Genomic DNA, 115,343 nt, shown 5'->3' with positions numbered 1-115,343 from the left:
ACCGCCGTCGCGGTAGCTATACGCGACGCCGTGCGTTCGCGGGACATTGCCGTGCGCTACGGCGGCAAAGAGTTTCTGGTGCTGCTTATTGATGTTGATGAAACCGAAGCGCTAGCTTTGGCCGAAAACGTCAGGCAGGCAGTACTGGACCTGAAAATACCGCATCTCTTCAATCAGGAAGTTTCTACCACCGTCACGCTGAGCGTTGGTATTGCGCTGTTGACCGGCGCCAATATTGATGAGTCATTAACAGCAGCCGATCAGGGCAATAATTGCCCACGACCGCTCGGCGGGACATCCTTTTTTCTGGCACCCTCCCTGGAAGGGCAGCGTTGTACACCACTGCCTGGAGACGCATCTCCCTCCTTGACGCCATCGCGGCCAAAGCAGTGCGGGCAACCCATTTTCTCGTTGCCAGCGCACATTACATGCAGCCTCGCCGGGGTAGGCAACATCCGCCTGACAGCCGGCTAAAGATGCTTGCGGCAGCGGCGATAGAAGCAGAAACAGCAGCGGGAGTCGAAGCAGTCACAGAAAATAGCAATATATTGATTATAATGAAAAATATTTCCTAAGTTTGCTGAGTGACCAATCCGGCACTAGGCTTAGTGGAGGCCATTAGATAGCAGAAGGAGGACATGATGAGCAAGAAGATCGCCGTTTTGATTACCGATGAGTTTGAGGATTCCGAATATACCTCGCCGGCACAGGCCTATAAGCAGGCCGGCCACCAGGTGGTCACTATCGAGAAACAGGCGGGCAATACCGTAACCGGCAAGAAAGGGGAAGCTACCGTCACAATTGATAAGGGCATTGATGAGGTTCAGGTGGCGGAGTTTGACGCGCTATTATTGCCCGGCGGCATTCTCCCGATGCGCTGCGCGGTGACAATAGATTTGTCGCATTCACCCGTGCCTTTGCCGACAGCGGCAAACCGATTTTTGCCATCTGCCATGGCCCGCAATTGCTGATTAGCGCCGATGCGGTGCGCGGCAAAAAGATGACCGCGGTGAAACCGATCGTAGTGGACTTGAAGAATGCGGGCGCTGACTTTTTTGATAAAGAGGTGGTGGTGGATAACGATACGCTGGTGACCAGCCGGACCCCGGACGATTTACTGGCTTTTAATCGCGAATCCCTGCGGATCCTGAATAAGCCGTAAGCGATAACGCCTGCTTCAGGCCCTGGCCGCGTGCCGGGGCTTTTTTTGCCTGGCTGCCGCCAGGGACGATTTAACTGCAAGGCTCTACCAGCAGCCAGCAGGAAACCTTTGTTGCACAGGAGGTATAGAGGAAAGGCATTTTGCCCGCGGGAACGACCCGCCGACGTGCCATTGCCGGCGAGCATTCGGCCAGCGCAATGGTCTGTCGCAAATTATGAGGCCAAGCCCCCCCGCGGGCGAACTGACCTGCGCGCGGTGGCAGTCGCGGGCGGATTCCGCTACACTCGGCGCAGCCCCTTTATCGTGTCATTTCAGGGATTATAACGATGTGCAGCTCCCTCTGGCATCTTTACCTCATCCGCACCGCCAGCGGTATGCTTTATACCGGTATTACCACCGATGTCCAGCGGCGTTTAGACCAACATCAGCGCGGCGGCGGCGCCAAATCGCTGCGCGGTAAGGGCCCGCTGACGCTGGTGTTTCAGAGCCCGGCAGGCGATCGCAGCAGAGTGCTGCGCTGGGAATACCGGGTAAAGCAACTGTCGCGGGCGCAAAAAGAGCACTTCGTTGCCTTACAAGAGCAGGCTTTGCCACATTTTGGGCTAGAGCACAGCGCCCTCGCAGCAGGAAAATCCGCCCCCGCCCGCTGATACCCAGCAAACACCAGGGGCACAGCCGGCGGCAGCCAAGGCTCGGCAACCGAAGGGGTAATCCGTGGTTAACCCGAGCCATGGGCGAACGGCGCCGGCCAGGAGACCTCTCCGCTGACGCCGTCGAGGGCGCTTTCCGCCAATCGGAATAGTTGGAACGCCGCTTCGGTACCGGGCCAGAGCGTGCGCAATTGCCAGCGCGCGGCGGGCTCAAAGCCGAAACGATGAAACCAGGCGGGATCCCCCAGTGTGACCACGGCGCTGTAGCCAAATTCGTTAAGCGTATCCAGCCCTTCATAGACCAGACTGCGGCCGATGCCCTGCCCGCGCCAGGCGCCATCCACCGCCAGCGGCGCCAGCGCCACCCACTTGTGATCCTCACCGTCGATCCACACCGGGCAATAGGCGGCGTAGCCGATGACCCCGCCCTTGTCGTCCGTCGCCACCACGCCCAGGGTCAGCAGCCCGTCCTCACGCAGCGCGCGCACCAAGGCAGCCTCGCGGTCCCGATTGAACGCCCGCTTAAGCAGGCCGTCGATGCCCGGCGCGTCTACCGGGATTTCCATTCGTATCAGCAAGAGTGGGTTACGCGATGGCCGTCGGCGGCGATCGTGTCCTCTTTCAGGCCGGCGTCCAGCAGGTTTTTGACCCAAAGACCGAGTTGCGTATCCCCTTCGATACGCAACCGAGGCTGGAAAAACAGCGTGTCCGGATCTTCACGTCCAGCGGCAATCAACAATAAATCGTTGGCCTGGCTCGAGAAAATGCCCAGGTCGACGACCTCTATTTGCAACCAGCGGCCCTCAAGAAAATCCAATTCCCCTTCCGCCAGCGCTGAGCGAAACTGCCAGTGTAAAACCTGTTCAAGAACCTGGCGCCGCACGGCAAACGGGGTCAATTTTATAGGCAAGCGCAACAGCGATGGCCCCCGGCGCACCAGCTGTGCTCGTAGTTTATCCCACACTGTTTTCACTCCTTAAAAAAGTTATTGCCCATTTTGCCACAGCGGCCGGCGCACGCAGGGGCCTATATCAATGTTTCGCACAAAAACGTTATGATTTCGCCACCGCCGCGGCGCAGCTTTCCCCCCGCCATTACGCCATAAACTGCCCCAAATCAAAATCCTTTCTTCCGCCCTTATTTACAATTACCGGCGTGCCTGCGGGGCAAATGCTGTGAATTCAGCCTATTGGCCCGGAATAATTTCTTGCCCTTGCCGGCTATGGCAACAGGCGGCCACTTCTTAGGAGCTTTATGGAACTGCTCTGCCCGGCCGGTGCCCTACAGACACTCAAGGCGGCGATTGATAACGGCGCTGACGCGGTGTATATCGGCCTGAAGGACGATACTAACACCCGTCATTTCGCCGGCCTTAATTTCACCGATCAGCGCTTACAGGAGGCGAAGCGCTATGTGCACCGTCATGGACGCAAGCTGCATATCGCTATTAACACGTTTGCCCATCCGAACGGTTACGCCCGCTGGCAGCACGCGATCGACACGGCGGCGCAAAACGGCGCCGATACGCGGATTTGGCAATGCTGGCCCTACGCCGCTGAACGCTATCCCACTCTCGAGCGTCATGTCTCGGTGCAGGCTTCCGCCACCAATCAGGTGGCGATCCGCTTTTATCAGAAGCAGTTTGACGTGGCGCGGGTGGTTCTGCCTCGCGTGCTGTCGATGCATCAGGTGAAACAGCTTGCGCAGGTCAGCCCAGTTCCGCTGGAGATGTTTGCCTTCGTCAGCCTGTGCATTATGGCCGAGGGACGTTGCTACCTCTCTTCCTATTTAACCGGCGAATCGCCCAACACGGTCGGCGCCTGCTCGCCGGCGCGATTTGTCAGCTGGCAGCAAACCGCCGCCGGAATAATGGAGGCTCGGCTGAACAATGTGTTGATTGACCGCTACAAGCCGGATGAAAACGCCGGTTATCCGACCTTGTGCAAGGGCCGCTATTTGGTGGAAGGTCAGCGCTATCACGCCCTGGAAGAGCCTACCAGTCTGAATACGTTGGCGGCGGCTGCCGGCGTTGTTGGCAGCCAACATCGCCTCGGTGAAAATTGAAGGCCGCCAGCGCAGTCCCGTCCCGCCTATGTCAGCTAGGTCACTCGCGTCTGGCGGCCATGTCGAAAGGCGTCCAGACCACACTCGGCTCGTACCACCGCCGCTGGCAGTAACAGGAGAGACGACCATGCGCTATTCCCTCGGACCGGTGCTGTATTATTGGCCGAAACAGACGCTGGAAGCCTTTTACCAGCAGGCGGCGGCAAGTCAGGCCGATATCCTTTATCTTGGCGAAACCGTCTGCAGCAAGCACCGATTAATGAAAACCGGCGACTGGCTGGCGCTGGCCAGAAGTCTGCTGCCGAGCGGCAAGCAGATCGTTATCTCCACGCTGGCGCTTATCCAGGCGCCCTCCGAGCTGACCGAACTCAAGCGTTATCTGGATAACGGCGAGTTTCTCCTCGAGGCCACGATCTCGGCACGGTACAGCTGGCGTATGAACAGCAGCTTCCCTTCGTCGCCGGCCCGGCCCTGAATTGTTATAACGCCTACACGTTGCGTATTTTGCTCAAACAGGGCATGGTTCGCTGGTGTATGCCCGTCGAACTGTCGCGCGAATGGCTGAGCAACACGCTGGCACAGTGCGAGTAGCTGGGGATCCGCGATCGTTTCGAGGTGGAAGTTTTCAGCTATGGCCATCTGCCGCTTGCCTGGTTGGCACTTTGTTTCACCACCCGTTCGGAAAACCGACCGAAGGATGAGTGCGCAACCTGCTGTATTCACTACCCCGGGGGAGACCCGCCATGACGTAGGAGCAGGTCTTCGTGCTGAACGGCATCCAAACCCAGAGTGGCTACTGTTACAATCTCATCAATGAACAGGTATCAATGGCGGGTCTGGTGGATGTGGTACGCCTGTCGCCGCAAGATCTGTCCACGCCAGAATTGGTGGCGGCGTTTCGTGCCAACCAGCAGGGGGATCATCCGCGGCGCTCATAGGTCAGAAGGACTGCAACGGTTACTGGCGCCGCATCCCGGGTCTGGCGCTGGTGGAATAACGCAGCTCATGCCGTAAGCACGACGCCGGCGAGGGGGCAATCCCCGTTATGGAAACATCGCCGGTAATAAGTGCAGTCGTAGCGGCGACGCTGCGGTAAGGAAATTATACCTCCCCGTGACGGTACGCCATCCCTTGGCAACAGGGTGTTATTGTCTGCAAGGCGTCGTACATCACGGGGGCAACAGACCTAGCACCCTAGACGATGGCGGTCGGCAATACCTAATAACCATAATAAATAATGGGTTATCGCTGCCTGATGTTTTAGTTAATACTCATGGGTATCATTATCTGACAAAGTTACGGCGTAGACAACCTATGAGTATGCTCATGCTGACCAAACAGACACCCATTCTATTTTCCGTGCTGGATCTTTCCCCGGTACCGCAGGGCGCGCCACGCCGAGCAATGGGGCTACCATCGCTATTGGATGGCGGAACATCACAATATGACCGGCATCGCCAGCACCGCCACCTCGGTATTGCTGGGGCATATTGCCGGCAGCACCACGACCTTGCGCGTCGGCTCCGGCGGCGTCATGCTGCCCAACCACTCGCCGCTGGTGATTGCCGAACAATTCGGCACCCTGGAGACGCTCTACCCCGGCTGGGTAGATTTGAGACTGGGTCGCGCGCCGGGTACCGATCAGCGCACCATGCTGGCGCTACGCCGCCATCTTGCTAATGAAGTGGATAATTTCCCACATGATGTACAGGAATTAATCGGCTACTTCGACGATGTGAAACCGGGCCAACCGGTGCAGACGGTGCCGGGCCAGGGGCTGCAGGTTCCGATTTGGCTGCTTGGCTCAAGCCTTTACAGTGAGCAATTGGCGGCGGCGATGGGCCTGCCCTTCGCCTTTGCTTCGCATTTTGCGCCGGACATGTTGTGGCAGGCACTGAGCCTGTACCGCGAGCATTTCAAACCGTCGCGCACCCTGGCGGAGCCTTATGCCATGGTATGCATCAATGTGATCGCCGCCGACAGCGAGCGCGACGCCCGTTTCTTGTTCACCTCGATGCAGCAGCAATGCATCAACCTGCGCCGCAGCCGGCCGGGCCCGCCGCAGCCGGTGAGTGATATCGAGGTGCTATGGTCGCCGGGTGAGCATTATGGCGTGGAACAGGCCCTGCGGCTATCAGTCGTCGGCGATGCTGAGCAGGTTAAAAGCGGACTTCAAGCATTGGTGAAAGACACCGGCGCCGACGAGCGCTGATGGTTAACGGTCAGATTTTTGATCATCAGGCGCGCCTGCGCTCCTTTAAAATCGCCATGTCGGTGCGGGAGCACCTGTCAGACTGAGTCCGGCGAGCTCAGGCGGCGCGGTACATGCCGAGGACGCCGCCAACCGGCAAATGCCGGGGACGCCGCGAACCCACGCACTCGGCACATACCGGGGACGCTGCCAGCATCCGTCGATCCGGCACACGCAGGTGACATGCCGCCCGGTAAAGCACAGCGTTATGCATCACCACCGAAACGACGGCGGCCGGCTGGGGCGCTGTCGCCATCGCGGCGCGGCGCACGCTGACCGTCACGGCTGAAACGGCGTTCTCCGGCGCCAGCGCCCTCACGACGATCGCTGAAGCTGCGGCGGCCGCCATCGCGGCGTTCACCGCTGTAGTTGCCACGACCGGTGCCCAGGCCGCCGCGACGTTCGCCGCCGCGCGACTGCGCTTCACCGACAAACTGCATATTCATCGGCTTGTTGAGAATACGCGTACGAGTGAAGTGAGACAGCATTTCACCCGGCATGCCTTTCGGCAGTTCTATGGTCGAGTGCGAGGCGAATAATTTAATATTGCCGATATAGCGGCTGCTGATATCCCCTTCGTTGGCGATCGCGCCGACGATGTGACGGACTTCCACCCCATCATCACGGCCCACCTCGATACGGTAGAGATCCATTTCGCCCACATCACGACGTTCACGGCGCGGCGGACGCTCGCCACCCTCCCGGCGCTCGTCACGCTCGCAGAACTCGCGGCGCGGACGGCGTTCAATCACCGAATCCGGCGACAGGATCAGCGGACGTTCGCCCTGGGCCATTTTCAACAGTGCCGCGGCTAGCGTTTCTATATCAAGCTCTTCCGCCGGCTGCAATTTCGCCAGCAGCGCGCGGTACATATCAAGATCGCTGCTTTCCAGCTGGTTTTGTACCTTGGCGGCAAACTTGGCCAGGCGACGGGTGCTCAGCACTTCGGCGGTCGGCAGGTCTACTTCCGGGATGGTCAGCTTCATGATGCGCTCAATATTGCGCAGCAGACGGCGCTCGCGGTTTTCCACGAACAACAGCGCCCGGCCAGCGCGGCCGGCACGACCGGTACGGCCGATACGGTGCACGTAGGATTCGGAATCCATCGGAATATCGTAATTTACCACCAGGCTGATGCGATCAACGTCCAGGCCGCGGGCGGCGACGTCGGTGGCAATCAGAATATCCAGACGGCCATCCTTCAGGCGATCCAGCGTCTGCTCACGCAGCGCCTGGTTCATGTCGCCGTTCAGGGCAGCGCTGTTGTAACCGCTAAGCTCAAGCGCTTCGGCCACTTCCAGCGTCGCGTTTTTGGTGCGCACAAAGATAATGGCGGCGTCGAAATCTTCCGCTTCCAGGAAACGCACCAGCGCTTCGTTCTTGCGCATACCCTGAACCGTCCAGTAGCTCTGGCTGATATCAGGACGGGTGGTCACGCTGGACTGAATGCGCACCTCCTGCGGTTCATTCATGAACCGGCGAGTGATGCGGCGAATCGCTTCCGGCATGGTGGCGGAGAACAGCGCGGTTTGATGCTCCGCCGGCACCTGCGCCAGAATGTTTTCGACGTCTTCGATAAAGCCCATGCGCAGCATTTCATCGGCTTCGTCCAGCACCAGTCCGCTCAAATTGGACAAATCCAGCGTACCGCGTTTCAGATGATCCAGTAGACGGCCCGGCGTGCCGACCACGACCTGCGGTCCCTGGCGCAGAGCGCGTAATTGCACGTCATAACGCTGACCACCGTACAGGGCGACCACGTTGACGCCTTTCATATGCTTGGCGAAATCGGCACAGGCTTCTCCTACCTGTACCGCCAGTTCGCGGGTCGGTGCCAGAACCAGCACCTGCGGCGCGGCCAGTTCAGGTTTGATATTGTGCAACAGCGGCAGGGAAAAGGCCGCGGTTTTACCGCTGCCAGTCTGCGCCATCCCCAATACGTCACGGCCGGCCAGCAGGTGCGGAATACAGGCAGACTGGATGGGCGACGGCTTTTCATAACCGAGATCGGTCAGTGCGTTAAGGATAGGAGCTTTCAGCCCCAGATCGGCAAAAGAGGTTTCTACTTCAGACATGTACACGTGCCTCATTTCTTAATGGCGGCCAGTCTACATACCTCGTCGTGAAAATTTTCATTCATTTTCATCAAAAGTGTGAACCGGCTCAAATTGGATTTATAACGAAAAAAACAAGCCCTCACCCTCGCAGGTGAAACAAAGAGAATGCAGGCTGCTTAAGTTTTGTTCGTCAGCTATTGCTGGTCCGATTCTGATAGGTCGTCTTGCACTTGGCCCAAAAGCACCAATTCCAACAATGCATAGCGGTGCTCAACAAAGTTATGCACGTTGTTAGCAACCGTCAGTTTGAACAGCGCCGAAGCGGCGTTCTTCTCCCCCAGACTCAGGTAGTGTTTACCTAAATAGAAGTCAGTTTCACTGAGATGCTCGGCGAGCGAAGTGTTATCCGTTGCGTCCGCCTTGAGGCGCGCCATCAGCATCGATTCGCTAATGTCCCCCAGGTAGAACTCGACAATATTCCATCCCCATTGCCCTTTATTCGCCCTCACATAACGGCTTTGCAGCGCGTTAAGTGCCTTCCCGTCGTCGATTTTTTTCTCGACCAGGAAAAGCCACAGCGAGCGGAAGGGATCGTTTGGGCCGTCGCGATAAAACGCCTGCAGATCATCCTGCGCTAAACGGTAGCGGCCGCCATAATACAGGGCGATGCCACGGTTTAAATACGCGTAGTTGTAAGTTGGATCAAGCTCTAGTACAGAATCAAACGCTTCATAGGCGGCATCATAATTACCCGCCTGCGTTAAGTATATGCCAAGATAATTGAAAACTTTCGGCATATCAGGTCGGATTGCCAGCGCCTGTGAAAAATCATTGCGCGCCAGCGCTCTCAGACCAAGGCTATCATACAGCACTCCGCGCTCATATAATAGCTGTGCTCGTTCATCATCGGTAAGGGCCCGGCTCGCCAGTATTTGTTCCATACGCGCCAGGATGACTTCTTGCTGTAGCGTCGGCTGCAAAGGGACGGCCAGAACGCTATCTTTACTCCGCCAATCACTGTTGCTGCATCCTGCCAGCATTAACGCCATTGCAACGAACCACCAGCGCAAGTAAGGCCTCATTTCCCACTCCCGAAGAAAAACATTGGATGAACGTCCTGTCTCCCATCGGCTTAACACAAGGCGTCCCGCCCTTGTGATACGAACAGCTCCCCACCGGGGCAAGGAGCTGTTAAATGCGCCAACAGTTTAAGGCTATTCTGCTTCAGGCACCACGGCGTCCTGGCTGGGGGCACTGGCTTCCTTAATACTCAGGCGAACGCGACCCTGACGGTCCACTTCCAGGACCTTAACCGGCACTTCCTGGCCCAGCTCCAGATAATCAGCCACTTTCTCTACACGCTTATCGGCAATCTGGGAGATATGCACCAGCCCTTCTTTGCCACCACCGATGGCAAAGAAGGCGCCGAAATCCACGATGCGGGTCACTTTACCATTGTAAATGCGGCCCACTTCGATTTCGGCGGTGATCTCTTCGATGCGACGGATGGCGTGACGGGCTTTATCGCCGTCGGTGGCCGCCACTTTGACGGTGCCGTCATCTTCGATTTCGATCGTCGTGCCAGTTTCTTCCGTCAACGCGCGGATAACCGAGCCGCCTTTACCAATCACATCCTTTATCTTATCGGAACTGATTTTAATAGTATGGATACGCGGCGCGAATTCGGAAATATTGCCGCGCGGCGAGCTGATCGCCCGCTCCATCACGCCCAGGATATGCATACGCGCACCCTTGGCCTGATTCAGCGCCACCTGCATGATTTCGTGGGTGATGCCTTCAATTTTGATGTCCATCTGCAGCGCGGTTACGCCTTCACGGCTGCCGGCAACTTTGAAATCCATATCGCCCAGATGATCTTCATCACCCAGAATATCGGATAGCACGACAAAGTTGTCGCCTTCTTTCACCAGACCCATGGCGATACCGGCGACGGCCGCCTTGATAGGCACCCCCGCGTCCATCAGCGCCAGCGACGCGCCGCACACAGAAGCCATGGAAGAGGAGCCGTTCGACTCGGTGATTTCTGATACTACGCGCACGGTATACGGGAATTCGCTGGCGTTTGGCATCACCGCCAGAACACCGCGCTTCGCCAGACGACCGTGGCCGATTTCGCGACGCTTCGGCGACCCCACCATGCCGGTTTCACCTACGCAGTACGGAGGGAAATTATAGTGTAGAAGGAAACGGTCTGTCCGTTCACCCGTCAATTCATCAATATTCTGTGCGTCGCGCTCGGTGCCCAGAGTGGCGGTGACCAGCGCCTGGGTTTCACCGCGGGTGAACAGCGCCGACCCGTGGGTACGCGGCAATACGCCGGTGCGTACGTCCAGGCCGCGAATCATGTCTTTTTCACGTCCATCAATACGTGGTTCGCCACGCAGCACACGGCTACGCACTACGCTTTTCTCAAGCGCGCCCAGGATGTCCTTGATCTCACCTACGTCCAGCGTCTCATCCTGCCCCGTCAAGGCTTCAACGACATCGGCCTTGATAGCGTCAACCGCGGCATAGCGCTCTTGTTTTTCGGTGATGCGATAGGAGTCGCCCAGACGGGACTCCGCCAGCTCGGCGACCCGCGCCTGCAGGCCGGCGTTAACGTCCTGTGCCTGCCACTGCCATTTCGGCTTGCCGGCTTCAGCCACCAGCTGATTAATGTTATCGATCACGATCTGCTGCTGATCGTGGCCGTAGACCACGGCGCCCAGCATCTGATCTTCGCTCAGCAGCTGCGCTTCGGATTCCACCATCAGCACGGCGTTCTGGGTACCGGCAACGACCAGATCCAGACGGCTTGTGGCCAGTTCGGCCTGAGTCGGGTTCAGCACATACTGGTCATTAATGTAGCCAACGCGTGCGGCGCCGATAGGGCCGCTGAACGGAATACCGGACAGGCTCAGCGCGGCGGAAGCGCCAATCATCGCCACGATATCGGGGCTGACCTGCGGGTTAACCGAGACCACGGTGGCGATAACATGCACTTCGTTCAGGAAACCTTCCGGGAACAGCGGACGGATAGGACGGTCAATCAGGCGCGAAATCAGCGTTTCGCCTTCGCTCGGACGACCTTCGCGGCGGAAAAACCCGCCCGGGAAACGGCCTGCGGCGTAGGTCCGCTCCTGATAGTTGACGGTCAGCGGGAAGAAGCTCTGTCCCGTTTTTGCTTGTTTGGCGCCCACGACGGTCACAAATACCGCCGTGTCGTCCATGCTTGCCATGACTGCGGCAGTCGCCTGACGGGCCATCATACCAGTTTCCAGCGTGAAGGTATGCTGGCCGTATTGAAACTTGCGAACAATCGGATTTAGCAAAATGATTTCCTTTTTCAAAGTGCGCGGCGCTTTCAATCAGACCGCCCACCGTTGACTAACACCTTCTCATCGCATCCTCGCGACTAATGACAATCCTTATCCCAACGGATAAAGCCTCTCATTAGCCGCGCGAACCTCAGCAATGGAAGAATCTACTTAGCGTTCATCGCCATGCGGACGAGACCGGCCCCGGGATGAGCGCTGCCTAGAAGAAAGGGGCCTTATGTGGCCCCTTTCTCCTGAAACTGTCTGGCTTAGCGACGCAGACCCAGGCGTTCGATAAGGCTGGTGTAACGCGCCACATCTTTGCCCTTCAGGTAGTCGAGCAGCTTACGACGCTGTGAAACCATACGCAGCAGACCACGGCGGCTGTGGTGATCTTTTTTGTGTTCCGCAAAATGGCCCTGCAAATGGCTAATCTGAGCGGTTAAAAGAGCAACCTGAACTTCAGTGGAACCGCTGTCTTTGGCATCACTGCCGAAATCAGAAACAATTTTCGCTTTCGCTTCAACACTTAGAGACATTATAACACTCCAAAATGATTGTGAAATAGATGGGCGCCGATCTCTAATTCAGCCACCCGCTTCATAAGCCGCGCTATTCTACTCTCAGCCCGTGCCGATCGCAAGGCGATTACATGATCAGGCACGCGGTTCCGCTATCAGGCGGCGCGGCGTCAGCCGGCCCGGTGCAGCGATTTCGCCGATGCCGAAAAAGCGTCCGGCGTCCCCTTCTGTCAGGCGTACCAAACCAGCCTGCGGTTGCGCTGTAACCGCTACCGTTTGCCCAAGGCGCAACCGCGCGGCGAGATCGGACGGCAAATTGACCAACGGCATATCCGCCACCGCGCTGTCCATCGGCAACAGCAGCGCGTCCAGCTGCGCCAGTGTGTCCGGCGGCGCGTCGGCGGCAATGGCCTGTAGCGCCGCAAGCGTTACCATACGCTCGATGGGGTAGCGGGCAACCGCCAGCCGACGCAGCGCCATGACGTGCGCGCCGCAGCCTAGACGTTCACCCAAATCATCGATAATGGTGCGGATGTAGGTGCCTTTGGAACAATGAATTTCCAGTTCCACCTTCGTCAAATCCCAGCGATGTAACTGCAAATCGTAGACGTGGATAGGGCGCGCCTCACGCTCTACCGTGATGCCTTTGCGGGCGTACTCGTACAGCGGACGCCCCTGATGCTTCAGCGCGGAAAACATCGACGGCACCTGGCTGCTTTCACCGCGAAAGTGATCCAGCGCCGCCTCAAGGCGTGTCTTATCCAGCGATACCGGACGGACGCTGACCGTCTGACCCTCGGCGTCGGAGGTATCGGTGCGTTCGCCGAGCCGGGCAATGACCCGATAGCGTTTATCGGCATCCAGCAAATGCTGGGAAAACTTGGTCGCCTCGCCGAGGCAGACGGGCAACATGCCGGTCGCCAGCGGATCCAGCGCACCGGTATGCCCGGCTTTGTTGGCGCGAAACAACCGTTTGACCTTTTGCAACAGGTCGTTGGACGATAGCCCGAGCGGTTTATCCAGCAGGACGATGCCGTCAATATCACGGCCACGGCGACTTGGGCGGCCCATCAGTCTTCCTTATCCTCTCTATCCGTCTTATCCACCGGGCTTGCGCTCCGGCGTAGGCGATCATTTTGCACCACCTGGCTGACCAGATTAGACATGCGCATGCCTTCCACCAGCGAATTATCGTAGGCAAAGGTTAATTCGGGCACGACGCGCAGGCGCATAGCTTTGCCCAGCAGGCTGTGGATGAAACCTGCCGCATCTTGCAGCGCCCGGACGCCGGTTTTGACCTGCTCCAGGGTATTGTCGTTCAGAAAGGTAACGAACACTTTGGCATAAGCCAGATCGCGAGACACTTCTACTCCTGACACCGTCGCCATGCCGACGCGGGGATCTTTGATTTCGCGCTGCAAGATGATGGCGATTTCTTTTTGCATCTCCTGGGCGACGCGCTGTGTGCGGCTATATTCTTTGGCCATGGTAAATTCTCCAGACAAGCAGGGGGGATGTTCGCCCCCCTGTGATGTGCGCTGCCGATAACGCGTTATCAGGCAATGGTACGTTGGATCTCGATGGTTTCAAACACTTCGATTACGTCGCCTGAGCGAACGTCATTGTAGTTCTTGACGCCTATACCGCATTCCATGCCGTTACGCACTTCGTTGACGTCGTCTTTGAAACGGCGCAGCGACTCCAGTTCACCTTCGTAGATCACTACGTTTTCACGCAGGACGCGGATCTTGTTGTGACGCTTCACCACGCCTTCCGTCACCATGCAGCCCGCGATAGCGCCGAACTTCGGTGAACGGAACACATTGCGCACTTCCGCCAGACCGATGATTTCCTGTTTGTATTCCGGCGCTAGCATGCCGCTCATCGCCTGTTTGACTTCATCAATCAGGTCGTAGATGACCGAGTAATAGCGCAGATCCAGGTTTTCCGCTTCGATAACGCGACGGGCGGACGCATCGGCACGCACGTTAAAGCCCAGCAGGATAGCGTTGGAGGCTGCCGCCAGCGTCGCGTCGGTTTCGGTAATGCCGCCCACACCGGAGCCGACAATCTTCACTTTCACTTCGTCGTTGGACAACTTCTCCAGCGCATCGCTGATCGCTTCGGCGGAGCCCTGTACGTCAGATTTCAGCACGATATTTAGCTCGGACACTTCCCCTTCGGTCATGTTGGCGAACATGTTTTCCAGCTTGGACTTCTGCTGGCGCGCCAGTTTGACTTCGCGGAACTTGCCTTGACGGTACAGCGCCACTTCACGCGCTTTCTTCTCGTCGCGCACCACCGTCGCTTCATCACCGGCGGCCGGCACCCCGGACAGGCCGAGAATCTCAACCGGAATCGAGGGGCCGGCGGAGGCGACATCACGACCCACTTCGTCGCGCATGGCGCGCACGCGGCCGTACTCGAAACCGCACAGCACAATGTCGCCCCGGTTCAGGGTACCTTCGCGCACCAGCACGGTAGCAACCGGACCACGGCCCTTATCCAGGAAGGATTCAATAACCACGCCGCTGGCCATACCGTTGCGGATCGCTTTCAGCTCCAGCACTTCCGCCTGCAGCAAGATAGCGTCCAGCAGTTCGTCAATGCCCGCGCCGGATTTGGCGGAAACATGTACGAACTGGCTTTCGCCGCCCCACTCTTCCGGAATGACGCCGTATTGGGTCAGCTCATTCTTGACCCGATCCGGATCCGCTTCCGGTTTATCTATCTTGTTGACCGCGACCACCACCGGCACTTTGGCCGCTTTGGCGTGCTGAATGGCTTCGATGGTCTGCGGCATGACGCCGTCGTCAGCGGCCACCACCAACACCACGATATCCGTCGCCTGCGCACCGCGGGCGCGCATTGCGGTAAAGGCCGCATGCCCCGGGGTATCCAGGAAGGTGATCATGCCGTTATCGGTTTCCACATGATAGGCGCCGATATGCTGGGTGATGCCGCCCGCCTCACCTGCCGCCACTTTAGTTGAGCGGATATAATCCAGCAGCGAGGTTTTACCGTGGTCGACATGACCCATGATGGTCACCACCGGCGCACGGGATTCCGCGGCGGCGGAGCTGCCGGTATCGCGATCGGACATCACCGACTCTTCCAGCTCGTTCTCACGGCGCAAAATCACCTTGTGACCCATTTCTTCCGCCACTAATTGCGCGGTTTCCTGATCGATCACCTGGTTGATGGTCGCCATAGCGCCCAGCTTCATCATGGCTTTGATGACCTGAGAGCCTTTCACCGCCATCTTGTTAGCCAGTTCCGCCACGGTAATGGTTTCGCCAATGACAACATCGCGGTTCACCGCCTGCGCCGGCTTGTTAAAGCCCTGCGTTAGCGTGCTCGGTCTACGTTTGCCCTTGCCGCCACGGCCCACGGCACGCGCTTCTTCACGATCGGCCTTGGATTCGGACAGACGGCTGGTCTTTTTCTGCTTGGTCGCTTTACCGCCGCGGGTGCGGCTGCGACGATCGCCTTCCACTTTGCGGTCGTTTTCGTCTTCGGCTTCCCGGGCATGATGGGAGGTATTAACGTGGTAATCGGTGGTATCTTCTTCGGCCGGCTCAGGCGCGTTATCCCAGTTGCCGCCGCGTTCTTCGGCCATACGACGCGCTTCTTCCGCGACCTGGCGAGCCTTTTCTTCGACCTTGCGACGCGTTTCCTCTTCCGCTTTGCGTCTTAGCTCCGCGGCTTCGGCTTCACGGCGAGCTTTTTCAGTCGCCTGTGGTGACTTGGTCATAGTATTGGTCTGCTGGTTAGTCAATTTATCACTTTCCGCTGCCACACGTTTCGCCTGTTCAGCGGCCTCACGCTTGGCCTTATCTTCGGCCGCGCGTTTTGCTTTTTCTTCGGCGTCGCGCTGGACCTGATGCTGAGCCAGCTCTTCCGCTTCACGTCTGGCCTGTTCTTCCGCTTCAGCCTGCTCTTGCGCCTGCGGATCGCGTTGTACATAGGTGCGCTTTTTGCGCACTTCGATTTGCACCGATTTACTTTTACCGCCGGTGCTGGGAATATTCAAGGTGCTGCGCGTTTTGCGCTGCAAAGTTAACTTATTGGGCGCCGCGCCGCGATCGCGGTTCAGGTGCGCCAGTAGGGTTTCTTTTTCCTGCTGGGTCACAGAGTCTACTGCGGTTTTATCAATGCCCGCATCAGCAAATTGCTGTACCAGGCGATCGACCGGAGTCTGTATTTCAGCGGCGAGCGATTTTACGGTTACATCTGTCATGCTGTTCCTTTCCTGCTACAGTTTATTACGCGTTGTCGCCAAACCAGCAAATATTGCGCGCAGCCATGATAAGCTCGCCGGCTTTTTCACTACTCAGCCCTTCAATATCTGTCAGGTCGTCGACACCCTGTTCGGCAAGATCTTCCAGCGTACAAACACCACGCGCCGCCAGTTTGAACGCCATGTCGCGCTCAAGTTCAGGCAGACCCAGCAGGTCTTCAGCCGGTACGCCCGCGCCGCGGTTTTCTTCCTGCGCCAGCGCAAGCGTGGTCAGCGCATTCTTCGCCCGTTCGCGCAGCGCTTCCACCGTTTCCTCATCGAGCCCTTCAATTTCCAGCAGTTCATTTATCGGTACGTAGGCCAGCTCCTCAAGGGATGAGAAACCTTCCTCCACCAGCACCGTCGCGAACTCTTCATCAATATCCAGATTACGGGTAAAGATATCGATCGCCGCATGGGCTTCAGCTTGATGTTTTGCCTGCAGATCCTCTACCGTCATTACATTTAGCTCCCAGCCGCTAAGCTGGGAAGCCAGCCGGACATTTTGTCCGTTGCGGCCGATAGCCTGGGCAAGATTGCCCGCTTCTACCGCTATATCCATGGTGTGCTTGTCCTCGTCCACCACAATGGACGCGACATCGGCAGGCGCCATGGCGTTGATAACAAACTGGGCCGGATTATCATCCCACAGCACAATATCAATGCGTTCGCCGCCCAATTCGCTTGAAACCGCCTGAACGCGCGCACCACGCATACCCACGCAGGCGCCGACCGGATCGATGCGCTTGTCGTTGGTCTTCACGGCAATTTTCGCCCGTGAGCCCGGATCGCGAGCGGCGGCCTTGATTTCAATAACTTCTTCACCAATTTCCGGTACTTCAATACGGAACAACTCGACCAGCATCTCGGGACGTGACCGGCTGACAAACAGCTGTGCGCCGCGCGCTTCCGGGCGGACCGAATACAACACGCCACGGATACGGTCGCCGGGACGGAAATTTTCTCGCGGCAACATGTCCTCGCGGCCAATGACCGCTTCAGCATTGCTGCCCAGATCGAGACTTATGCTGTCCCGGTTCACTTTTTTCACCACGCCGGTGACGATCTCGCCTTCGTGGCTGCGGAACTGGTCGACCACCATCGCCCGTTCGGCTTCACGCACTTTCTGCACGATGACCTGTTTGGCGGTCTGCGTCGTAATACGGTCGAACACCACCGACTCAATTTCATCTTCGATATAGCCGCCAATCTGCGCAGTAGGATCGTCAAACTGCGCCGCGTCCAGCGTAATTTCCCGGGTGGGTTGAGTCACTTCATCCACAATGAGCCAACGGCGGAAGGTATCGAAGTCCCCCGACTTACGATCAATGCTGACGCGAACTTCGATTTCCTGTTCGTATTTTTTCTTCGTTGCCGTGGCCAGTGCCGTCTCTAGCGCCTCGAAAATCTTTTCCCGCGGGACGGCTTTCTCGTTGGACACTGCCTCAACAACAGCCAGAATTTCTTTATTCATCCTAGTTGCCTCAGTAAAACGTTAAAAGTGGGGTACCAGGTTCGCTTTCTGGATATTTTGCAAAGCGAACACTTCATCTTTTCCATCCACCGTCACCGTGATCATTTCACCGTCGACAGCTTTGATGATCCCCTGCCATTTACGGCGGTTTTGCACTGCGATACGCAGCACCACGCTGACGTCGCTCCCGATAAATTGGCGATAATGCGCGGCGGTAAACAGCGGGCGATCCAGACCCGGTGATGAGACCTCAAGGCTATAGGCCACAGAGATAGGGTCTTCGACGTCCAGTACCGCGCTGACCTGGTGGCTTACATCAGCACAATCATCAACGGTGATGCCTTCGTCACTATTGATATAAATGCGTAGCGTCGACTGGCGGCCACGAATAAATTCAATACCCACCAGCTCAAACCCCAAGGCTTCCACGGGTGCAGTGATCATCTCTGTCAATTTTTGTTCTAATGTGGACAAGGCCACCCCCAAGACATAAAAAAAGGGCTAATTAGCCCAGTATTACTGTGTGAAATAACAAAAAACCCCGAAAAAATCGGGGCGTTAAGTGACTGGACCCTGTAAACCGCAGGCGGCTTTGAAACCATTCCAGAAGAATCATTTTTCAAACGCCTGTGATGGTAAACCTAACGCCTACAGACAGTATGTTTGAAAAAGCACTCTAAGGGAATGTGGTTGCGGGGGCCGGATTTGAACCGACGACCTTCGGGTTATGAGCCCGACGAGCTACCATGCTGCTCCACCCCGCGTCCGAAGACGCTGAAAATACTACGCTGATAACCCCAAAAAAGCAAGTTATCTCTGGGATTGGTACCGAGGACGGGACTTGAACCCGTAAGCCCAATCGGGCACTACCACCTCAAGGTAGCGTGTCTACCAATTCCACCACCTCGGCACTTTCTATCGGATCTTACGCTTCTTTACCGTTGCCCTGCCGGGCAACGCTTACTGCGGAATATCGTTACCCGGTTTTGCCGGCGCTTCGGCTGGTGCCTTATCCGCCTGCTGAGCCTGATTCAGGTTATCCCACTGGCTGCCTTTCTGACCATGATTGCTGCTCAGGTTGCCCAGCACCAGGCTGAGAACGAAAAACAGCGTTGCCAGCACGGCCGTCATACGGGTCATGAAGTTACCGGAACCGCTTGAACCGAACAGGGTGCCAGAGGCGCCTGCACCGAACGAGGCTCCCATATCAGCACCTTTACCTTGTTGCAGCATGATCAGCGCAACAAGGCCGACCGCTACCAACAGGAATATGACTAACAGAGCTTGGTACATAATCTTTCAGTATCCTTGCGGTAACCACCGCACGTTAAGCTATCGCAGCCCCAATACGGCACCTTATGTCGCCGACTGAAGCGGGTGTGAATACTAACCAAAGCGCCCCTCGCGTGCAAGGGCATTTTACGGCTGGCTGACCGTTTGCGGAAAAAAACGCCAGTACCGCTCGCCGCTTAGGCATCGCCGTCGGTCGGCGGCGCCGACCAACACCACGGCAGAGGCGGGCGCACTGTTAATGCTCACGTTACCCGCAGCCTCAGCCATAGCGTGCACAGCGTCAGCACCCGGTCTGCACCATAACCCGCATCTGGCGCCGTGCCTTGCACCTCAGCCTGCGGCTTTCACCGCGTCAGCGATGTGATGCGCCAGTCGGCTGACCTGCTCGGTATCTTCCCCTTCCACCATGACGCGGATAAGAGGCTCGGTGCCCGATTTGCGCAGCAGCACCCGTCCGCGCCCGGCCAGTTGCTGCTCCACTTCGTCGCTGGCCTGTTTCACCGCCGCCGACGCCAGCGGATCGTGTTGCCCGGCGAAGCGCACATTGACCAGAATCTGCGGCAGCAGGCGCATGCCGCTGCACAGATCGTGCAGATTCATGTGGTTGCCGACCATCGCCGACAACACCTGTAGCCCGGCGATGATGCCGTCGCCGGTGGTCGTTTTGTCAAGCAAGATGACGTGACCGGAGTTTTCAGCGCCAATGCGCCAACCTTTTTCCTGCATTTTCTCCAGCACATAGCGGTCGCCGACGCGAGAGCGCACGAAAGGCACCCCCAACTGCTTCAGCGCCAGCTCCAGCCCCATATTGCTCATCAGCGTGCCTACCACGCCGCCAGATAGCTGGCCCTGGCGCAGTTTTTCCCGCGCGATAACATACAGGATCTGGTCGCCATTCACTTTCTGCCCCAGATGATCGACCATAATCACCCGATCGCCATCGCCGTCATAGGCGATGCCCAAATCAGCTTTCTCCGCCAAAACCCGGCTTTGCAACAGGCGAACATCGGTAGCGCCGCACTCCTGATTGATATTCATTCCGTCCGGCTGGCAGCCGAGAGTCACCACCGTCGCGCCGAGCTCGCGCAACACGCTGGGCGCGATGTGGTAGGTTGCGCCATTGGCGCAGTCCACGACAATCTTCAGCCCCTTAAGGCTTAGATTACCGGGAAAGGTCCCCTTGCAAAATTCGATATAGCGCCCGGCCGCATCGACAATGCGGCTGGCTTTGCCCAGCTCCACCGATTCGACGCAGGTCAGCGGTTTGGCCAGCTCCGCCTCAATGGCCTCTTCCACCTCATCAGGCAATTTGGTGCCGTCGATAGAGAAAAATTTGATGCCGTTATCATAAAACGGATTATGGGAGGCGGAGATCACAATGCCGGCCTCGGCGCGAAAGGTACGGGTCAAATAGGCGATGGCCGGCGTCGGCATCGGGCCGGTGAACGCAGCGGAAAGCCCGGCCGCCGCCAGTCCCGCTTCCAGCGCTGACTCCAGCATGTAGCCGGAAATACGGGTATCTTTGCCGATAATGATTTTTCGCGAACCATGGCGCGCTAGTACCTTGCCGGCGGCCCAGCCGAGCTTGAGCACAAAATCCGGCGTAATGGGGCTGTCGCCGACCCTGCCACGGATGCCGTCGGTACCGAAATATTGATGATTACTCATTGAAAATAGGTTTCCTTCGCTATAAGCGTGGCTTCCACCACGCGCATTGCTTCCACGGTGTGCCTGACGTCATGGACCCGGATGATCTGCGCCCCCTGCAGCGCGGCGATAACCGCGCAGGCGACGCTGCCTGTAACCCGCTGTTCTGCCGGAAGATCCAACAATTCGCCTATCATTAATTTACGCGACATCCCCACCAACAGCGGCAGCCCGAGATGATGCAAATCACCCAACCGGGCCAGGAGGCGATAATTATGCGCCAGGGTCTTGCCGAAACCGAAGCCCGGATCAAGCAACAGTCGGTTTTTGGTGATGCCGGCAGCTTCACAGCGCGCAATTTGCTGTGTGAGAAAAGCCTCTACCTCTGCCAGCACATTCTCATAATGCGGCGCCTGCTGCATGGTACCCGGCTCGCCCTGCATATGCATCAGACAGACGGGCAGCTGGCTGGCGGCAGCGGCGTCCAGGGAACCCGGTTCACTGAGCGCGCGGATATCGTTGATCAAATGAGCCCCGGCCGCCGCGCTTTCACGCATCACCAGCGCCTTGGAGGTATCCACGGAAATAAAAGTATCAAAACGTTCCGCCAGCGCCGCCACTACCGGCACCACCCGCGCCGCTTCCTCTTCATCGCTGACCGCCTGCGCCCCCGGGCGGGTGGATTCTCCACCAATATCGATGAGGGCTGCACCGGCCGCCAGCATCGCCGCGGCATGATCAATGGCGTCGGCCAGACGCTGAAATTTGCCGCCGTCAGAGAACGAGTCCGGAGTTACGTTGAGGATCCCCATGACGCGGGGCACCGCCAGGCTAAGGGTGCGCTCTCGCGCAATAAGTTGCATAACGGCGTTTCCTTATGCTGTGCACACTGTTGGCGGCTATCTTAACATTTTAAGCGCAAAAAAAGCCCCGCGTGTCGTATAACACGGGGCTATCGGTATTACCGCGCCGGGTTTTTAAGACAGCGAACAAGGGACCCTTAGCGGTTGCCGTATTGTTCCGACATGGTGTTGCCGGGATTCTGCGTGCGCGGCTTGTCTACCGGGGTCGGCGCGCGCGGCGTGCCATCGTCGCCGCTATTGCCGGAAACAGTGTCGTCCCAGCCCTCGGGCGGACGAACCGCTGTGCGGCCCATCAAATCGTCGATCTGCGGCGCATCGATGGTTTCATATTTCATCAACGCATCCTTCATGGCATGCAGGATATCCATATTTTCCGTCAGCAGCACGCGGGCGCGGACATAGTTACGCTCAATCAGCGATTTCACTTCCTGATCGATAATACGCGCCGTTTCATCGGACATATGCTTCGCCTTGGCCACCGAACGGCCTAGGAACACTTCGCCCTCTTCCTCCGCGTACAGCAGCGGACCGAGCTTTTCGGAGAACCCCCACTGGGTCACCATGTTGCGGGCGATGGAGGTCGCCACCTTGATATCGTTAGACGCCCCGGTGGACACTTTCGCCGGACCGTAGATGATCTCCTCGGCCAGCCGGCCGCCGTACAGGGTGGAGATCTGGCTTTCCAATTTCTGGCGGCTGGCGCTAATGGCATCCCCTTCCGGCAGGAAGAAGGTTACCCCCAGGGCACGGCCGCGCGGGATAATCGTCACCTTATGCACTGGATCATGCTCCGGCACCAGGCGGCCGATAATCGCATGGCCGGCTTCGTGGTAGGCGGTAGACTCTTTTTGCGCCTCGGTCATCACCATCGAACGGCGCTCGGCGCCCATCATGATTTTGTCCTTGGCCTTCTCGAATTCCACCATAGAAACCACGCGTTTGCTGCCGCGGGCGGCGAACAGCGCCGCTTCGTTCACCAGGTTGGCCAAATCGGCCCCGGAGAACCCGGGCGTACCGCGCGCAATCACCGACGCATCCATATCGGGCGCCAGCGGCACGCGACGCATGTGCACTTTCAGAATCTGTTCGCGGCCGCGGACATCGGGCAGACCGACCACGACCTGACGGTCGAAACGGCCCGGGCGCAGCAGCGCAGGGTCCAGCACGTCGGGCCGGTTGGTCGCGGCGATGACGATAATGCCCTCGTTGCCTTCAAACCCGTCCATTTCCACCAGCATCTGGTTCAAGGTTTGTTCGCGCTCGTCATGACCGCCACCGAGGCCTGCACCGCGCTGACGCCCGACGGCGTCGATTTCATCGATAAAGATAATGCAGGGCGCCGCTTTCTTCGCCTGCTCGAACATATCGCGCACGCGGGAGGCGCCGACGCCGACGAACATTTCCACGAAGTCCGAACCGGAAATGGTGAAGAACGGAACTTTGGCCTCCCCCGCAATGGCCTTGGCCAGCAGCGTTTTACCGGTTCCGGGCGGCCCTACCATCAGCACGCCTTTCGGGATCTTGCCGCCCAGCTTTTGGAAACGGCTCGGCTCGCGCAGGTAATCCACCAGCTCGCTGAGTTCTTCCTTGGCTTCATCACAACCGGCGACATCGGCGAACGTCGTCTTAATCTGATCTTCCGTCAGCATCCGCGCCTTGCTCTTGCCGAACGACATCGCGCCTTTGCCGCCACCGCCCTGCATCTGACGCATAAAGAAGATCCAGACCCCAATCAGCAATAGCATCGGGAACCAGGAGATAAAGATAGACGCCAGCAGGCTGGGTTCTTCCGGCGGCTCGCCCACGACTTTGACGTTTTTGGTCAAAAGGATATCGAGCAGCTTGGGATCGTTGACCGGAATATAGGTGGTATAGCGGTTACTGTCTTTTTTCGTAACGGTGATTTCACGACCGTTAATACGCGCTTCCCTAACCTGCTCCTGATTCAATTCGGACATAAAGGTGGAATAATCCACTTTACGTCCATTGGACTCGCTGGGCCCGAAGCTCTGGAATACCGACATCAGTACGACTGCGATAACTAACCAGAGAATCAGGTTCTTCGCCATGTCACTCAAGGGATTAACCTCATATTACAACGGTGTTAACAATTAGCGTAGGGTACTATAGTTTGCGCCCTGTCGCCACAATGTACACTTCGCGGGAACGGGCCCGGGAAGCGTCTGGCTTACGGATTTTTACTTTCGTAAACAGGGAGCGAATTTCCCGCAGGTATTCATCAAAACCTTCTCCCTGAAAGACTTTAACCAGGAAATTTCCGCCCGGTGCCAGGACATCCCGGCACATATCCAGCGCCAGTTCTACGAGATACATGGATTTGGGAATGTCGACCGCCGGCGTACCGCTCATATTGGGTGCCATATCGGACACCACCACCTGCACCTTTTGCTCGCCCACGCGTTCAAGCAGGGCCTGCAGCACCAGGGGTTCACGAAAATCCCCCTGGAGAAAGTCAACTCCTACCATCGGATCCATCGGCAGGATATCACAGGCGATGATACGCCCTTTGCCGCCGATTTGCGTGGCGACGTATTGCGACCAGCCGCCGGGCGCCGCGCCCAGATCCACCACGGTCATCCCGGGCCGGAATAGCTTGTCGCTCTGCTGTATTTCATCAAGTTTAAACCAGGCACGGGAACGCAGTCCTTTTTTTTGTGCCTGCTGAACGTATTTATCGCTAAAGTGTTCCTGCAGCCAACGGCTGGAGCTTGCAGAACGCTTTTTTGTCGCCATCTTATTTCCCAACTATCCTAAAAGAATGTAGCGGTGGAAAGAATTGGCCGCCCATGCGCCATATCGCCAGACGCCGATTTGGCAATATGTATGAGATGGCGGTAGAATATGCCGTTTTCAATCCCAACCTAAGTAAAAAACACAAATGAATCTGAATAATAAGCAAAAACAGCACCTTAAGGGACTGGCTCATTCGCTGAAGCCTGTCGTCATGCTGGGCAACAACGGCCTGACCGAAGGTGTGCTGGCCGAAATTGAACAAGCGCTGGAACATCATGAGCTTATCAAGGTGAAAATTGCCGCAGAAGAGCACAAGACCAAAACGCTGATTGCCGATGCTATCGTTCGTGAAAGCGGCGCCAGCAAGGTTCAGGTAATTGGCAATATCCTGGTGCTATACCGGCCGGCTGCAGAGCGGAAAATTACGCTGCCCCGCTAACATCATCTTTTCTGATGGAAAGATGCCACTCTCCGACCCACAGGAAAAGGCCACCCGCGGCCTTTTGCTTTTCTTTACAAAGCCGACGGCGGCTTGCGGGAGTAAAAGCGGGCGGGTGGCCGGCTAAGGCGCCGCCCGGAGGCTTACAGATACTCCACCTTGAGAATTTCGTACTCCACCTCACCACCCGGGGTCTTGATGACCACGATATCCCCTTCTTCCTTGCCCACCAGCCCGCGGGCAATCGGCGAATTAATGGAAATCAGGTTTTGCTTGAAATCGGCTTCATCGTCGCCAACGATGCGGAACGTTTGCTTCTCTTCGCTATCCAGGTTCTCTACGCTGACCGTCGCGCCGAAAATGACGCGGCCGCTCGGTGCCAGTTTCGTCACATCAATCACCTGCGCATTGGACAGTTTGGCTTCGATTTCCTGAATGCGGCCTTCACAGAAGCCTTGTTGTTCCCTGGCGGCATGGTATTCGGCGTTTTCTTTCAAATCGCCCTGTTCGCGTGCCTCAGCGATAGACAGGATAATTTCGGGGCGGCGGATGCTTTTGAGATATTCGAGCTCTTCCCGCAGTTTTTCAGCGCCGCACAAGGTCATCGGAATCTGGTTCATAATTATACCTCTAGATAAATTCTTCCTGCTAAAATAATCGCCGTCCTGGCGTGACAGGCGCTGGCGCGACGCGCGTTTGGCACACACCGCTCACCAAGCGCAAAGCAAAAGGAAGCGACCCCGGAATCGCTTCCCAGGCCAGCCTCAGTTTTGCATTTTGATACGTATTTTACCGCAGAGTTCGGTGTGGGTCATCGTTTACTTATCCCTGTTTGCACCGTAGTGTGACAGCACGTTACTTTGCCTTTGCCCAAAATTATGCGTTTTTTACGAATTGTCATAGGATTGACCAGTGTTTTCATGCTTTCCGCACAGGCGGCGCCGGTTGAAAACTATACGGAATACCTGCCCGACGGCGCCAATCTGGCGCTGATGGTGCAAAAAGTAGTGGGGGCTTCGCAATCCACCATTGATTATCACAGTCAGCAAATGGCGCTGCCCGCCAGCACGATGAAACTGCTCACCGCCCTCGCGGCGTTGCTGCAACTGGGGCCGAATTACCGCTTTACCACTACGCTCGAGGCGTCCTCTGCGCCGGTAGGGGGGTCCTGCGCGGCAATCTGACCGCGCGCTTCGGCGGCGATCCCACGTTCACCCGTCAGCGCTTACGCAATATGGTGGCCGAACTGCGCAAGCAGGGCATCAAGCAAATCACCGGCGATCTGATTATCGATACGTCGGTGTTTGCCAGCCATGATAAAGCGCCCGGCTGGCCCTGGAACGATCTGACGCAATGTTTCAGCGCCCCCCAGGCGCCGCCATCGTCGATCGCAACTGCTTCTCGGTGTCGCTCTACAGCGCCCGGACGGCCGGGGAGCCGGCGTTTATCCGAGTCGCCTCTTATTACCCCGTGCATATGTTCAGCCAGGTGCGTACGCTGGCCCGCGGCGGCGGCGCTGCGCAATATTGCGAGCTGGACGTGGTACCGGGAGAGCTTAACCGCTTTACCCTTACCGGCTGCATGACCCAGCATACTGAATCGTTACCGCTGGCGTTCGCCATTCAGGATAGCGCCAGCTATGCCGGCGCTATCCTCAAAGACGAATTGCAGCAGGCGGACATTACGCTAAACGGCACCTTACTGCGCCAGACACAACCCAGCGCGCCGGCTCTGATGCGGTGCGCCAAATCCTGCGGCAGCAGGCGGGCATCGATTTGGGCAATAGCATTCAGGTAGATGGCTCCGGCCTGTCCCGTCACGATCTGATCTCCCCCGCCACCATGATGCAGGTATTGCAATATATCGGCCAGCACGACCAGACGCTGGACTTTATTTCCATGCTGCCGCTGGCGGGCTATGACGGCACGCTGATGTATCGCGCGGGTCTGCGCGAAGCGGGCGTCGACGGCAAGGTGTCGGCAAAAACCGGCTCGCTGCAGGGCGTGTATAATCTGGCGGGCTTTATTACCACCGCCAGCGGTCAACGTATGGCGTTTGTGCAGTATCTTTCCGGTTATGCGGTGCCGCCCGCGGATCAACGCGCGCGCCGCGTTCCCCTGGTACGCTTCGAGAGCCAGCTGTACAAAGATATCTACCAAAACAATTAGCCATATTTCGCCTGGCCGCGCCACGTGTCGGCTGGGCGAGAGTCTTTCTGGCTATAAACGGCTGGCGATGATTTTCTCAAACAGCGGCAGCAGATGGTGGCCATTAGTTCCTCGATGCGCCGCAGCGTGCTGTTGTCATTACGGGTATAGGGGCGGCCCTGACCAATATCCACGATGAACTGGGCGATATAGTCGGCGTTATCCATAATGATATTTGCCTGCAGCATCTTGTCTGCTCTTACCGTTCGATAAATTCCAGCGGGGTCAAGGGCCGCAAATTGCAGAAATTCTTATAGCCTTTCACAAAAGTTTTCGCATAGGGTAGCGCCTCGCCATTGCGTGAATTAATCGCATCATAGAATTGCTTCAGGATGGAGGTGGCGTCTGCAGGGTGGCTGTTGCCCGGCAGAAACAGAAAATCCTGTGCGCCGGCCTGGATATGAGAAATCTCAGCAGGAGCGTGGCATGAATCGGATATTGTTTCTCAACACTATCGTTGTCGACCATGATAACCACGCGGTTTCCCGCATAGTTAAGCAGGGTAACGCCCAGCGGGATGTTGTGATCGTAGCTGTAAGGCTGCTTCTCCGTTCTCGACGAGGCAAAAATAATGTTGGACTTGTGATTGTCTAAGTAGTGGTTGATATGGATAAGGTAATAACGCAACCGCAACAGGGCTTGAGTGAGGATGGTGTTGTATCGGTATGCAGCACGCCGCTGAGGTAGCGTCTGATGCTGCTATTGCTGGCAATTTTCAGCGCGCCGTCAAGAATACCCTCTGTCTAATCGATGTAGATCTCCAGCGCGCGTCTAACATATCCATGCGCCAATTCCAACTCATGGATAAAACGTTTTAGATTCTGCCGCAGGCAGTATGAAACTCGCTAGTCGCGACGCCGGCAACGGGGTATGGGAGTGGCTTGATAGGGGCGGTGTTTGTTGCGTCGCTGCTGAAGCTTTCTCTGCAAGGTGCGAAGAGTCCTTGGCCGTAACCGAAGGTACCGGCGCTGCGGCTGTTACCCTGTAAATGTGGGGCAGCGACAGTGCTCTGCGTGGCGTTTTGTGATCCGCCGATGACTTCACCAAGGTAGGTGAGGATAGCGTCCCACTCCGCGCTGTACGCGTCATCTTCGGACAAGAAGGACTCGCCAGCGTTCGTTGTCATAGCCTGCCCCGCCCGAGAAGTGATGACCTCCTCGCTACCCGCGATGGTCGCGGGGCGTGACGGCAGCCCGGGTCATGACCGCTTCGTCCTGACGGGTGGCGGGAGCGTAGTCTACCTCGGCCCCCGTCTGTATCGTTGCAGTGGCAGACGACCCCAGGGGCGATGTCATCACATTCAACACCCTGTAGCCGAGAGTCGCGATGGCGGACGTCGATGTCTCGGAAGACACGGTATGCGACGACCCGATGTCGGGTATCGCGGCGGTGGGTGCCTTAAATGAGGCGACGGGTAACAATCGGCTTTCGCGGTTAGCGCCAGCGAGGACGGGAGTCCCGAGGATAGTTACGTTCTGTGGCTCAGACTTCATGCTCACGGCATTGGCGGCATCGGAGGACGACGTAGCATTCACCGGCTCGACCTTCATGTTAGCAGCAGCAGGGGCTTCGACATTCATCGGCTCGGTCTTCATGGCCACGGCGGCCGATAACGCCGGCGTCATAGTCCCTTTCTTGCTCGACGATCCGGCGACGGCGAAGGCTGTACCTATCGCCGGTAGCGCATTTCCTCTATCGGCAGTACGCAACCATAGACCGCCGACAATGCCGCCATACCCGCTCCGGCTCACGCCTACGAGCCAAGCGCCCTGTGGCGCCAACGTATTGCTTGTTGTTGCCCAACCGGGAAAGACGCTAGGCCCGGAGAACCCTGCGCCCAGCATTACGGCGGCACCGTGCAAGCACGCTGCCGTAGACGGCCAGTAGCAGTCCGGCAGGCCAGGCGTAACGCCTTCCCGCATCGGATTTTTGCCTTAGTGCTCCCCTACACCGCTGCCTGAGACTTGCCGCGGCGGTGCTGGCCGCCAGCATACAGGCAGTCTCGCGCCAAAGGCAGCCTGCGAAGGTATCGTACCAGGGAATGCCTGTCATTATTCCCTCTCTGACGTGCAGCCTGCCGTCGGGAGGTAGACTGACGGGGAGCGCCGGTTTCCCCTTTTTGCCTGACATCCAGTGTATTCGGCATAATGACTCCTGTTCAGTTACATTGGGTCGAAGTAATCCCTCGCGACGCCGTGCAGGCAACGGCGCTATGGCGCAAAATAGCGTGATAACCCCCCGTTTCAGAGACTGCCAACCCTGCCTTCAGGGGCCCCCTGCCTGAAGGAAAGCACAGGCATCATTGAGGACAGGTGCCGCCCATCCTGACGGCCGGATCATTTAAGACGAACAAATGTACTGTGCAGCAAGGGAACGGTGCGCTGCAAAGACCCTTTCTCGCGGCTTAAGTGATCTGGTTAGTATGAGAGCCGCCGCAGCGACATGAAGAAAAGACGGTCTGTGCAGGACAGGTTATTTACAGCGGATTCTTCAGCGATAGCGTCAATCTACCGTTTCAAACGGGCACCAGGCAAGAGGATTGTCGCCCGCCAGAGGGGGCGCCAAAGAAATATCTTACGGAGCGGGGAGACATCCACGCGGCAACAGCGCGCAGTCCATCAACAGCCCCGTGCCGGGAAAGGCGACCATTGCCAGTCAACACTTACTGACTGGCAACCGCCGCACGGGCAATCTCATCACCGCAGAAGAAGAAAAGAGTTAATGTTACTCAGCGCTGATAGATGGTTTCCACGCCATCTTCGTCCCAATCATCATCCAGCGTTTCTTCAGCTTCCTCCTGCTGGAGTTGGTCGCGATGATAATCATCCCACATGAATTCGACTTTTTCCGGCGCGGCTTCCGGTGCCGCCTGCTCTTTGGGATGGGCATTGATAAACGCCATCACATCCCAGCACAGCGCTTTCACGCCGTCGCGGTTGGCGGCGGAAATCAAATAGTATTTCTCTTCCCAGCCCAGCACCTTCGCGATGGCGTTGGCGCGCGAAGCCGCTTCCTCCGGATCAAGCAAATCCGCTTTATTAAACACCAGCCACCGCGGTTTAGAGGCCAGGTTTTCACTGTAGCGTTCCAGTTCAGTAACGATGATACGGGCATTCTCCACCGGATCGGATTCATCCACCGGGGCCAAGTCGATAAGATGCAGCAACACCTGGCAGCGCTCCAAATGCTTGAGAAAACGGATCCCCAAACCGGCCCCATCGGCCGCTCCCTCGATAAGCCCCGGAATGTCCGCCACCACGAAGCTCTGTTCGTTATCCATACGCACCACGCCCAGGCTCGGCACCAGCGTGGTGAACGGATAATCCGCCACCTTGGGCTTGGCCGCCGATACCGCGCGGATAAACGTGGACTTGCCGGCGTTGGGCAGGCCGAGCATACCCACATCAGCCAAAAGCATCAGCTCCAGCTGGATCTCGCGGATCTCGCCTTTGGTGCCTCCGGTTTTCTGCCGCGGCGCCCGATTGACCGATGACTTAAAGCGCGTATTACCCAGCCCGTGAAACCCGCCTTTGGCCACCATCAGCCGCTGTGCGTGGCGGGTCATGTCGCCCATGACTTCATTGGTGCCCGAATCCAGCACCCGAGTGCCTACCGGTACTTTGATGATGATGTCTTTGCCGCGCTTGCCGGTACAATCGCAACTCTGGCCGTTTTGGCCGCGCTCGGCGCGAAAGTTTTTCTCAAAACGGTAATCGATTAGGGTATTCAGGTTCTCATCCGCCAACAGCCAGACATCGCCGCCGTCGCCGCCATCACCGCCGTCGGGTCCGCCACGGGGGATGTATTTTTCCCGGCGGAAGCTGACGCAGCCGTTGCCGCCGTCACCCGCCGCCGCCAGAATGGTGGCTTCATCAACAAACTTCATGCTAATTCTCCAAAACTCATTTGCCGGACGGCTTGATAACCGTGGCCGCAGCCCGCCTGTTCAGCCCGGGCCACCAGCGGTGGCCGACGGCGGAGCACATCGCGCCCGCCACACTACAACCGCACCGCTATAGCTGACAAAGTTCAGCGGCGGCGGCGCGAAAGACGCGGGACAGAATAGCGCCAGCAAATTATAAAAAATCAGGGTAAACAGCAGCGTCAGGGTAATGATGGCGCTCATCTGCGCCGCCTGCCAGCGCCCCTATTCAGGCCGCAGAACAACAGATAGGCCAGTTGGCCGCCGGTTAATTGCAGAAGCGTCAGCGGCTTTGCCACTACCGTCAGCGCTATTGTACACAAAATATACAGCAGTAGAATCTGTTGCGACGCCAAACGCCGAAGCAACACTTTTTGCGCCACGCCATAACTCACCCACACCATCGCCACGCAACAGCCAAAAATCACGCCCAGGGTATTGGCGGTCAAACGAGTGAAAATCTCGCGCAGGTTGCTGTTGAAAAACATCAGCAATCCGCCAATCAGCTGCGTAATACGCATGCGCTCTTTCAAAATAACTACGCTCGCCACCATCATGCCGACCGGCGACAGCTGGCCGATGACCTGCAAGACGGTGGGATTCAAATATTGCAGCGAGGTGCTGAAGAAAACGAAATTGCACAACAGCCCCGCAGTCGCCACCGCAAGCAATATCAGCCAGCGCCAGCGAAAAAACAGCCGCAGCGGCGGCAATTGCCCGCGCGGCGCCAAAAACAGCAGCAGACCGACGCCAGCCAGTAAAAAACGGTACCAAACCACGGTATAAGGTTCCATGGTGGTTAGGACCTGCTTCATGGCAATGGGGAGCGCGCCCCAGCACATAGCGGTGGTCAAGGCGAGCGCAATGCCGATGCCCGCTTGCTGTCCGGCCTGCTGTGTATTTTTCATGATAAACGGTGAGCAAAAACAGCGGATAAAGTAAAAAGCCCCGCAACCAGGTGCGGGGCTTTACTCGGCAATCAGAGCACGGGAAACTTATTCAGCAACGATGCTAACAAATTTACGGTTCTTCGGGCCCTTCACTTCAAACTGAATTTTACCCGTCGTCAAAGCGAACAGCGTATGATCTCTGCCGCAGCCTACGTTGGCCCCCGGGTGGAAACGGGTTCCACGCTGACGAACGATGATACCGCCGGCATTTACCAATTCGCCGCCGAAGCACTTAACGCCAAGGCGTTTACTTTCTGAATCGCGACCGTTGCGTGTGGAGCCGCCAGCCTTTTTGTGTGCCATGAGTCTGCTCTCCTGTTAGGCGCCAATACCGGTGATTTTAACGTCAGTGAACCACTGACGGTGGCCCTGATGCTTACGAAAGTACTTACGGCGACGAAATTTAACAATCATAACTTTATCACCGCGACCATGAGCCACGACTTCCGCCGTGATCTTGCCGCCGGTCACGAAAGGACCGCCGATCTGAATGTCATCGCCATTAGCGATCATCATAACCTGATCAAATTCAACAGTTTCACCCGTTGCGATGTCCAGTTTTTCGAGGCGAACAGTCTGACCTTCGCTCACCCGGTGTTGTTTACCACCACTTTGTAAAACCGCGTACATAAAAAACTCCGCTTTCCGCAAGCTCAATCGTTATAGTCTGGAGCGTGCTATAAATATTCACAATAGGGCGCGAATTCTACGCAAGAATCTCGCTAAAGACAAGTGCAGAATACGTACACAAAGCGAAAAAGGTGCAGTTTCTTCATCGCCATTTATCTCTTACGTTTTTCAAGTACAATCAGTAACACTCTTTCCGCCATCCGGTCCCGTGTACAGCATTACACTGACGGTATACCCTTAAACCGATAGAAAATAATGAATATTGAACAAATTACTGAACTGACCGCGCAGGATATGGCGGAGGTCAACACGGCAATTCGCGAGCAGCTAAACTCCGAGGTCGCCCTGATAAATCAGCTCGGCCACTACATTATCAGCGGCGGCGGCAAACGCATTCGGCCCATGATTGCGGTGCTGGCAGCGCGGGCGCTGCATTATCAGGGTAAGCAGCACGTCACCGTCGCCGCACTGATTGAATTCATTCATACCGCCACGCTGCTGCATGACGATGTGGTGGACGAATCCGACATGCGCCGCGGCAAAGCAACGGCCAACGCGGCGTTCGGCAACGCCGCCAGCGTGCTGGTCGGCGATTTCATCTACACCCGCGCCTTCCAGATGATGACCGCACTGGAATCCCTGCGCGTATTAGAGCTGATGTCCGAGGCGGTTAACATCATCGCTGAGGGCGAAGTCTTACAGTTGATGAACTGCAACGATCCGGATATTACCATCGACAACTATATGCGGGTTATCTACAGCAAAACCGCGCGGCTATTCGAGGCGGCATCACAGTCATCCGCCATTTTAGCCGGCGCCGATGCCTGCCAGGAAGCGGCGCTGCGCGACTACGGCCGCTATCTGGGTACCGCTTTTCAACTGATTGACGATCTGCTGGATTACGGTGCGGACGGTAAAACGTTGGGGAAAAATACCGGCGATGACCTTAACGAAGGTAAGCCGACGCTTCCTTTATTGCACGCCATGCGTAACGGCACGCCAGAACAGGCGGCGCTGATCCGTCAGGCCATTGAACAGGGCAACGGGCGTCACCTGCTGGAAACGGTGCTGAAAACGATGCACCAGTGCGATTCTTTGGGCTACACCCGCCGCTGCGCGGAAGAAGAGGCGGACAAAGCTATCGCCTGTCTGGACTGCCTGTCCCCCTCGCCTTATCGCGATGCGCTGGAGAGCCTGGCCCACGTGGCGGTGCAGCGCGACTCGTAACCCGCTTGCGCAGCCAAAGGAATATATTTGGAAAATAATTGTCAGTGAACATTGACCCACGGCATCACGAATTGGTCGGCGCCTCCCACGTACCGGCCGTTACTCTCCCTGCAGTCCCAGACGCAGGATAAACGCGCCGATACCTTCTCACGCATGACAAAAGCGATGACCTGCTCCCGCTCTTCAACAGTCAGTTGCCGGTAAATGGCAATACAGGTCGCAAGTGACGCAGGTACCCCCGCTGCGGGCGCGTCAAGCGTCCATTCGGCCTCGGCGCCATCGCGCATTTCCCGGCGTAGCAACGCCTGTTGCACCGCCGCAGGCAAACTATCAAAAGCGTACTCCATTCCCCGCCCCTGCGCCCCTTGTCTACAGCGTCGGTTCCATTTCTTACGCCTGGCAATAGACAGCAGTTCCTGCGTGCTGAACCAGGCTTGTTTCATAAGATTTTCATTCTGAATTCGACCTGCATAAAAAAATAGAATCTGTTTGAAAAATAATAGAAAAATTTTAGGAATTTTAGTGCTATATATTTTTCAACTAAAGCCTATGACCATTGCCAACGTTTTACCTGAATAGGTTAGTTATACCATTAACCAGCGTTTGTCTTACAGCACAAGGAACGAAATATGAGCGAAAGGAATACAGATTGGCACCCTGCGGATATCATCGCGGCACTCCGTAAACGCGGGACCTCACTGGCCGCAGTATCGCGGGCGGCAGGGTTGAGTTCTTCCACGCTGGCGAACGCCCTCATCCGGCCCTGGCCGAAGGGTGAGTGGCTTATCGCTGATGTGCTGGAGATTCATCCCTCGATCATATGGCCCAGTCGCTATATCGATCCGGAAACCAATCAATTACTCGATAGGAAAAGCCTGATACGACAGCGCTGACCAACGCGCCGGCGCCGGGGAGGACCATCCCTTCCCCGGCGCACTATGTCATTCCGGCCTGACGTCGTTAAGTGGTTCGTCGGGATAGTCAAGACGCTTTAGCAAGTTCAGTACCCCTTCTCGTACGATAAAGGAGACGATAAAATCGCGCTCCGCATCGGAAAGTTGCCGATAAATTTCGTTCCAGGTAGCCGACGTCTCCTGTGGGGAGAGTTGGTACTCCGCCGGGTTGGTCCTTAAAGAAAGCGTCTTTTTCACCATGTCCGGCAAACTGTGCCAGGAATACTCAACTGCTTTACCGCGCGCGCCCTCGCGCCGTCTTTTCTGCCAGCCCTCCTCTCTGGCACGCCGATTCAGTCCCTGTCGTGTTTTGGGTAGTCCACCTACCCCTATCAATTCGTGCGTTGCAATCCATTCTTTTTTTATTTCCATCTTTTATCCCCCTCCTTGTCATGGTGATAGCCTGGCGCTATCGCCATCGCACGGTTTGGGCAGGTACTGTGGAATTTACGGCACCTGATTCCCGTTCCGCTATTACGACAACATTTAATGTATAACATTAAAGACTTGTCGTAACGCTAATTACAACACAAAAAAAGCGCATTGGATCAAAGGTGGTATTAAAAAATGAGATCAATACCAGCTATTAGAATAAAAAACACAAAATTAATAAAAATTGTTCATTATCAATGAAATATAATTCTTATATCATTATCTATATTATTACTGTAATTTAATAAATTATATCTTTATAAATTAATTTTATGTGAAGGAGAATGTCTGGAAAAAAGAAAAGAAAACGTCGGCACGACTAACTTTTTTGCCACGGAAATCGGATGCGAAAGTATTTGGCATTAGGGAAACGTTCACCGTTATACACCTTGCTTGGCAACACAGGAACGTCCGGCGCAGGCATAATGCCACCGCCCGCGCGCTGCGCCGCCGAGATGTCAGCGGCAAATGTTGCCTGCGATGCGTGCGCAGAGCTTCGCCAGACTTGTCGACGGCAAACCTGCCCAGCCACGCCGAGGCGCTGCGCTAAGACTTATCAGCGCTAAAGCCACCGCGCGGCAAACCGCGCAATGCCCTGCCGGCACCGCCGGCATAGAAAATAGAAAAGGACACAGTCTGCCGCGTAGAGGATGCAGAGCCATGCCAATGAAAAGATCGCATTGCTCTGAAGGGAACACCCATCCCCCTGTCCCCGCGTTGCCGACGGCGGGCTAAGGTTGCAGAAACCGTTCGCCGGGCGCATGCCTTGCAGCGGCTGGGCAAAAAAGCGGGAAAAGTCGGTCTCGCTTTCCACATAGGCGCATTCAATTATTCCCTGCTGCCCCTGCAGTGCCCACACCAGCGACAGCGTAAAGCGGGCGGCGGCGTAACCCATGGCGAGCGTCGCGGATCCGGCGCCGGCCTTTGCCTCGACCACCTCGGTGCCGGCATTGCGGATCCGTCGGGTCAAAAGAGTGACTTCCTCATCGCTAAAACTGATGCCCGGCACCTGAGATAGCAAAGGCAAAATCGTGACGCCGGAGTGGCCGCCCACGACCGGCACCTCCATCTGGTCCGGCCGCAGGACTTTCAGGTCCGCCACATAGCGGTTGGCGCGTATGACGTCCAGCGTCGTGATGCCAAAAAGTTTTTGCGGTTGGTAAACACCTGCCTGCGCTAGCACGCCTGCGGCGATGGGGACAAGGGTATTCACCGGATTGGTGACGATGCCGATAAGCGCCTGCGGCGCGCACGCCGCCACCTGGCCCGACCAGCTGCCGCACGATGCCGGCATTAACATTAAACAGATCCGCGCGATCCATCCCGGGCTTGCGGGCAACACTCGCGACAATCAGCACGATATCGGCGCCAAGCAACGCCGGTGATGCGTCTGAACCACAAAATCCGCGGACCCGCACCGGTGAGGGGATATGGCTGAGATCCACGGCAATCCCCGCCGTTACCGGTGCGATGTCATACAGCGAGAGTTCCCAGTCCTGGGGTAAACGGGTCGTCGTCGTCAGCGCCTGGCCGATGCCGCCTGCCGCACCGAGCAGTGCGGCTTTCATTGTAATCTCCTTATAACCCTACAAAGAATGGCATCTTATACTCTACTGAAAAGCATAAATGCATCGCCTAATAAAGACAATTAATCAACTTCAGGTTTGCGGCGGCGTTTTGGGATAGGCGGGCGGGTTGCAAGTGATAGGCTTTTCACCGACCATGGACAGAGAAGCTGTCACCGGCAGCAATTCCATTGCATAAAAATTCAAATTTATGCATAATAATCTATTAAATAATCGGCTCACTCTGCGGTAAAACATGCGAAATCAATCGAAACAGGAAGAACTGGTCAAGGCGTTCAAGGCGCTGCTGAAAGAGGAAAAATTCAGCTCTCAGGGCGAGATTGTGCTTGCGCTGCAGGAGGCTGGCTTCGAGAACATCAACCAATCCAAGGTCTCGCGCATGCTGACTAAGTTTGGTGCGGTGCGTACCCGCAACGCCAAGATGGAAATGGTGTACTGCCTTCAGGCGGAGCTCGGCGTTCCCACTGCCAGCAGCCCGCTGAAAAATCTGGTGCTGGATGTGGATCATAATGACGCACTGGTCGTCATCCATACCAGTCCCGGCGCGGCCCAGCTCATCGCCCGGATGCTGGATTCGCTGGGGAAATCGGAGGGGATCCTCGGCACCATCGCCGGCGATGATACCGTCTTTACCACACCCGCCCCCGGCTTCTCAGTCAAGCGGTTGTATCACTTCATCCTGGTCCATTTTAACCAGGAACTGTGATCCCGCCTTTGCCATCAGAGCCTGCTACGCCCAAGGTGCGACATGTCAGCCGCTTCGCCGGGGGATATCCGCCGGCGTCCATCTGCGCCTTATGCGCCGTCAGGCGGCCCTTCACGGCGCCTCTCCTTCGTGTTCGGCGGCTCTCACCGCCGACGTTAACCCGCTCCGCCGCCCAATGCGACCCTCGATGCCAGCAGCGCAGCGTTCCCCGGTGATGCCAAGGGAGCGCACGCTTTGACAGTGAATCATCGACGCCTGAGCTCGTTGCGCCCCGGGTAGCCTTCAAGCTCCGAACTAACGTCATAGCGGTAAAGCGCCCACGACTCATCTTGTTAACATTTCCTTACCAGCAGTAAGCTTTTGCACCTTGGTAAATAGCGTGACATCCGGTGTTACCTGTCAGAAATAAAGGACTTCATCTGTGAGGCAGTGAGAAATGCTGATATGGACCACACTTTTAGCCACATCATCTTATCCACATGATTTTACATGACTTTAACAAAGTTCGGCTATTTTTTGTGCAAATTTAATAATCTTTGCTTCTAATAACAACATAATTACACTTAAAGTTTTATAAAAAACTATTATCAAGAAATTAGCACATCAAGTTACTAGTGTATACTTAGCGTCGTGATGTGCATCACAGTACAGAATATGGGATGCGGCTGATGAGGAAAAACATGATGAACACCAAAACGGTATTACCCTTGATGACGGCGCTTTCCGCTTTGTCCTTCGGTGCTTTCGCCGTGGACTCTATCTCGCTACAGCAGACCCAGGATTTACAGCCAATGGGCAGCGTCAGCGGTGTCGACGGCGCACCGAGCGACATTCACCAGGCATTGAATCAGGCGGCTGACGCCAAAGGCGCCCCCGCGCCTACCATGTGACTGAAGCTTATGAACACGGTAACTGTCACGGGTCACGGCCGGCAGGTCACCCTCAGGGGGCCCCTATTTTTTGGCAGCACTGTGCAATGTGTCACGTTGTGAAACACTCTCTGTAAACCACATCAAACTCGCGGCGACCCTCAGTTAATCCTGTGTCCGGAATTAATCCATCGCGATTTGATGATTCCCTCATCGTCTAGCAGACAATTTCTCCCGCTTGCGGGGGTTTTTTGGCCTGAGAACGGCATAGCTTAACCTCGCGCCGAAACGCTACCGCGCCGCTTTTTGCCCCAGCTGGTGCAAAAGCTTGGCATGAATGCCGCCGAAGCCGCCATTGCTCATCACCAGGATGTAATCGCCCGGCTGCGCGGTCTTCACTACCATTTCCACCAGCGTATCGACATCGGCGCTGCAGTGCGCCGGCTGCACGCAGGCTTCCGCCACTTCGCTCACCTGCCAGGGAATATGCTGCGGCTGATAGAGAAACACCTCATCCGCGCGGCCGAGTGACGGCGCCAGCTCATTTTTGGATAAGCCCATCTTCATCGTATTGGAACGAGGCTCCAGCACGGCGATGATGCGCGCCGTGCCGCCCACTTTGCTGCGCAGCGCCGCGAGCGTCGCCAGGATAGCGGTGGGATGATGAGCAAAATCATCATACATCGTCACGCCGTTGACGGTCCCTTTCAGCTCCAGGCGCCGGCGGGCGTTGATAAAGCCGTCCAGCGCCCGGCAGGCGTCCGCCGGCTGCACGCCGACATGGCGAACGGCGGCGACAGCCATCAGCGCGTTGTGCATATTATGCTCGCCTACCAACTGCCAGTTGACCGTGCCGACGGGCTCATAGTGCAAAAACACCTCAAAACCGCTGGCGTCCGGCGCGACTTTCTTCGCCCGCCACACGCCTTCTTCACCTGTGTATTCCGTCTCGCTCCAGCAGCCCATCGCCACAGTGTGTTTAAGATTGACATCGTTATCCGGCAGAATAATTTTTCCTTTGCCGGGCACTAAGCGAATCAGGTGATGGAACTGCTTTTGAATCGCTTTGAGATCATCGAAGATATCGGCGTGGTCAAATTCCATATTATTCAGAATGAGGGTTCGCGGACAGTAATGGACGAATTTGGACCGCTTGTCGAAAAAGGCGCAATCGTATTCATCCGCTTCCACGACGAAAAACGGCCCGTCGCCAAGCCGGGCGGAAACGGCGAAATTACCCGGTACGCCGCCAATCACGAAACCAGGTTGGTAACCGAACTCTTCCAGGATCCAGGCGACCATGCCGGCGGTGGTGGTTTTACCGTGGGTGCCGGCGACGGCGATCACCCATCGCTGTGCCAGCACGTGATCATGCAGCCACTGCGGACCGGAGACATAAGGGATACCGCGTTCCAGTACCGCTTCCACGCAGGGATTACCCCGCGTCATGGCGTTACCGATGATGACCCAATCCGGGGTCGGATCGAGCTGCGCCGGGTCGTAACCCTGAATCAGGCCGATTCCCTGCTCTTGCAGCAGCGTACTCATCGGCGGATAGATATTATCATCCGAACCGGTAACGTCATGTCCCAGAGAACGCGCCAGCATCGCCAGACCGCCCATAAAGGTGCCGCAGATACCAAGAATATGAATGCGCATAATTTTTCCATTTTTAGCCGCGTATTGCCGCCTATTCTAGCGCCCCGGCCGATTGATAGAAACGGTATTTGATGATGTACTGGTAATCTGTTTAGGCTAAACTGATGGACAAACGCGTAGTGGTAAAAAAATTATACCGCTTTTCATCCGTAGCTTCAGGGTCCTTTTTAGAGATTCAGGGAATGTGTCATGAAAACTTTAGGCGAGTTTATTGTTGAGAAACAGCATGATTTTCCGCATGCCACCGGCGAGCTTACCGCGTTACTTTCAGCGATAAAGCTCGGGGCTAAAATCATTCACCGTGACATCAACAAAGCAGGACTGGTGGATATCCTCGGCACCAGCGGGGCTGAAAACGTGCAGGGCGAAGTCCAGATGAAGCTGGATCTGTTCGCGAATGAAAAGCTGAAGGCGGCGCTGAAAGCCCGTGGACAAGTGGCGGGCATTGCTTCCGAAGAAGAAGATGAAATCGTCGTCTTTGAAGGGGTGGAAAACGGCAAATATGTGGTGCTGATGGATCCGCTGGACGGTTCGTCCAATATCGATGTCAACGTTTCGGTCGGCACCATTTTCTCCATTTACCGGCGCATTACCCCGCTGGGTACACCGGTGACTAAAGAAGATTTCCTTCAGCCCGGCAATAAACAGGTGGCCGCAGGCTATGTGGTCTACGGTTCCTCCACGATGCTGGTGTACACCACCGGCTGCGGCGTACACGCTTTTACCTACGATCCGTCGCTGGGCGTGTTTTGCCTGTCCCATGAAAGCGTGCGTTTCCCCGCCACCGGGCAGATGTACTCGATCAACGAGGGCAACTATATCAAGTTCCCCAACGGGGTGAAGAAATACATCAAATACTGCCAGGAGATGGACGAAGCGACCCACCGTCCTTACACCTCGCGCTATATCGGTTCGCTGGTGTCCGATTTCCATCGCAATCTACTCAAAGGCGGCATTTATCTTTACCCCAGCACCGCAACCCATCCCAACGGCAAGCTGCGCCTGGCCTATGAATGCAATCCAATAGCCTTTCTGGCTGAGCAGGCCGGCGGCAAGGCCAGCGACGGTAAAAACCGTATACTGGACATCCAGCCGCACGAGCTGCACCAGCGTTCCGCGTTCTTCACTGGCACGGAGTCAATGGTTAACGATGTAGAGCGCTTTATCCGCGATTATCCGGATAACGTTTAAACCGGGGAAGTTTGTCGGCTCGGCAGCGCAGACTGCCGTGCCGTTACCCTATGCGCCCGCGCCACAGGCCGGGCTGACGCCGGTGTGACCGGCGCAACAACGTGAGTTCCCCCGCGGGCGCCGGGCGCACCGCGGGGGGAAATCGGTTATACTAGTCGCCTCGCCACTATTGGAAAGTTTAAGGAAAACGACATGAGTTTGAATCAGGTACCAGCAGGCAAAGATTTGCCGGAAGATATTTATGTGATCATCGAAATTCCGGCTAATGCTTCCCCCATAAAATACGAAGTTGACAAGGAAAGCGGCGCCCTGTTTGTCGATCGCTTCATGTCCACCGCGATGTTCTATCCCTGCAACTATGGCTATATCAACCACACGCTTTCCCTGGATGGCGATCCGATAGACGTGCTGGTGCCCACACCCTATCCGTTGCAGCCAGGCTCCGTAGTACGCTGCCGTCCGGTGGGCGTGCTGAAAATGACCGATGAGTCCGGCGAAGACGCCAAGCTGGTGGCGGTACCGCACACCAAATTGTCGAAAGAGTATGACCACATCAAAGACGTAGACGATCTGCCGCCGTTGTTGCGTGCGCAAATCACGCATTTCTTTGAGCATTATAAAGATTTGGAAGCCGGCAAATGGGTCAAGGTGGACGGATGGGATAACAACGAAGCGGCCAAAGCCGAAATTATCGCCTCCTTTGAGCGCGCCAAAAAGTAATCGCGGCGCCAAAAAAAACCGCTCACCGAGCGGTTTTTTTCACTCCTTAGCCGGCTTCGTCAGAGTGATCCTAATGCCGGCGGACCCAATATCCTCCCGGCAACAGCCTCAGACCGTCCACCGGACGCTGGTACAGATACATCCAGGCGCTGCCGTAGGGCGTGCCGATAAGGACCCGCTTGTATTCGCCGCTTTTGGTGCGCAGCGCATCCAACTCCGCCAGGGTGGTGGAATCTATGCGGTACACTTCGCCATAGACCGCGCCATTGCCCGACACTACCGCCTGGTAATGGCCGAGATCGTAAAGTTCGTAGCCTGGGATAGTGTAATCTCCCAGCCATTGGGCGTTCGTCATCCAATGACTGTTTCCCTGTTTGCGTCGCAGACTACCGTAAACAATAATTCGCATGGTTAAAACTCAAACAGATAGAGCAAGTCTAGCGCCTGGTTAAGACCAGACACAGCTTCCAGATAAAGTTTAGGCATTAAACGATAACGCAGCGTTAACATCGCCAAAGAATCAAAAATACCCACACCGTATTTAACCTGCAGACCAGGCGCGATATATCCGCTGACCACCACTTGGGAGCTGTCGCCAACCCCCTGAGTATCCAGCGCCAGATCGCTTACCCCGAATGCTTGTCCGATTTTACCCACAACTTGCCCGCTTTGCGCAACCCCCATGCCAATTAACATCGACGTCATCATATTGCTGTCGGCGCCCGAAGCGTCCAGACCCTGTCCACGCAGCAAATAAGACAGCGCCTCCTGCTGGGATTTGACCGGATCGGAAAAGACTTCTACTTTCGGCTGATCGGCCAATCCAGTTACCCGGACCCCAGCCGTAACATCATCTCCGGTGGAATCCGGATTGCGGATGGCTTCGATGTTCAGGTAAGGCTGATCGACCGGGCCGGAGAACAACAGTTGTCCTTTGTTAACGATCAAATCCTGCCCGTAGGCATGGAAACGACCGGAGGGAATATCGATTTGTCCGTTAAGTCCCAGCCCTTGTTTATCCTGCGCCACTTTCAGATCGCCCGTCAGTCTGGCTTTCAGGCCAAAAGCGTCAAGGCGCACATCCGGGCCGACGTGAACCAGCAGGTTTGAGCTAATCGGGATCGCGGCGCCGCTGGCGCTGTCGGGCACCGGCTGCAGGTTGTCGTCCAGCAACACTTCATCGCTGGAGACGCCGACCGCGCTTTGGGGCATATCTTTCACCTCGATACGCGCCCAGGGGATATCGACCTTACCATTGAGGGCGAATAGCGTCGGCGTGGCTTTAAACACGATATCCGGCGACATATCCAGCCGCACCATCGGCGGTACGGTGATACGCACCCGGTTGCCCTGCGCGTTAATGCGCGCACGCCAGGCTTCCATTCTGCTCCAATCGGCGTCGCCGGTCAGGTTGACCTGACCATGGGTGGTACCGATGAGGCCCTGCAGCGCGGAGCGGGTACCGGAGAAGGAAAGCGCCAGCCGGCTGTCGGTCATGGCAAAAGGCATGAAAGTGCCTTTGATGACCAGGAGCTCAAGCCCCAGCTGACCGTAAAGCTGTGGCCGCTGCACATCCCCGCCGAGACGCAGCGCGGCGTTAACCAGTCCATCGACGCTTTCGCCCCGCGACAGCAGCGGTTTCAACAGCGCCAGCGAAAGATTATTGATATTGACCTTGCCGGACAGCCCGCGCCGACTCTGGAGATCCGCGACCTGCACCTGACCGTTGAACTGGCCGTTACCGGCAATTTTTATCAACCAGTCCAGACGCGCCAGGCCCTTATCCAGCGCAGCATTGAGCGTCAGCGTCTCAAAGTCTACCGGTAGCGTCTTGCCCTGCACGGTCTGGCTGACTTTCACGCCGCTGCCCACCAGCGCCACTTTACCCTGCGGCAAACCGCCGCCCGCGGTCCAGCGCATATCGGCCCGGCCGGTAAAGACGCCGCTGACCTGCGTCTCTACCGGCAGCATCGGTTTCAGCATCGCCAGGTCAAAGCGGTTAAGCAGCACACTCGCCTGTCCGGACGCGCCGAGGTCAATATTCTGCGGCGCACAGATCTGCGCATTGGGGTTTTGCAAGCAGTGCTGCCCCATGACCAGATTTTGCGTCGCGGCCCAGTAATCCAGCGTCAGCGGCCACTCCCCAACAGGCGTATCAAAGCGGGTTTGGCTCAGCGTACCTTGCCAACGTTGCTGCTGCCGGTCGAAGCTGCCGTTCAGCTGTAGTTGGCCGGCCACCGGCTCGCCCTGCATCGCCAGCTTCAGTTGATGCTGCTTTTCATCGCCGGTCGCGTCCAGGGTCAATTGCGCGATGGACAGCGCCCCCTGTTGCAGGCGATCCAGCCGCAACTGCACGTCGCCGCGGACGATGTCGCTGGAGCGGACATCCCCCTGCAACGCGATACGCGCAATGCTCATTTCCCCCCAGCGCAGCGCATGCGCGTCGAGATCCATCAGCAACTGCGGCGCCTGGAGATTACCGCGCAGCTTGATATTCCCTGCCGCCCGACCGCCCAAGCCCGGCAGCGCGCCGTTCAGCGCCGGCGCGTTGAGCACGGCGTCCAGCGCGAAGACATCGTTCAGCTCGCCTTTCACCGTCAATTGGTTGCGCCCCAGCGCCAGCAGCAGCTGCGGCACCTGCCACTGACCGGCGGCGTTACCGCGGAGCGATCCTTTGGCGGTCAACGCGTTCTGGCGAATTTGACCGTGTAGATCCAATTCAGGCACCTGTAATTGCCAGTTGCCACCGTACAGGCTGCCGCGGCTGGTGATTTTCCCCTCTACCCGCGCCGGCCAGTCCGGCCACTGTCGGGCGGTATTGATACCGCTTAACGCTAGCTCACTACGCCAGCTGATGGCGCGTTGCCAGTCCACGACCGCACTCAGGTCGGTATTGCCCTGCAACGCCGCCAGCCGCAGGCGCGACAGCGTAAAGCCGTCGGTGTTGCCTTTGGCGTCCAGGGTCACATCCGCCGGCGGCAGTCCCTCGCCGCTGAGCGCCGCTTTCAGCGCCAGCCGGTAATCCCGCGCTTCCCCGTCCAGCCGTAAGGCCACGCCACGCGCCTGATATTGCGGTGTGCCGGTTAACGGCCATTGCAAGGACTGGCTGTCGAACGTCAGCGTCAGCGGCAGGCCCGCCTGCGCCAGTCGCGTCTTCAGAGCCAGTTGCGCGGTGAGTGGGCCGGACAGATTGAGCGCAGCGCGCAGCTCGTCGCGTAACTCGCCGTCCACCGCAAATTTGATTTTTTCGCCTTTTAGCGGCGCGCTATTCAAGGTCGTGTTGACCGTCATCGCTACCGGCCAGCGCCCGCTCAGCTCGGCATGGCCGGAAGCATTTAGCAACCCCTGGGGCGAGTCGATATCCAGCAGCGTCAGCTCGGCGTGTTGATCCTGGGTCGTCGCCTGCAGGCGTAAACGGGTAATAAGCAGATTGGCGTCGCCGGTCAGGTGCAAATTCTCCCCGTCAACGCTCGCCAGCGTCAGATTCAACGGCAGGGTAAACGACGGCAGCGGCAGCAATAACGGCTTGGCGAACAGGGCGTGCAACGTCTCGGCCAACGGCGGTTCGGCACGAATCGCCACCCGCGCCGCCTCTTCGTCGGCGCGTTTTTGCGCCGGGGTACGCATGTCGGGTTTTATCGCCTGCGCGGCGGCTGCGGCCGCTTTATCCGCTACTAACTGCGCCGCTGTCGGCAGCGCCACTAAAAGACCGGCGATGCGCGTCGGCGTCACCGTCAGGCTGTTGCCCTCAAACTGGAAGCCGGTGGTGAACTCGTCAAGGGCGATGCGGGTGTTATCCACCTTGACCTGGACATTATCCAGCGCCAGACGGCGCAGGATCAGAGGGTAAGGTGTGGACAAAGGGCCGCCGTCCGACGCCTCCTGCGCTATCGGCGCCGGCGGGCCCAGTTCGGCGGTGTTCACGCCGACCATAACATCGCGCAGGGCGAGATCATTGATGCACAATTGGCGCTGGCGTAAGCAGCTAAAATCCAGAACCAAATGGAATTCGCCGGCGCCGACCGTCACGCCAGGCATCTGGTAACGCAGCTGTTTTATGGTCAGATCGCGCCAGCCGCCGTTGACCGAGGCCATTTCCAACCCCGGCACCCAGCGGGCCGCGCCGTTCAGCAACAGGTGCAGTCCGCTGGTGGTGCCGATGAGATAAGCCAGCGCGCCGAGTAGGAGCACCAACAGCAGCACAACGCCCAGGCAAATTTTCTTAACAAGGCTCATAATTCCGGCCCCAATCCAATGTAAAATTGCACACCGTGCTCATGTTCATCCGCAACCGGGGCGGCAATGTCCAATTTGATGGGGCCGACGGGCGACTGCCAGCGCACGCCGACGCCGACGCCGGTTTTGATGTTGCTTTCTCTGATGTCGTTGACCGCCTCACCGCTGTCGACAAACACCGCGCCCCACCATTTGCCGGTGACGTTATATTGATACTCCAGCGACCCGGTCGCCAGTTTAAAGGCGCCGGTCAGTTTGCCGTCATCGTCCCGCGGCGACAGGGATTTATATTTATAGCCGCGGATACTGCGATCGCCGCCGGCAAAAAAGCGCAGTGACGGCGGGACGCGCTCAAAATCATTGGTTTCAATCCAGCCCAGATTGCCGCGGGCCACAAAACGGTGTTTTTCCGCCAGCGTGCGGATCCAGACGTTTTGCGCCTGCAAAATGATGAAATCGATATCTGATCCCCATAGGGTATTAGAAACATCGACGGAATAGCGCTGGCTATCGCCCCAGGTCGGCATCAGGCCGCCGCGCTGGCGGGTACGGTTGATACTGACACCGGGGTAAATAAGCATGGTGGTATCGGTGACGTTGGCCTGCGTAAAGTGATCCAAGCTCCAGCGCAGATTGACGGCCCGCTGCCAGCCGCTGGACAGATCCCAATATCGCGCCACATTCAACGTTGTTGAATCCACCTGGGTATCGTTGAGATCCTCGCGCTTAAAGCCACCCTGCAGGAGATAATATTGCTCCAGGGGCTCTTTGAGCAGCGGGATTTTATAGCTGACATCGGCCGATTGCTCCGGCGCCGACAGGCTCAGGCTGGTCTGCAGGCTATGCCCGCGCGAATTGAGCCAGGGTTTGCTCCAGGTGGTCTTCACCCGCGGCCCCATGTCGGTCGCGTAGCCGACGCCGGTCTCGATGCTGTTGCGGGTGCGCGGCGTCACGACCGCGTCCAGCGGCAAGGTTTTACTCTGTTTGCCACTGGCAAAATCCGGTGAAATGACCACCGAATTAAACCAGTTGGTGGCCGCCAACCAGCGGTTGAGCTCCGCCAGCGATTCGGCGCTGTAGGGCTCACCCTCGCACACTTTGGCGAGGTTTTGCAAATAATCCTCGCGAATTTGCGCGCCGTGAAAACGCACCTTGCCGAAACGATAACGTTGACCGCTGTCAAAATCGATATCCCAGTAGGCCTGGTAACGCGCCGGAGAGACGCCCAATTGGCTTTTACGGAATTCGGCGTCGAAATACCCCTTGCGCAGCGCCAGGCTGGAAAAGCCATTTTTGAACCTGTCGTACGCGCCGTGGTTCAACACTGTGCCCAGCGCGGGTTTGCCGTTGGCGACCCACTGCCGGTAATCGCTATCCTGCCGGGCGTCGCCGCGCAAGATGACATTAACGCCGGCGATTTTCACCGGCTTGCCCGGCTTGATGCGGGCGATAAGCACATCACGACCGCCGTTCACCGCCGGCTTGAAGACAAAATCAATCGTGGGTGAATAGTAGCCGAGCGCTCGCAGTCCTTCGCGCACCGCATTATCCACCCGGCTTTGGAACCGCGCATCGGCGGTCACTTCGTCCGTGCCGATGGTCGACAGGCGCACGCGTACGTTGCGCTGCAGATCGCCGCTGAGCCCCTCCACCTGCAGGCGGACGTTGGCGCTGTGGGCCTGCGGCATCAGCAATAGCGCGCAGAAGAATAAGGACTTTCGGCCATGCCATGTTTTCACGCTGATGACCTCTGTGTATTTCTTTCCTGGCAAAGTCTCTCCATCCGCAACGAATCAGCGTTGATGCTATTATTAGCAGATTCAACAGTCCGTTGGCAAAATCGCCGGTCCGGACCTTGCGCGTCCGTGTCCGTCTCGCCGCCAGGCGTTGAATGGCGCTTACTCACCTGATGCTCAGGTGTCACACCCCTCTCTGGTGTAAGGTGAGATTTTTCACTGAAAAACCGATTTATCTTCACAGCATCATGTAATAATGATCTTTATTGTCGGTAAAGCGTGCCGGTTAAACAACCCCTGACCGAGTATTTCGCCGGCATTTGTTTAAAGAGGAGTAAAGGGTGGCGCACAATTTCGACAAAACTACGCGCATTACGCAAAGTGAAGCGCTGCCGGGACGCATGACGCCAATGCCAGTCGCTACCACGCATGCGGTGCTGCACCATTCTATGAGCCATGTGCCGGCGGGAATGGCGGTAGCCCTTTTCGCCATGGGCTGTTTCTGGGGCGTGGAGCGACTGTTTTGGCAACAGTCCGGCGTGTACAGTACTGCGGCAGGCTACACCGGCGGTATACCCCCAACCCGACCTATCGCGAAGTGTGCAGCGGCCAGACCGGTCATGCTGAAGCAGTAAGGGTGGTGTTTGATCCGCGGGTTATCACCTATGACACCTTGCTCGGGTTATTTTGGCAGAACTATGATCCCACTCAGGGCATGCGCCAGGGTGGCGATGTTGGTACCCAATACCGCTCCGCGCTTTTTCCTCAGGACGACGCGCAGCGGGAGGCCGCCCGCGCAAATTTGGCGGCCTTCGCCCAAGCGATGGCCGCTGCCGACGATGACCATCCTATCACCACCGCCCTCGAAGCTGTGGCGCCCTTTTATTATGCCGAGGACGAGCATCAGCAATATTTACATAAACATCCCGACGGCTACTGTGCCCTCGGAGGCATTGGCGTATGCCTGCCGCCGGCGCGCTAAGCCGTATTGGCGGCCCAGCGACAGTCGCTGCTATACTGTCCGTGCGACACGGCCACCGTGGCGTTGAGGCGATATGCGCACGCAAATTCGCCCTTAGCGGGCGCCAACTCTTCCTATCAGCCCGAAGTGGTTAACTTATTGCTAAACAGTTCTTTGCTTATTCTGCTTCTGATTGCAGTAAGCGCCTTTTTCTCGATATCAGAGATATCGCTGGCCGCCTCGCGCAAAATCAAATTGAAATTGCTGGCCGACGAAGGGGATATCAATGCCCAGCGCGTGCTCAAATTGCAAGAGATGCCGGGCGTCTTTTCTACCGTCATTCAAATCGGCCTCAATGCCGTGGCCATTTTGGGCGGCATCATCGGCGACGCCGCCTTTTCCCCCTGGTTTGCCACGGTATTCGCGCACTTTATGTCCCCCGAGCTGGCGGAGCAACTCAGCTTTATTTGCTCGTTCTCGCTGGTGACCGGCATGTTCATTTTGTTCGCCGATTTGACCTCGAAACGCATCGCGTTGATCTCCCCGGAAATTTATGCCGTCAGATCATCAACCCAATGTGCTTCTGCCTGCTGGTATTCCGTCCGCTGGTCTGGCTGTTCAACGACCTGGCCAACGTCATTTTCAAAATGTTGAAACTGCCCATGGTACGCAAAGACGACATTACCTCCGACGATATTTACGCGGTGGTCGAGGCCGGCGCGCTGGCCGGCGTATTGCGCAAACAAGAGCATGAACTTATCGAAAACGTCTTTGAGCTGGAATCGCGCACCGTACCTTCCTCGATGACCTTGCGCGAAACCGAGGACAGCATCAAAGAGAAAATAGCTACTCATCCCCATTCCAAATTTCTGGTGTGCGACGCCACCATTGATCACATCGTCGGCTATGTCGACTCGAAAGACTTGCTTAACCGCGTCCTGGACAATCATAGCCTGGCGCTCAATAGCGGCGTGCAGATCCGCTCGGCACTTATCGTACCTGACACACTGACCCTGTCCGAAGCGCTGGAGAGTTTTAAAACCGCCGGCGAGGATTTCGTGGTCATCTTGAATGAATATGCACTGGTCGTCGGCATCATCACCTTGAACGATGTGATGACCACCCTGATGGAGACTTGGTAGGCCAAGGACTAGAGGAACAGATCGTCGCCCGCGACGAGAATTCCTGGCTGATTGAGGGGGGAACCTCGATTGATGATGTCATGCGGGTGCTGCACATTGATGAGTTCCCACAATCCGGCAATTACGAGACCATCGGCGGCTTCATGATGTTTATGCTGCGCAAAATTCCTAAACGTACCGACTTTGTGCTCTACGCCGGCTACAAATTTGAAGTGTGGATATCGACAGCTACAAGATAGATCAGCTGCTGGTGACCCGCGTCGAAGAAAAAGCGTCGCCGCTGCTGTCGCAGGCGTCCGACAATAGCGCCCATGTGGCCTGAGATTAACGGCGGCCATCAAACGGCCTGAATGGGGCATCTTGCCCCCTGGCGTGGCCGCAAACGCTCGCCGCGCCTGCCGACTCTTCAGCCTGACTACGGCAGAGGTTCAGACGGCGGCGGCATTTCCCTCACTGCTGCGCGGCGGAGGCATAAGTATACGGCGGCAGTTCACCGTAAAAAGCGTTTTTAAGCCATATCCAGCTGGAGCCGCATTACCTGGCGGTTGACTTCAGACATAACGCTGAAATGCTGTTTATCCCGCACCTTAGGCAGCAAAATTTTGCCTTTATCAAATTCAAAAGCACCGATGCCTTTGATGTAAAGTCGGCCGCGAAATAAGGTCTTAACGTAAGTGGCTACTTTTATGGCGTTATAGCGATGGAAGATTCTCATTTTTGTACTTTCCTCCTACAGGGTTACTTCTTCCTATGGTACTGATTACCGCGATTGGAAATCCGGTAACGCTACCTAACTACACCTTATCTGAGTGGTAAGTTGTGCTTTAGTTCACGCTCTTACAGGATGCATTACTGCTTTTACATATTTTGACAGTAGGGTATAAAATTCAATTCCCTAGAAACAGTATAATTATCCTAAAGTGCTGTCGTTGTGCATGTATACCCGGCCGTGCCGGAGATGGCCCGGTGAGTTTCTACTATCAGGAGTTTTCTATGCGCTCTCTCATTAGCATGCCGCTTTGTTGTCTCGTATTTTCCTTTAACCTGCACGCGCACCTGCTGCGTCCCGGTGAACCCATGCCACCGATGCAGATCATGCAGCCGGGTGAGCTTCTTCACGATCATAATGAGTTTAGCCATCAATCCTGGAACAGCACGCGTCTTGGCGGGAAAATTTGCCTCATTCAGCATATCGCCGCCCGTGCCTCGGTGCGTGAGATGAATGCCGCATTAATAGAAACCCTACGCAAAGCCAGCCTACCTCGGGATTATTACCAAACGACGACAATCGTGAATCGCGGCGATGCTTTTTTTACTACAAGCTGGTTTATCCGCCATCAAATTGAGGCCAGCCAGCGCCGCTACCCCTGGTCGTAAATCATTGAAGATGCAGACAGCGTAGTGCTTAACGCGCGCGGCCTCAGGCCGGGGGGCAGCCGGGTCACGGGGACCCTCAGCCAACCGCGGCGTCACCGCCGGGCTCAGAACAGCGACACCCTGAAGCCGGGATTGAGGAAAGACTCGCGCGGGGTGTAATCCAGCGGCCGTCCCTGCCAATCATTGACCTGGGCGCCGGCCGCCACCGCCACCGCGTGTCCTGCGGCGGTGTCCCAGACGTTGGTCGGCACGAAACGGGGATAAAGCTGTGCTGTGCCCTCCGCCACCAGACAAAACTTCAGCGAGGAACCAATCGTCACCGTTTGGTGCTCACCCAGATGGGCCAGATAATCCTGCAGCTCCGCATTGTTGCCATGAGAACGGCTCACCACTACCAGCGGCGGACGCGCCTCTTTAACTTCGATCGTCTGTTGTTTGCCATTCTCGTCGATTCGCCAGGCTTTGCCATTCGCGGCGGCATAAAGCCTATCGGTCACAGGGGCATAGACCACGCCTATCACGGGCTTACCTTCCTCAATTAACGTGATATTGACGGTGAATTCGCCGTTACGACGCAGGAACTCTTTGGTGCCGTCCAGGGGATCTACCAGCCAGAAACGGCGCCAGTGCTGACGAAGGGACCAGTCCGGCGGATCTTCTTCAGAAAGGAGGGGAGTATCCGGCGCCAGCGCATGCAATCCGGCGGCAATGACCCGATGCGCGGCCAGATCGGCGGTGGTCACCGGCGAGTCATCTTGCTTCTGATCCAGCTCCAGCGGTTTGTCGCCGTTGTAGACCTGCATAATAGCCGCGCCTGCCTCGCGGGAAAGCGCGATGATGTGTTCAATCATGATACACCTCGAAGATGAGCCTTACGTAATCATAGTATTTTTTGCCCGGCGTGATAATGCTTCAACACACTGCGGCGCAGAAGTTCAAACCGCCGCGCCGCCGAGAAGCCGCCGGCGCGCGGGAAGGGCAGCTGTTCGGCGCGCTTGTCAGGTTTACAGGATTTCCAGCAGTTCCACTTCAAAAATCAGCGCGCTGAAAGGAGGAATGGACGCGCCCGCGCCACGCTCGCCGTAGGCCAGTTTGTGGGGGATATACAACTCCCACCGGGAGCCGACGGGCATCAGCGTCAACGCTTCGATCCAACCGACAATCACGCCGCTGACCGGGAATTCCGCCGGCTGACCACGCTCAACCGAACTGTCGAATACGGTACCATCCAGCAGCCGGCCGGTGTAATGCACCCGCACACGATCCTGCCGTGAGGGGATAGGACCCTCGCCTTGTGTCAGCACTTTAAACTGCAGGCCCGATTCGGTCAGATTTACCCCTTCCTTGCCGGCATTGTCCGCCAGGAATTTATCGCCTTCCACCGCCAGATGCTGCTGGCGCTCCTGACATACCGCATCGGCACGTTCGTGGACGGTACGCAGCGCGCGATGAATCACGTCCACCGGTACCGCCGGGGCATTGCCTTCCAGCGCATCGCGCAAGCCGGTCAGCAGGGAATCGGGCAACAGACCTTCTAAACCGGATTCCACCAGTTGCTGGCCTACCTGGAGGCCGATACCGTAGCTCGCCTGTGCTTCTACGCTGTCTAAAGAAGAGTTGGTCATGACTTTTCCTTGATATCTTAAAAAGCGAAAGGCGCAGCATAACAGCGCGGGCGGTTGGGGTAAAATTCCGCGTGCAATTAGTATGACACCTCCCTTTAACCGCAAAGCGCGGTATGAAATAGGCATGGAGCTTCATCCTTCGCCGCTCTATACTTCATCGGGTTACGGCAACAGTTTTGCAAGAGAGGTCATCATGGGCAGAATCGCGCCTAGGAAGAATACGTCCCTGGGCTTTTCGCTGCCGGGACTGGACGGCCTGCGGGAGAAATGGCGTCGCCGTTTCGGCCACGATGATGACGTCAGCCAGGCGGCCGGCGAGGACGATAAGCGCGCGCTACAACAAATTCCCGACGGACAGGATGGGTCCGCCACAACCTCGTCGCAGGATGCATCCTACGCCCTAGCCATCGGCAGTGCAGTGGACGAGGACGAGCCGCAACCGACCCCCATCGGCAGAGCTGGCGCCACGACCGGAGACGAGCCCTTCACTACGCCCCTAGGCAGCACCGGTCATCGCCCTGACTATCTGGCAGAAGTGCCGCCGCGGACGGAGTCACCCCCCCGCCCCGCCCTACTTGGGCGCGGCACAGCGCGGGAAGACGCTGTTGGCGACATTGTGGCATCTGCCGGACGATTTTATAATGGATGGGCCCGCAGATGCCACCTGCGTCAACGGTCCGCAACGACACGCCGCCTGTGCCCACATGCAGGCCGAGCTGGTGGACAACAGCGCCGTCGCCGGCAGCACGGATAACCGCCATGCAAACCTACCGCATCGCCGATGGCCAGACGCTGGCACAGCTGTTTCGCGCGCATAATTTGCCGGTGGCGGATGTCTTTGCCATGGCGCAGGTGGAGGGTAGCAATAAACCGTTGAGCAGCCTGCAGGCCGGGCAGGAAGTGCGGATAGTCCAGAATGCGCAGGGTGTGGTAACGCTGCTGGAGATTGAAACCGGTGCCGCAGGTCCGGTGCGTTTTTCGCTACAGCCCGACGGCAGCTACCAACAGCGTTAATCGTGCCATCAGCTGCGCCGCTCCTTTTACCACCAGCGCTAGCCATACATCGCCGGCGTCGATAGTCAGGCTGACGCAGCGGCCATCGTCTTATCGTGTCATCCTGATCGGGCCCGATCGGAAAAGCAAAACGCCGGCACAGGGCCGGCGTTTTAACCTCACATAATCTTGCGATTACGCTTCGGGAACAATCACCACATTCAGGCTGGCGAAAACTTCGCTGTGCACCTGGATGCTGACATCGTGGTCACCGGTCGTGCGCAGAACACCGTTCGGCAGACGCACTTCGCTTTTGGAGACGTTAATGCCTGCAGCGGTGATCGCGTCGGCGATATCGCGGGTACCGATAGAGCCGAACAGTTTACCTTCGTCGCCTGCTTTAGACGGGATGGTGACGATGCCCAGTTCATTGATTTTCGCAGCGCGTGCTTCAGCCGCAGCCTGGGTTTCCGCTAGTTTGGCTTCGAGCTCGGCGCGGCGCTCCTCAAAATATTCCACGTTTTTCTTGGTGGCCGGTACGGCTTTGCCCTGCGGCACCAGGTAGTTACGAGCGTAGCCCGCTTTAACGTTAACCTGTTCACCCAAACCGCCCAGGTTGGCGACTTTATCAAGCAGAATAACTTGCATTACCTTATCCTCTCAAAGACTTAGTGGACGATGACCGATTACTGATGACGATCAGTGTACGGCAACAGGGAAAGGTAGCGCGCACGCTTGATTGCGCGGGCCAGCTGACGTTGGTATTTGGCGCGAGTACCGGTAATACGGCTCGGGACAATTTTACCACTTTCGGTGATATAGTTTTTCAGCGTAGCGATGTCTTTATAGTCGATCTCAACAACGCCTTCCGTGGTGAAACGGCAGAACTTGCGACGACGGAAATAACGTGCCATAGGGCTAGTCTCCAGAATCTATCAAATCAATCTGCTCGGTATGCAGAACTATTTTGCTGAGGCCATTGCGCCCTTGATGGCAACAGATGAACCCCTGCACAGTAATCTGCGCGCCGACCGTTATACTGCGAGTAATTTCGAGTGTCTGTTTTCCACTGACCACCACGGGGAGTCGGCACCATGCCTGGCGTGAAAAACCGGCTTCCTGATGCACAGAACGGTGCTCAAGCACGAACTGGCAATGCGGAATACCTGACGGGCTGACCTTTCGGATGGGTGTCTTGCACACGGTGCCCGACAGCATCAGACGGTTCGCCGTCATCATCGATTACTCTTCAGAATCCCCAGCATCAGAGTCTTCGTTGGTTTCAGTAGCGAAATCTTCACGGCGCTCGCGGCGTTCATCTTTCGCTTTAACCATCGGAGACGCTTCAGTCACCGCGTGCTTAACGCGCATGATCATGCTGCGGATAACGGCGTCATTGAAGCGGAAAACTGTTTCCAGCTCGTCGATCACTTCCTGCGGCGCTTCTACGTTCAGCAGAACATAGTGGGCTTTGTGCAGTTTGTTTATCGGGTAAGCCAGCTGACGGCGGCCCCAGTCTTCCAAGCGGTGGATCTGGCCTTCAGCACCGGTAATCAGGGCGCTGTAGCGTTCAATCATGCCGGCAACCTGTTCGCTTTGGTCAGGATGAACCATAAAAATGATTTCGTAATGACGCATAGAATTGCTCCTTACGGATTATTCAGCCTCCTGTCAGGGTCAACCGCGGCCCATGGAAGCAAGGAACGTGATAAGTGTACGGTCGAAAAATGACATTCAATTCTACTTATCCGGCCGGCCAAACACAAGGACCCGCTGTGGATTATTTCCGCTATCGACGTCAAAGCGCCAGCGTTGCGGGCGTTAGGCTAACGTTGGCCATAGGGCTTCAGGCTTTGGGCCTCAAGCAGCCGGCGCTATAGAGCCTCGCGGAAAAAAGCCGCAGTTGCCGCGAGCGCACCCACGGTGATTTTGTGACTAATGTCCGGCTCGGTAAGATAGCGCACCCGATGATGACCATCCCGCGCGCTCTCCGCCGGCGGCACCAGCGGATCCGCCTCACCGTGCCAAAGCAGCAACGGCCGGTCATGCAGCTTATCCAGCCGCTGAAACACATCATAGTCCGGCGCATCCGGCGTCACCGGCGGAAACAGGGTCCGGCTAAGGCGCATAAAATCCCCTGACCCCATCAGCGCCGCGGCGGACAACAGCCAGTCAAAGCGCGCCAGTGCCCCCAGTGCGGTCATGCCGCCCATCGACGCGCCGGCCGTCAATCTGTCCAAGCTGATGATAATGCGTATATAGCGCAGGCAATTCATCGATGTTTTTGCGTAGAATATCCCAAAAATGCCGAAGGCGGCGTTGCTCATCACCGTCAAAAAGGGCACCATGCATAAGAGCATCCGGCAGGATCACACGGAACCCGGTCTGCGCCAGCGCATAGCCGAAATAGCTATGATCTCTTTGGACGAGATGTAGCCATGGTAAAAGAACAGCGTCGGCAGCGGTGAGGCATAACCGCCCGCCGGCATCGCATGTATCACTTCGATGTCGCCGACGTACTCCTGATGCATCTCGACCATGGGGCCTCCCGTTCGCCGTCACACATACGCTACGCCGTCCTGTCGCCGCAGCGTCCGGTCATTACCATAATCACTGCAGACCGGTTTCGCTATACTTTAATCACCTATGCATTGCGGATATTTGGCTATGAAATGGCTTACTACACTGATCCTTTTTTGCGGCCTGCCGTTAGCGGGGTGCAGCGTGTTGAATGGCAAACCGGCGTCGCCGCCGGCTCCGGAAAAACAAGCGGTCGAAATCAGCCGCAATATGGTGGGTTCGCTGACGCGGGCGGGCAAGGTCACCGTGGATGAACACGGCAGCCCCATGGACGCTAAAAACGCCCTTCAGCGCCAGGCGGATGAACATCAGGCGCGCTACTACCAGATCCTGATGATCGATGAGACGGTGACCCCCGGCGTCTGGCACGGCGAGGCGATTCTTTACCGCTAGCGTGCGCCGGCGGCCGCAGGGTTACTTCTGCCACCGCTGCCGCACGGCTTCAAACAGGGATACCCCAGCGGCAACCGACACATTGAGTGACGAAACCGTTCCGGCCATGGGGATGCTGATGAGCTCATCGCAGTGTTCTCGCGTCAGGCGACGCATCCCTTCACCTTCCGCACCCATGACCAGCGCCAGCGGCCCGGTCAGTTTACTTTGATAAAGATGGTGGTCCGCTTCGCCGGCAGTGCCGACTATCCACACATTATGCTCTTGCAGCAGACGCAGCGTGCGCGCCAGATTGGTCACGCGGATAAGCGGTACGGTTTCCGCAGCGCCGCTGGCCACTTTCTTGGCGGTGGCGTTAAGCGGCGCCGCGCGATCGCGCGGTACGATCACCGCATGCACCCCGGCGGCGTCGGCACAGCGCAGGCACGCACCCAGGTTATGCGGGTCGGTGACGCCATCAAGCACCAACAGCAGCGGCGCGGCCTGCTGCGTCAGCAGCGCCGGCAGATCGTTCTCCTGGTATTGCCACCCTGCCTGCACCCGGGCGACGATGCCTTGATGAACGGCACCTTCCGCCTTCTCATCCAGCCACTGGCGGCTCACCATCTGGATAACGATGCCCGCGTTCTCCAACTGCTGAAGCAGCGGCTGCAAACGGCGGTCGTCACGCCCTTTTAGCAGATACACATCCAGGAAACGCTGGGGATCACGCTCCAGCAGGGCTTGTACGGCATGAATACCGTAAATAATTTCGCTCATGATGTTCTTTCATCGTCAACGGGCCTGGCTGGCCCGTTTGGGTTATGCCAATTAACGTCGCTTGCCGACACTCAGCTTTCTGAATGACCGGACGCCGCGGCGCGTTTTACCGCCGGCGGCTTTATTGCGTGATGCACCGTCCTTGGACGGTTTTATTACAGGGCGCTTCCTCAGCGGCCGGTTTAGCCGGCGCGGAAAAGGCGTGGCCGCTCTTGCCACGTTTTGCGCCTCTCTGCGCCGTCGGGGCCGGCTGGCCGCTGGGGAACGGCTGCGACGCGTTTTGTCCACCGCCGCGCTGGCGCTTACCGCGCACACCGCCGGGCTTGTCGCCCCCATTTCCCGTCCCCGCCGCGGTTCGCCTGCTGCTGACGCTGGCGCGCGGTTTTGCCTACGCCTCGCGACTGACGGCGGCTGGAAATCAAGGAAAAATCGATTTTGCGCTCGTCCATATGCACGGCTTCGACGCGGATCTCCACGGCATCGCCGAGCCGGTACACTCTACCGCCGGATTCCCCTATCAACCGCTGGCCAATGTTGTCATGACGATAATAGTCATTGTCCAGCGACGAGACATGCACCAGACCATCGATAAACAGTTCATCAAGACGCACAAAAAAGCCAAAGCTGGTCACGCTGGTAATAATACCGCTAAACACCTCACCAACATGATCCAGCATAAAGTCACACTTCAACCAATCCGCCACGTCGCGGGTCGCTTCATCGGCGCGACGCTCGCTCAGCGAACATTGCTGGCCCAACTGCAACATTTCTTCCAACTCGGAATGCCAACCACCGGTCGGGGTGGCGCGGCCGTCAATCTCACCACTTTGCTGGCCGAGAAGATATTTGACCGCCCGGTGCAGCGCCAGATCCGGATAACGGCGAATCGGCGAAGTAAAGTGGGCATAGGCCTGCAGGGCCAGCCCGAAGTGGCCGCGGTTTTCCGGATCGTAAATCGCCTGCTTCATCGATCGCATCAGCATGGTTTGCAGCATTTCGTGATCCGGCCGGCCCGCGACCAGATTCATCATATCGGCATAATCCTTAGGTTCGGGTTTATCGCCGCCGCCGAGAGTCAGCCCCAGCTCGCCCAACACCGTGCGCAACGACGTGATGTGGTCATTGCTTGGCCTATCATGCACGCGATAAAGCGCTGGCTCTTTGTGCTTTTCAACAAAGCGTGCCGCGGCGATATTCGCCAGGATCATGCACTCTTCGATCAGTTTATGGGCATCATTACGCTTCACCGGCTCGATACGCTCGATGCGGCGCTCTGCGTTGAAAATGAACTTGGCCTCTTCGGTTTCAAAAGAGATGCCGCCGCGCTGGACTCTGGCCTGTTCCAGCGTCTGATACATTTCATGCAGTTGCGTCAGCGGCTTGACGAGCGGCGCGTACTGGGCGCGCAATTCCTGCTGCCCCTGCAGGATCTGCCAGACCTTGTTATAGGTCAGGCGTGCATGGGAGTTCATCACCGCTTCATAAAATTTATAGGATGAGAGGCGTCCCTGAGCAGAGATGGTCATCTCGCACACCATACACAGCCTGTCCACCTGTGGGTTTAACGAACACAGGCCGTTGGACAGCACCTCGGGAAGCATCGGGATCACCTGCGAAGGGAAATAAACCGAGGTGGCACGCCGGCTGGCCTCCTGATCGAGCGGCGTATGCGGGCGGACGTAATAGCTCACATCAGCAATCGCCACCCACAGTCGCCAGCCTCCTCCGCTGCGTTTTTTCTCGCAGTACACCGCGTCGTCGAAGTCACGCGCGTCCTCGCCATCAATGGTCACCAGCGGCAGTGCGCGTAAATCGATACGCCCGCGCTTGGCTGCTTCCGGCACGTCTTCTTGCAAATCCGCGAGCTGCTGCTCGACTTCAGGCGGCCAGACATAGGGAATATCGTGCGTGCGCAACGCGATATCCACCGCCATACCGGTACCCATATTATCGCCGAGCACTTCCACCACTTTACCTATGGCTTTGGTACGCCGGGTCGGGCGCTGCGTCAACTCCACCACCACCACGAACCCCATGCGGGCGCCCTGGGTTGCCTCCGGCGGAATCAGAATATCGAAACTGAGGCGGCTATCGTCCGGCACGACAAACGCGCTGCCGGCATCAGTGAAAAAACGGCCCACGATCTGGCTGGTTTTCGGCACCAGCACCCGCACAATGCGCGCCTCGCGGCGGCCTTTGCGGTCCGCGCCCTGGGGTTGCGCCATGACAACATCGCCATGAATGGCCATTTTCATCTGTTCGGCGGACAAATAATAGTCATCCTTGCTGCCTTCGACGCGCAGGAAACCAAAGCCGTCGCGATGACAGATGACCGTACCGCGCAACAGATCTAGACGCTCCGGCAGCGCATAGCACTGGCGCCGGGTAAAAATCAATTGCCCGTCCCGCTCCATAGCGCGCAAGCGGCGGCGCAAACCTTCCAGTTGGTCTTCGCCACTGATGTCCAGCTCTTGCGCCAGCTCCTCGCGGCTGGCGGGCTTTTCCCGCTTGGCTAAATGGGCGAGGATAAATTCTCGGCTGGGAACCGGGAATGCATATTTTTCTGCCTCTCTTTCCAGAAAGGGATCTTGTGACATCGTGCTTCTCCATAATGTCAAAACAGGTTGCCGTGCCGCTAGCGGGCACGCACACGTCTATGTAGAGCGGCGGTTAGAGCAATCATGCCGGCCACCCAGGGTGCGGGCTGATGCGATAAACCTATGGGCGCCTGCGGCAACTCCTGTTTTGCAGGCGAAATGTCAACCTGGTGTTCCGCACTACAACCGGCCGGCGCGCAACCCCAAATACTGCTGTCGTTGGCAAATTCGCCAAATCCTGGCGGGGTTAACTGTATCGGTAAAAAGGAAAACATGAACAATAAGAGTAACCTTTGAGAACCAAACAGGCCATAAGACTTGTCGATCGGCAATGAGGGCATGTGCGGTAACGGCAGGATAACCTATTGATATATAAAAACAAACCGGGACACACCCGGTTTGCTCTCTTTTTTTCTTTTCTAACATCCGGCGGCCATCAGGCGTCGAACGGATCGCGTAAAATCATGGTTTCGCTACGGTCAGGTCCGGTCGAAACGATGTCCACCGGCACGCCGGTGACCTCTTCGATACGTTTGATGTAGCGACGCGCCGCCTCGGGCAGCTTGTCGAACGCCTTCACGCCGAAGGTGCTTTCGCTCCAGCCCGGCATGCTCTCATAAATCGGCTCGATACCTTCCCAGTTTTCCGCGGCCAGCGGCGTACTTTCCACCACGCGACCGTCGGGCAGGCGATAGGCAGTGCAGATTTTCACTTCCTGCAGACCGTCAAGCACGTCGAGTTTGGTGAGGCAGAAACCGGAAAGCGAGTTGATCTGCACCGCACGGCGCACCGCTACCGCGTCCAGCCAGCCGGTACGGCGGCGGCGGCCCGTGGTGGCGCCGAATTCATTACCCTTGACGCACAGGAATTCCCCCGTGTCGTCAAACAGCTCGGTGGGAAACGGGCCGGCGCCGACGCGGGTAGAATAGGCCTTGACGATACCGAGAACATAGTCCACATAGCGCGGGCCGAGGCCGGAACCAGTAGCGACGCCGCCGGCCGTGGTATTGGATGAGGTGACGTAGGGGTAGGTGCCGTGATCGATATCCAGCAGCGTGCCCTGAGCACCTTCAAACATCATCAGATCGCCGCGTTTGCGGGCGCTGTCCAGCAGCTCGGAAACGTCCACTACCATACCGGTCAGAACGTAGGCCACCGCCAGGATATCGTCCAGCACCATTTGGTAATCCACTGTGTCAGCCTGGTAATAATGCACCAGCTGGAAGTTGTAGTAGTCCACGACCTCTTTCAGCTTGGTGGCAAACGTGTCCTTGTTGAAAAGATCGCCCACGCGCAGCGCGCGACGCGCCACTTTGTCTTCATAGGCCGGGCCAATGCCGCGACCGGTGGTGCCGATAGCTTTGGCGCCGCGGGCCTTTTCGCGCGCAACGTCCATCGCGACATGGTAGGCAAGAATCAGCGGGCACGCCTCGGAAATCAGCATGCGTTCGCGTACCGGAATACCTCGCGCCTCCAGCTCACCCATTTCTTTCATCAGCGCTTCCGGCGACAGCACGACGCCGTTGGCGATAATGCTGACAACGTTTTCACGCAGGATGCCCGAGGGGATCAAATGAAGAACGGTTTTTTCACCGTTGATAACTAAAGTATGACCGGCGTTGTGTCCACCCTGATAGCGAACAACATATTTAGCCCGTTCGGTCAGCAGGTCGACGACCTTGCCTTTACCTTCGTCACCCCATTGGGTGCCCAGTACGACGACGTTCTTACCCATCTTTTAACTTCACCAGATTGCTTAAAAATGGATTCTACCATCTGAATCCACGACTTTCAGTACTTTTTGACGCCGGTTCGCGCTGTTTTTTCGCGCTGCGATCACGCGCCCATTTTGCTACGCAACATATAGTAGATGACGCAGCCAGCGACCACTAAACCGCCGCCGAATCGGCGCAAAAGCCGATCCGGCAGCGTCGCCAGCGAACCTATCATCTTGCGCCAAACGGTGGGAAACAGCATCGGCCCCAATCCCTCCAATACCAGTACCAGACCGAGCGCCATCCAAATTGTCGGATTCATCACATTTCCTCAAAGCAAAAAAAGGCCCGAAGGATCGGGCCTGATTGACTGTGCGGGGCAACCGTCAGGGACGGCGGCCGACCACGGTATCTTCCGGCGACTTCATGAAGCGGAAGAAATCGCTTTCCGGGCTCAGCACCATCACATCATTGTTGTTGTTGAAGCTGTTCTCATACGCACGCAGGCTGCGGATAAATGCATAGAACGCAGGATCCTCGCTGAACGCATCGGCGTACAGCTTGGCGGTTTCCGCATCCGCTTCACCGCGGGTAATCAAAGCCTGACGCTCGGCTTCGGCCAATGTACGAGTCACTTCGTAATCCGCCGCGGCGCGCAGCTTCTCCGCCTCTTCCTGGCCCTGGGAACGGTGGCGACGGGCGACGGCTTCACGTTCGGCGCGCATACGCTGATAGATAGCGTCGGACACTTCCGTCGGGAGGTTGATTTGCTTGATACGCACGTCGACAACCTCTATCCCCAGCGCCGCCATACTGTTAGGATTCACCGACGGCTGAAGGCCGTTGGTTTCACGCTCTACCCGCGCGGCGGCGGAAGCAATGGCGTTATCGGCCGCGGTCGCCTGCGTCTCTTCATCGTCGCCGGACGTGCCGTTATTCAGCGCTTCGCGCACATCGGTCATCAGACGGTTGCGGGAATCGGTGACAATCCCCTTGACATCCAGCCGGCCGAGCTCCGAGCGCAGACGGTCGGAAAACTTCCGTTTCAGCAACACTTCCGCCTGCGATACATCACCGCCGCCGGTCGCCAGATAATAACGGCTGAAGTCGCTGATACGCCATTTAATATAGGAGTCGACAATCAGGTCTTTCTTTTCCATGGTGACAAAGCGATCGGCCTGGTTTTCCATGGTCTGAATGCGCGCATCAAGATTTTTAACCGTTTCGATAAACGGTATTTTCATGTGCAGGCCGGGGTTGTAAATCAACGGTTTGTTATCGCCGTCGCGCAATACCTTGCCAAAGCGCAAAACGATGCCGCGCTGGCCTTCCTGCACGACAAACAGTGACGCATACAACACCACCAGCACTACGACCACAATAAGCAATAAAGGCTTACGCATCGGTTATTCCCTCCCTTCGCGCGTGGTATCGTCACGCTGTGCATTGGCGCGTCGCTGATCCATGACCGTTCCGCTGGCGTTGCCGCCCGCGGCAGGCGCCGTCGCGGTACCGCCGGCAGGCAGCCGCAGCAGATTAAGGGCATCGCTGCCCGAGCGGGGCTTGGCATTGCCGGCCGGCGCGTTGCGTAGCATCTGATCGAGCGGCAACACCATCAGATTATTGCTGCCCTTGTCATTGACCAGAATTTTGCGGGTGTTGCTCAGCACGCGCTCCATGGCATCAATATACAGACGCTCACGGGTAATTTCCGGCGCCGCTTTATATTCCGGCAGCACTTTGGCGAACCGCTGGACTTCCCCCTGCGCTTCAAGCACCGTGCGGGCTTTATAGGCACGTCCCTCTTCCAGGATACGCTGCGCCTGACCGTTGGCGCGCGGCTGGACTTCGTTGGAGTACGCTTCGGCTTCGCGGATATATTGCTGTTCATTTTCACGCGCGGCGATAGCGTCATCAAACGCCGCCTTCACCTCTTCCGGCGGCCGGGCGGCCTGGAAGTTGACGTCCAGCAGGGTAATGCCCATGTTATAAGGCTGAATAGTTTCTTCCAGCACGCGCTGGGTGTCGCTGCGCACCACGGTGCGGCCTTCGGTGAGGATGCGATCCATAGTGTATTTACCGATAACGCCGCGCAGGGCGCTGTCGGTGGCCTGACGCAGGCTGTCATCGGCATTGGTTACTCTGAACAGGTAGCGCTCAGGGTCGGTCACTCGATATTGCACGTTCATTTCCACGCGCACGACGTTTTCATCGGAGGTCAGCATCACGCCAGACGCCGCCAGCTCCCGTACCGACTCCACGTTGACCGCGGTCACGGTGTCGATAAAGGTCGGTTTCCAGTTCAGGCCGGGCTGAACCAGATGATCGAATTTGCCGAAACGCAACACCACGCCGCGTTCCGCTTCCTTGATCGTATAGAAGCTGCTGCCCGCCCAAATGACCACGACGGCCGCGACCGCCAGACCGATATAACGACCTCTTCTACCCGGCGCGCCGGTGCCGGTGCCACCGCCTTTGTTGCCGAACCCGCTCAGCTTGCGGCTGAGTTTACGGAAGATATCATCCAGATTGGGCGGGCCTTGTTCGCGTCCGCCTTTATTGTTATTTCCGCCAGAGTTGCCGCTATTATTATTGCTGCTCCCCCACGGATCGCGGTCATGTCCGTTATTACCGGGCTGATTCCACGCCATGTTTTAGCTCCATTTTACTTTAATTAGTATTCTTCAGGCTTGAGTTCCCAAAGGACGGTCAGACAAGATAGTCTACCAACGCCATTTCCTGCTTACATAACCGATGCCAGCCGATAATGGGTAATCTTACGACCAGCCCCATGCTGCCATCTTCTTCAACCCACTCTTTTTCAATGGCCTGCAATTGATAAAAACGACTGCGCAGCCGGCCGGCCTGGGGAGGCAGACGGAGCTCATGGCGCGCAATTTCACCCGCCAGACGCTCGGTGAGCGCTTGCATCAGCAGCGCCATACCTTCACCGTTATGGGCGGAAAGCCACACCCGGACAGGACGGTTTTCTTCATCGCGATCGATGCGCGGCACAAAATCGTCGAGCAAATCGATTTTATTCATTACCAACAATGTCGGAATATCGTTGGCTTCAATTTCGGCCAATACCTGATCAACCGCGTCAATATTTTCACTAATACGCGTGTCGGCGGCGTCAACAATATGCAGCAGCAAGGTAGCCTGCCGCGTCTCCTGCAGTGTCGCCTTAAATGCCGCGACCAGGTCGTGCGGCAAATGGCGGATAAAACCCACCGTATCTGCCAGAACGGTATCCCCCACATCGCCGACATTGATGCGCCTGAGCGTCGGGTCCAGCGTGGCGAATAACTGATCGGCCGCATAAACACCGGCCTCGGTCATCCGATTAAATAAGGTTGATTTTCCGGCGTTGGTATACCCTACCAGCGAGACGGTGGGCACATCCGCGCGGGCGCGCCGGCCCTGTTCACGCTGCTTCTCCACCTTCTCTAAACGGGAAAGTATCTGGCTGATTCGGTTACGCAGCAGGCGACGGTCAGTCTCAAGCTGGGTTTCCCCCGGCCCGCGCAGCCCAATACCGCCTTTTTGCCGCTCAAGGTGCGTCCAGCCACGCACCAGACGTGTGGCAAGATGACGCAGTTGAGCCAGCTCCACCTGCAGCTTACCCTCATGGGTACGCGCGCGCTGGGCAAAAATATCGAGGATCAACCCCGTGCGATCGATAACCCGGCACTCGCACAGGCGTTCAAGATTACGCTCCTGGGCGGGGGATAAGGCATGGTCGAACAGGACCACAGACGCGCTACTGGTTTTAACCGCCTCAGCGATCTCTTCCGCTTTTCCCTCGCCGACAAAATATTTGGGATGAGGCGCCTTGCGGCTGCCGGTAACGACGTGCAACGCCGCTACCCCGGCGGAAGATACCAGGGATTCAAACTCCTGCAGGTCTTCCATATCCTTGTCTTGCGAAAAAAAAATGTGAACCAGTATGGCCTGCTCACCGGCATCGTAACGGTCAAACAAGCGTACAACCTCTCATGCGGGTATACCGCAGCTATAATCGGGCCTTAGCGCAGACAGCACGCTAAAGCACAGCGAAATGGTCAACAAGGATACGCCTTATTCGGCGTCATCGCTTTCCGGCTGCGACGGTTGCGAAGCAGGGGTGCTGCCATGGTGATAATTACTGGAACCGCCGCTCGGATTGTTATTGTGATGCGATACGGGGCGCGACGGTACGACGGTAGAGATGGCATGTTTGTAAACCATCTGACTGACCGTGTTTTTCAATAAAATGACAAACTGATCGAAAGATTCAATCTGGCCCTGTAGTTTAATGCCATTCACCAAATAAATAGAAACCGGAACACGTTCCCGACGCAATGCGTTCAAGAACGGATCTTGCAAAGATTGCCCCTTAGCCATTCTGTCTTTTCCTTATGTGCTTGTTGTTTGTAACAAGAACCATGTGGCTCTAAATAAAATAATCGTTGTAAAAAAGCGCGTTCAGTACCATCAATTGTACACAATCACCCAACCTATGCACTAACAACCTGTAATACCCTGTCGAGGGCGGCGGGCTCATCGCTATCCAGCCAATGAACATCGTGCCACCCGCGCAGCCAGGTCATCTGGCGCTTGGCAAGCTGTCGTGTCGCGCAAATCCCGCGGAACACCATGTCATCATAATCGGTTTCGTCGGCCAGATATGACCACATCTGGCGGTAGCCGACGCAACGAATGGATGGCATTTCCCTGTGAAGATCACCTCGGGCAAAAAGCGTACTGACCTCGTGCTCGAAACCGGCGGCCAACATCTGATGAAAGCGTTGCGCGATACGCTGATGCAGCAAAGCGCGGTCAAGCGGTACGATGGCGAATTGATGTACCCGATACGCCAGCGCTTCACCGGATATTTTTGTCAGTTCCGTTAGAGTGTTACCTGAAACGAAAAAAACTTCCAGTGCCCGCAACAATCTCTGCGGATCATTAGGATGAATACGATTTGCCGCAATCGGATCAATCTGTTGCAATTGCCGGTGCAACGCCTGCCATCCCACCGTTTCCGCCTCGCGTTCAATGCGCGCGCGCACTTCGGGATCTGCCGAGGGCAAGGGGGATAATCCCTCCAGCAGCGCCTTGAAGTAGAGCATGGTCCCGCCCACCAGCAACGGTATACGACCGGCCTCGGTGATCTCTGCCATTTCCTTAAGCGCATCACGGCGGAAATCCGCCGCTGAATAAGCCTCCGCCGGATCGCGGATATCTATCAGGCGATGTGGCGCCCGCGCCAGCTCGTCGGCGCCGGGCTTCGCCGTGCCGATATCCATACCTCGATAGATCAGCGCGGAATCGACGCTGATAATCTCCACCGGCAGATGCTGGTGCAACGCCATCGCCAGCACGGTTTTGCCGGAGGCGGTTGGCCCCATAAGGAAAATGGCCTGGGGCCGGCGCGGAAATGTCGGCTCAGTCATGGTTCAGGGCTTTAATAGCGGCCTCAAAATTCAATGTTACCAGAAGCCCGTCGGGCGGGGCTTTCACCCACTGCGGACAAAGCCGCTCCACCTCGGCAAGCAATTGTATCGCCCGGGAATGGCTCCAGGCGACCGATTCGTGTTGCAGCCGGCGGGCAAGCCAGACCGCAACCTGGTGATGCGTCACCGACGTTTCACCTTCCAGGTAGCCTAACAGGTCTGGAATCAAGTTTTGTAAATTTTGTTGGCGTAATGGTAAAGGTACCGCATTCAGTATCGCCTGATGAAGATGTGCCTGTAGCGCAATACCCATTTCCTGCAGCAGCGGCTGGTGGCGTTTGAGTGCCGCAACCTCTGCGTTGCGCAGCGTCATACGCAGCGGAATCAGCAGCGGCTGAGCGCTCAGCGTCTCGCTCCCCGGCGTCAGTTGGCGTTCGGTCAGGCAGCGTTCGGCAACCTGCAGCGAGAGTAGCGCCAGACTGCCTGCCGATTCCACCAACGCGTAGCAAGGCGGCACCAAGGTCAACACCCGGCCAAACGTATGCGGATTTCCGACGACGCTCTCCCCAACACTGACGTGGGCAGCGCCGCTGTCCCGTTTGACCGACGCGGCGCCGGTTGGGTCAGCCTCAGGGGGAATCAGCGTTAATTGAACCTCTTTTTCGCTCTGCCCGTGATGGGCGCCGGAGACCTGACTGGTGCCAGCGTGCCCCGCGTCGTCAGCAGAGAGCGGTGCGTCATCAGCAGCCGACCAGCCACCCTCTGCCGGCCGACGCTTAGCGAATATATCGCGCTGTGCTGTTTGTGCCCCTTGCGGCAACGGCGCTGTCTGCATCAGTTGCCGGTACAGAGCCCCTTCTTTACGCTTGAAACCCGCACCGCCGGCGTAGCCGCTGCTGCGCTCCCGCTCCTGGCCACCGCTATGCTGACGCGACGACCCCGTATCCCCGCTGATCTCTCCCCGCTGGCGCCCCGACTCAGCGCCGGCAGCCACCGAAGGCCGCTGCCCGGATGCGGCGGGCAGAGCGAAATGATTGCGCCCGGACGCCAGGCGATTTTCCGGCGCGCACGGCCCTTCCTCACCCATCGCCAGGCCAGGAGTCGTGCTTTGCTGCAGAACGATCATTACCGCCTGATAAATAAAATCATGCACTAGACGCGCCTGGTGAAACCGCACTTCGTGCTTGGCGGGATGGACATTAACGTCGACCTGATGAGGCTCCACGTCAAGAAACAGCACGAAAGCCGGCTGCTGCGTCCCCGCTAGCTGTTCTTGATAGGCCTGTCGGATGGCGTGGTTGATTAATTTGTCGCGCATCGTGCGCCGATTGACATAACTGTATTGCATCTCGGGCAGTTCCCCACCCGACTGATCCGCCACCCAGCCGTGGATAGCCAAATCGCCATGCTGCCAGGAAACGCTCAGTGCCCGCTCGACGAAAGCCGGGCCGCATAGCGCGCCCAGCCTGCGCAGATGCTGGCCGGGCTGGCTGATCGCGCGGTATTGGCGAACCGTTTTGCCGTTGTGCTGCAAAATAAACGTCACGTCGAATCGTGCCAACGCAATACGGCGGATGACTTCATCAATATGGGTAAATTCGGTCTTTTCGGTGCGCATAAACTTGCGACGGGCCGGCGTGTTATAAAACAGGTCCAGCACCTCCACCGTCGTTCCCACCGGATGGGCGGCAGGTTTCTGCGTAACCGCCAAATCGCGACCCTCAGCGTACGCTTGCCAGGCCTCGCCTTGCGCAGCTGTGCGCGAGGTTAACGTCAGACGCGACACGGCGCTGACGCTGGCCAGCGCCTCGCCACGAAAACCCATGCTGGTAATAGTTTCGAGGTCGTCCAGGCTGGCGATTTTGCTGGTTGCGTGGCGGGCCAGCGCTAATGCCAGCTCATCTTTATCAATACCGCTTCCGTTATCCCGGATACGGATGCGCTTGGCACCACCGCGTTCGATATCGATTTCAATGCGCGTCGCCCCGGCGTCAAGACTGTTTTCGACCAGCTCCTTTACCACCGACGCGGGACGTTCCACCACTTCACCGGCGGCAATTTGGTTGGCAAGCTGTGGCGGCAACACCTGTATCGGCATAATAATCGGGTTCCTCTGGCCTTAAGCGAGCGGTATGGTCAACGTCTGCCCCAGCATGACGTTATTGGACGTCATATTATTGGCGCGCTTGATGGCGCCAGCGCGCCGGCATCGGCTGCGGAGCTAACGCCCTGCGGCCGATTTTCGAGCTTTGAGCCGGTTTGCAGCGGATGCGCCAGGAAATAAGCGCGCAAGCCCAGATACAAGGCGTTGGCGATCTTATCCTGGTATGCGCTGCTACCGAGTAGCCGCTCCTCCCGGGTATTACTGATGAAACCGGTTTCCACCAGCAGCGATGGAATATCCGGCGAACGCAGGACGCCGAAGCTGGCGTGTTCCGGCCGGCGCTTATGCAGCGTACCTACCCGCTGCAGTTGGCCCAGCACCTTCACCGCGATGTCATATCCCACCCGCTGCGAGTGGCCGAACTGGAGATCCAGCACCGCCTGACTGAGATAAGGATAGGCCTGGCTGTTGGCAAGCAAATCGCCCGCGCCGCCCAGCAGCTCCGACTGTTTCTCATGCTGCTCCAGCCAGTTTGCCATTTCGCTGTTTGCGCGCCGGTTGGAGAGCACCCATACTGATGCCCCGCTGGCGCTGCGATTGGGCGCGGCATCGGCGTGAATGGAGACCAGCACGCTGGCGCCCTTTTTACGCGCGACATCAGAGCGGCCCATCACCGAAATGAAGTAATCACCATCGCGGGTCAATACCGGCTTAAACATGGCATCCGCGTCGAGCAACGTTTTCAGTTTGCGGGCGATGGCGATGGTCACATTCTTCTCATACAGGCCGTTGGGACCCATCGCCCCCGGATCCTGACCGCCGTGGCCGGCGTCGATAGCCACAACTACCGGCTCGGCGCCCGCCGACAACCGACCGCGCGGTGTCGATGTCGATGCCGATGCCGGCGTCGCCACCGCAGCGGGGCTCTCCACCACCGTCACCCGGTTGGTAAACGGATTTTTCACCGCTTTTGACGGCGGCGGCGCGCTTGAAACCGACTCGGCAGCGCGGGTCCGTGGAGCAGATGCGACGGCGGTCGGCTGCTGGCTGGTTACGGTCAGGACAACATTGTAACGCCCGCCGACCTGCCGTGTCGTGGCCTGTGAGCGGGATTTGCGGGTCAGCTCGAAAACCAGACGCAAACTCTGCTTATCGACCGACGTACTGGTGCGAATGCGCTTAATGACATTCTCGCCGCTGAACTCGAGGGGCAATCCCTGCACCGGGCCGCTCTGGCGGATATCCACCACCACCCGCTCAGGATTATGCAGCGAGAAAAAGGCGTATACCGGCTGTTGGTTAAACCCGAGCATCACCGTCGCTTGGCTGGCGCTGTTCGCGACATTGATATAGCCGAGCGTCGCCGCCACTGCCTGCCCCATCATCAAACCCACCGCCAACACCAGCATTATCCTGAACTTCAGCATCATGAAGGCGTTCCCTGTGGCGGCGCCAACCGGGCCAGAACGTGCTCACCGATGGCGCTCAGCGCTTGCGCTTGCGCTTGCGCTTGCCGGGCGTCGCCCTGATACTGCAACGTCAGCGTGATATCCGCCGCCGGCAAGACATCTTCCCCGCGTTGTGGCCACTCGACCAAACACAGGGCAGTGTCATCGAAATAGTCCCGCACTCCCATAAACTCAAGCTCCTCCGGATCCGCCAGGCGATAAAGGTCAAAATGATATACCGTCCAGCGTGGCAACGCGTAAGGCTCGACCAGGGTATAGGTCGGACTTTTCACATTGCCCACGTGCCCCAACGCACGCAGAAAACCACGGCAAAACGTGGTTTTGCCGGCGCCGAGATCGCCATAAAGGTAAATCACGCAGGCTTGCCGGCAGGCGGCGGCCACTGCAGCGCCCAGTGCGACGGTTGCCGTTTCATCCGGCAGGGGTATTACACGTTTTTCCATGTCTGGTTTCTATGCGGTAAGCTCAGGATTGACAAATAGATACAATGCCGGCAGCAAATCTGTGGCCAACATACCGCGCGTGCCTTTTTCCGCCGCCAGATGGTCGGCGGTGGCGCCATGGACCACGCAGCCGGCACAGGCTGCATCATACAGCGACAGCTTTTGCGCGAGCAAACCACCGATGATACCGGACAAGACATCCCCCCCCGAGGCCATGCCCGCATTCCCGACATCGGCGACGGCGCCATCCTCGGCGGCCAATAATGTGCCATCGCCTTTCAGCACCACGAAGCCGCCATAGCGTCGCACCAATTGGCGCGCGCTACGTAACCGGTCACGTTCAATATCGCCGACATTGACATTCAACAGGCGGGCGGCCTCGCCGGGTGAGGCGTAATAATTCGATTGTGACGTTTCTCAGGATTGAATGCCAGCAAGTTAAGCACATCGGCGTCCCACAGCATTGGTTTGTCAATTTTTTACAGCGCGCAGCGCATTTCCCCCCCAACTTTCCTGCCCGAGGCCCGGACCATCACCACCACATCCGCCCAATCCAGCCCTTGTTGCAGGGTGTCACGGGTCAGCTGCGCCACCATGAGCTCCGGCCGGGCAGTCAACAGGGGCGAGATATTATCTTCGCGCGTGAGCATGCGTACCAGCCCGGCGCCACAGCGCAACCTCCCCGGTCATACGAATGGCACCGGCGGACCCGTGATCCCCACCGACAATCAACAGGCGGCCGTTGTCGCCTTTATGGGCGCAAGGATCGCGCGGAGGCAGCCAGCAGCAGTGTTTCACGTTTGAGCCACTCGCCCAAACCCAAATCGTCATAATGCAGCCGACCGGTCAGCACTCCCGGTTTCAGGGCAATAAACGTGACGATGTGGTCGGCGCGAATCACCTCTCCTGGCGTCGTGCCGTTGTTGCCGTGCCCCGCCAACACCAGCCAGCGCTGGGTGCCGGGGTAGAGCCAAAGAATGCGTTGGAAGGCCGCCGCGGCTCCATCAACTGATACAGTTGATACAGTGAAACGCCCGCCAGCATGGCGCCCTGGCTTTCCCAGCCCCGAAGCCATTCTGCACCGTAGACGGAGTGTGATAAACTGGATGCAGAGAATGTGTTGTCACGGTCAGTCATGTCTTATCCTTTCGATCTCTCAGAATTAGCCCGGCAGATTAAGCTCTGGGGGCAGGAACTGGGCTTTCAGCAGGTCGGTATTTGCGACACCGATCTTGCCGTCCAGGAGCCGGCGCTGCAAGCGTGGCTGGACCGCCAGTACCACGACGAAATGGCCTGGATGGCGCGCCACGGTATGCTGCGGGTGATAAGCGTACGCATGAACTACCTGCCGGCCAAGGCCGCCTTCGCGTCAACGTTGAAAAATCCCTCCCTAGGATATTTATCACAAAGTTTTACGTAACCGCCTAAAACAGCTGTGTGAGCGGATCCGCGACGCCTGCAGCACGGTAAATTTCCGCCCCTTTGTCGACTCTGCGCCTATCATGGAGCAGCCGCTCGCGGCCAAGGCGGGTATCGGTTTAGTTTGTAATCACTCACTTATTTTAAACCATGAAGCCGGCTCGTGGTTTTTTCTCGGTGAATTGCTAATAGATTTGCCGCTGCCGGTTGACTCACCGCAGCCTGAGCAATGCGGCCACTGCGTTGCCTATCACTACCTGTCCCACCGATGCTATCGTTGAGCCCTATACCATTGACGCGCGCCGCTGCATCTCCTATCTGACGATCGAACTGGAGGGAGAAATTCCAGAGGCGCTGCGTCCGTTGATAGGCAACCGTATCTATGGCTGCAATGACTGCCAGTTGATCTGTCCGTGGAACCACTTCTCGTCGCTGACCGATGAGCCGGATTTTAGTCCGCGCGCGGTCTTGCACGCTCCAGAACTGCTGGAACTCTTTGGCTGGGATGAGGCGACATTTCTGCGTGTTACCGAAGGATCGGCGATTCGCCGCATCGGCCACGTGCGCTGGTCACGCAATATTGCCGTTGCGCTGGGTAACGCCCCTTATCAAGACGATATCGTGCTGGCACTGCGGCGCCGGCTGGGGGAGCTGCCGCTGCTGGATGTGCATATTCATTGTGCTATGGATAGACAGATGGCGCGACGACAAACCGCCGCCGTCACGGTACACAGCGCGCAACAAACGTGGTTGGTCAGAGCCATCGAGAAAGGTTTAACGCGCGATGCCTGAGTGACGTCGCGCAAGGAAAAGACCTCTTTCAAAGACACATGCCCGCTGTGCATAAAAAAAATCCTTTGTCAATCAATCGTCACAAAAAACGCAAGCGATCTTACGTTTCATAATAAAAATTTATCTTTCTTTTTCAATTGACTATGACAAAGCGAAATTTTCATCGTCCACGCACGTATAGCCGATAACCGCGGTAAGCCTGTGGATAACTCTGTTTAAAAGATTACTACAAAGAATATAAGGCAGACACTGCGCTACCTTCGGCGGTGGATAAATTATTCACGAATTATTTCGCCTGTTGCGGAAAATGAGGTGGCGAAGGACCGTCCTGCAAGCACTTGCCGGCTACGCGCTGTTAGCCCTCGAGACGACGGCTCGCATGATGTACCAGACACCTCAACTTGGCAAGCTTTTTGTCGGTGATATGCGTGGATACGCTTACCAACAAAGCATGCAAAAGCGGCGGCGGATTTTCATAAAATTGCCCTCAGCCACCACGGCGCGCGTGCTCAAGCCCGGTAGCAAACTTTTCCCAGGCCGCAACGGGAATGATAAGTAGTGATTACTCAATACCCTTGTGCGTCTGCAAGGAATCAACGCGCCGCGACCGCGGCCTTGGATACAGCGTTTTCCCCTGCTCTGCGCTGACAAGCGCAGGCGATGATCGCGCGCTTACGGTCGTCAGCCTGACGAGATAGGTGGCCGGCTGCGCGAATTCTGAAGAAAAGCTTATCAATACCGGCGTAACGGGCCAGAGGCCGGCGCAATTCGCGACTCCAGTTACCTGCAGGCGACCCTCTCAGAATCCAAAACGGCTATCCTGCGCCCAACGGTCCTTGCCTGCTCCTGGGTTAAGCTTCCTGGCGGTCATCGATCATTTTAGCGTTTCGTGCAGCAGGTAAAGTTCAGTCAAACCTCGCATTCTGGCAATGTGGGAACGTTCGCTAAGGCGCACGCGATGGCGATAACGGCAAAGTAGCGCAAAGGAAGAGAGGGAGGATATTGGCAGCCTCGATGGCATGGGCGCTGCACGTCATGGCGACAATATCAGCAACCATTATTTGGAGCGGGAAACGAGGCTCGAACTCGCGACCCCAACCTTGGCAAGGTTGTGCTCTACCACTGAGCTATTCCCGCGTTAAAACTGTCATGCTGTCAGACGAATTCCCGACAGCTTTATTATGATTTATGCAGTGCACCATTGCTGGCAAAGACGGCAAAGGTATTTGGTTCTGATTGGATTAACAGCGTCATAAAACCACCTAAGCTATTGATTTCAATTCCTTTTATCCATCTCTATCTTCGAGATGGACGAAATTATGGACTGCTTTGGCGTGAACGGCAAGCCTTTTTTGACGCCCGGCGTGCGACTGCTTAATCCGTCATCATCCTGTCATCCTATGCGCCTGACCGGCATAGCCGGCAGGCGCGGTTGTGTTTGATAGATCATACTAATAATACGTAATAAATAGTGATCGCCGTTGTCCGTATCCGGCGAGAGTCACCAAGGGAGAAACTATGGATTTTCTGGGATGGACCGCCGCCGTGGGAGGGCTTCTATTACTGATGTCGCTGGCCTCCGGCTGGATTAATCGCGGTCCTTTGAAGGTTTTCGGCCTGTATTTGGTCGCCGGAATTATCTGTGGGCGTGGATGTTGGGATTACTTCATCTCAACCCCGCCCAGCATGCCGTGCTTGTCGCACGGATGACCGAAATCGCCATAGCCGCGTCGCTATTCATCACCGACCTGAAACTGCGGCTGCCCGCCTGGCGCATGGGCATCCGCCTGGCGTTTCCCGCAATGGTACTCACCGTCGCCGGCATCACGCTGCTGTTTCATCTCATCACCGGCTTCTCGTGGCCACTATCCTGGCGATTGTTGCGCCGACCGACCCTGTGCTGGCCAGTTTGATTTCGGTGAATGACGCCAATGATGACGACAGCATTCGGGTTTCGCTCTCCAGCGAGGCGGGCATGAACGACGGTACGGCGTTGCCGGTGCTAATGCTGGCGATGGCGCTACTGGCCACTAAAGTCGATTTTTCTGCCGGCTTGCTGCTTCATTGGGCGTTATAAAGATATTTTGTGGGCGCTCTTGGGCGGGCTAGGTATCGGCTTCGGCATGGGAAGAGGCGTGGGAAAACTGGCGGCACGGGTGCGCAGCGCCCACCAGGATGTGGCGCCCAATGACTTCTTTGCCCTGGCGCTGATAGCGCTGAGTTATGCCGCCGCACAAAGCGTTGATGCTTCCAGGTTCTTGGCGGCCTTTGCAGCCGGCGTCGGGCTGCGCCGCTCCGAGGTGCGGGTGGTCAATCGTCATCCGCCCAAAGAGCTGGCGGAAGAAGAGCATTATCCCCCCCGAGGAAATTTTGGTAAACCCCAACCGGCGCCATACGCTGGGCAACGGCGGGCTGGCTACCGCCGTCGGTCTTGTGGTCGGGGATGCCCTGTCGTTCGGCGATACGGTCAAGCGACTATATCGCCGCGGCGATAGTCGTGGCGTTGGGTATTTCCCTCACTCATGACTGGGATCCCCAAGGTCTGGTGCTGGCGGCGATACTGTTTTTAGTCATTCGTCCGCTGGCGGTGTGGCTGGCTACGCTGGGTACCCGCACGCCGCCGCTGCGGCGGCTGATGATTGGCTGGCTTGGCATCCGCGGCATCAGCAGCGTTAACTATATCGCCTACGCGTTCAGCCACAGTCTGGCGGGGAAAGACGCGGAGCGCATAGTTAACATGGCGCTAACACTTATTGTCGCCAGCGTTATTGTGCATGACATAACTGTAACGCCGTTGCTTAATTGGCGTCAGGCCAGACAAACAGCACGGCAGGAAGACAGCGGAGATCGGTAAGTGGTGCCCGGCGTAGCGCCATACCCGAGCGTTATCGAGGCCGGCAGGCGTTTTCCCGGCGCATGGGCCGTATGCCCAACCGGCCGGCGGTGCTAGATCTGGCGTCCCCGGCGAGCCGCCGCCACCATGCCATCCAGCCATGCCTGATAACCGTTCAACATGGGATTTGGCCGGGTCCGGACCAATTCCACCACCGGCTGTCCCTTCTGCGTTTCCTGCGTCAGGATGCGAACCCTGCCGCCGGGCAGATCCTCGATTAACCATGCATGATACACATCCAAACGCGTATCGCCCTCCCCCGCTCAACCGTGCCAGGCCAGCCGACCCGGTAGCCCTGCGCCGGGCACCGCCTGCTCCACGACCTGAGCCTCAACCGAGAACCCAAAGGTCTCAAAGTAAAAACGGACGTCTGGCGCCAGCGTGGGCCCGGACCGATCATAAAAGCGAACGTTGGCGGCGTGAGTATAGTAATCAGGCCAGCGTACGGCTTCGTTAAGCCACGGCCAAATATCGGCCGCGTCAAGGCCTGCGGCGATGACTTCGTTAGAGACAAAATTGTCGGTAAAACCCGGTTGGTACTGTGCGGGCCAAATAATGGCGTTCATGGTTCACCCTGCTGTTGTAGCCTGAAACAATGACGCCGGACGAATGCGAGCGTCACCTGATGGATGCGCTATAGGTTGCGTGCTAGCATTATATAAACCCAATCGCTAAATTTTATACACGTCATCATGCCAAATGATATCAAGCATTTAGATCTTAATTTATTGAAAACGCTTGATGTGTTGCTGGATGAGCGTAATGTAACCCGCGCCGCGCCGCGCAGCGGCTGGCACTGACGCAACCAGCCCAGCGGCATGCTCACGCGATTGCGTGACAGCTTCGACGACCCGCTATTTGTCCATACCCAGCGCGGTATCGTTCCCACCTTGCGTGCGCAGGCGCTGGCGGCGCCCGTAAAGCAACTGCTTGCGGACGTAGAGGCTATGCTTAAACCGCCGACGTTTCAGTCCGCCACGGCCTGCGCGACATTAACCCTCGCGGCAACCGATTATGCGCTGCGTGCAGTAGTGGTACCGCTTTTAGCGGTGCTCAGACAGCAGGCGCCTGGCATCAGGGTCTCGGTGGTGGGGGTCGACAACGATCGGTTACAGACCCAATGTGAGCAAGGCCATGTCGACATGGCCTTGGTGACGCCGGAGACGACGCCATAGGATCTGCACTCTCATCCGTTGTTTCATGAAACTTACGTCTGTGTCATGCGCGCCGATCACCCGGATGCCGCCAACGGACAGCTATCTCTTGAACGCTTTTGCACGCTTGATCATGAGCTGGTGTCTTATTCCGGCGGCAGTTTTACCAGGGCAACCGACAGGGCATTGGCCGACCTGGGACTGATGCGACGCGTGACCTTAACCGTGAACAACTTTCTGGTGTTACCCGATGTTCTCCGCGTCAGCGACCTTATCGCCATCGTCCCACGACGGCTGGCGCGACATGCCGAAGGGCTTATCACGCTGGCGATCCCGGGATTTATCAAAAGTCTGGCCTGGCATGAACGGACCCACCGCGACCCCGCCCACCGCTGGGTCCGGGAGACGCTCATTACCCTGAGCCAAACTCCTGACTAACGCCGGCAGACAGCAACTATCTGACCGTCAGCGCCGGCCGAACCGGTCGCGTTGTCGCGTTGTCGCGTTGTCGCGCTAGCGATAACCTTTAACAAGGATGACCAGCGTTTATTCCTGAACAAAATCAGTCATAACCTTTTCTGTATAATCCCCACGCCGCTTTTTCCCTCTAAGCATGACGAAAAGGTTTCAAAAACCAGAATAAACGAAAATGGAAATAGTCTCATCTTATTCACCCAATAAGAAACTTTATATTTCACATTACTAGCTATGGATTAAGATAATAAAGAGCTACACTTGCCCAATCTTGACACCTCGACCATGATACCTTCAGGAGTTATTTTGAAAAAGAAAGTCGCCATTATTACTGGTATTACTGGCCAAGATGGTTCGTATCTTGCCGAATTCCTATTGAACAAAGGGTATGAGGTCCATGGCATAAAGCGACGATGCTCGCAGTTTAATACACAGCGTATAGAACATATTTTCCAGACCTCTCATGACAATAACACAATGCTTAAATTGCATCATAGCGATCCTTTTGATACACCAAATTTAACCCGCATATTAGCGAAAGTCCAACCGGACGAAGTTTACAATCTGGGTGCGCAATCCCACGTCGCGGTCAGTTTTGATTCGCCCGAATATACCGCCGACGTCGATACCATAGGCGTATTGCGCTTATTAGAAGCTATCCGTTTTCTTGGCCTCACCGAAAAGACCCGATACTACCAGGCATCCACATCGGAGCTTTTCGGTCTGGTATGCGAACCCCGGCAGAAAGAAACTACGCCGTTCTATCCCCGCAGTCCTTATGCTGTGGCCAAAATGTACGCCTACTGGATAACGGTGAATTATCGGGAAGCCTACGGCATCTACGCCTGCAACGGTATATTATTTAACCATGAATCTCCGCGCCGCGGTGAAACGTCCGTTACCCGCAAAATCACCCGCGGCCTGGCTAGTATTGCGCACGATCTGGAAAAATGCCTGTATATGGACAACCTCGGTGCCCTGCGCGACTGGGGTCATGCACGGGATTATGTCCGCATGCAATGGATGCTGCTGCAACAGGACAAACCTGAGGATTTCGTCATTGCCACCGGTAACCAGTATACGTTCGGGATTTTATTACCATGGCGGCGCGGGAACTGGGCATTGAGATTGTTTTTGAGGGCCAAGGCATAAATGAGAAAGCCTTTGTCAGCAAAATTACCGGTGGACTTGCCCCCTCGTTACGCGTCGGCGATGTTATTGTTGAAGTGGACGAGCGTTATTTCCGGCCTACCGAAGTGGATACTCTATTGGGCGACCCCAGCTACGCGCAGCAGCGGCTCGGTTGGCAACCGGAGATCAGCCTTCAGCAATTGATTGCGGAAATGGTGGAGCACGATCTCCAGGCCACGCGCCAGCACAGTTTACTCAAATCGCACGGTTATGCCGTTTGCCATAGTGTCGAGTAACGTCTGAAAGCAAGGTATTCCGGCAACATTAAAAATCAACGATTATTATCACATGTTAACCGATCTGATCATGGCGTTAAAAAAGCCGCAAATCTGGAGCGTGCTTTCTTGGTTCGATATTAAACAACGGTATAAACGTTCTGTTCTGGGGCCGTTTTGGGTCACATTGAGTACCGGTGTCCTGGTGGGAATGTTAAGCGTATTATGGTCCACGCTGTTCAAATTGGATGTGCGAGAATATTTACCTTTTTTTCCATAGGGCAAGTCGTATGGACTTATATCTCGCTACAACTAACGGAATCTTGTAATGGCTTCGTTCAATTTGATTATATCATTGAGCAGAGCAGTACGTCTTTCTGTTCACTGATATTGCGTATTCTCAGCAGAAACGTCATCGTTTTTGCACATAATTTTATTATTATCGCCATAGTCATCACGCTCGTGGATCCCGGCTGGCATCTCGAAACGTTATGGTTTCTGCCGGGATTGCTTATTCTGACCACATCGCTTTTTTTCTGCTCTATCATTCTTGCCATTATATGCACACAGTTTCGTTATGTATTAATGATAATGCAAAACTTATTGATTATTGCCTTTTACTTTACCCCTATCATGTGGCGAACTGAGCAGGTTCCCCCGGCGATGGGCTTTGTTGAATAAATCAGAACTTGTGACTACGCCCCCCCTAGCAGATCGATTGTTATGCGATCCGGATGCTGTTCGGCATTCCTAACAGCGTCATTTTGTTAAGCGCTTTGACCATCGCCATTGCCTCACCTACCTGCGCATCATAGTCACGCAGACTTAGATGATCGCCCATAAGCGTTTTGAACCGGAATATAGCTGTTTCAGCCACTGAGCGTCGATGATAGCCCACTTGCTTTTTCCATACATCGTTATTGCCGCTTAGACGCTGATTCGCAACGGCGTAGTTACGCTCATAGTATCGGTCTGGCCAATATTGCGCCCCACTAGCAGAGCATCATGACAGTAGCGGGTATCGTAAGCGCCATCAGCCGACGCTTCCCTGATTTTCCGCTGGGTCTGGTTTATCAGAGCGGGTAGGGCCTGAGTATCCGTCGTACCGCCGAGCGATAAGTCAGCACAGATAATCTCATGCGTTACACTGTCTGCGGCCATATGCAGCTTACGCCACACCCTCCATCTGTCGGCACCATGCTGTCGGACTTTCCATTCGCCTTCGCCAAAGACCTTCAGGCCGGTTCCGTCAATGACTAGAGGTGAGATTTCACCACGGGTCGGCGTTTTTATGCTGATCTTAACTGTCTTTGCTCGCTTGCTGATCAGCGAGTAGTCTGGGCATCTTAGCGGCAGCACCATCAGTTTAAAAATGGTGTCAACGAAGCCCTGTAAAGCCCTTAACGAAAGGCCAAACACGCGTTTCATCATCAGAACAGTGGTGATAGCCATATCTGCGTAGTGAAGCGGCCGGCCACGCCGTTCAGGCGTTGTTTTTTCCGTCTATGCAACAATTGCCGACTCATCCAGCCATATCGTTAGAGACCCGCCGCTGCTTGAGAGCTTTGTTGTAAGTGGACCAGTTGATTATTTTAAACTTTTTCTTTGCCATGGAGTGCAGATGTTGAAATGACGGTAGTGATCTGAGCAGACGATCACCTAAAAGTTATATTTATTCAACAAAGCCCCGGCGATGTTGCATTATATTAATTACAACCCACTGATTTATTAATTTAATATCATTCGCCCGCCGCTGTTAGGCGTGATGCCCGATCTGCGCTCGATAAGCATCGCACTCACCATCACAGCCGTCCTGTTTTTGCTGGCAATGCTATTGCTGAAAAGGACCCGGCGTCGAATCGCCTACTGGTTATAGATAATGCAAGTCATCGTCAAAGTGGAAAATATCACCGTTGAGTTTCCTATTTATACCGCCTCTCAACGTAGCTTAAAGAAGTTATTGTTCCGACGGGGTGGTGGGCGGCAACCTGGCTAAACATCATCAGTCGCTGGCGGTTAAAGCGCTGAACAGCGTTTCCTTTGAAGTCCATCAGGGTGAGCCGGGTGGCGCTTTTGGGCGGCAACGACGCCGATAAAACCACACTGCTAAGGGTTCTGGCCGGCGTTTATCACCCCACCGCCGGCCGTCTGTCTACGCGGTGAGGTAGTTTCGCTCATCGATATGGCCATGGGAATGGAAAGCGAGGCGACCAGTTACCAGAACATCTTCATTCGCGGTTTACTGCTCGGCCTGACCATGAAACAAATCGCCAGGCAGGTGCCCTTTATTATCGAATTCAGCGAATTGGGTGAATATATCTCCTTACCTGTGCGTACCTATTCCAGCGGCATGTTGCTCCGGCTGGCGTTCGCCATTATTTCCGTGTTACAGCCCAGCGTGCTGTTAATGGATGAATGGCTAACGGTGAGTGACAGTCAATTTCGCGACAAGATGAGCAAAAAATTGCAGCAAATGGTGGATCGATCGGCGGTGATGATACTGGCCTCACACTCTCGGGAAACCATTAAGGCGTTTTACAATACTTTCTTTCTCATGCAAAACGGAGCGCTACGTCAGATAAGCCACAGAGAAATAGATGATTATATTTAAACAGGGAGTGGGCAATGGAACTGGACGCTAATATCCTTATTACCGGCGCCAATGGCGTTTTGGGCCACGGCCTGTGGCATGCTCTACAGGCGCAAGGATACTGTCATTTCCTTTGTCCGACCCGCCAGGAATTGAACGCGCTGAACCGGCAACAGGTGGACGATTTCTTTGCTCACCATCGGCCGCACTACGTATTCCATCTTGCCTCGCTGGTGTTCGGTCTGCAAGGCAACATGGAAAATCAGTTAAACGCTATCGCGACCAATACGTTAATCAATCAGCATTTACTTCTCACCTGTCAGCGATATCCGGTGCGCAAAATCTTTTTTGCCAGTACCGTTGCCGGCTATGGCTATCCATACCATTCATTGCCGTTAACCGAGCCGTATTTTTTCAGTGGTGCGCCTCACTCCGGTGAATATGGTTATGGTATGGCAAAGCGCCATGCGCTGGGCTATCTGGAAATCCTTCGGCGGGAATATGATATTGACTACTGCTACGGTATTTTTACCAACCTGTTCGGTCCTAACAACCGCTTCGATATCCACTGCGTCCATGTCATCCCCTCGTTAATTGAAAAAGCCGCCGCCAGTATCCGGCGAGAGGATCGCTGTCTCCCTGTATGGGGGCGGCTGGAAACCAGCCGCGATTTCATGTTTAGCAAAGAGGCCGGCGCGGCGGTGTTGCACGCCTTTCTGCACGGCAGCGGTATGATTAATATCGCCAGCGGATACGAATCTACCCTGGCGCAGGTGGTTGCAGCAATCAACCTTTGCTATCAATCCCGCCTGAATATCGTCTGGGACGCCGACGCGCCCCGCAGCGTCGACATCAGCCACCTGCGCGCACTTGGTTATCACCCCTCGTCCAACCTTAATGATGCCATCGCAAAAACGGTCGACTGGCATCGGCAAAATACTGACAGGATACGCAAATGAAAAGAATCGCCATCGTATCGACTTTCGCCGAAAGCTGTGGCAACTCTTATTTCACCTAAATATTGGTGAACTCAATGCGCCGTATGGGCTATCACGTGGAATGTCTGGGCCTGAATTTATTACTGACCCAATCGACCAGTCGGGCCATCCGCGCCAGGGCCGATGAACATATTGATGAGATCTGCGCGCGGCTCAAGACCTTTGACGGGGTGAATATTTAGTTTGAATCAGGCCTGTACGGATCACTGCCCGGCGATATTCTTCGCCGCACCCGCAAATTGCTGGATGACAATCCTAATAACAGCATTACCCTACACAGCCCCCGCCTACTGAGCGAAACTGCGAAGCAATCAAAATAGCGCTGAAATTGTCGTTCAAGCGCACGTTACAGCTGTATGTCGAGCCGCTCAGGCAAAATATCCCGATACGGATTAACCATCGTCTGATTCATTACCTGAAACAGCTCAATATCAATATCATTGTTCATACGCTACGCGCCCGCGAGTAGATTGAGATGTATCACAACTACCGCAACGTAGCAGTTCATCCTTTGAAAATTGTCGATGACTCTACCGAGATAAAGCTCGATCTCATGGACGCTATTCGCAGGAAATACCGATTTGGCAAGGATGTGAAGATTATTGGCATGTTTGGCTTTATCAATGAATATAAAGGTCACTCCCTGGCAATCAGAGCATTGGCCTGCCTGCCGCACAATTATAAACTGCTGCTATTCGGACGCCAGCATCCGCAATCCATCAGAAAAAATGAAACGGTCAGCTATTACACTCATTTGCTACAGGCGAAGATTGAAGAAGCGAAACTCGAAGACCGGGTGTTTTTTATGGGGGAGTATGATCATGAAGCGTTCGTCAATCTGATCGCTGTGGTCGATGTCATTTGTCTACCCTATGTAGAGAATGCTCAGGATGGTTCCGGTATCGCTTCCATCGCCTTCGACGTCTCGGACTGAGTGCTATGCTCCTCCTCGTTCGCTTTCGATGAACTGTTCCGGCTGCTGCCCCATTACGACAATTACATGCGTTTTGATATCGGTAATTATATGGAGCTTGCCAGCAAAACCAGCAATTTTCTGCCGATAAAATCTGCCGCCGTGCCTACCTCACAACCGGCGTTCAGTACAGAGAGTCAGGCAGAACTGTATATCCGACTCAGCCTGGGCAAACCGCTGCATGAAACGATGTCCTGCGAGGTGAATGCGTTACCGGCAACCTGAATTGACGCTAGACGGCGAAGCATGCCACGCCGCGGCTCTCCTCCCTTAAACGCGGACACCAGTGGCGGTAAAGCAAGCAGTGGAGGCAGTAAAAGCGAAGCCATGAAAGCTGCAAACAAGGAAAGCGATCAAGAGATGAAATTGGAGCGGGAAACGAGGCTCGAACTCGCGACCCCAACCTTGGCAAGGTTGTGCTCTACCACTGAGCTATTCCCGCTGGGTCAACACTTACCGGTAGCACTATCAGCCGGGTATTCCGGTCGGCGCCATGTGATGGATCAGAATGGAAAAACACCAGTCATATAATTATAGCTCTATGAATAATGATGCTTTTCCTATTCCCGCAGTGGGAATCAGTCCTATTATGGCGGGGTTTCGCATTCATGGCAAGATCTGCGTTGGCCTGGTAAACGCGTTTGCCGAATTCTTGTTCATTAATGTCCCCGGCCGCCTCCGGCCATCGACATCGGGCACGCCACACCGGGTAGCGCCGGTGTTGGGACCACTGCGGCCATGACACCCGCCACCTTCGGTAAAAGTGTCAAACTGCCGCTACACCTCATCACCCAACCGCCATAGCAAGCTGTCACGGGCGGTACTCAGCGACACCAGCGCCGGTTTGTAAATCATCAAGGGCTCCGCTAGCGGGCAGGCGATATATTTACCGTGCGGACTGGGCACGAATTCCGATCGGGGAATAAACGCGGCGTCGTCAAAACCCTGCTCCATCATTTCCAAAATCAGGCTGGGTTCAGAGACTTTGATACTGATATTGACCGGTGTCAGCGTCTCGTACAGGATGTTGCGCAGCTTTTCATAGGTGCCTTCGCCGCCGATACGGTGCAGCAAAATAAGCGGCAAACCGCTGAAATCGTCGAATTTGACTGCTCTGCCAGCGAAGCGCGCGGCGTCCTGGCTGGAAATGACGGCCAGCGTGTCGATGGGCGCCAGCTTCCACAGGGACCAAGGCGTTTTATCGGCGGGACAATGCATCAAAGCGATATCGATAACGTGATTGAGCAGCATCTTCTCCAGATGGCTGGAATTCGACACCAGAATATGAATATCCCATTCCGGCCGCTAGCGGTAATAATCCAGCAACAACGTTGTGAAGTAGCGCAGAAATAAATAGGAAACACCGATCGAGACGACCCACTTTTTGCGGGTCGCTATCTGACGGGTTTGCTGCTCAAGACTGTTAACCTTACTGAGAATGTCGCAGGCTTGACGATACAAAAAGGTGCACGCATCGGTTAATCGTATTCTCCGCGGGGTGCGGATGAACAGAGGGGCCCGATTTCGTTTTCCATTTCCTGTAAACGCTTGCCCAGCGGCGGTTGCGCCATATTCAATAGCTTCGCGGCCTTACTGATGGAGCCCTGTTCCTCTATGGTGCAAAAATACTGCAGCCTTTTTAGATCCAAAGTACCTCCTCTGTGCAGATCGGGCGCTGGGCTTATCATGCACAAACCGGCGTCATCCGCGTGTCGCCGGACGTTAATGAATCAGCAGCGTCCAAAGATAAGACACCGGCATGACCAGGATCAGCGCCGGCAGCATATTCGCGACCGGAAACGACTTAATCCCGGCGATACGGAAACCCGCGGCCAGCAGCAGTTGAATGATTAATTGCGGAATGGCAATCACCGCTACCGCATAGCCGAGCACCGTAGCGAAAATGGCGGCGGTAAAAATATCCATAATCGATTTGACCAACAGAATATTGGGATCGTGGGTCATACCTTCGGTCATGGCGCCTATAATGCCGGTTCCGCTGGCGCAAAACAGCACCATAATGGCAACATATTTTTCGGTGAACACCAAGGGATCCATGTCCGCGTCAGCGGTTTGGAAGCGGCTAACCAACCCTTTCGCCAGATTTCCCAAGGTGCCGATTTTTTTCTAAAAATATCCATTCCCCCAGCGCGCTACCGATGATAAGCGCCAGTACCACCGCCAGCAGGCTATGAATTTTACCAATCAGGACAATACCCAGACCCATGGATGACAAACCAAAGGTCATCGGCAGCGCAAGGCTCAGCCTTTCGGGCACTTTAGTGCCCAGAAACGCCCCAATAAGCCCCGCCCCCCTATCAGAACCGAACTTCCATTGACAAACGGGCCCACTACCATTGTTTACTCCTCATTATCGCTATTTCTGTTCGCCCCAGCGCGTGAGGCCCCCAACATCCAGATCAAACAGATCCAGCGCGCGGGTGATTTCCGCGCCTTTGGTCACCACCAGATGCACTTCGATATCCTGCTCGCGCAAAAGCGTTAGCGCTTTCATTCCATACTGAAAACCTGACGCGCCGCTGATACCGACAATAATGCGCCGTTTACCCACAACCGCCTCACTTATGCAAAATTGGGCAAAAAACGTGTTACATCCACCTGTTTGAACTTGGATCGTTCAAACTGCGCCTTGAGATGCCAAGGAACCGTGCAATCGAAGATGGTTTTACAGGTCATCCCCTGCTGAAGAATGCTCGGGCTATAGGCCGGCGTCTGGGAAGGATCGAGCGGATGGCAGCGGACACCGGGAATGAAAACGGTATCCACATCACCCTGATAGCGGGTTTGCATCGCCCAGAGAATGTCGTCAGTGTCAAAAATATCGACATCTTCATCAACCATAATCACCTGCTTTAGTTCCGAAAATGCGGCGAAAGCAATGAGCGCGGCCTGCCGCTGGCGGCCTTCATCCACCGGTGATGCTTTGCGAAATTGTATCACCGCCAGTAGTTTACCCCCGCCGGCGGTATGCGCATTGACATTCAGGACCCGGCCCGGCATGGCGCGATCGAGCATATCGAGGATGCTGGCTTCGGTAGGAATTCCCGCCATGCTGACATGCTCGCCGCTCGGTCCCAGCGTGGTTTGCAAAATCAGCTGGCGCCGATGCGTCACCGCTTTCACTTTGATTACCGGTAGCGCCTCTTTGGCTTCCCCGGTATAGCCCGGGAATTCCGGCATCGCTTTACCCGTGTGGGTATTCTGATCTTCACGCACCCGCACATGCGGTAGCAGTTCGCCTTCGATAACGATTTCCGCATGGGCAATGGCGTGCTCATTAATAGTCAAACACGGCGTCAGTTCTACCAGTTTACCCCGCAGCATACCGGCAATGCTGAGTTCATTGAAGCCCAATGGCGTGGTGGGCGGCTCGAAGCAGGCCGCGATTTCTACCGCCGGATCGACACCGATGCTGATAGAAATCGGCAATGCCTTTCCCTCCTGTTCCGCCTTTTCGCGGAAAGCATCAATATGACGACCGGGCGTAAGCCACATCGACAACTCATCCCGACTCTGGATACATAACCGGTGGATGGTGATATCGTATTCATGCGTTTCGGGATCCGAGGCGTAACACATGCCCATAGTGAAATAAGGGCTGGCATCTTCTTCGGTATTGGTGGACGCGGGAAGTAAAGTGCGTAAATCGAATGCCGGGTCCTCGGCGTAATGAACCACTTACTGACAAACCGGCCGCGTTGAGACCACCACCGGCGGAATGGCGTGATGCACTGAATCACGCAGTAAAAAACCTAGCTTTTCCGGCGCACAATTCAGCAAATGGCCGACGCGTTCGCGGGTCGACATCAATCCGGTTACCACGCGCAAATCAGGGAAACCTTTAATCTTGCTGAACATCATCGCCGGCTCTTTACGGGTCGGATGCTCGCAGGTGGCCCCCCCGCGCCAACATAGCGATAACGCCGGATATCTCGGCGTGGGGATCAACTTCAATATCTGTTGTGACAAATTCCCCGTCTCTATTTTTTAGTAATTCAATGGCTGAACGTAAATCATTCGGGGCCGTTTCTTTCTTATCTGACATATTCCCTCCGGCGACTGGTGTGAAACGGATTAATTGGCCTGCACTATAATGCCATTAAATTAGAGGGGAAACTACCGTTTATATTCTTTAACCAAACCTTTTTAGTATAGGGAATAAAATAACAAAACGAAAGGGGAATAGAAATACAACCTGGCAGAAAAAGGGGGGATAATTACTTTACAATCAACTGCGTTCTATTTTTTTGGCGGCTTCATCCATAGCGTCTATTATGGCATGCATGGCGGTCTTTGATATATTTGACTGCGAGAGATGGGTATTTATCGCCGATTTCATATTATGAATAGCCCGTTCAACTTCAGGGATGCTACGATTATTAATGATGTTAATCGATGGATAAGAATAGTTAACACCGCTTGGCTTTCCTGTAACAATATATGCCCCTGGCGGTCGATCACATACGCTTTACGCTTATCACCCTCATCCAGCACGCGAATACAACCTGTTTCTTCGAGCAGCGTCAGATTAGGGTAAATAATGCCGGGACTAGGGGTATATTCACCCTTGGACAGATCTTCGATAGCTTTAATAAGCTCATAGCCGTGGGCCGGTCCCTGGGCGAGAAAATGCAGGATCAGCAGGCGCATTTCGCTGGCGGCCAACATTTTTTCCCGTCGTTTCCTGCGCGCGTTGGCGTACCCGGCGCGGCGCTCGTTATAGGCTGTCAGCGGGGAAGTATTCTGATCGGGTTTCATCACCTGTCCGGGCCTGCCATCACAAGGGGGGGGTTGATAGTAGTCCGCCGTCCGTGAAAATTCAACACGGGCGGCGGCACACTATCCGCTGGACATACGGGCTATTTCTGGTGCCAGTAAGCGACCACATTCACGCACGACGCCTCGCGCCGGCGCTGGCCGATGAAATAATCGCTGAGCCGTTTGACCCGCTGCTCTTCCCCCGTCAGCCAAATGAAATAGTCTTCGTCAGGCAACGGCAGGGCATCCAGGGCAGCGATAAGCGCAGCAGGATCTTGCGCCCCCGGCAGGTCGCCATCGCCAAGCCAGGTCACTCTGGCGCTACCGGCATCCCCCAGATAAGCCTCTCCCACCGCGGTATCGGTCAGAATATACAGGTGGACATCAGCGGCCTGTAGCGTTTGCAATCAGCGTTTCAACGCCGGCAAGCCAGTTTCGTCGCAAACATACAGTTGAAAAGCATAATCCTCAGGCACCACCAGCGAATCCCGCGGGCCTCCTAACGCCGAGGTGTCTCCCGGCTGCGCCCGGCTAGCCCAATCGCTGGCCACGCCTACTGGATGAATATAGAAATCAAGGGTAAGACGATTGCCTGCGGCGTCAAAGGCCAGCGGCGTATAATCCCGGGCCGCCGGCCGCACGCCGTCCTGCCAGACGATGCCCTCGTCGATAACGGTGGGCAGCCGTAATTCGCCGACAGCATCGGGGGAAAAGACCTTAACGTGGTCGTCGAAACCGGTAGAAAGGAATCCGGCCAGGCCTTCACCGGTGAAAACGATGCGGTAAAAACGCTGTGCCACCCGTGTTTTTTCCGCCACCGTCAGATGGCGAAAACGCAGCGCATGGCGAATCCGCTGCTGCAATCGGCCGGGGTTGATGTTGTCAATCATAGACACGTTAGCACTCCTCTGTTCCCCGCACGGGGGCCATTAAGCATAATGCCACCGGCCGTTGACGCCTATACGACGTCGGCGGCGGGCGCCTGGCGCAATAACGGACGGGGAAACCGCTGTCGCTGCAACGCAGCAGCGAGTAAGCGTACAGAGGCAGCCGGAGTTAAAACAGGTAGAAGGGCGGGTACCCTGATGAAGCGGCAACCGCGCCGCCAACGGTCAAACGAAGTGGTAACCCACCCCATTTTCGGTCATAAAGTGCTGCGGCTGGGGCAGGATCGGACTCCAATTTGTGACGCAAATGGCCCATGTAAATACGCAAATATTGACTGTTATCCGCCGTCGGTCCCCACACCTGTTTTAAGATATGCGCCTGCGTCAGCACCTTGCCGGGGTTACTGACCAGCAGGGCAAGCAGGCGGCACTCCGTCGGCGTAAGATGAAGCACGTTACCGGCACGTGTTACCGTATGCGCGCTGAGATTGACCGTCACGTCGCCAAAGCTAATCACCTGTTCGCGCGCATTTTCCCCTCTGCGCAGCGAGCGCCACCGCACCCGGGCCTGAAGCTCTCCCATGCCGAACGGCTTACAGAGAAAATCATCGGCACCCGCATCCAGCGCCTCAATTTTATCGTCCTCACCCACGCGCGCGGACAGGAAAATAATGGGTTTATCGCTCCACTGGCGGAATTCACGTATAAAGGTCACCCCGTCGCCATCAGGCAAACCTAAATCTAAAATCACCAAGTCGGGCTGGCGCGATGCGGCGGTACTCAACCCGCGAGCCAGGGTTTCCGCCTCAAAGACCTTAATGTCGTCGCTTTCCAAAGACGCGCGCAAAAACCGGCAGATGTGCTTTTCGTCGTCGATAATCAATAAAGTTTTCACGCATCCTCCTGTAAAAGTTCCTCCAGCGCAAGGGCGGGCGGCAGGGGAAGAATAAGGGTAAAGCAGGCGCCGCCCGTCGGGCGGTTAGCCGCATAAATCTCGCCATGATGCATCTCGACGATGGCTCGGCAAATCGCCAGTCCCATACCGACACCGGGAATGGCCGATTCCTGATGACCACGGGTAAATTTGTCGAACAACTATTTTTCCTTGCCAGCCGGAAGGCCCGGGCCCGTATCCCACACCGATATTTTTAAGCTATCCGCGTGTTTCTCCACCTGAATGCCGATTTCCGCCTCCGGGCCGGCATATTTATGCGCATTTTCCAGCAAGTTGACAAATACGCGCTCCAATAGCGGCCCATCCGCCTGCAGCAGGATCATTTCATGGGGTAAATCCAGCCGGACCTGGCGCGGCGAAAGGATACTTTCCAGAGATTTCAGCGCGCTGCCGATCACCTCTTCTAGCGCAATCCAGTCCGTTTGTGCACGAAAACCATCGGCCTCAATGCGCGCCATATCCAGGATATTATTTACCAGCCGAATGGTGCTCAGCGTTTGCTGGCGCAATTCGCCAGCCTGATGAATGTAGCGCGAACCCTCGGACGAGAGATTAAGCATCAAAATTTCCGCCTGCCGAACAATACCGTAAGCGGCGTGCGCAAATCGTGGGACAGCACCGCCAACAGCGATACGCAGTTCTTCGCGCTCCTCCGCCAGGCGCGACGACTGCTCGTGGAGCGTCAGCTCAAGACGCTCCACCGCGCCGGCGATAAGCACTAAAAACGTCTCCAACAAACGCTGCTGTTCTGGAATCATCAGATGCCGCACATTGCTTGGTTCGATAATCAACAATCTCAAGTCCGCCCCGATAAGATAAGCGGCAAAATTTTATAGGGGACACCGGGCAGCGTGTCGGTACCGACGCCGGCCACCTGCTCTTTATCGAAACTCCATTTGACAATCGCCGCATCCGGTACGGTGTGCATCATACTCTGGGCCGGGGCATGCAGCTCGCCCTGTTTGTCGGGCAGCCAGATTTCACAGCGGGCCAGAGCGCCGCGCTCACCACCCGCTGGCAGATTTGCGCGATTGCCTCCGGCTGGCGTACCCGGCTCAGGCCATCGGCCATTTCATACAGATAGCGCGCCCGCTGTTCCCGGTACCGGGCGACGCGGGCCTGGTAACGTACGCCCGCCGTCATGTTGCCGGTGAGCAAGCCGACCGCCAGCATCACGGTAAAGGTCACCAGATACTCGGCATCCGAAACGGCAAACGAGCCGGCCGGCGCGACGAAGAACAGATCGAACGCCACGATATTCAATAACGCCGCCGCCACACCGACGGTATCCTGCCGAAGGCGATAGCTATCAACACTACCCCCAGCAGATAAATCATCACCAGGTTAATCGGCGAAACGCCGGGCACAAGCCATTGGCATAACAGCGTAATCAAACCGCACAGCTCCCCCGCCGTCAACGCGCCGCGCATATTCTGCCGCCAGCCGTTGGTCACGCCACGGGCCTCATCGGCGATCCAACGCCACGACGATCAGATCCACATCTGGGCCGAGGCGGCTTAGGCGACGGGTGAAACGGTTGGCGAAACGCCAGCGGCGCTGCGGCGGCAGGCCCAGGATAATTTTGCCCAAATTATGCTCGCGCGCGTAACGCAGCACCGCCATTGCCTCGTCGGGGTCCGCGACAGGGTAGCGGTGACGGCGCCCATCTTTTGCGCCAGCTGCAGCGTACGCAGCGTCACGCGCCGTTGCGCTTCTCCCCGGCGGTAGAGCGTCGGCGTCTCAACCGTAACGGCATGCCACTCGCTGCCGAGTTTGGCGGCCAGCCTTGCTGCGGTGCGAACCAGCTTTTCGCTGCCGGTACTGGCGCCGATGCACAATAGCACCGCATCCCGCGTATGCCAGACTTTCTCCTCGCGTCCGCGGGCGTCCCGCCAGGCGCATATCTGACCATCGACGCGATCGGCCGTGCGCCGCAGCGCCAGCTCGCGTAACGCAAACAAATTCCCTTTGCGGAAAAAATTCTCGATCGCCCGTTCAGCGCGGTCGCCGACGTACACCTTGCCCTGTTTGAGCCGCACCAGCAAATCGTCCAGCGGCAAATCTACCAGCACCACTTCCGCGGCGGCGTCGAAAAACGGATCCGATGCCGTTTCCCGCACCCGCACGCCGGTCACGCCGCTGACCACGTCATTCAGGCTTTCCAGATGCTGCACGTTCACGGTAGTCAGGACATCGATGCCCGCTTTAAGAAGTTCTTCAATATCCTTCCAGCGTTTGGGATGCCGGACGCCCGGCGCATTGGAATGGGCGAGCTCGTCCATCAGAATGACTGCGGGGTGTCGCGCCAGCGCGGCGTCCAGATCGAACGCCTGCTGGCGTCGCCGACCGGTGACTCGCGGCTTGAGCACCTCCAACCCCTCCAGAAGCGCCGCGGTCTCCTGACGGCCGTGGGTTTCCACGACGCCTGCCACCACATCCAGCCCCTGCGCCCTCAGCCGGCACACCTCCTGTAGCATTGCCCAGGTTTTACCCACCCCCGCGCAGGCACCAAAATAGATTTTCAGCTTACCGCGGCCGTCATTATCGGCCTGCGCCAGCAATACGTCCGGATCGGGACGCAGGGGTTCATCCGTCATGCAGATTCCTTAACCTTTTTGTCGCGCGTCCAGCGCCATATTCAGCTTAAGCACATTCACTACCGGCTCGCCGATAAAATACAGCAGCGGCCGAGTGGTGTTATCGTCCACCAGGCGGCGCAGCTCCGCCTGGGGCAAGTGACGCGCCTCGGCCACGCGCGGAATCTGCCACAGCGCGGCGGCGGGACTGATATGGGGATCCAGACCGCTGGCGGAGGCGGTAACCAGCTCAACCGGCACCGGCGCATCGGCGTGCGGGTTGGCCTGCAGCAGGGCTGTCACCCTCTGTTTGACCGCATCATCCAGGGCCGGGTTACTGACCGCCAGGTTACTGCCCGACGAAGCCGGCGCATTATACGGCGTGTCCGCCGTCGCCGAGGGCCGCCCCTGAAAGTAGCCGGCGCGGGTAAACGTCTGACCAATCAGCACGGAACCGCACGGCTGACCGTCTTGCGTGACTAACGAACCTTGCGCAGCGCCGGGAAACCACCATTGGGCGAGGCCGGTGACGACCAAAGGATAGGCCACGGCGGTCACCAGCACCAGCAGGAAAAACACGGAAAGCGCGGGACGTAACAACTTCATCATCAGACTCCTTACCCCAACCCCATAACGGTCAACAGGACATCAATCAGTTTGATACCGATAAACGGGACCAGCAGTCCCCCCGCGCCATAAATCCATAGATTACGGCGCAGCAGCAGCGCCGCGGACATCGGTCGATAACTTACTCCCTTTAACGCCAGCGGAATCAGCAACACAATGATAAGCGCGTTGAAAATTACCGCCGACAGAATGGCCGAAGTCGGCGAATGCAGCCCCATGACATTCAGCCGGTTCAAGGCGGGATAGGTCACCGCGAACGCCGCCGGAATAATGGCGAAATATTTCGCCACATCGTTGGCGATACTGAAGGTGGTCAGCGAGCCGCGCGTCATCAGCATTTGCTTGCCGATATGCACCACTTCCAGCAGCTTAGTAGGGTTGGAGTCCAAATCGACCATATTGCCCGCTTCTTTGGCGGCCTGAGTGCCCGAATTCATCGCCGCCGCGGTCAAGGGGTTGTCGCCGGTTACCATGACCGTTTTGATGCCCATTTTGCGCAGCTCGGCAAAACGTTCCTTAATGCCGCCCTTAACGATATCCTTCTGTGCCACCACGCCCATCACGGTGTTATCTTCAGCCACCACCAGCGGCGTTTCCCCCTGGCGCACTACCGCCTCCACCTGCGCTTCCACATCCCGCGGAAAATGCCCGCCATTGCTTTCCACGTGGCGGCGAATGGCGTCCACCGCCCTTTGCGCAGTATTTTCTGCCCGATGTTCACGCCGCTCATGCGCGTCTGGGCGGAAAAGGGAATAAAGGTAGCATTCAGACTTTGCAGACTGCGTTCACACAGGTTGTATTTCGTTTTAGCCAAAATGACGATACTGCGCCCCTCCGGCGTTTCATCCGCCAGCGACGTGAGCTGTGCCGCGCTGGCGAGCGCATCCTCCTAGATCCCCTGCGCCGGCAAAAACTGGCTGGCCTGGCGATTACCCAGAGTAATAGTGCCGGTCTTGTCCATCAGCAGAACATCCACATCGCCGGCGGCCTCCACCGCCCGGCCACTGGTCGCAATCACATTCGCACCCAGCATGCGGCTCATGCCGGCGATACCTATCGCGGAGAGCAATGCGCCGATAGTCGTCGGAATAAGGTACACCAGCAGCAGCACCAGTACCGTCACGCTGACCGGCGTCCCTCTCCAGGCGGAAAACGGATAGAGGGTAGCGGTCGCTAGCAGAAAGACGATGGTCAATGAGATCAACAAGATAGTCAGCGCGACCTCATTAGGCGTTTTACGGCGCTGGGCGTTCTCCACCATGGCGATCATCCGATCCAGGAAGGTTTCACCTGGATTGACACTGCATTGGATAATCAGCCAGTCGGATAAGATACGCGTACCGCCGGTAACCGAGGCAAAATCGCCGCCGGCTTCGCGGATGACGGGCGCCGATTCACCGGTAATCGCGCTTTCATCCACCGAGGCGCCGCCGGCCAGCACTTCCCCGTCGCAGTGGATAATATCGCCCGCCTCCACCAGCACGTAATCGCCTTTACGCAGGCTGTCCGCCGCCACCTTCTGTCGCTGGGCCTCCACCTGTGGCGCGGCCAGTTTCTGCGCCCAACTGGTGCGTTTGATGCCTTTCAGACTTTCCGCCTGTGCTTTGCTGCACCCCTCCGCCAGCGCTTCGGCGAAGTTGGCGAACAGGACGGTGAACCAGAGCCACACGCTAATGGCAAGGGTAAAACCAAACGGCCCGCCGACGGCATCCTGCACCGTAGCGATGGCCAGACACGTCGTCAGAATACTGCCCAGATACACCACAAACATCACCGGATTGCGATACTGCACCCGGGGATCGAGCTTACACAGCGCCGCGACTAACGCTATACGCCACAGCGCGCTGCGCTGAGGGGAAAAAGATTGATGTCCCATAGGGAATATTCTCCGGCAATTAGCGACCCGTTAATTGCAAATGTTCAACAATAGGCCCCAGAGCCAGCGACGGAATAAATGTCAGCGCCCCTATCAGCAATACCGTGCCGATAATGAGAGCGACAAACAGCGCGCCATGGGTCGGCAGCGTCCCCGGACTGGCGGGCTGCGTTTGCCTGCCGGCCAGCGACCCGGCAATGATCATGAGCGGCACAAAAGGCGCGAAACGCTCAAGCAACATGGCAGCCGCCAGTAAGAGATTCCAAAACGGGGTATTGGCAGAGAGACCGGCAAACGCGCTGCCATTATTATTGTCTGCGGAGGACACCGCATACAGCACCTCGCTGAAACCATGCGCCCCTGGATTAAGCATGCCAGCGCGCCCCGCGTCGGTCATCATCGCCAGCGCCGTCCCGAGCAGCACCAGCGAGGGGGTGATGAGGATATAGATGGCCGCCATCTTCATTTCCGGCATGCCTAAATACTCCGGCGTGAGGCCGATCATTAATCCGGCAATGAATACCGCCAGCAGCACATTGACCAACATGCCGTACAGCCCCGAGCCGACTCCACCAAACACCACTTCGCCGAGTTGCATCAGCCAGAGCGTGACCAGGCCGCCAAGGGCGGTGAAGGAGTCATGCATCGCATTGACCTCACCGCAGGAAGCCGCGGTGGTGATGACGGCAAATAAGCTGGAATTCAGAATGCCAAACCGGCTTTCCTTACCTTCCCAATTCATCGCGCTATTCGCCCCCAACGCCGCTAAATGCGGGTTGCCGTGCACCTCGGCCAGAATCACCACCGCCGGGATAAGAAAAATTGCCAGCATCTGCACAAAATTGGTCAGCGCGGTCGGATTTTCAAAAGGATGGGCCTAGTTGGCGTTAAACAGGCCGCCGCCGTTGGTGCCGAGCATTTTAATCGCTTCCTGTGAGGCGACCGGCCCCATTGGGGCAGCGTCTGCTGCGCGCCTTCAAGTGTCGTCACCGTCAGGTAGGGGCTGAGGTTTTGTATCACCCCCTGGCTGACGAAAAACAGCGCCAGCAGAAGCGATAACGGCAGTAACACATAAAGCGTGATACGAACAAGATCACGCCAGGCATTGCCGAGATATTGCGTGCTGTGTCGGGCAAAGCCCCGAATCAGAGCGAACAACACCGCAATCCCGGTCGCCGCCGACAGGAAATTCTGCACGGCGAGACCGGCCAAGGTGCTGAAATAGCTGATGGTGGTTTCACCGGCGTAGGATTGCCAGTTGGTATTGGTGACGAAACTTATCGCGGTATTTAACGCCAAATGCCAGGACAAGCCCGGCAAATGCTGCGGATTAAGGGGCAGCACGCCCTGCAACAGCAAAATCGCCAACAGCAGCGCTCCGCCCAACAGGTTGAATACCAGAATGGCACACAGGTAATGACACCAGCGCATGGCGCCATCGGCTATTCCGCACAGGTGCCAGAGCGTACGCTCAAAGGCCGCCGTTAGCGGCAGCGGGCTTTCGAGCACCAGCCCTGTCATCAATCGTCCCAGCGGCTACGCCAGCACCAGCAGCACCGCTAAAAAACTGGCCAGCAATAAAAACGCTTCGGCTGCCATCAGAATTCCTCCGCCCGGAACAGGGCATAAAATAAATAGGCCAATAGCAAAAACACCAGCACAATGCCGGCGATCACCCCTATATTCACGGCGATTCTCCAAATGAGTTGGCGTGAGGAAAAGTCTAAAAAAATTAAAATAAAAATATCGTCAATATTGCCGGGGCGGGTATATAAAAATGTTGTGTCTTTACCACCGGTTACTCGACAAGAAAAACACGCGGCGTTAAGCCACACACCCACAAAGGCGTAATAAGGCGGAAAAGCAAGCGTAATAAAGTCAGCGAAGACAAACGGGAAGGGGGTTAGCAACGGCGGCCGCCGCTTTCAGGCATGCGGGGCACTCAGGGCAGTTAGGGCATCCGTTGCGGGGAACAGATGGAGATCACCGTTTATTTTCGCGTGCTGCAGCGCAGGGTGGCAAGGAGCATTCGCGCCCTGAATGTCAAGCTATCAGCACAAGCGGAGTAAGGCGCACGGGCGCAATGGTCAAAGCCGAGGAATATCATCAGCCACCATGGGATAAACAGTAGCATTATCACAATGATATTAACTTATAAAATAAGAAGTTTAATGAAAGAGATGACAAGATAAATTAGCTATTAAGCCTATTTACCCCCCGATGGGAAACATGTAATTTGATTTTTAATGAATACGTCAATTCAACAGGTGACGAATATGCCCCTGGCCAATGTCATAATTGCCGTATAGACGGCCGTCGGCCGAAACACGCCGGTGTGTTTCGCTCAACAATACTCATTACGGCGCTTTGCAAATTTTGCTTCCCGTTCAGGGTCAAGCATTGCCGGCAGCGAATCAGCGCAGCCATAGTAAAAATACGCTATCAGCTTACAAACTTGCAGGATATACCGTCGTTCATCCCGCTACGCCCTAAACGGCAACGGGTGATCGCCATCGCCGTTCGGGCAGTAAACAACGCGCAGACCAGGAAATTATTGCGGCCTACATCAGCGCCGTAGGCAAAAGGCCATTACCCGCCAGGGCTTGCGCGGCATCATTCGTCCCCATCGTCAGAGTAGCAGCGCCAGGGATAGTCATCGCAAATCGACAATATTATTATACAAATGATTATCAGGATATTTTATCGCCCACTGTCCGTCATTACCGCACCATTTTCACGAATTCCATCTCACCCTGGCAGCATTGAAACTACTTTACGCGCAACCCGATGCCCAATTGGACATCGTGCATATTGCTCTCTACGGTACAGGACTTTATGGCGAGAAACATGATGAATACCTAACAGAGAACATACAAAAGTTTCTGGTCGGTGATTTATTGTATAGGCTATTTTTCCAAAGATTTACCCTTGAAGAAAATATGATTAGAGTATTCAACGAGAACCGCGATATTACGCTGGCTGAATTTCATGCCAGTGTGGCCGTCAGCATTAATCTGGCCGAGGAAAACGCGTTGGCGGAGTTTTACAATACGCGCTATCTTTTCCACGCAATGCCAATTCTGGCAGTGAACCCTATGAGCGCACCCGCGGAAGTAGAATTTGCGCAACTTATGGTCTGGATCCCGACCTGGTTTTTACTTTTTCTCGGCGCGCATGCCAGGCACATTACTATTCCGGAAGAAAGCATGTTAGCGCTAACGGAAATGATCAAGAGCGGTATTCAGGTACTCAACAACATCAAAAACACGGGACAACACAATGAAGACATAGATGAAGTCCACGTTGTCATAAAAATCGCTGTTCTCTTCCTGAATCGGCATTTATCGCCAGAAACGTTGCCTGACATGTCCGAACTGTGGTCGTCCATTATTCATTCCATTTATGATACGATAAATCAAAACAATATCAATCTAGAGAGAATCAATCAGGCTATTGACACACTGAAAAAAGTGATTTCTATGATAAAAATTTTAGTTATGAGAACTACAATTTTATCATAAAGGGAAAATTAAAGTTCATCAACCCTACACTGTCCCTAAAACGCACGGTCTATGATGCCATTTACAGCAATAAAATTGTCAGTTGGTCACCGCTTTAAAAATATATCTTTTTTAACGCGACACACCATGGCGAAACGCGCACATTTTACGCTACCGACATTATAGATGATCTTCGCTTGCAGCAGATCAATCACTCGGCCCCCCTCGCCCATATTTTACCCCTGTTTGACGGTGTCCCCCCTTTCCCCTGCACAGTCTCAAGCTCAGCTATTCCGGCCTCATCGCTAACCCGTACAAATCACAGCATGAGAACGTCAGTTTATTTGTCGAGCGCATCGCTGCCTCACGATACGACCTCAATAAGAAAACATTGTACAACCAAGGCCTGGAACTAAAATGGGAAGACGAAGTGCTTGAATTAGCCAAAGAAATTTTTATTCTATTCCTGCGTTCGCAGCGTGGAGCTAGAAGACACCAACCAGATTGTGATTGATTGCACCATCGATGTCGTCTTTACCGCCAGACCTTTTTTGAAAGGGGTCGTCAAAGCCACCCAAACGCTTGCAAAAGTCCCCGTAGCAGCGATATTGGAAAGGATTGCTTCTGTACCGCTCTTCTTAAGTAAAGGCGATAGCGTCACCCTCAACGCGGTTAAATTAAAACATGTGGTCACGTCTAGTTTTATCAAGACAAGTGACTTACAAAATTTTATTTTTGATTTATCCAAATTAACTTTAGACGCGTTCGATCCGGGACTCACGGCGCTTTATAATATTCATCGTGGAGCTTATCATGCCCTCAAAGCTATAGAGCGCGTTAATCCGCTGACTCTGTACTCACATATCTTCTCGAAAGGAAGAGAAATTACCGAGGTGATTATACAGACCAAAAACCTCATCGGCATAAGACAAAGCATGATCAAATTTTCTCAAACTTACTCTAGGGGCACAACCTTAACGCGATATCCTACGTTATCCGCCAGCGCATCTTCAGATATTTTTCACATGCAAATTGACGGCGGAGATTACAACTTTTTTTGTGAATGATCAAACCTATATCATTTCAGGTGATACCGGAGAGATTTCAAGCGATGGACATCGGGTTTTTACCATGATCGATGTCAAAAGCGGCATAGGCGTTTTGATAAAATTTATCTGCGTACAAAACTCGGAAGTGCCTGGGTGTACGATCATCCCTTGGCATCCCACGTCCGATTTGGCAGACAGTATCATTAAGCCACTGCATACAAAAAAAACGTCAACAACGCTGGGTCTTTGACCTTGCCTTAAATAATCGCAAATTATCCTATTATCCAGGTCATAACGCCCTTATCAGTGCAGACGACGATCATGGTGATAAAGTTTATGAAATTTTTGAGATCGATCATACCTATTTCCTTTTCAATCCCGACGATGGCCAGATTAGAGCCCTGCAGGTAGGTGACATACTTTTCCCTTTAGAAAAAACCAAAAAAACAGATTCTATAAGATGAGGATCAATCAGAAGGGGAGACTGGTGGTAGAAAAAAAACGCAAGCGGGATCATCGGCCCAAGCGTAAGCTTTCGCCTTATGCACTCGCAACACGGGACTGCCTGGCTCGCAAAATTATATTGCATGATAATTACAATCTACTAATCGGAAAAGTGTACCAAGCCTGTTTTGTACTTAATCTGGACCCGATAAAAAATCATTTCAAGATTGAATCAAGCAACTTTTTATGACCGGCAAGGCTTTTTTGAATAAATATAACTTTTAGGTGATCGTCTGCTCAGATCACTACCGTCATTTCAACATCTGCACTCCATGGCAAAGCAAAAGTTTAAAATAACCAACTGGCCACTTACAACAAAGCTCTCAAGCAGCGCGGGGCTCTGACGATATGGCTGGATGAGTCGGCAATTATTGCATGGACGGAAAAAACAACGCCTGAACGGCGTGGCCGGCCGCTTCACTACGCAGATATGGCTATCACCACTGTTCTGATGATGAAACGCGGTTTGGCCTTTCGTTAAGGGCTTTACAGGGCTTCGTTGACGCCATTTTTAAATTGATGGTACTGCCGCTAAGATACCCAGACTACTCGCTGATCAGCAAGCGAGCAAAGACAGTTAAGATCAGCATAAAAACGCCGACCCGTGGTGAAATCTCACCTCTAGTCATTGACGGAGCCGGCCTGAAGGTCTTTGGCGAAGGCGAATGGAAAGTCCGACAGCATGTGCCGACAGAACGCATGAGATTATCTGTGCTGACTTATCGCTCAGCGGTACGACGAATACTCAGGCCCTACCAGCTCTGATAAACCAGACCAGCGGAAAATCAGGGAAGCGTCGGCTGATGGCGCTTACGATACCCGCTACTGTCATGATGCTCTGCTGAGGAAGAAAATAAGGCCTCTTATTCCTCCACGAGGTGGGGCGCAATATTGGCCAGACCGATACCATGAGCGTAACTACGCCGTTGCGAATCAGCGTCTAAGCGGCAGTAACGATGTATGGAAAAAGCAAGTGGGCTATCATCTAAGTCTGCGTGACTATGATGCGAAGGTAGGTGAGGCAATGGCGATGGTCAAAGCGCTTAACAAAATGACGCTGTTAGGAATGCTGAACAGCATCCGGATCGCATAACAATCGATCTGCTAGGGGGGCGTAGTCACAAGTTCTGATTTATTCAACAAAGCCGCGCCGGTTAACACGTATCCCCCTTGATCTACATATCCGGGGCCATTCCATGCTATTACGCTTTCTAAACCACCCCTGATATCACGCACAAATGTGCCGTTAACATAATCCCAAGTGGCACGACCATTGACTCTGTTATCCACCCAGCCGCTCAAATGTCCACCCCAGACTGCTCCGTGGATATTGCCATTCTCTTGATAGGTCTCTACTGCGGCATGAAGTGCCTGGGGGGGGGGAATAAAAATGCCCGTTTTTATTGAATACCCAATCTCTGCCACCGTCATTGCCGTTGTTTAGCCGAACGCCATCACCCCCCTTGTCTTTGTAGAGCCACATGCGAACGCTACCGTCCTGATTATGAAAACCCAGATGCTTGTGGTTGTCCCCTTTCAGTAAGAGCTGACCACACTGTGAAATAATGTCGCCATTGACGGTCCCACCCGTGCGTTTATCCAGCGCATTTTTTGCACAATCTACCGTTTCCGTCAGGCCAATGTTTTTCACAAATTGATTTTTGTCTGGGATGTCGGCCCCATTTTCATTTTTCGCTAGTTTCTGGCTCAGGAGCTGCGTCACGCTTTCGGCAAATTTCGGGTTATTGCTAATCGCCTGCGCCAGCTTGTTCAGCGTATCTAAATCCGACGGGGCATAATCCACCACGGCATTCACCCGTTCATTCACCGCTTTAGGTGTCGCGGCGGTGGTCTCGTCCGCTCTGTGCGTGGCGCTGCTTAACTGCACTGCGGTGAAGCGTCGCCTCCTCAATACCGTCCTGGGTCACCAGCTTGCCCAGCCCCAGATGCGTGCGCGCCTTTTCCTGTGCCCCTTTGCCCGCTGCGGCAATTTCAGCCAATGCCTGCGTTTTCAGCAGCGCCTCCTGGCCGATAATTGCGCGGATAGCCAGCGTCAACTTGTTTAACTTACCCTTATCCGGGCGGATGCCAGCGGCGTCCAGTAATGCCAGCTGTTCGGCTTGCTGGATATTGAACCAGTCCTCCCCCGGCCAGCTGATACCCTTGTTGCCGTCGCCCTCGGTAAACCATAACGGCGTGGTGCTCTGGGTTTCTTTCAGCAGCGGCATGGTGGCAATGCCGCTGTTGTTATCTAAAAAATACATTAGCCTTTCTCCTTTTTGTCGGCATACACATAGCGAAAGTCCTGATGCGCCGGCTTATAGCGGTTTAACAGGCATTCCAGTATCCCGGCGTAATAAATCCGCAGCGGCGTGGTGACAGGGTCAAGCACATGCGTAGGGCGATAGTCCACGTGGGTCTCAATCGTCACAATCGTGACCCACTGATTATCTGGCAACGTACTCAGGCTCACCGTAAAGCCATAAGACCGCGCTAGTTCAATGTAAAACTGCCGGTTGAGGCTCGGTTTCATGCGCAGCTTGTTGGCCACATAGCGCTGGTGCTCATCGATGCCGGCATCCTCGCCGATATCACAGTCCGGCAGCCCTAAAAAACGCTCCCAGTCAGCCAGCAGCGTATCCGGCGCTTTGTTCCAGGCCAGGCCGTCAGGCAGCAGTTGCAGCAGCACGCGTTGATGTGCCTTTAAAGCCATGTGATATCCCCCATCACCAGTAGCTCGGTTTTTCCGCTACTGACCGGCGTCAGCGGGCTTTTCAGGGCGTAATCCTCAAGTCCGCTTATCCCGGACAGCACACGCCAGAATGCCGAGGGCAACAGGGTTTCGCCCGGTTTGGCCGCCGTGTAAAACAGTTGCCTGAGCGCCTCGCGGATACGGGCCTGGTTATCCGGGGTATTGGGGGCGATACGCAGCGTGATATCGACCTTTTTTGCTCCCGGCGCAAACACCGTCACCGTCGGCCCCTCCGGTTGGCCGACCCACTCGCCGGTGGCCTGGTCCCGGTGGCGCGCGAGATAGTCGGTAACCCGCGCAATATCGGCCGGGCCTGGGAAGATATCCGGGTGATGTTCCATCACGAAGGTCACGCCCACTGTGCCCGCCCCATTCCAGGTGGGCAGACACCAGCTGCGGGTGACGCCCGGGACCTCGCGCGCCCAGCGCTCGTAATCCCAGCGTGTGCCGCCGCCCGGGGGAAACTGCACCCGATACAGCAGGCGCGGAAAAGGCACCTTGGGACTCAGCGTCCCCGGCAACCGTCATGTTCTGTTTCACCGTCAGGTTTTTCTCAATCACCACATCATCAGTAAAACGCGCTGTCGGGGTGTTAAACACCGCCTCCTGCTCGACGACCACTTCCAGTGTTTTACAGGTGATGATGCAGCGGCTGTCCCGGGTCAGACGCAGGCGATGCCCCTCATAATGATACAGGCCGCTATCCCCGGCGGGCAGCCCGGTGGGTCGATGACGGCGGTCTTCTACCAATAGCACGGTCGCCTGGTCACGACTGATCATGGACAGACGCGGCGCAATGACGCGGGTCAGCCGATTGGTCTGCCACAGTTCGCCGCTTTCGCGCCGCCACCCCTTAACCACGGCGGTAAAGCGCTCTGACTGGGCCAATGCCCGGCGGCTTTCCCGCATGGCGCGCGCTCGTGCGATGGCAGGGGTCAGTTTGCTGTCAGCCAGAATGACTTTGGGGCGGTAACGTACAATCGCGGGGTCGTCGCTTTCTCCCTTGAGCGCGGCGCGCAACTCGTTGGTGTTGGCGTCGCCGGCGTGCCCACCGCCGCCGCCGTTGCCTTTAAACAGATACTGACTGTGGCGGTCGCGCCAGTCCTCGGTGTACTCGGTGGACAACAGATTTTCACCCAGCCGCAGGGTGTCAGTGGGGGTGTTCGCCGCCTGGGTAAACACCAGATCGCCGTCGGCATTACTGGTCACCAAAACGCCACGGTGACGCTCCGCCCAGCTCAGCACATCCGCCACGCTTTCAGACCGTTCAATGGTAAAGGAGGTAAAGGGTTTGGCGGCCTCGGGGTCAGACACCGCCCAGCGCACCGCGATGCCAAAAGGTTTGCACAGGTCTTGCGCAATCTGTTGCAGTGTGCTGAGACGCCATTGACCGCCCGGATAGACCGCCGAACAGTCCACCAGATCGCCGGTTTTATCCCTGCCCTTTATCGTTACCTGTGCCGAGTCGGTCCCCATCTTGTGCGATACGCTGTCCAGGTAACCGGTGATAACCGGTTGCCCGTCAAGGGTCAGCGTGAGCGCCCCACCGCGCGCAGGCTGTCGGGCAACGCCTAGCCGGGCATCATGATCCCGAGGGTAAAATCCCCGGCCAGACGCGCCAGCCCCCGGGTAATGCTAACCGAAAGCCAGTGGGTGAAAATCCGGTTGTCGATGCGCAATGCTACCTCAGCCACCGAGCAGCTCCACGCGCTCGCCACCCGGCACAAACAGCGGATGACGCAGCCGGTTGCGACGAATAAAGCGCGCCGTGTCACGCGCATCGCCGGTGATACGGTACAGGGTCACCAGCTCCGGCTCGGTTGTCGTCACCGCTGCCTGGGTTAGGCCCGGTAACGCCTGCGCCGGTGCGTTTTGGCTGACCGCCGCCAGACTGGCGGTGAGCAGGGACGACAACATCTGCACCACCGCCACCACCAGGCGCAGCATATTTTGCAGCAGCTGCACCGTGGCGCGGGTGGCCGGTTGCAGCCCCTGCATATCGTGCAGGCGGTCCTGACGGACCAGAGCGCTGTCCAGCCGGACGGCCAGCTGGACTATCTGGTGCTAGAGTGCGCCGGGCTTCGGGGAGACCGGCGCGCGCGCCCGGTTTTTTATCTGCTCCGGTTGGGGGTAAGCCGGCAGGCGCTGTATGCCCTGAAAAATCCCCTTAAAGGCCAGCGCCAGGCGGTCGGGGGTGGTGATAAGCCCCTGGATATTGCCACGCAGGACCGTGAACGAGGCGATAAAGCTCTGCATATCAGCCAGCAGCCACAGACCATTGAGGGCGCTTTCCAGCGTGTTGGCTTTCTCGTTGACGCACGCCATCAACGCCTGCGCGTCATGCAGCGAGGTCTGCCAGCCGTCAGCCAGGGTTGAAAAGAGTGAGGCCAGCGTGCCGTCGCCCTGGCGATTGACGATCCCGGCGGTATCTTGCGCAACCGTAGGGGCGGTCTCATCGGAAACCGGCACCATCGTGACGGTAAACTCCACCAAACGCTGGTTATCGACGCTGTAGCGGCTTTCAAAATTATCAACCAGCACCGCAGCGTACCCCAGTCCGGGGGCAACAGCTCGCCCGGTCCCGGCGCATTCAGCGCCTGCGTCAGTCGTACCCGTTGCGCCTGCGCATCATCGCCTGTCAGTGACAGGGTGAAGGTGTGCTCAGGCAGTTTTTTCCCTAAATCGTCCGCCCCGCCGTGTTCTCGTAGCGGATATTCCCGCCGCACCACCCGGCGACCGCTACGACTGCGCTGTTCTTTGTAAATCCAAAAAGGCACGCTGCGAAAGCGGCCCTGGCCGGTACTTTTCATCTGCGCACCTCAATAAATACGGTAGTTGTCGCCGTTATACACATCGAGCTGTAAGCCAAAGGCGTTGCTGTCGGTGGCGGCGCTGTTTGCAGCACCAGTCCCGGGGCCAGCGCAATACGCATGTCCGCCTGGGCTTTCACTGGCTGTGGCACCGCCTGTTGCTCGTCTTTTCTGTCCCATCGGGCGTAGATATAGCCCAACCAGCCGCCGAGTTTTTCGCCAAGCACACTGCCCAGCATCGAGCCGACCACCGCCCCAATGGGCAGCCGATGGCGCCGACGAGTCCGCCCGCCGTCGCACCGCTTGCCGCCCCCAGCGCCCCGCCTTTATCCTCGGCGCTGGCATTTTTATCAAGCAGTGTCGGGGCCAGCGACATAAGTATCACTGCCACCCCCGATGCCGCCCGCCGGCCAGGTGGTGACAAACACGCTCACCGGCGCGCCAATACCGCCACCCATCGCAAACGGTGCCGGGCCAGCCCCCAGGCGGGACGGGCTATCGCCATGCCGACACGGGCCAGCTCGAGGCGACATAAATCGCCAGAATGGCTTTGGCCTTGTCGGCGGCGACGTTGTCGAGGGTGTCGCCATAACCTGCCTTGCGCCACGCCATCAACTCAGCATTGACCCGGCTAAGGCCATTTTTAAACAGCGTGACGCCCCGTCGGGCGCTGTCGAATACGCCATTAAAACTACTGGCCAGCCTGTTGGCCCATTGGTCCTGCAAACCGCTTTCCTGGGCTTGTCCGGCAAAATCCAGAAAGTCTTTTAACTCAGTTTTAAGCCGTTTAAATGGCCCTTGATTCATCACCTTGACGGCGAACTGCTGCCAGACATCGCCCAACTGGGAAGTGAGTCCCGTCCAGGAGTTCATGGCGTCTTTCTGCGCCCCTTTGGCCTGCTCGAGCAGCGTCTGGAACAGCAATTCAATGGATTTTTGGCCCAAGTAACCCTTTTTTACCCTGTGTGGTCAGTTCGTTACGGCTTTTGCCGAGCTTTTCCGCCAGCACGCTATAGACATCAATGCCGTAGCCGGTCAGCAGGCTCGCATACTGAGCCTGTATGCTTTTGCGCGAATACATCTGTTTAAGCTGAAGGGAAGCTCCCTGGGCTTCCGGCAGCGTCCAGCCGTGCCTCCTGGTATTCCAGCATCGTAATAAAGTGGCGCGCTTCTTCACGACTCATGCCAAAACCCCCGACTGGAGGTGTATTCCTGCACTACCCCTTGCAATCCCCAGGTGGTGTCCTTGGCATTTTGTACCGCCCATTTCAGGTCGGCGTCGGTCTGGGCTTTATCGTGATGGTTCAGTGAGTTCAGGCGAATGGTGTAGTTTTCCATCGCCGCCGCCGGGTCGATAAAGGCTTTTTTCAGGCCATACAGCGCCGCGCCCCCGGCCAGCAGCCCGTAAAGGCGCGCTACGCCGCCATAGGCCGCTTTGGCGCGCGTCTCCAGATGGTCAAAACCGGATGACACCGACGCCAGCCCCAGGCGCAGAACGCTAGCAGACCGCTAAAGGTGCGCTGGCCCTGATGGCCCAGCCGGTCAAGCGGCCCCCCCCCCAGGGTATTCGCCCGAAGACCGAGACCGTGCAGGGATGCGCCGCCTTGCCGCCCCATGCCGACCAGACTTTGACCGAACAGCCGCGCCTGCCGGGGTAGGTTGCCCAGCAGGTCAACAATGACGGAGGCTTTGACTTTTTTCTGCCATCGTTTACTCACGCTGTAATAAATGGGTGGCTTGCTGGCAGAACCGGATTAACGGCAGGGAAAGCGCCCATTCCACGCCCGATTTGGTGGTCGTGGCGAGCATCAGCGACGCTTCCTCAATTTTTTCCCGACACTGCATCCAGTCGCCCCGAATCAGCCGCCAGCTGTCCGGCCAGCGCGCGGCCGCCCAGACGCTGGGCGATGATAAGACGTTCAATATCGCGCGCCGACAGGCTTTTCAGTTGTAGCAGCGACAACGGGCCGTTGAGGTTGCCCAGCCGGGCAACCTACCGGCGCAGCAGCTCAAACTCCACCATCGCTGGCGAACGCACTAATTCCGAGCCGTTAGCCGTCTGCACCACCCGCTCGGCGGCCAATTCGGCATCAATAATGTCCTTGCCGGTTAATGGCCGCAGGGTGACGTCCGTGTGGCGCTGTTCGTCGTCACCGCTGCCGGTAACCAGACCGTCAACCAAGGTCAGTTGCCCGCGCGCCAGTTCGTCGGCGACGCTGGCGATATCCGGCGACACCCCTTCAACCTCGTGGGCCGCCGTCGCCAGGGTTTCCATACTTTGGGTCATGCTCGCTCCTTACGCCACGCGCTGGCTGCGAATGGCGGTAAATTTGGCGGAGATTTCTCCCGCGTCAGTCAGGGACTCTTCCCCGTTGCTCCAGGCGTTGGTCATCATATGGGTTTCGCCGGAATCGGCTTCAAACTCCAGCGTGACATCATGCCAGCCGTTGATGACTTCCACGCTCAGATCACCCCGTGCCGGAAATTTACATTCCAGCGTAGCGGCACGAGGTGTTGACTTATAGCCATAAACCCGTACGCCGGTCACTTCCTCGCGTTTTTCCCCGGACGGGGTAAAGGTGGCCCCCGTCATCGTCGGGTATTCCTACCCGTTAACCCGGACAATGGCCTTGCCCTGGTATTGCAGTTTGCCAAATGCCATCGTGCCCCCTTACAAAATAAACTGGATCTGCTCTGCGAAAATGCGAAATTGATTAACAATATCCGGCTTGCACTGCACGTCTACGCGGTTACGGTCATTGTTGTTACGCTCGACAATCAGGCTGTCGCGGAAGCTCTCGAAATTCTCAATCAGCCCCGCCTCCAGCCACTCTATCGCCAGCTCCAGCAACTGGGTACGGATAATGGCCGGGGTCACCATCGCCTGCCCCGGTGCCACCGGCGTACCATCGTTGGCCAGCTTATGGTGCGGAAAGCGCTGGGTGATGCGTACCCGGGTCGAATAGCGTAGATAAGACAGCGTCGCCACGGTATTCACATCGAGGTAAGACGGATCCGGATCGCCGTAGGCGTTGGTGCGATAGGTGGTTATTTGCCGCTCAATCTGTACCCCATCGTCGGCCCCCACGGTCATGGTAGCGATGCCGTCATACAGCAGCTGGTTACGCTCATTGGAGCGCAGCCGGTCAGACAATGCCGGAGCCTGCCGCGGCAGCTGGCTCCGGCTTTGCAGCGGGCGTGCCGGATCGAGACTTAAGTGTTTTGCGCCAATGGCGCACAGGCTGGCCGCCCACAGATAGGCCGGCTCGGGGGGGCGCTGAATGCCGCTACAGGTCAGCAGAAAATCATTGCGCGTCTTACCGAACCGGGTGATTTCCCCCAGACTGCCGGTATGGGCCGCCCAGGCGATGCTGTCAGATATTTTGGTCGATCCCCAGCGATCGCGCAGCGCCTCGCTCAGTAATATCAGGTTGGCGGTATCGAGCCAGGGCATGACGATATGGTGATACCGGGTATCCCCCCAGCACGGCAATTGTCACTGCCAGCCCGGGCGGGCGTTATCTCGCCATCGTAATAATTCAGGCGGATATCCTGCGCCGAGTATTCAGAAATAAACCGCGCCGTCAGGGTCACCACCGTTTGATCGGCAGTGACATTCTCACCGCCCGGCGCGGCAGACACGGCGTTCACCGGCAGCGACGGCAGGGCATTTATCGCACTGGCCAGCGCATCACCCACCGCCTTACCATGCTGGCCTTTCTCCACAGTGACGCGCACCCGTACACCGCCGAGATAGACATTCAGTACCCCGGCCTGTTGCGCCTGGTACGATAACGTCAGGCTGCCGGTATCGGCCTTTCCGGCCCCGTTACCCTGCACTATCACGGCTAACACCGCATCCGGGTTATCGTCAAAAATTCCTTCACCATCGCTGCCAGCATGGATCCCTGGCCCCAGAGTGTCGCAGCATGATCGGCACGGGTGATGCGTACCGGCGTGTCTATTGCGCCGCTGCCGTCTACCTTGCCATCCTTGATGGCGGCCTGACCCAACATCAGCACCTGGGTCAGCGTGGTCGGGGTGCCGGTGACGGCCTGCGAATTATCAATCTCAATATGCGTCAGCGGTATGCGAACCCCGGCGCTGATTTCATTAAAGCTCATCGTCATGAGGCGTATCCTTTTTACTCAAGGCGGCAGAGGCTGACTTTTGCCGGGTGGCGCCGGTTTTGCTGGCGGCGTGATGTCCAGTACATCCTTGAAACGCAGACGGCGCAGCCAGAAGCCATTACGCTGCACCCAGGCCCCCGCATCCGGTAACATCTGCATGGAATAGGGTTCGCGCACCGCGCGCTCCGGGGCCGGCACCACAAAAAGCATCGGCAAGTCAAAGGGGTTAGGGAAGCGCATCGCGGTGTTGTCGGTGTCATTCATTGTCGTGGCTCTCCCCGCGCAGGGTTATATGGGCCGCGAACGGCGGGCTGCCGTCCTTCTGGGTAAAGGTCTGATAATGGCGCAGGTACTCATCCATGCCGTCATCCTGAATCAACGGTATCACCGGCTCCTCGCAGGTAAAGTAGGTGCCATACAGCACCACGCCGCAATTTCCCTGTTTCTCGGTGTACAGGTTGCGCCCCTCTTCAAAGCGCATCGGTCCGTCGTTTGCCGGACGAAAACCCGATAAGCCCGCTATTAGCCGCGCCACTATCTGGTAGAGGCCGGGTCGGTCGCCCTCGGCACCGTTGATAACATCGGCCACCACGTAAAAAACAAAGCGACTGTCAATCACGCCTTTGACCTGACCGGCCTGCGCCCCCAGCCACACCAGATAAGCAGCACATCACGCAATCCCTCCTCGCTCCAGTCGCCGGGATGGGTGGCGATATCACGCAACGTGTTGTCAAACACGTCATATAGCCGCTCCAGCTATAGCCGCTCCAGCAAAGCGTTTTCGGTGGAAACAATCATCAGATAAACCCCTTCTGCCTGCGTCCGAACACGACGCATCGGCCTGCATCTGCGGCAGGTCGGCACTGTCGGGAGCCTGGTTATCGCTATCCACCCCTAGCGGCAGCTCACCCTTTTTCACCGCCTCCAGCCAGCGCAGCGCATCCTGATAACTCTGGCGGGTTTGCTCAGTGGCCCGCTCGTCATTCAGGTAGTAAAACGCAAGGGTGCAGGCATGCTGTTTCAGCACCGACGGCACCACCGAGAGCGGCAGGGCGTAACGGGCAGCGATAAAGCTGTCCATCAGGGCGCTGGCATCGGTGAGCGCCTGACTCACCTTCTGCCGGGCTGCTGCCTCATCGCTGCGCCCGTCGACCAGCCTTTCTATCAACGGGCCGATATAGCGGACGCGTAAATCCTGCTCGCTGGCATACATGCGTTAACTCTCCTTTCATGGGCGTTTAAACCGGATTTAACCGCGCGTTTACAACAGGTCTGCGACCAGCAGCGTCAGCTTGCCTTTCATTTCGTTAGAGACCGTGGTACTGCCCTCGGCCAGTAATTCCCGCTCCAGTAACTGGGTGGCGGTTTTCTCCAGCTCCACCGGCACCACCAGATGGGTCGGACGAATACCCAGCTTGCGACCGCCATCGTTACTAAAGCCGCGCATGGCGCTCCAGACTTTCCAGAGGTTATCCAGCGTCAGGGGGGCCTGCATGCGGTAAGCCATCTGCCAGAAGCCGTAGCCCACATTGCGCCGGGCCGAGACACCAAAGACAAATTTGTTGTCGGTAAACGCGCGACCCTCATCCACTTTGGTTAATGCGAGCAGCTCGGGCGGGCGGCGGTTCTGGAAAATCAGTGGTTTGAGTGCACGCTAGCAGTCCAGCAGATACCACACAGCACCGTCGTTCTCTCTTTGAGCCGCGCCGCTGCCGGTTTTTTCGATAAACTGGTTGGCCACCTTGTCCGCGTCGCCGGTGCCGTCGACCTTCGGATACACCGGATGTTCGCTATCAAAAAAGGTTTGCCGTCATAGCAGTCGGTTTTATTACCGTCGCGCAAGGCGGTGCACCAGTTCATCAGGTTGTGCGGTGGCGGCACGGCCCATTTCCTGGAACAGAGGGCTATATGAGCCGAGATTGTCATCCTCAAAATCATCGCGGGTAATGGCGACCGTGCCTTCATAGGTCTTGTTGTTGATGGCGTAGCCATAGACCTTCATCTGCTGGATACTACGCGAGCCGACCCACTCCCGGAACGCGGAAAACTGCCCCAGCCAGCCGTAGGTATTGGATTTTGACGTGGAGGCCACAGTGGTCGCCACCTGCTGGTAGTGATATGGGGCCATGCCCAGCCCATTCTGAAACTCCTTGCGAAAGCCGGTCATCAGGGCAGTGATTTGCGACGGGGTAATCGGGGTTGGCATTATTGTGCGTCCTCGGTCTTGATTTTCTGGAACGCCGCCGGGGTCATCCCCAGCACGCGCGCGGCCTGTAACTCTATCCGCCGACAACGCGACGGTGGCGATTTTTTCACGGTTTGTGGGCGGCATCGTCAACGTTTCGGTCTGCACCCGGGTCAGTGCGGCTATCGGCCGGCGCGTCGCCAGCTGCGCCGACAGTGCCGTCACGCCAATCTGGTCGCCGAGCGATTCCAGGTAGGGTCGTTCGGATTTCAATATCCGCCCATCCTGCTCGGCCTTGTCCAGCGTCTGCGCCAGGGTGGTCTTACCCAGGTCGGCAGACAGTGACACCACCTGCTCACGCACCGCGTTATAGGTATCGACCGGTACATAGCGGCGTAAATCCACTACCTCCGTCGGTGCCTGGGTTTTCAGCGCGTTCAGGTCAGCGGACAGGGCGGCGGTGGCGACCTCATCGGTCAGCTCGACGCCCGCCGGCACCGTCAGGCCCAGCGCGGCCAGCAGTGCTGTTAACGATTGATTCATTGCAGGCTCCTTAGGGGAGGAAGGGGGAACAGTTAACGCCTGGTAGATATCTTCGGCGCTCAGAGCGGCCACTGGGCGCATGCCCATCATAGCCCATCACCGGCGAAAAATAGGGGAATTTGTTGTTTTTCAGACGCTCAAGCGCCGGCGGGTTCCAGTCCGGCTTGACCCAGACCCCGGTCTTGTCGTCCCAGCGAAAACTCGCCGGTGTAGCCGGAACAAAGCCGGCCGCCGGGGCCGCTTCCGGTTTAAACAGCGTCTGGTGGTTATAATCGATTTTGACAGGTTGATTGAGCGCCACCACCCGCGCCACCATGCGGTTAAATGCGGCCTCGTTAATCAGCCAGCCCTCGGCGGGCGTCTCGGGGTAACCGTCACGCGCCCGGACATGGCCGGCGGGCGATCGCCTGCATAACCCCGTTCAAAACCCCTTCAAAAACGCCGTGGCGCGTTCAAAAGATTTTTTCAAGGTGCCACTTCTCCGTCATCATCGCGTAGTGGGGCGCACTGGCGCTTATGGGTGCAGGGCTTTGGACAGGCGTTGTGCCAGGGTGTCGAGGATATCCCGCTCGCCGGTAGGATCCAGTCCCATAAACGGTCGGGCCGGGATAGCTGCCGGCCCCGGACGCATCCCCGGTTTGCCGCCCCACTGATGGATGGCCGCCTGCGGCGCATTGGCCCCGATACGCGCCCAGCTATCGCCCCAGTCGATGCTCACCGAGCACGCCATATCGCCCTCGCGGGTCAACACCTTGATCGGGCTATAGCCGTGCCGCTCACGCTAGCGGCGATACGGATCGCTCAAGGGTGCCCAGGCCGCCCCAGTATCCGGCGCGCGTTCGCGCTCAAACGCCTGCTCAGTGTAGGAAAGGAGACTGGCGGCGACGATACGGGTGATCGCCTTGCCGTCGTCGCCAAGGCGCTACAGTTCAGCAAACAGGGTTTGCAGACGCTTGCGATCAATCACTGCGGTTAATTCAGTCTGCGACATCTTGCCCTCCAGGGGCTTTGTGACTAATATACATACAGATCGATGTACTCTTAACGGTAAAGCGGTGTGAGCCTTTCGAGGTGCGGCATGTATGCAGGTTCGACTCCTACCATCGACCTAATCCAGCTTTCCCGCCAATAATTCCAATTTTTCACCTGCAATATCCGATTTTAGATCATCAAGCTTGACACGATAGGCATTAATGACTATATCCAGGCTATCAGGATGTTTCCTGACACCGTAAGGGGCATTCACAGCAATTTTCATGTGTCCGTCGTCAGAGATTTTCGCAATGATAATCAGGTTTTTGTGGCGTTTATCTCATAATACGGCCTGCGGCTTTGCCAGCAAGCCAGGGAGGAGTGCGACCACATCCTCGGGCAACAATGTGACACACCGGTTTTATGGTGCTTGTCACTGTCGGCATGCAACAGGTTTTTTCGCTCATCGCCAGCAGAAGGGGCGGTGCTTGCCCAGTGCGCGCCTGTACCGCACGGGCGATGGCTTCCGGCAAAAAAACCAGCGTGTGAATGCCGTTACCGGCACGCCGGCTTTGCATAATGCGCGTGGCCCACAGCGAAAAACTCAACTGACGCACCGGGCTTGTTGTTCAGCTCCTGCACCACGGCTTCACGCAGCGCCGCGTCTTTGACCTCAAGGAGTTTGCGGATCATTGTCTGGTCAACACCGAACGCCGCCGCGCCGGGGTGATAGGACCAGCCCACATCCGGCGTCATTTTTACCTTGCCATCATCAAAGGTGGTAACGGGGGTGGTGACGATTTCCCCACTACGCTTATCGACACCCGCCTCTGCCTCATGAGTGTGTAGCTGACCGGCATCTTCCGTAACGCGCAGGCCCAACTCATTCAGTCGGCGTTTTGACAAGGCGCGTACCCGGCAACGGCAGTTAAACCCGTTGGGCGGGTATTGACGTTATATATCGTCGCCAGACGGCGGGCGCTGCCCAGTTGCACGGCTTCGGCATTGCCCTGGCTGTCCACCACGACCTGCTTCCTCCACCACCCGAGCTTTTGCAGCCGGGGCGTCAGCATGTTGATAAACTCCTACCGGGATATTCCCTGTGATT

96 protein-coding genes, 4 tRNA genes and 36 pseudogenes (2 of these 136 cut by a window edge) are annotated in these 115,343 nt (G+C 56.5%); 34 read left to right on the top strand and 102 right to left on the bottom strand.

Going from position 1 to position 115,343, the window contains the following annotated elements:
* The 3 genes and pseudogenes from SGP1_RS32625 to SGP1_RS03615 all read left to right on the top strand — a co-directional run.
* Positions 1 to 264: pseudogene (locus SGP1_RS32625) on the top strand (GGDEF domain-containing protein); its annotated part reaches 122 nt to the left of the window's first position; the annotation flags it as partial.
* Positions 265 to 641: 377 nt separating this feature from the next.
* Positions 642 to 1,162 (top strand): annotated as a pseudogene (locus SGP1_RS03620) (type 1 glutamine amidotransferase domain-containing protein).
* A gap of 326 nt (positions 1,163 to 1,488) precedes the next feature.
* Complete coding sequence (locus tag SGP1_RS03615; protein WP_011410250.1) at positions 1,489 to 1,812, top strand: GIY-YIG nuclease family protein; 324 nt, start codon at positions 1,489 to 1,491, stop codon at positions 1,810 to 1,812.
* Between the two features lie 68 nt (positions 1,813 to 1,880).
* Here SGP1_RS03615 and SGP1_RS03610 read toward each other — a convergent pair whose 3' ends face one another.
* Both SGP1_RS03610 and ubiT read right to left on the bottom strand, forming a co-directional pair.
* On the bottom strand, positions 1,881 to 2,390 hold the full coding sequence (locus tag SGP1_RS03610) for a GNAT family N-acetyltransferase (protein WP_011410249.1): 510 nt from the start codon (positions 2,388 to 2,390) through the stop codon (positions 1,881 to 1,883).
* A 50-nt stretch (positions 2,391 to 2,440) separates the two neighbouring features.
* A pseudogene (gene ubiT / locus SGP1_RS03605) lies at positions 2,441 to 2,776 on the bottom strand (ubiquinone anaerobic biosynthesis accessory factor UbiT); the annotation flags it as partial.
* Between the two features lie 290 nt (positions 2,777 to 3,066).
* Here ubiT and SGP1_RS03595 point away from each other — a divergent pair.
* The 3 pseudogenes from SGP1_RS03595 (at position 3,067) to SGP1_RS03585 (ending at position 6,174) form a co-directional block, all read left to right on the top strand.
* Positions 3,067 to 3,989: pseudogene (locus SGP1_RS03595) on the top strand (peptidase U32 family protein).
* A gap of 14 nt (positions 3,990 to 4,003) precedes the next feature.
* Positions 4,004 to 4,873, top strand: a pseudogene (locus tag SGP1_RS03590) (U32 family peptidase).
* A gap of 329 nt (positions 4,874 to 5,202) precedes the next feature.
* Positions 5,203 to 6,174: pseudogene (locus SGP1_RS03585) on the top strand (luciferase-like monooxygenase).
* A 159-nt stretch (positions 6,175 to 6,333) separates the two neighbouring features.
* Here SGP1_RS03585 and SGP1_RS03580 read toward each other — a convergent pair.
* From SGP1_RS03580 to rlmE, 17 genes are all read right to left on the bottom strand, one after another.
* Complete coding sequence (locus tag SGP1_RS03580; protein WP_011410246.1) at positions 6,334 to 8,202, bottom strand: DEAD/DEAH family ATP-dependent RNA helicase; 1,869 nt, start codon at positions 8,200 to 8,202, stop codon at positions 6,334 to 6,336.
* Positions 8,203 to 8,213: 11 nt separating this feature from the next.
* Positions 8,214 to 8,267, bottom strand: coding sequence for a protein YrbN (gene yrbN / locus SGP1_RS36095; RefSeq protein WP_424141152.1), 54 nt, complete (start codon positions 8,265 to 8,267; stop codon positions 8,214 to 8,216).
* A gap of 111 nt (positions 8,268 to 8,378) precedes the next feature.
* On the bottom strand, positions 8,379 to 9,266 hold the full coding sequence (gene nlpI, locus SGP1_RS03575) for a lipoprotein NlpI (RefSeq protein WP_011410245.1): 888 nt from the start codon (positions 9,264 to 9,266) through the stop codon (positions 8,379 to 8,381).
* Positions 9,267 to 9,398: 132 nt separating this feature from the next.
* Positions 9,399 to 11,516 (bottom strand): polyribonucleotide nucleotidyltransferase, encoded by a 2,118-nt coding sequence (gene pnp / locus SGP1_RS03570; protein ID WP_011410244.1) that lies wholly within the window; start codon positions 11,514 to 11,516, stop codon positions 9,399 to 9,401.
* A gap of 254 nt (positions 11,517 to 11,770) precedes the next feature.
* Entirely contained in the window at positions 11,771 to 12,040 is a 270-nt protein-coding gene (gene rpsO, locus SGP1_RS03565) for a 30S ribosomal protein S15 (RefSeq protein ID WP_011410243.1), read from the bottom strand.
* A 117-nt stretch (positions 12,041 to 12,157) separates the two neighbouring features.
* On the bottom strand, positions 12,158 to 13,093 hold the full coding sequence (truB, locus tag SGP1_RS03560; RefSeq protein WP_011410242.1) for a tRNA pseudouridine(55) synthase TruB: 936 nt from the start codon (positions 13,091 to 13,093) through the stop codon (positions 12,158 to 12,160).
* Entirely contained in the window at positions 13,093 to 13,509 is a 417-nt protein-coding gene (rbfA, locus tag SGP1_RS03555; protein WP_011410241.1) for a 30S ribosome-binding factor RbfA, read from the bottom strand. The genes truB and rbfA overlap by 1 nt, the downstream gene beginning before the upstream one ends.
* Before the next feature lie 68 nt (positions 13,510 to 13,577).
* Entirely contained in the window at positions 13,578 to 16,262 is a 2,685-nt protein-coding gene (infB, locus tag SGP1_RS03550) for a translation initiation factor IF-2 (RefSeq protein ID WP_011410240.1), read from the bottom strand.
* 25 nt (positions 16,263 to 16,287) lie between these two features.
* Complete coding sequence (nusA, locus tag SGP1_RS03545) at positions 16,288 to 17,775, bottom strand: transcription termination factor NusA (RefSeq protein ID WP_011410239.1); 1,488 nt, start codon at positions 17,773 to 17,775, stop codon at positions 16,288 to 16,290.
* A 21-nt stretch (positions 17,776 to 17,796) separates the two neighbouring features.
* A complete protein-coding gene (gene rimP, locus SGP1_RS03540) occupies positions 17,797 to 18,249 on the bottom strand; it encodes a ribosome maturation factor RimP (protein WP_011410238.1) in 453 nt (150 codons plus the stop codon).
* A gap of 213 nt (positions 18,250 to 18,462) precedes the next feature.
* A tRNA-Met gene (locus SGP1_RS03535) sits at positions 18,463 to 18,539 on the bottom strand.
* A 59-nt stretch (positions 18,540 to 18,598) separates the two neighbouring features.
* Positions 18,599 to 18,685, bottom strand: a tRNA-Leu gene (locus SGP1_RS03530).
* A 50-nt stretch (positions 18,686 to 18,735) separates the two neighbouring features.
* On the bottom strand, positions 18,736 to 19,068 hold the full coding sequence (gene secG, locus SGP1_RS03525; RefSeq protein ID WP_011410237.1) for a preprotein translocase subunit SecG: 333 nt from the start codon (positions 19,066 to 19,068) through the stop codon (positions 18,736 to 18,738).
* A gap of 330 nt (positions 19,069 to 19,398) precedes the next feature.
* Positions 19,399 to 20,736 (bottom strand): phosphoglucosamine mutase, encoded by a 1,338-nt coding sequence (glmM, locus tag SGP1_RS03520; protein WP_011410236.1) that lies wholly within the window; start codon positions 20,734 to 20,736, stop codon positions 19,399 to 19,401.
* Positions 20,733 to 21,578 carry a dihydropteroate synthase gene (folP, locus tag SGP1_RS03515; protein ID WP_011410235.1) on the bottom strand — a complete coding sequence of 282 codons (846 nt, stop codon included), beginning with the start codon at positions 21,576 to 21,578 and terminating at the stop codon, positions 20,733 to 20,735. The genes glmM and folP overlap by 4 nt, the downstream gene beginning before the upstream one ends.
* A gap of 137 nt (positions 21,579 to 21,715) precedes the next feature.
* On the bottom strand, positions 21,716 to 23,647 hold the full coding sequence (ftsH, locus tag SGP1_RS03510) for an ATP-dependent zinc metalloprotease FtsH (protein ID WP_011410234.1): 1,932 nt from the start codon (positions 23,645 to 23,647) through the stop codon (positions 21,716 to 21,718).
* A gap of 55 nt (positions 23,648 to 23,702) precedes the next feature.
* Positions 23,703 to 24,332 carry a 23S rRNA (uridine(2552)-2'-O)-methyltransferase RlmE gene (gene rlmE, locus SGP1_RS03505; RefSeq protein WP_011410233.1) on the bottom strand — a complete coding sequence of 210 codons (630 nt, stop codon included), beginning with the start codon at positions 24,330 to 24,332 and terminating at the stop codon, positions 23,703 to 23,705.
* Positions 24,333 to 24,477: 145 nt separating this feature from the next.
* Between rlmE and yhbY the strand changes: the two genes are divergently transcribed.
* A complete protein-coding gene (gene yhbY, locus SGP1_RS03500; RefSeq protein WP_011410232.1) occupies positions 24,478 to 24,771 on the top strand; it encodes a ribosome assembly RNA-binding protein YhbY in 294 nt (97 codons plus the stop codon).
* A 143-nt stretch (positions 24,772 to 24,914) separates the two neighbouring features.
* Here the strand turns inward: yhbY and greA are convergent, their stop codons facing one another.
* Complete coding sequence (gene greA / locus SGP1_RS03495; protein WP_011410231.1) at positions 24,915 to 25,391, bottom strand: transcription elongation factor GreA; 477 nt, start codon at positions 25,389 to 25,391, stop codon at positions 24,915 to 24,917.
* Between the two features lie 258 nt (positions 25,392 to 25,649).
* Here greA and dacB point away from each other — a divergent pair.
* Positions 25,650 to 26,939, top strand: a pseudogene (dacB, locus tag SGP1_RS03490) (D-alanyl-D-alanine carboxypeptidase/D-alanyl-D-alanine endopeptidase).
* Here the strand turns inward: dacB and SGP1_RS03485 are convergent.
* The 7 genes and pseudogenes from SGP1_RS03485 to rplU form a co-directional block, all read right to left on the bottom strand.
* The gene (locus SGP1_RS03485) at positions 26,936 to 27,166 is read right to left on the bottom strand and encodes a hypothetical protein (protein ID WP_041866612.1); all 231 of its coding nucleotides are present in this window, start codon (positions 27,164 to 27,166) and stop codon (positions 26,936 to 26,938) included. The pseudogene dacB and the gene SGP1_RS03485 sit on opposite strands and share 4 nt — an antisense overlap.
* A 626-nt stretch (positions 27,167 to 27,792) precedes the next feature.
* Positions 27,793 to 28,104 (bottom strand): hypothetical protein, encoded by a 312-nt coding sequence (locus SGP1_RS03480; protein ID WP_041866611.1) that lies wholly within the window; start codon positions 28,102 to 28,104, stop codon positions 27,793 to 27,795.
* A 34-nt stretch (positions 28,105 to 28,138) separates the two neighbouring features.
* The gene (locus SGP1_RS03475) at positions 28,139 to 28,900 is read right to left on the bottom strand and encodes a hypothetical protein (RefSeq protein ID WP_011410230.1); all 762 of its coding nucleotides are present in this window, start codon (positions 28,898 to 28,900) and stop codon (positions 28,139 to 28,141) included.
* A gap of 806 nt (positions 28,901 to 29,706) precedes the next feature.
* Entirely contained in the window at positions 29,707 to 30,864 is a 1,158-nt protein-coding gene (cgtA, locus tag SGP1_RS03470; RefSeq protein WP_011410229.1) for an Obg family GTPase CgtA, read from the bottom strand.
* 16 nt (positions 30,865 to 30,880) lie between these two features.
* Positions 30,881 to 31,808, bottom strand: a pseudogene (locus tag SGP1_RS03465) (DMT family transporter).
* 87 nt (positions 31,809 to 31,895) lie between these two features.
* Positions 31,896 to 32,153 carry a 50S ribosomal protein L27 gene (gene rpmA, locus SGP1_RS03460; RefSeq protein ID WP_011410227.1) on the bottom strand — a complete coding sequence of 86 codons (258 nt, stop codon included), beginning with the start codon at positions 32,151 to 32,153 and terminating at the stop codon, positions 31,896 to 31,898.
* Positions 32,154 to 32,168: 15 nt separating this feature from the next.
* Positions 32,169 to 32,480 (bottom strand): 50S ribosomal protein L21, encoded by a 312-nt coding sequence (rplU, locus tag SGP1_RS03455; RefSeq protein ID WP_011410226.1) that lies wholly within the window; start codon positions 32,478 to 32,480, stop codon positions 32,169 to 32,171.
* Between the two features lie 255 nt (positions 32,481 to 32,735).
* Between rplU and ispB the strand changes: the two genes are divergently transcribed.
* Complete coding sequence (gene ispB, locus SGP1_RS03450) at positions 32,736 to 33,707, top strand: octaprenyl diphosphate synthase (RefSeq protein WP_011410225.1); 972 nt, start codon at positions 32,736 to 32,738, stop codon at positions 33,705 to 33,707.
* A 41-nt stretch (positions 33,708 to 33,748) separates the two neighbouring features.
* On the opposite strand, the gene SGP1_RS03445 is transcribed toward ispB, so the two are convergent.
* Positions 33,749 to 34,150 (bottom strand): DNA-binding protein, encoded by a 402-nt coding sequence (locus tag SGP1_RS03445; RefSeq protein WP_083764660.1) that lies wholly within the window; start codon positions 34,148 to 34,150, stop codon positions 33,749 to 33,751.
* A 186-nt stretch (positions 34,151 to 34,336) separates the two neighbouring features.
* On the opposite strand from SGP1_RS03445, the gene SGP1_RS03440 reads away from it, so the two are divergent.
* Positions 34,337 to 34,600, top strand: a complete 264-nt coding sequence (locus SGP1_RS03440) for a helix-turn-helix domain-containing protein (protein ID WP_011410224.1) — start codon at positions 34,337 to 34,339, stop codon at positions 34,598 to 34,600.
* A 48-nt stretch (positions 34,601 to 34,648) separates the two neighbouring features.
* On the opposite strand, the gene SGP1_RS03435 is transcribed toward SGP1_RS03440, so the two are convergent.
* Both SGP1_RS03435 and mdh read right to left on the bottom strand, forming a co-directional pair.
* Positions 34,649 to 35,026 (bottom strand): DNA-binding protein, encoded by a 378-nt coding sequence (locus SGP1_RS03435; protein ID WP_041867359.1) that lies wholly within the window; start codon positions 35,024 to 35,026, stop codon positions 34,649 to 34,651.
* A gap of 835 nt (positions 35,027 to 35,861) precedes the next feature.
* Positions 35,862 to 36,660 (bottom strand): annotated as a pseudogene (mdh, locus tag SGP1_RS03430) (malate dehydrogenase); the annotation flags it as partial.
* A 253-nt stretch (positions 36,661 to 36,913) separates the two neighbouring features.
* On the opposite strand from mdh, the gene argR reads away from it, so the two are divergent.
* Positions 36,914 to 37,384, top strand: a complete 471-nt coding sequence (gene argR / locus SGP1_RS03425) for a transcriptional regulator ArgR (protein WP_011410222.1) — start codon at positions 36,914 to 36,916, stop codon at positions 37,382 to 37,384.
* Between the two features lie 683 nt (positions 37,385 to 38,067).
* Positions 38,068 to 38,309: pseudogene (locus SGP1_RS26520) on the top strand (YdgH/BhsA/McbA-like domain containing protein); the annotation flags it as partial.
* Between the two features lie 235 nt (positions 38,310 to 38,544).
* Here the strand turns inward: SGP1_RS26520 and mpl are convergent.
* Positions 38,545 to 39,912 carry a UDP-N-acetylmuramate:L-alanyl-gamma-D-glutamyl-meso-diaminopimelate ligase gene (gene mpl, locus SGP1_RS03415; RefSeq protein WP_011410220.1) on the bottom strand — a complete coding sequence of 456 codons (1,368 nt, stop codon included), beginning with the start codon at positions 39,910 to 39,912 and terminating at the stop codon, positions 38,545 to 38,547.
* Positions 39,913 to 40,101: 189 nt separating this feature from the next.
* On the opposite strand from mpl, the gene fbp reads away from it, so the two are divergent.
* Together fbp and ppa are read left to right on the top strand one after the other, a co-directional pair.
* Positions 40,102 to 41,103, top strand: coding sequence for a class 1 fructose-bisphosphatase (fbp, locus tag SGP1_RS03410; RefSeq protein ID WP_011410219.1), 1,002 nt, complete (start codon positions 40,102 to 40,104; stop codon positions 41,101 to 41,103).
* A 192-nt stretch (positions 41,104 to 41,295) separates the two neighbouring features.
* Positions 41,296 to 41,823, top strand: a complete 528-nt coding sequence (gene ppa / locus SGP1_RS03405) for an inorganic diphosphatase (protein WP_011410218.1) — start codon at positions 41,296 to 41,298, stop codon at positions 41,821 to 41,823.
* A gap of 70 nt (positions 41,824 to 41,893) precedes the next feature.
* On the opposite strand, the gene SGP1_RS03400 is transcribed toward ppa, so the two are convergent.
* Genes SGP1_RS03400 through tamA form a run of 3 tightly spaced genes read right to left on the bottom strand, consistent with a single transcriptional unit; the run spans position 41,894 to position 47,747 of the window.
* Positions 41,894 to 42,232, bottom strand: coding sequence for a gamma-glutamylcyclotransferase family protein (locus SGP1_RS03400; protein ID WP_011410217.1), 339 nt, complete (start codon positions 42,230 to 42,232; stop codon positions 41,894 to 41,896).
* 2 nt (positions 42,233 to 42,234) lie between these two features.
* Positions 42,235 to 46,059: an autotransporter assembly complex protein TamB gene (tamB, locus tag SGP1_RS03395; protein ID WP_011410216.1), complete on the bottom strand. Its 3,825-nt coding sequence runs from the start codon at positions 46,057 to 46,059 to the stop codon at positions 42,235 to 42,237.
* The gene (gene tamA, locus SGP1_RS03390) at positions 46,056 to 47,747 is read right to left on the bottom strand and encodes an autotransporter assembly complex protein TamA (RefSeq protein ID WP_050747920.1); all 1,692 of its coding nucleotides are present in this window, start codon (positions 47,745 to 47,747) and stop codon (positions 46,056 to 46,058) included. Before tamA ends, tamB begins: the two co-directional genes overlap by 4 nt.
* Positions 47,748 to 48,196: 449 nt before the next feature.
* On the opposite strand from tamA, the pseudogene msrA reads away from it, so the two are divergent.
* Positions 48,197 to 48,777: pseudogene (gene msrA / locus SGP1_RS03385) on the top strand (peptide-methionine (S)-S-oxide reductase MsrA).
* A gap of 138 nt (positions 48,778 to 48,915) precedes the next feature.
* A pseudogene (locus tag SGP1_RS03380) lies at positions 48,916 to 50,220 on the top strand (hemolysin family protein).
* Positions 50,221 to 50,406: 186 nt separating this feature from the next.
* Here SGP1_RS03380 and SGP1_RS03375 read toward each other — a convergent pair.
* The gene (locus tag SGP1_RS03375; protein WP_011410214.1) at positions 50,407 to 50,613 is read right to left on the bottom strand and encodes a DUF1107 domain-containing protein; all 207 of its coding nucleotides are present in this window, start codon (positions 50,611 to 50,613) and stop codon (positions 50,407 to 50,409) included.
* A gap of 278 nt (positions 50,614 to 50,891) precedes the next feature.
* Here SGP1_RS03375 and SGP1_RS03370 point away from each other — a divergent pair, with 278 nt between their 5' ends.
* Entirely contained in the window at positions 50,892 to 51,275 is a 384-nt protein-coding gene (locus SGP1_RS03370; protein ID WP_050747388.1) for a YtfJ family protein, read from the top strand.
* Between the two features lie 104 nt (positions 51,276 to 51,379).
* Here the strand turns inward: SGP1_RS03370 and cysQ are convergent, their stop codons facing one another.
* Both cysQ and SGP1_RS03360 read right to left on the bottom strand, forming a co-directional pair.
* Positions 51,380 to 52,126, bottom strand: coding sequence for a 3'(2'),5'-bisphosphate nucleotidase CysQ (gene cysQ, locus SGP1_RS03365; RefSeq protein ID WP_011410213.1), 747 nt, complete (start codon positions 52,124 to 52,126; stop codon positions 51,380 to 51,382).
* A 153-nt stretch (positions 52,127 to 52,279) separates the two neighbouring features.
* Positions 52,280 to 52,900 carry a peptidylprolyl isomerase gene (locus SGP1_RS03360; RefSeq protein ID WP_011410212.1) on the bottom strand — a complete coding sequence of 207 codons (621 nt, stop codon included), beginning with the start codon at positions 52,898 to 52,900 and terminating at the stop codon, positions 52,280 to 52,282.
* Between the two features lie 124 nt (positions 52,901 to 53,024).
* Between SGP1_RS03360 and SGP1_RS31125 the strand changes: the two genes are divergently transcribed.
* Positions 53,025 to 53,654, top strand: a complete 630-nt coding sequence (locus tag SGP1_RS31125) for a hypothetical protein (protein WP_162010776.1) — start codon at positions 53,025 to 53,027, stop codon at positions 53,652 to 53,654.
* Between the two features lie 5 nt (positions 53,655 to 53,659).
* Positions 53,660 to 53,914, top strand: a complete 255-nt coding sequence (locus tag SGP1_RS23285) for a LysM-like peptidoglycan-binding domain-containing protein (RefSeq protein WP_050747386.1) — start codon at positions 53,660 to 53,662, stop codon at positions 53,912 to 53,914.
* Between the two features lie 174 nt (positions 53,915 to 54,088).
* Here SGP1_RS23285 and rplI read toward each other — a convergent pair whose 3' ends face one another.
* From rplI to yjfP, 5 genes and pseudogenes are all read right to left on the bottom strand, one after another.
* Positions 54,089 to 54,541, bottom strand: a complete 453-nt coding sequence (gene rplI, locus SGP1_RS03350; protein ID WP_011410211.1) for a 50S ribosomal protein L9 — start codon at positions 54,539 to 54,541, stop codon at positions 54,089 to 54,091.
* Positions 54,542 to 54,579: 38 nt separating this feature from the next.
* Positions 54,580 to 54,807 carry a 30S ribosomal protein S18 gene (rpsR, locus tag SGP1_RS03345; RefSeq protein ID WP_011410210.1) on the bottom strand — a complete coding sequence of 76 codons (228 nt, stop codon included), beginning with the start codon at positions 54,805 to 54,807 and terminating at the stop codon, positions 54,580 to 54,582.
* 4 nt (positions 54,808 to 54,811) lie between these two features.
* Positions 54,812 to 55,129: a primosomal replication protein N gene (gene priB, locus SGP1_RS03340; RefSeq protein WP_041867358.1), complete on the bottom strand. Its 318-nt coding sequence runs from the start codon at positions 55,127 to 55,129 to the stop codon at positions 54,812 to 54,814.
* Between the two features lie 6 nt (positions 55,130 to 55,135).
* Complete coding sequence (gene rpsF / locus SGP1_RS03335; RefSeq protein WP_011410208.1) at positions 55,136 to 55,531, bottom strand: 30S ribosomal protein S6; 396 nt, start codon at positions 55,529 to 55,531, stop codon at positions 55,136 to 55,138.
* A gap of 236 nt (positions 55,532 to 55,767) precedes the next feature.
* Positions 55,768 to 56,433, bottom strand: a pseudogene (yjfP, locus tag SGP1_RS03330) (esterase).
* Positions 56,434 to 56,560: 127 nt separating this feature from the next.
* Between yjfP and bsmA the strand changes: the two are divergent.
* Entirely contained in the window at positions 56,561 to 56,866 is a 306-nt protein-coding gene (gene bsmA / locus SGP1_RS03325; RefSeq protein ID WP_041866610.1) for a biofilm peroxide resistance protein BsmA, read from the top strand.
* Positions 56,867 to 56,887: 21 nt separating this feature from the next.
* Here bsmA and rlmB read toward each other — a convergent pair whose 3' ends face one another.
* The 13 genes and pseudogenes from rlmB to SGP1_RS32620 form a co-directional block, all read right to left on the bottom strand.
* A complete protein-coding gene (gene rlmB / locus SGP1_RS03320; protein ID WP_011410207.1) occupies positions 56,888 to 57,625 on the bottom strand; it encodes a 23S rRNA (guanosine(2251)-2'-O)-methyltransferase RlmB in 738 nt (245 codons plus the stop codon).
* A 302-nt stretch (positions 57,626 to 57,927) separates the two neighbouring features.
* Positions 57,928 to 60,222 (bottom strand): ribonuclease R, encoded by a 2,295-nt coding sequence (gene rnr, locus SGP1_RS03310; protein ID WP_011410206.1) that lies wholly within the window; start codon positions 60,220 to 60,222, stop codon positions 57,928 to 57,930.
* A gap of 436 nt (positions 60,223 to 60,658) precedes the next feature.
* A complete protein-coding gene (locus tag SGP1_RS03300; RefSeq protein WP_011410205.1) occupies positions 60,659 to 61,957 on the bottom strand; it encodes an adenylosuccinate synthase in 1,299 nt (432 codons plus the stop codon).
* A 101-nt stretch (positions 61,958 to 62,058) separates the two neighbouring features.
* Complete coding sequence (locus SGP1_RS03295; RefSeq protein ID WP_011410204.1) at positions 62,059 to 62,259, bottom strand: DUF2065 domain-containing protein; 201 nt, start codon at positions 62,257 to 62,259, stop codon at positions 62,059 to 62,061.
* A gap of 64 nt (positions 62,260 to 62,323) precedes the next feature.
* Positions 62,324 to 63,340 carry a protease modulator HflC gene (hflC, locus tag SGP1_RS03290; RefSeq protein WP_011410203.1) on the bottom strand — a complete coding sequence of 339 codons (1,017 nt, stop codon included), beginning with the start codon at positions 63,338 to 63,340 and terminating at the stop codon, positions 62,324 to 62,326.
* A gap of 3 nt (positions 63,341 to 63,343) precedes the next feature.
* A complete protein-coding gene (gene hflK / locus SGP1_RS03285; RefSeq protein ID WP_011410202.1) occupies positions 63,344 to 64,588 on the bottom strand; it encodes an FtsH protease activity modulator HflK in 1,245 nt (414 codons plus the stop codon).
* A gap of 58 nt (positions 64,589 to 64,646) precedes the next feature.
* Positions 64,647 to 65,921: a ribosome rescue GTPase HflX gene (gene hflX / locus SGP1_RS03280; RefSeq protein ID WP_011410201.1), complete on the bottom strand. Its 1,275-nt coding sequence runs from the start codon at positions 65,919 to 65,921 to the stop codon at positions 64,647 to 64,649.
* A 96-nt stretch (positions 65,922 to 66,017) separates the two neighbouring features.
* On the bottom strand, positions 66,018 to 66,323 hold the full coding sequence (gene hfq / locus SGP1_RS03275; RefSeq protein ID WP_011410200.1) for an RNA chaperone Hfq: 306 nt from the start codon (positions 66,321 to 66,323) through the stop codon (positions 66,018 to 66,020).
* 113 nt (positions 66,324 to 66,436) lie between these two features.
* A complete protein-coding gene (miaA, locus tag SGP1_RS03270) occupies positions 66,437 to 67,375 on the bottom strand; it encodes a tRNA (adenosine(37)-N6)-dimethylallyltransferase MiaA (RefSeq protein ID WP_011410199.1) in 939 nt (312 codons plus the stop codon).
* Positions 67,368 to 69,473: a DNA mismatch repair endonuclease MutL gene (gene mutL, locus SGP1_RS03265; RefSeq protein WP_011410198.1), complete on the bottom strand. Its 2,106-nt coding sequence runs from the start codon at positions 69,471 to 69,473 to the stop codon at positions 67,368 to 67,370. Before mutL ends, miaA begins: the two co-directional genes overlap by 8 nt.
* Before the next feature lie 110 nt (positions 69,474 to 69,583).
* Positions 69,584 to 70,909, bottom strand: a pseudogene (gene amiB / locus SGP1_RS03260) (N-acetylmuramoyl-L-alanine amidase AmiB); the annotation flags it as partial.
* Positions 70,906 to 71,391 (bottom strand): tRNA (adenosine(37)-N6)-threonylcarbamoyltransferase complex ATPase subunit type 1 TsaE, encoded by a 486-nt coding sequence (gene tsaE / locus SGP1_RS03255; protein WP_011410196.1) that lies wholly within the window; start codon positions 71,389 to 71,391, stop codon positions 70,906 to 70,908. The gene tsaE and the pseudogene amiB, both read right to left, overlap by 4 nt.
* Positions 71,392 to 71,400: 9 nt before the next feature.
* Positions 71,401 to 72,310: pseudogene (locus tag SGP1_RS32620) on the bottom strand (NAD(P)H-hydrate dehydratase); the annotation flags it as partial.
* Positions 72,311 to 72,526: 216 nt separating this feature from the next.
* Between SGP1_RS32620 and queG the strand changes: the two are divergent.
* Positions 72,527 to 73,602 (top strand): annotated as a pseudogene (gene queG / locus SGP1_RS03245) (tRNA epoxyqueuosine(34) reductase QueG).
* 1,062 nt (positions 73,603 to 74,664) lie between these two features.
* Here queG and SGP1_RS03235 read toward each other — a convergent pair.
* Positions 74,665 to 74,739 (bottom strand) — tRNA-Gly (locus tag SGP1_RS03235).
* 381 nt (positions 74,740 to 75,120) lie between these two features.
* Between SGP1_RS03235 and SGP1_RS03230 the strand changes: the two are divergent.
* Positions 75,121 to 76,456: pseudogene (locus SGP1_RS03230) on the top strand (cation:proton antiporter).
* 92 nt (positions 76,457 to 76,548) lie between these two features.
* On the opposite strand, the pseudogene SGP1_RS03225 reads toward SGP1_RS03230, so the two are convergent.
* Positions 76,549 to 77,061 (bottom strand): annotated as a pseudogene (locus tag SGP1_RS03225) (SRPBCC domain-containing protein).
* Positions 77,062 to 77,187: 126 nt separating this feature from the next.
* Between SGP1_RS03225 and SGP1_RS03220 the strand changes: the two are divergent.
* Positions 77,188 to 78,087, top strand: a pseudogene (locus SGP1_RS03220) (LysR family transcriptional regulator).
* A gap of 411 nt (positions 78,088 to 78,498) precedes the next feature.
* Positions 78,499 to 79,550 (top strand): annotated as a pseudogene (gene gmd, locus SGP1_RS03215) (GDP-mannose 4,6-dehydratase).
* A 700-nt stretch (positions 79,551 to 80,250) separates the two neighbouring features.
* On the opposite strand, the pseudogene SGP1_RS26515 reads toward gmd, so the two are convergent.
* A pseudogene (locus SGP1_RS26515) lies at positions 80,251 to 81,141 on the bottom strand (IS5 family transposase).
* Positions 81,142 to 81,584: 443 nt separating this feature from the next.
* Here SGP1_RS26515 and SGP1_RS36090 point away from each other — a divergent pair.
* The 6 genes from SGP1_RS36090 to SGP1_RS03180 all read left to right on the top strand — a co-directional run bounded on the left by SGP1_RS36090 (position 81,585) and on the right by SGP1_RS03180 (position 84,315).
* Positions 81,585 to 81,692: an ATP-binding cassette domain-containing protein gene (locus tag SGP1_RS36090; protein WP_424141151.1), complete on the top strand. Its 108-nt coding sequence runs from the start codon at positions 81,585 to 81,587 to the stop codon at positions 81,690 to 81,692.
* A gap of 25 nt (positions 81,693 to 81,717) precedes the next feature.
* Positions 81,718 to 82,140, top strand: coding sequence for a hypothetical protein (locus SGP1_RS29035; RefSeq protein WP_148203351.1), 423 nt, complete (start codon positions 81,718 to 81,720; stop codon positions 82,138 to 82,140).
* Between the two features lie 14 nt (positions 82,141 to 82,154).
* Complete coding sequence (locus tag SGP1_RS03190) at positions 82,155 to 83,078, top strand: NAD-dependent epimerase/dehydratase family protein (protein WP_011410193.1); 924 nt, start codon at positions 82,155 to 82,157, stop codon at positions 83,076 to 83,078.
* Positions 83,079 to 83,445: 367 nt separating this feature from the next.
* Complete coding sequence (locus SGP1_RS30585) at positions 83,446 to 83,586, top strand: hypothetical protein (protein WP_158302323.1); 141 nt, start codon at positions 83,446 to 83,448, stop codon at positions 83,584 to 83,586.
* 42 nt (positions 83,587 to 83,628) lie between these two features.
* A complete protein-coding gene (locus SGP1_RS03185) occupies positions 83,629 to 84,051 on the top strand; it encodes a glycosyltransferase (protein WP_041866604.1) in 423 nt (140 codons plus the stop codon).
* Positions 84,052 to 84,315, top strand: coding sequence for a hypothetical protein (locus tag SGP1_RS03180; RefSeq protein ID WP_041866603.1), 264 nt, complete (start codon positions 84,052 to 84,054; stop codon positions 84,313 to 84,315). It begins immediately after the preceding gene.
* A gap of 142 nt (positions 84,316 to 84,457) precedes the next feature.
* Here SGP1_RS03180 and SGP1_RS03175 read toward each other — a convergent pair.
* The 15 genes and pseudogenes from SGP1_RS03175 to kdpF form a co-directional block, all read right to left on the bottom strand.
* Positions 84,458 to 84,532: transfer RNA gene (locus tag SGP1_RS03175), tRNA-Gly, on the bottom strand.
* Positions 84,533 to 84,867: 335 nt separating this feature from the next.
* Positions 84,868 to 85,368 carry a LysR family transcriptional regulator substrate-binding protein gene (locus tag SGP1_RS32610; protein WP_243466164.1) on the bottom strand — a complete coding sequence of 167 codons (501 nt, stop codon included), beginning with the start codon at positions 85,366 to 85,368 and terminating at the stop codon, positions 84,868 to 84,870.
* A 27-nt stretch (positions 85,369 to 85,395) separates the two neighbouring features.
* A complete protein-coding gene (locus tag SGP1_RS32605; RefSeq protein ID WP_243466163.1) occupies positions 85,396 to 85,551 on the bottom strand; it encodes a hypothetical protein in 156 nt (51 codons plus the stop codon).
* A 17-nt stretch (positions 85,552 to 85,568) separates the two neighbouring features.
* Positions 85,569 to 85,778: a helix-turn-helix domain-containing protein gene (locus tag SGP1_RS32600; RefSeq protein WP_243466162.1), complete on the bottom strand. Its 210-nt coding sequence runs from the start codon at positions 85,776 to 85,778 to the stop codon at positions 85,569 to 85,571.
* A 34-nt stretch (positions 85,779 to 85,812) separates the two neighbouring features.
* Positions 85,813 to 86,448 (bottom strand): annotated as a pseudogene (locus SGP1_RS03165) (DUF554 domain-containing protein).
* Positions 86,449 to 86,518: 70 nt separating this feature from the next.
* Positions 86,519 to 86,662: pseudogene (locus tag SGP1_RS03160) on the bottom strand (flavoprotein); the annotation flags it as partial.
* Positions 86,663 to 86,673: 11 nt separating this feature from the next.
* Positions 86,674 to 88,156, bottom strand: a pseudogene (locus SGP1_RS03155) (UbiD family decarboxylase).
* Between the two features lie 183 nt (positions 88,157 to 88,339).
* Positions 88,340 to 88,869, bottom strand: a pseudogene (locus SGP1_RS03150) (PadR family transcriptional regulator).
* Between the two features lie 101 nt (positions 88,870 to 88,970).
* Positions 88,971 to 89,759: pseudogene (locus SGP1_RS03145) on the bottom strand (siderophore-interacting protein).
* Between the two features lie 222 nt (positions 89,760 to 89,981).
* Positions 89,982 to 90,651, bottom strand: a pseudogene (locus SGP1_RS03140) (response regulator).
* Positions 90,648 to 93,308: pseudogene (kdpD, locus tag SGP1_RS03135) on the bottom strand (two-component system sensor histidine kinase KdpD). The pseudogenes SGP1_RS03140 and kdpD overlap by 4 nt, the downstream one beginning before the upstream one ends.
* Before the next feature lie 9 nt (positions 93,309 to 93,317).
* The gene (kdpC, locus tag SGP1_RS03130; protein ID WP_041866601.1) at positions 93,318 to 93,893 is read right to left on the bottom strand and encodes a potassium-transporting ATPase subunit KdpC; all 576 of its coding nucleotides are present in this window, start codon (positions 93,891 to 93,893) and stop codon (positions 93,318 to 93,320) included.
* Positions 93,894 to 93,904: 11 nt separating this feature from the next.
* Positions 93,905 to 95,790 (bottom strand): annotated as a pseudogene (kdpB, locus tag SGP1_RS03125) (potassium-transporting ATPase subunit KdpB).
* A 19-nt stretch (positions 95,791 to 95,809) separates the two neighbouring features.
* Positions 95,810 to 97,389 (bottom strand): annotated as a pseudogene (locus SGP1_RS03120) (potassium-transporting ATPase subunit KdpA).
* Positions 97,389 to 97,700 carry a K(+)-transporting ATPase subunit F gene (gene kdpF / locus SGP1_RS32595; RefSeq protein WP_041866600.1) on the bottom strand — a complete coding sequence of 104 codons (312 nt, stop codon included), beginning with the start codon at positions 97,698 to 97,700 and terminating at the stop codon, positions 97,389 to 97,391. Before kdpF ends, SGP1_RS03120 begins: the two are co-directional and overlap by 1 nt.
* Before the next feature lie 852 nt (positions 97,701 to 98,552).
* Here kdpF and SGP1_RS03110 point away from each other — a divergent pair.
* The 3 genes and pseudogenes from SGP1_RS03110 (at position 98,553) to SGP1_RS26510 (ending at position 101,936) form a co-directional block, all read left to right on the top strand.
* Positions 98,553 to 99,311 (top strand): hypothetical protein, encoded by a 759-nt coding sequence (locus SGP1_RS03110; protein WP_011410189.1) that lies wholly within the window; start codon positions 98,553 to 98,555, stop codon positions 99,309 to 99,311.
* Positions 99,312 to 99,769: 458 nt separating this feature from the next.
* Positions 99,770 to 100,357, top strand: coding sequence for a hypothetical protein (locus tag SGP1_RS03105; RefSeq protein WP_011410188.1), 588 nt, complete (start codon positions 99,770 to 99,772; stop codon positions 100,355 to 100,357).
* Positions 100,358 to 101,115: 758 nt separating this feature from the next.
* A pseudogene (locus SGP1_RS26510) lies at positions 101,116 to 101,936 on the top strand (IS5 family transposase).
* Between the two features lie 189 nt (positions 101,937 to 102,125).
* On the opposite strand, the gene SGP1_RS29025 reads toward SGP1_RS26510, so the two are convergent.
* The 28 genes and pseudogenes from SGP1_RS29025 to SGP1_RS36075 all read right to left on the bottom strand — a co-directional run bounded on the left by SGP1_RS29025 (position 102,126) and on the right by SGP1_RS36075 (position 114,011).
* Complete coding sequence (locus tag SGP1_RS29025) at positions 102,126 to 102,731, bottom strand: tail fiber protein (RefSeq protein ID WP_158302322.1); 606 nt, start codon at positions 102,729 to 102,731, stop codon at positions 102,126 to 102,128.
* Positions 102,676 to 103,107, bottom strand: coding sequence for a hypothetical protein (locus tag SGP1_RS03075; protein ID WP_050747378.1), 432 nt, complete (start codon positions 103,105 to 103,107; stop codon positions 102,676 to 102,678). Before SGP1_RS03075 ends, SGP1_RS29025 begins: the two co-directional genes overlap by 56 nt.
* On the bottom strand, positions 103,107 to 103,556 hold the full coding sequence (locus tag SGP1_RS03070; RefSeq protein WP_011410187.1) for a putative phage tail protein: 450 nt from the start codon (positions 103,554 to 103,556) through the stop codon (positions 103,107 to 103,109). Before SGP1_RS03070 ends, SGP1_RS03075 begins: the two co-directional genes overlap by 1 nt.
* The gene (locus tag SGP1_RS26500) at positions 103,547 to 104,065 is read right to left on the bottom strand and encodes a baseplate J/gp47 family protein (protein ID WP_158302321.1); all 519 of its coding nucleotides are present in this window, start codon (positions 104,063 to 104,065) and stop codon (positions 103,547 to 103,549) included. Before SGP1_RS26500 ends, SGP1_RS03070 begins: the two co-directional genes overlap by 10 nt.
* A 73-nt stretch (positions 104,066 to 104,138) precedes the next feature.
* Positions 104,139 to 105,104: pseudogene (locus tag SGP1_RS36085) on the bottom strand (phage baseplate assembly protein V); the annotation flags it as partial.
* A 62-nt stretch (positions 105,105 to 105,166) separates the two neighbouring features.
* Positions 105,167 to 105,289, bottom strand: a complete 123-nt coding sequence (locus SGP1_RS34930; RefSeq protein ID WP_279379438.1) for a phage baseplate assembly protein — start codon at positions 105,287 to 105,289, stop codon at positions 105,167 to 105,169.
* Positions 105,282 to 105,593, bottom strand: a complete 312-nt coding sequence (locus tag SGP1_RS03055) for a hypothetical protein (protein ID WP_041866596.1) — start codon at positions 105,591 to 105,593, stop codon at positions 105,282 to 105,284. The genes SGP1_RS34930 and SGP1_RS03055 overlap by 8 nt, the downstream gene beginning before the upstream one ends.
* A gap of 66 nt (positions 105,594 to 105,659) precedes the next feature.
* Entirely contained in the window at positions 105,660 to 106,136 is a 477-nt protein-coding gene (locus tag SGP1_RS32585; RefSeq protein WP_041866595.1) for a hypothetical protein, read from the bottom strand.
* A 62-nt stretch (positions 106,137 to 106,198) separates the two neighbouring features.
* Positions 106,199 to 106,405, bottom strand: a pseudogene (locus SGP1_RS36080) (DNA circularization N-terminal domain-containing protein); the annotation flags it as partial.
* On the bottom strand, positions 106,402 to 106,644 hold the full coding sequence (locus tag SGP1_RS03045) for a hypothetical protein (RefSeq protein ID WP_041866594.1): 243 nt from the start codon (positions 106,642 to 106,644) through the stop codon (positions 106,402 to 106,404). The gene SGP1_RS03045 and the pseudogene SGP1_RS36080, both read right to left, overlap by 4 nt.
* A 256-nt stretch (positions 106,645 to 106,900) precedes the next feature.
* Positions 106,901 to 107,350 (bottom strand): hypothetical protein, encoded by a 450-nt coding sequence (locus SGP1_RS23240; protein WP_050747375.1) that lies wholly within the window; start codon positions 107,348 to 107,350, stop codon positions 106,901 to 106,903.
* Positions 107,331 to 107,486, bottom strand: coding sequence for a hypothetical protein (locus SGP1_RS32580; protein ID WP_243466161.1), 156 nt, complete (start codon positions 107,484 to 107,486; stop codon positions 107,331 to 107,333). Before SGP1_RS32580 ends, SGP1_RS23240 begins: the two co-directional genes overlap by 20 nt.
* Positions 107,487 to 107,578: 92 nt before the next feature.
* Positions 107,579 to 107,878: a hypothetical protein gene (locus SGP1_RS23235; RefSeq protein ID WP_050747374.1), complete on the bottom strand. Its 300-nt coding sequence runs from the start codon at positions 107,876 to 107,878 to the stop codon at positions 107,579 to 107,581.
* Positions 107,821 to 108,123: a hypothetical protein gene (locus SGP1_RS29020; RefSeq protein WP_041866593.1), complete on the bottom strand. Its 303-nt coding sequence runs from the start codon at positions 108,121 to 108,123 to the stop codon at positions 107,821 to 107,823. The genes SGP1_RS23235 and SGP1_RS29020 overlap by 58 nt, the downstream gene beginning before the upstream one ends.
* 104 nt (positions 108,124 to 108,227) lie before the next feature.
* Positions 108,228 to 108,368, bottom strand: a complete 141-nt coding sequence (locus tag SGP1_RS32575) for a hypothetical protein (protein WP_243466160.1) — start codon at positions 108,366 to 108,368, stop codon at positions 108,228 to 108,230.
* Positions 108,369 to 108,398: 30 nt separating this feature from the next.
* Positions 108,399 to 108,692, bottom strand: a complete 294-nt coding sequence (locus tag SGP1_RS32570) for a hypothetical protein (RefSeq protein WP_050747373.1) — start codon at positions 108,690 to 108,692, stop codon at positions 108,399 to 108,401.
* A gap of 9 nt (positions 108,693 to 108,701) precedes the next feature.
* Positions 108,702 to 108,998, bottom strand: coding sequence for a phage tail tube protein (locus SGP1_RS03025; protein WP_243466159.1), 297 nt, complete (start codon positions 108,996 to 108,998; stop codon positions 108,702 to 108,704).
* Between the two features lie 78 nt (positions 108,999 to 109,076).
* Positions 109,077 to 109,859 (bottom strand): phage tail sheath C-terminal domain-containing protein, encoded by a 783-nt coding sequence (locus SGP1_RS35550; protein ID WP_341532841.1) that lies wholly within the window; start codon positions 109,857 to 109,859, stop codon positions 109,077 to 109,079.
* Positions 109,832 to 110,260 (bottom strand): hypothetical protein, encoded by a 429-nt coding sequence (locus SGP1_RS35545; RefSeq protein WP_341532840.1) that lies wholly within the window; start codon positions 110,258 to 110,260, stop codon positions 109,832 to 109,834. Before SGP1_RS35545 ends, SGP1_RS35550 begins: the two co-directional genes overlap by 28 nt.
* Complete coding sequence (locus tag SGP1_RS35540) at positions 110,254 to 110,535, bottom strand: hypothetical protein (RefSeq protein ID WP_341532839.1); 282 nt, start codon at positions 110,533 to 110,535, stop codon at positions 110,254 to 110,256. The genes SGP1_RS35545 and SGP1_RS35540 overlap by 7 nt, the downstream gene beginning before the upstream one ends.
* An 18-nt stretch (positions 110,536 to 110,553) precedes the next feature.
* Entirely contained in the window at positions 110,554 to 110,799 is a 246-nt protein-coding gene (locus tag SGP1_RS03015; protein WP_041866592.1) for a DUF2635 domain-containing protein, read from the bottom strand.
* Positions 110,792 to 111,154 (bottom strand): hypothetical protein, encoded by a 363-nt coding sequence (locus SGP1_RS03010; protein WP_243466158.1) that lies wholly within the window; start codon positions 111,152 to 111,154, stop codon positions 110,792 to 110,794. The genes SGP1_RS03015 and SGP1_RS03010 overlap by 8 nt, the downstream gene beginning before the upstream one ends.
* On the bottom strand, positions 111,151 to 111,273 hold the full coding sequence (locus tag SGP1_RS34925) for a hypothetical protein (RefSeq protein WP_279379437.1): 123 nt from the start codon (positions 111,271 to 111,273) through the stop codon (positions 111,151 to 111,153). The genes SGP1_RS03010 and SGP1_RS34925 overlap by 4 nt, the downstream gene beginning before the upstream one ends.
* Position 111,274: 1 nt before the next feature.
* Positions 111,275 to 111,748: a gp436 family protein gene (locus SGP1_RS03005; RefSeq protein WP_011410186.1), complete on the bottom strand. Its 474-nt coding sequence runs from the start codon at positions 111,746 to 111,748 to the stop codon at positions 111,275 to 111,277.
* A 48-nt stretch (positions 111,749 to 111,796) separates the two neighbouring features.
* A pseudogene (locus SGP1_RS35535) lies at positions 111,797 to 112,741 on the bottom strand (Mu-like prophage major head subunit gpT family protein).
* Between the two features lie 135 nt (positions 112,742 to 112,876).
* A pseudogene (locus SGP1_RS35530) lies at positions 112,877 to 113,263 on the bottom strand (phage protease); the annotation flags it as partial.
* A gap of 10 nt (positions 113,264 to 113,273) precedes the next feature.
* Entirely contained in the window at positions 113,274 to 113,603 is a 330-nt protein-coding gene (locus SGP1_RS23225) for a phage protease (RefSeq protein WP_243466250.1), read from the bottom strand.
* Between the two features lie 174 nt (positions 113,604 to 113,777).
* Positions 113,778 to 114,011, bottom strand: a complete 234-nt coding sequence (locus SGP1_RS36075) for a phage virion morphogenesis protein (protein ID WP_424141137.1) — start codon at positions 114,009 to 114,011, stop codon at positions 113,778 to 113,780.
* A 21-nt stretch (positions 114,012 to 114,032) separates the two neighbouring features.
* On the opposite strand from SGP1_RS36075, the gene SGP1_RS36070 reads away from it, so the two are divergent.
* Positions 114,033 to 114,239 (top strand): hypothetical protein, encoded by a 207-nt coding sequence (locus SGP1_RS36070; RefSeq protein ID WP_424141136.1) that lies wholly within the window; start codon positions 114,033 to 114,035, stop codon positions 114,237 to 114,239.
* Between the two features lie 132 nt (positions 114,240 to 114,371).
* Here the strand turns inward: SGP1_RS36070 and SGP1_RS35525 are convergent.
* Positions 114,372 to 115,343, bottom strand: a pseudogene (locus SGP1_RS35525) (phage head morphogenesis protein) (its annotated part continues 55 nt past the right edge of the window); the annotation flags it as partial.

It is taken from the genome of Sodalis glossinidius str. 'morsitans', assembly GCF_000010085.1.
Lineage (GTDB): Bacteria > Pseudomonadota > Gammaproteobacteria > Enterobacterales > Enterobacteriaceae > Sodalis > Sodalis glossinidius.
Note: the sequence above shows the minus strand (reverse complement) of the source record. Positions and strands in the feature narration are given on the sequence as shown.

Excerpts from the sequence above, each read along its gene's own strand:
- hflC (WP_011410203.1), bottom strand. The coding sequence starts at position 63,340 with ATGCGTAAGCCTTTATTGCTTATTGTGGTCGTAGTGCTGGTGGTGTTG.
- ftsH (WP_011410234.1), bottom strand. The coding sequence starts at position 23,647 with ATGGCGAAGAACCTGATTCTCTGGTTAGTTATCGCAGTCGTACTGATG.
- rpsO (WP_011410243.1), bottom strand. The coding sequence starts at position 12,040 with ATGTCTCTAAGTGTTGAAGCGAAAGCGAAAATTGTTTCTGATTTCGGC.
- glmM (WP_011410236.1), bottom strand. The coding sequence starts at position 20,736 with ATGAGTAATCATCAATATTTCGGTACCGACGGCATCCGTGGCAGGGTC.
- SGP1_RS03075 (WP_050747378.1), bottom strand. The coding sequence starts at position 103,107 with ATGTATTTTTTAGATAACAACAGCGGCATTGCCACCATGCCGCTGCTG.
- priB (WP_041867358.1), bottom strand. The coding sequence starts at position 55,129 with ATGACGGCGAACCGTCTGATGCTGTCGGGCACCGTGTGCAAGACACCC.
- SGP1_RS03070 (WP_011410187.1), bottom strand. The coding sequence starts at position 103,556 with ATGGCTTTAAAGGCACATCAACGCGTGCTGCTGCAACTGCTGCCTGAC.
- mutL (WP_011410198.1), bottom strand. The coding sequence starts at position 69,473 with ATGCCGATACAGGTGTTGCCGCCACAGCTTGCCAACCAAATTGCCGCC.
- fbp (WP_011410219.1), top strand. The coding sequence starts at position 40,102 with ATGAAAACTTTAGGCGAGTTTATTGTTGAGAAACAGCATGATTTTCCG.
- hflK (WP_011410202.1), bottom strand. The coding sequence starts at position 64,588 with ATGGCGTGGAATCAGCCCGGTAATAACGGACATGACCGCGATCCGTGG.
- SGP1_RS03025 (WP_243466159.1), bottom strand. The coding sequence starts at position 108,998 with ATGACGGGGGCCACCTTTACCCCGTCCGGGGAAAAACGCGAGGAAGTG.
- bsmA (WP_041866610.1), top strand. The coding sequence starts at position 56,561 with ATGAAATGGCTTACTACACTGATCCTTTTTTGCGGCCTGCCGTTAGCG.
- SGP1_RS35550 (WP_341532841.1), bottom strand. The coding sequence starts at position 109,859 with ATGCCCTGGCTCGATACCGCCAACCTGATATTACTGAGCGAGGCGCTG.
- folP (WP_011410235.1), bottom strand. The coding sequence starts at position 21,578 with ATGCAACTTATTGCGCGAGAGCGCACCCTTAGCCTGGCGGTGCCCCGC.
- rpsF (WP_011410208.1), bottom strand. The coding sequence starts at position 55,531 with ATGCGTCATTACGAAATCATTTTTATGGTTCATCCTGACCAAAGCGAA.
- SGP1_RS03485 (WP_041866612.1), bottom strand. The coding sequence starts at position 27,166 with ATGCTGCAGGCAAATATCATTATGGATAACGCCGACTATATCGCCCAG.
- SGP1_RS03005 (WP_011410186.1), bottom strand. The coding sequence starts at position 111,748 with ATGTATGCCAGCGAGCAGGATTTACGCGTCCGCTATATCGGCCCGTTG.
- miaA (WP_011410199.1), bottom strand. The coding sequence starts at position 67,375 with ATGACTGAGCCGACATTTCCGCGCCGGCCCCAGGCCATTTTCCTTATG.
- rplU (WP_011410226.1), bottom strand. The coding sequence starts at position 32,480 with ATGTACGCGGTTTTACAAAGTGGTGGTAAACAACACCGGGTGAGCGAA.
- rpsR (WP_011410210.1), bottom strand. The coding sequence starts at position 54,807 with ATGGCACGTTATTTCCGTCGTCGCAAGTTCTGCCGTTTCACCACGGAA.
- tamB (WP_011410216.1), bottom strand. The coding sequence starts at position 46,059 with ATGAGCCTTGTTAAGAAAATTTGCCTGGGCGTTGTGCTGCTGTTGGTG.
- tamA (WP_050747920.1), bottom strand. The coding sequence starts at position 47,747 with ATGCCGCAGGCCCACAGCGCCAACGTCCGCCTGCAGGTGGAGGGGCTC.
- infB (WP_011410240.1), bottom strand. The coding sequence starts at position 16,262 with ATGACAGATGTAACCGTAAAATCGCTCGCCGCTGAAATACAGACTCCG.
- rpmA (WP_011410227.1), bottom strand. The coding sequence starts at position 32,153 with ATGGCACACAAAAAGGCTGGCGGCTCCACACGCAACGGTCGCGATTCA.
- kdpC (WP_041866601.1), bottom strand. The coding sequence starts at position 93,893 with ATGAAGTTGTTACGTCCCGCGCTTTCCGTGTTTTTCCTGCTGGTGCTG.
- nusA (WP_011410239.1), bottom strand. The coding sequence starts at position 17,775 with ATGAATAAAGAAATTCTGGCTGTTGTTGAGGCAGTGTCCAACGAGAAA.
- SGP1_RS31125 (WP_162010776.1), top strand. The coding sequence starts at position 53,025 with ATGGAGCTTCATCCTTCGCCGCTCTATACTTCATCGGGTTACGGCAAC.
- SGP1_RS03015 (WP_041866592.1), bottom strand. The coding sequence starts at position 110,799 with ATGAATGACACCGACAACACCGCGATGCGCTTCCCTAACCCCTTTGAC.
- SGP1_RS35540 (WP_341532839.1), bottom strand. The coding sequence starts at position 110,535 with ATGACGATGAGCTTTAATGAAATCAGCGCCGGGGTTCGCATACCGCTG.
- hfq (WP_011410200.1), bottom strand. The coding sequence starts at position 66,323 with ATGGCTAAGGGGCAATCTTTGCAAGATCCGTTCTTGAACGCATTGCGT.
- rlmE (WP_011410233.1), bottom strand. The coding sequence starts at position 24,332 with ATGGCGACAAAAAAGCGTTCTGCAAGCTCCAGCCGTTGGCTGCAGGAA.
- ispB (WP_011410225.1), top strand. The coding sequence starts at position 32,736 with ATGAATATTGAACAAATTACTGAACTGACCGCGCAGGATATGGCGGAG.
- SGP1_RS03055 (WP_041866596.1), bottom strand. The coding sequence starts at position 105,593 with ATGCAGGGGCTGCAACCGGCCACCCGCGCCACGGTGCAGCTGCTGCAA.
- SGP1_RS03445 (WP_083764660.1), bottom strand. The coding sequence starts at position 34,150 with ATGAAACAAGCCTGGTTCAGCACGCAGGAACTGCTGTCTATTGCCAGG.
- SGP1_RS03370 (WP_050747388.1), top strand. The coding sequence starts at position 50,892 with ATGCGCTCTCTCATTAGCATGCCGCTTTGTTGTCTCGTATTTTCCTTT.
- secG (WP_011410237.1), bottom strand. The coding sequence starts at position 19,068 with ATGTACCAAGCTCTGTTAGTCATATTCCTGTTGGTAGCGGTCGGCCTT.
- SGP1_RS32600 (WP_243466162.1), bottom strand. The coding sequence starts at position 85,778 with ATGATAAGCCCAGCGCCCGATCTGCACAGAGGAGGTACTTTGGATCTA.
- SGP1_RS32580 (WP_243466161.1), bottom strand. The coding sequence starts at position 107,486 with ATGTATTCGCGCAAAAGCATACAGGCTCAGTATGCGAGCCTGCTGACC.
- SGP1_RS03190 (WP_011410193.1), top strand. The coding sequence starts at position 82,155 with ATGGAACTGGACGCTAATATCCTTATTACCGGCGCCAATGGCGTTTTG.
- cysQ (WP_011410213.1), bottom strand. The coding sequence starts at position 52,126 with ATGATTGAACACATCATCGCGCTTTCCCGCGAGGCAGGCGCGGCTATT.
- rplI (WP_011410211.1), bottom strand. The coding sequence starts at position 54,541 with ATGCAAGTTATTCTGCTTGATAAAGTCGCCAACCTGGGCGGTTTGGGT.
- SGP1_RS32570 (WP_050747373.1), bottom strand. The coding sequence starts at position 108,692 with ATGACCCAAAGTATGGAAACCCTGGCGACGGCGGCCCACGAGGTTGAA.
- SGP1_RS03440 (WP_011410224.1), top strand. The coding sequence starts at position 34,337 with ATGAGCGAAAGGAATACAGATTGGCACCCTGCGGATATCATCGCGGCA.
- SGP1_RS03300 (WP_011410205.1), bottom strand. The coding sequence starts at position 61,957 with ATGGGTAAGAACGTCGTCGTACTGGGCACCCAATGGGGTGACGAAGGT.
- SGP1_RS03475 (WP_011410230.1), bottom strand. The coding sequence starts at position 28,900 with ATGCGGGAAGGCGTTACGCCTGGCCTGCCGGACTGCTACTGGCCGTCT.
- SGP1_RS03400 (WP_011410217.1), bottom strand. The coding sequence starts at position 42,232 with ATGCGAATTATTGTTTACGGTAGTCTGCGACGCAAACAGGGAAACAGT.
- truB (WP_011410242.1), bottom strand. The coding sequence starts at position 13,093 with ATGGGCCGCCCAAGTCGCCGTGGCCGTGATATTGACGGCATCGTCCTG.
- tsaE (WP_011410196.1), bottom strand. The coding sequence starts at position 71,391 with ATGGAAAAACGTGTAATACCCCTGCCGGATGAAACGGCAACCGTCGCA.
- rlmB (WP_011410207.1), bottom strand. The coding sequence starts at position 57,625 with ATGAGCGAAATTATTTACGGTATTCATGCCGTACAAGCCCTGCTGGAG.
- argR (WP_011410222.1), top strand. The coding sequence starts at position 36,914 with ATGCGAAATCAATCGAAACAGGAAGAACTGGTCAAGGCGTTCAAGGCG.
- nlpI (WP_011410245.1), bottom strand. The coding sequence starts at position 9,266 with ATGAGGCCTTACTTGCGCTGGTGGTTCGTTGCAATGGCGTTAATGCTG.
- SGP1_RS03480 (WP_041866611.1), bottom strand. The coding sequence starts at position 28,104 with ATGACAACGAACGCTGGCGAGTCCTTCTTGTCCGAAGATGACGCGTAC.
- SGP1_RS03295 (WP_011410204.1), bottom strand. The coding sequence starts at position 62,259 with ATGAATCCGACAATTTGGATGGCGCTCGGTCTGGTACTGGTATTGGAG.
- SGP1_RS03360 (WP_011410212.1), bottom strand. The coding sequence starts at position 52,900 with ATGACCAACTCTTCTTTAGACAGCGTAGAAGCACAGGCGAGCTACGGT.
- SGP1_RS23285 (WP_050747386.1), top strand. The coding sequence starts at position 53,660 with ATGCAAACCTACCGCATCGCCGATGGCCAGACGCTGGCACAGCTGTTT.
- SGP1_RS03615 (WP_011410250.1), top strand. The coding sequence starts at position 1,489 with ATGTGCAGCTCCCTCTGGCATCTTTACCTCATCCGCACCGCCAGCGGT.
- cgtA (WP_011410229.1), bottom strand. The coding sequence starts at position 30,864 with ATGAAGTTTGTTGATGAAGCCACCATTCTGGCGGCGGCGGGTGACGGC.
- SGP1_RS03580 (WP_011410246.1), bottom strand. The coding sequence starts at position 8,202 with ATGTCTGAAGTAGAAACCTCTTTTGCCGATCTGGGGCTGAAAGCTCCT.
- rbfA (WP_011410241.1), bottom strand. The coding sequence starts at position 13,509 with ATGGCCAAAGAATATAGCCGCACACAGCGCGTCGCCCAGGAGATGCAA.
- SGP1_RS03045 (WP_041866594.1), bottom strand. The coding sequence starts at position 106,644 with ATGCTGGGCAGTGTGCTTGGCGAAAAACTCGGCGGCTGGTTGGGCTAT.
- greA (WP_011410231.1), bottom strand. The coding sequence starts at position 25,391 with ATGAACCAGATTCCGATGACCTTGTGCGGCGCTGAAAAACTGCGGGAA.
- SGP1_RS29035 (WP_148203351.1), top strand. The coding sequence starts at position 81,718 with ATGGGAATGGAAAGCGAGGCGACCAGTTACCAGAACATCTTCATTCGC.
- SGP1_RS03375 (WP_011410214.1), bottom strand. The coding sequence starts at position 50,613 with ATGAGAATCTTCCATCGCTATAACGCCATAAAAGTAGCCACTTACGTT.
- mpl (WP_011410220.1), bottom strand. The coding sequence starts at position 39,912 with ATGCGCATTCATATTCTTGGTATCTGCGGCACCTTTATGGGCGGTCTG.
- yhbY (WP_011410232.1), top strand. The coding sequence starts at position 24,478 with ATGAATCTGAATAATAAGCAAAAACAGCACCTTAAGGGACTGGCTCAT.
- rnr (WP_011410206.1), bottom strand. The coding sequence starts at position 60,222 with ATGTCACAAGATCCCTTTCTGGAAAGAGAGGCAGAAAAATATGCATTC.
- ppa (WP_011410218.1), top strand. The coding sequence starts at position 41,296 with ATGAGTTTGAATCAGGTACCAGCAGGCAAAGATTTGCCGGAAGATATT.